The following is a 115,343-nucleotide window of genomic DNA, read 5'->3' as shown; positions in this document are numbered from 1 at the left end:
CGCTGGTCTCGGAGGGGCGCGACTCCCTGCGGGTCGCCTGGTGGCTGACCACCTTCCCCGGCCTCGCCGTCGCCGCGACCGTGGTGGCGTCCAACCGGGTGGCGCGCGCCCTCGACAACGACCCGAGGGCGGCCCGATGAGCTCCGCGACCGTCCCCGGACCCGAGGCGACGCTCCCCGGCCCCGGCTTCGGCTCCGGCCCCGGCTCCGGCTCCGGCTCCGCGACCGCACCGCTGCTCGACGTCCGCGAACTCGCCGTGCGCTACCGGCTGCGCCGCGGCGTCGTCGACGCCGTACGGTCCGTCAGCTTCGCCGTCGCCCCCGGCGAGACCGTCGCCGTCGTCGGTGAGTCCGGCTCCGGCAAGTCCACGACCGCGCACGCCGTCCTCGGCCTCCTGCCGCCCTCCGCCGAACTGGCCGGAGGCAGCATCGACTTCGCCGGCCAGGACCTGACCCGGCTCGGCGAACGACGCCTGCGGAGCCTGCGCGGCCGGGGGATCGCTCTGATCCCCCAGGACCCCGGCACCGCTCTCAACCCCGTCCACCGCATCGGCCGGCAGGTCGCCGAGACGCTGATCACCCACGGCATCACCGACCGGCGCGGAGCGCCCGCCGCCGTGCTCGACCTGCTCGCCGACGCGGGGGTGCCCGACCCGCGGTGGCGGGCCGGACAGTTCCCGCACGAGCTGTCCGGCGGGCTGCGCCAGCGCGTGCTCATCGCCATCGCCGTCGCCGCACAGCCGCGCCTGATCGTCGCCGACGAACCGACCAGCGCGCTCGACGTCATCGTCCAACGGCAGATCCTCGACCACATCCAGTCACTGACCCGTGCGGCGGGCACCAGCGTCCTGCTCATCACGCACGACCTCGGCGTCGCCGCCGAACGCAGCGACCGCGTCCTGGTGATGGCCCGGGGCGAGATCGTCGAGGACGGCCCGCCGGAGCGCGTCGTGACCGCCCCGGCGCACCCCTACACCCGGGCGCTCGTGGCGGCCGCACCCGGCCACGGCCCCCGCCGCCCGCCCTCCGGCGTGAGCGTCCGGGAGCGGGACGCGGCGCCGAAGCCCGCCGCCGGGACGGCCGCGCCCGCGGGCCCGGTGGAGATCAGCGCCGAGCACCTGGCGAAGGAGTACCGGCTGCCGCGCGCCGCCGGCCACCACGCGGTCCTGCGCGCCGTCGACGACGTCAGCCTGACCGTCCCGCGCGGCGAGACGTTCGCGCTGGTAGGGGAGTCGGGATCGGGCAAGTCGACCGTGGCGCGCCTGCTGCTGCGGCTCACCCAGCCGACCTCGGGACGGGTGTACGTCGACGGCGCGGACGTCACCGCCCACCGCGGGCGGGACCTGCGCGCGCTGCGCCGCCGGATGCAGATCGTGCACCAGAACCCGTACGCGGCCCTCAACCCCCGGATGACGATCGGCCGGATCATCACCGACCCCCTGACGGCGTACGGTCTGGGGACACGCCGCCGGCGCCGGGAGCGGGCCGCCGAGCTGGTCGACCTCGTCGCCCTGCCCGGCACGGTGCTGGAGCGCCGGCCCTCGGAGCTCTCGGGCGGCCAGCGCCAGCGCGTGGCGATCGCCCGGGCCCTCGCACTCGACCCGGGCCTGGTGGTCTGCGACGAGCCGGTGTCCGCACTGGACGTCTCGGTCCAGGCCCAGATCCTCGACCTGCTCGCCGAGCTCCAGGCCCGGCTCGGACTCAGCTGTCTGTTCATCTCGCACGACCTGGCCGTGGTGCGGCAGATCGCCCACCGGGTCGGCGTCATGCGCGCGGGACGCCTCGTCGAGGAAGGGCCCACCGAGCAGATCTTCGCCCGTCCCGCCCACCCGTACACCGAAGCCCTGCTGGCGGCCATCCCCGGCCGTGAGCAGCTCGGGCAGGCCGGACCACCGTCCGCGGCCCGCCCCTGAACACCGGGCGGCCGCCCGCGGCCCGCCCCCGAACACCCCATGACCGTCCGCCCCACGCCACGGACGCCGGACGACCCGTCCGCGTACGCCGTCGAGCGCGGGAACACCGGTCACCTCCCGGACCGCTCCCCACGCCGGTCTTCCCGCCGCGCGACCACAGAACCACCCCTCGCACCGTTCGAGCATCAGAGCATCACAAGGAGACGACCCCGTCATGCAACCCCGAGCACGCAGACTCCGCTCCGCGCTGGTCCTGGTGACCAGCCTCACCGTCCTCCTCACCGCCTGCGGAGGCTCGGACGACTCGTCGGGCGACGCCGCGAACAGCACCCCCAAGAAGGGCGGCACCCTCACCCTCGCCCTCCAGCAGTCCCCGCAGAGCGCCAACCCCCGCGCGTTCACCGACACGGGCGCCGTCTACGTCAACCGGCAGCTCTTCGACTCGCTGGTGAGCCAGGACCCCGAGACCGGCAAGATCGTGCCGTGGCTCGCCAAGTCCTGGGACATCAGCGAGGACGCCACCGAGTTCACCTTCCACCTCCGCGACGGCGTCACCTTCTCCGACGGCACCCCGCTGACCGCCGAGGTCGTCAAGGCCAACTTCGACGACCTGGTCGCGAACAAGGCGAAGGTGAACCCGTCGATCGCCCCCGTCGCCGGCGCGGTCGCCTCCGCCGAGGTCGTCGACCCGGCGTCCGTGAAGATCACCTTCAGCAAGCCCAACGCCCCCTTCCTCGTCGCCGCCTCCCAGACCGGGCTCTCCATCGTCGCCCCCGCCACGCTCGAACTCCCCTGGGACAAGCGCGTCGACAAGGTGATCGGCTCCGGCCCCTTCGTCCTGGACACCTTCGCCTCCGGCAAGGTCACCCTCTCCAAGCGCAAGGGGTACGACTGGTCGCCCGGCAGCATCCGTCACAGCGGGGACGCCTACCTCGACAAGGTGGTCTTCACGGTGGTGCCGGAGGCGAGCGTGCGCACCGGCAGCCTCCAGTCGGGACAGATCCAGGCCGTCAGCGACGTACCCCCGGGCGACATCACGTCCGTACGCGACAGCGGGCTGAAGCTCGTCACCCGCCCCAACCCCGGGCTGGTCTGGGGCCTGGTGCCCATCTCGGCCCGCAAGCCGCTCGACGACGTACGCGTCCGCCAGGCCATCGCCCTGTCGGTCGACCGGACCGAGGTGCGCGACGCCGTGCTGAGCCCGGAGTTCAAGCCCGCGACCAGCGTGCTCGCCTCCACCACCCCGGGATACACGGACCTCGCCTCCGTGGTGAAGCACGACCCCGCCGAGGCGGGCGCCCTGCTGGACGCCGCCGGCTGGACCCGCAGCGGTGACGGGGTACGGGCCAAGGACGGCAAGGAGCTCTCCCTCGTCGTCGGCTGGTTCCCCGGCTACACCGCCAGCCAGAAGACCCTGGAACTGATCAAGGCCCAGCTCGCGAAGAACGGCATCGAGCTGAAGCTGCTCCAGCAGACCGGCCTCCAGATCCTCGAGGGCCTCAAGAAGGAGAAGTACGACTTCTTCTGGACCAACGGCACCCAGGCGGACGGCGACGTGCTGCGCACCTCCTTCTCCGGAGCGCCGCCGAACTACTACCGGATCAACGACACGACGCTGGAGCCGCTCCTCCAGGAGCAGGTCGCCACCGGCGACCCCGCGGCCCGGAACAAGATCCTCGCCCAGGCCCAGCGGCGCATCGTCGAAGAGGTCGTCTACCTCCCGGTGTTCGAGCAGACGACCATCGTCGCCACCGGCAAGGAGGTGCACGGACTCACGCTGGGCGCGGGCGCCGGCCTGAACCCGCTGACGCCCGTCTGGCTCTCCTGACGGCCGCCGTCCCGCTCCCGCCCGTACCGGACGACCGATGAGGTACGACCGATGAAACGACCGACGACGTACGACCGATGAAGGAGGCGATCATCGCCATGCCGGTGACGCTCGACGAACGAACCCGTGCGCTCTTCGACGGCCGGAACTTCCCGGTCGTGTCCACGGTGAACCCCGACGGAAGCCCCCAGTCCTCGGTGGTGTGGGCGAAGCGGGACGGTGACGCCCTGCTCTTCGTGACCCCTCTGGAGCGCGGCAAGGCCCGGAACCTGGCGCGCGACCCGAGGATCAGCGTCTCGGTGTTCGACGCGGCGAACCCGTACAGCTCGGTGGAGGTGCGCGGGACCGCGCACCTCTCCGAGGACGGCGCACAGGCGCTGTCCGACGAACTGGCCCTGAAATACCTGGGCGAGACCCACGCCCCGCCGGACGCGCTGGTGCGGGTCGTCGTGCGGGTCGTGCCCGAGAAGGTCATCGCTTTCCCCCGGTCCTGACGCCGGTCCTGACGCTGTTCCTGACGCCAAGGAGGACACCATGTCCCTACGAGTACTGATCATCGACATCCCGTCCAACGGACACCTCTTCCCCAAGCTGGCCCTGGTCTCCGAACTCGTCGGCCGCGGCCACCACGTCACCTACGTGACGATCGAGGAGTTCGCCGAGAAGGTGCGCGGAGCCGGCGCCGAGGTGCTCGCGTACACCTCGGTGAAGCCGCTGGAGAGCCTGGCCAACGACAGCTCCATCACCCCGACCGAGGCGTTCTTCCGCGAGAACGTCGCCATCCTGCGGGCCGTCGAGGCGCACTACGGCGACGACCGCCCGGACCTCGTGGCCTTCGACGAGGCCGCCTTCCAGGCCGGCCGCGTCCTGCGCCACGTCTGGGGGCTCCCCGCCGTGCACCTCGCACCGAGTGTGGTGTCCAACGCGCACTACTCGTACTTCGAGCGGATCTTCGCGCTCGCCCCGGAGTTCGCCCTCACCGACCCCGTCGACGAGATCACCGCGTTCCTCGACAGCTACGGGATCGCCGACCGGGTCCAGGAGTTCCTGTGGACCGAGCGCGTACCCGACGAACTCACCGTCGTCTTCGTGCCCCGGCACTTCCAGCCCGCGTACGAGACCTTCGACGAACGCTTCGTGTTCATCGGGCCGAGCCTGGGGGACCGGGGCTTCCTCGACGACTGGGAGCCGCCCGCGGACGGCCTGCCGACCGTGCTCGTCTCGCTCGGCACCGTCAACAACCAGCACCTCGGCTTCTTCCGCACCGCCGTCGACGCCTTCCGCGACCAGCCCCTGCACGCCGTGATCTCGGTGGGCAACGGCCTGGACCCGGCCGAGCTGGAACCGCTGCCGCCCAACGTCGAGGTCCACCGCTGGATACGCCATGTGAAGGTCCTGGAACACGCCGCCGCGTTCGTCACGCACGGCGGCACCGGCAGCCTCTCCGAGGCGCTCCACACCGGGACGCCCGTCGTCGTCGTGCCGCAGGGCGTCGACGTCCTGCCCTACGCGGAGCGCGTCACCGACCTGGGCATCGGCGCCGTCGTCCGGCCCGAGAACCTTCAGGCAGAGGCGCTGCGCGAGGCCGTGCTCACGGTGGCGGGCGACGAGGAGGTCGCCCGGCGGGTGCAGGAGCTCCAGGAACACACCAACGCGTCGGGCGGGCCCGCGCTCGCGGCCGACGAGATCGAGAACTACCTCAAGCGGGAACAGCGATGAAATTTCTTCTCCTCCCTCATCTGCCACGCCAGGACAAGCCGGACGAGCTCCAGCTCAGGGAACTCGTCGACTACGCGGTACTCGCCGAGGAGCTGGGCTTCGACGCCTACGGGATCGGGGAGCGCCACGACCGCCCCGCCGTGTCGTCGTCCCCGCCGGTCCTCCTCAGCAACATCGCCGCGCGGACCTCGAAGATCCGGCTGTTCACCGCGGTGACGACGCTCGGCATGCTCGACCCGCTGAGGGCCTTCGAGGACTACTCCACGCTCGACAACCTCTCCGGCGGCCGGCTCGACCTCATCGTCGCCAAGGGCGCCTACCCCCGCTCCAGCAAGCTCTTCGGGGTCACCCCGGAGAACCAGTGGGACCTGCTCCAGGAGAACTACGCGCTGTTCCGCCGGCTGTGGGCCGAGGACGACGTCACCTGGGAGGGCCGCCTCGGCCGCTCCCTGGAGAACGCCGAACCGCTGCCGCGGCCCTACCAGAAGAACATCCGCATCTGGCACGGCAGCGGCAGCAGCACCGGCTCCGCCGACTTCGCCGCCCAGCACGGCGACCCGCTCTTCTCCTCCAACGGCAGCGGTCCCATCGACCGCTACGCCAAGCTGATCCACCACTACCGCGAGCGCTACGCCGCCCACGGGCACGACCCCCGCGGGGCCCTCGTGGGCGCGGGCACCGCCGGCTACTTCGGAGCACGCACCTCCCAGGAGGCCGTCGCCGCCTACCGCCCGGTGTTCGAGGCGAGACTCGCCGTCAACCGCACCTTCGACGGCGGCTCGATCAGATACGACACCGTCGAGGACTGGATCGAGCACAGCTCGGTCCTGGTCGGCAGCCCGCAGCAGATCATCGAGAAGGTCATCGGCCAGCACCAGCAGTTCGGCCACGAACTGCTCCATGTGCACGTCGACGGCGAAGTCCTCAGCCGTGCCCAGTACGACGCCACGCTGGAGCTCTTCTTCGACGAGATCGCCCCGGTGCTCCGTCGCGAGCTCCCGAGCAGGCCGCTGGACGGGAGCAGCTGAACCGATGGCGCGCTATCTGCTGTCACGGGCCGGCCAGGCCGTCTTCGTGATCTGGGCGGCCTTCACGATCTCCTTCGTGGTGCTGTTCGCCCTGCCCAGCGACCCGGTCGCGGTGATGGCCGGACCCAACTCCAGTCTGACCCCCGCCGAACTCGACGCGATGCGCGCCGACCTCGGTCTCGACCGGCCGGTGACCGAGCAGTACGTCAGCCGGCTCGGCGCCCTCCTTCAAGGCGATCTCGGCCGGTCGATCCAGAGCCGCGAGGAGGTCTCCCACCTCATGGGCGAGGCCCTGCCCCAGACCGCGCAGATCACCGGCGCGGGCCTGGGGCTCGGCCTCCTGCTCGGCACGGCACTCGCCGTGGGCGCCTCCCTGGTGCGGTGGCGCTGGCTCCAGCAGATGCTGATGAGCCTGCCGCCGCTCGGTGTGTCGCTGCCCTCGTACTGGGTGGGTCTGCTGCTCCTTCAGCAGTTCTCCTTCCGGTGGCACGTCTTCCCGGCGATCGGCAACGAGGGGATCGAGAGCATGGTCCTGCCCGCACTCACCCTGGCGCTGCCGGCCGGGGCCCTCATCGCCCAGCTCCTCAGCAAGAGCCTGCAGTCGGAGCTGCTGGAGGGGTACGTGGAGACGGCGCGGGCGAAGGGCGTGCGGCGGCCCGTCGTCCATGTGCGGCACGCGCTGCGCAACGCCGTCCTGCCCGCGCTGACGATGGTCGGGCTGCTGGTGGGCGGGATGCTGTCCGGGTCCGTGGTCGTGGAGACGGTGTTCTCGCGCGACGGCCTCGGCCGGCTCACCACGCAGGCGGTCAGCGGACAGGACCTGCCGCTGGTGCAGGGCCTGGTCCTGCTCGGCGCCACCGTGTTCGCCGTGGTCAACCTGCTGGTGGACCTCCTCTATCCGGTCATCGACCCGCGGATCGCCCGTGAGGGACGACGCCCGCGTCCCACGGCCCCCGCCGCGGTCGGCGCCACCGTGTAGGCCGGACAGCCGCCGCTTCCCGGGCGGCGGCAGCACACGCGGGCCCCTGTCCGGTCACCGGACAGGGGCCCGCGTGCCGCGCGCGGTCATGGCGCCGGCCGTTTCCTCAGCGGCTCCCACCAGGCACGGTTGTCCCGGAACCAGGCGACCGTCTCGGCCAGCGCGGCGTCGAAACCGTGGCGGGGCTCGTACCCCAGCTCCTCGCGGATCAGGGTGCAGTCCACCGAGTACCGCCGGTCGTGGCCCTTGCGGTCCTCGACGTGCTCGACGCGGTCCCAGCCGGCCCCGCAGGCCGCCAGCAGCCGTCCGGTGAGGTCCTTGTTGGTGAGCTCCGTGCCGCCGCCGATGTTGTAGACGGCACCGGGACGCCCCTGGGTGCGGACCAGCTCGATGCCCTGTACGTGGTCGTCGACGTGCAGCCAGTCCCTGATGTGGAGGCCGTCCCCGTACAGCGGCACCGGCAGGCCCTCCAGGAGGTTGGTGACGAAGAGCGGGATGATCTTCTCGGGGTGGTGGAACGGGCCGAAGTTGTTGGAGCAGCGCGTCACCCGCACATCCAGACCGTGCGTACGGTGGCAGGCGAGGGCGAGCATCTCGGCGGCCGCCTTGGACGCCGCGTAGGGCGAGTTGGGCCGCAGCGGATCGGTCTCGGGCCAGGAGCCCTCCGTGGCCGAGCCGTACACCTCGTCGGTGGAGATGTGGACGAACCTGTCCAGCCCGCCGCGCAGGGCGGCGTCCAGGAGCGTCTGGGTCCCCAGCACGTTCGTGGAGACGAATTCGGCCGCGCTGTCGATGGAGCGGTCGACGTGGGACTCGGCGGCGAAGTGCACCACCTGGTCGTGCTCCGCGACCAGCCGGTCCACGAGCGCCCCGTCGCGGATGTCGCCGTGGACGAAGCGGAAGCCGGGATGGTCCCGGACCGCGTCCAGATTGGCGGTGTTGCCCGCGTAGGTGAGGGCGTCGAGCACGGTGACCGCGAGCCCGCCCGGCCCTTCGGGACCCAGGAGGGTGCGTACATGGTGGGAGCCGATGAATCCGGCGCCGCCCGTCACCAGGACCTTGGTCGTCATGAGGAGATCTGCACCTTGCTGTAGTCGCCGAGCACCAGCCGGTGGGCGGCGCGGATCCGGGGAGCCGGGGTGACCTCGACCGAACGGCCGACGAGGGACGCCTCCACGCGGTGGACGCCCCTGATCGAGGAGTCGGCCAGGATGATCGAGTACTCGATCTCGCTGTCCTCGATGCGGCAGTTGTCGGAGATCGAGGTGAACGGGCCCAGGTAGGAGTCGACGATCACCGTCCCCGTGCCCACCACGGCCGGACCGACGATCCGGGACCCGCGGACCACCGCGCCGGCCTCGATCCGCACCCGGCCGATGATCTGGGTCGCCTCGTCGATCTCGCCCTCGACGCCGGGGACCAGGTTCTCCAGGACGCTGCGGTTCGCCTCCAGCATGTCCTCGACGTTCCCGGTGTCCTTCCAGTAGCCCGTGATCGTCGTCGACCGCACCCGCAGCCGTTCGTCGATGAGCCACTGGATGGCGTCGGTGATCTCCAGCTCACCGCGCCAGGACGCCTTGATCGCCCGTACCGCCCGATGGACCGCCGGGGTGAACAGATAGACGCCGACGAGCGCCAGGTCGCTCTTGGGCCGCCGCGGCTTCTCCTCCAGCTTCAGCACCTGCCCGGCGGCGTCCAGCTCCGCCACGCCGAACCGGGAGGGGTCGGGGACCTGGGTGAGCAGCACCTGCGCGTCGGGCCGGTCCCTGCGGAACTCGTCGACGACGTCGGCTATCCCGCCGACGATGAAGTTGTCACCCAGATACATGAGGAAATCGTCGTCGCCCAGGAAATCGCGGGCGATGAGAACAGCGTGGGCGAGCCCCAACGGGGACTCCTGCCGGATGTACGTGACCTCGACGCCGAATTGCGAACCGTCGCCGACCGCTTTCTCGATCTCGTCCGCCGTGTCGCCCACGACGATTCCCACCTCGGTGATGCCGGTGGCCGCGATGGCTTCGAGCCCGTAGAAGAGAACGGGTTTGTTGCCCACCGGAACCAGCTGTTTCGCCGAGGTGTGGGTGATCGGACGCAGACGGGTGCCGGAACCACCGGCGAGGACCAATGATTTCATGCTTCCCATGGTTCACGGCAATAGCGCCGGTGCGTCCCCTGAGCGTGCTTCGGAAACCCCTACGGCCGAGCGTGCTTCGAATCCCCGGTGGTCGGGCGTGCTCCCGAGACCCCTGCGGCCGAGCGCGCCCTGAACCCTTTCCCCCGCCGGGCACGACGCGAAGTCCCCTCCCGCGCCGGGCGCGGGAGGGGACGACGGTGCTGAGGCGGTGCGGCGTGTGCCGGAGTGTCAGCCGCGGAGCGTCTTCAGCGCGCCGGCCCACTTCTCCAGCTGGTCCAGCACCCGGCCCAGCTCCTCCTCACGGGTCTCGGACGGGGCGAAGGCGGGGTAGTTCGGGAAGTCGACCGAGACGGGCAGCGGAAGCTGCGCCTGCACGGTCGCGAGCTGGAGCTCGGCGGCGATCTGCCGAAGGTGCTCCACCGCGCGCACGCCGCCCGCGCCACCGATGCTGACGAAGCCCGCGGCCTTGTTGTTCCACTCGCCGTAGATGTAGTCGAGCGCGTTCTTGAGCGCCGCGGGGGCGCTGTGGTTGTACTCCGGCGTGACGAAGACGAAGCCGTCGAACTCGGCGATCTTCGCCGCCCAGCGCTTGGTGTGCGCCTGCTCGTACTGCCCGTACTGCGGCGGCAGCGCTTCGTCGTAGGCCGGCAGCTCGAAGTCCGCGAGGTCGACCAGCTCGTAGTCGGCCTCCGGACGCTTGGACGCGACCGTGTGCACCCACTCGGCCACCTCCCGGGTGACCCGGCCCGGGCGGACGCTTCCGACGATCACGGCAAGTTTGGGCATGACTGCTCCCCATCCCTATGGGTTGATGTATCAACTCAAGAGTGTGGGAACCGAGGTGATGCGTCAACTGCCTTCGGGATCTGTTCATGGGACTGAAGTGATCGCACCCGTCCGGGACTTGGCCGAACGGTGCTCCCCGGGCCCCTTCACCACCCGCCGGGGGAGTCGGGGACCAGCAGCGGGCGGAGCCGGTGTGCGCTGTCCTGGACCTGCCGGGCCAGGGACCTCGTCCGGGCGGCGGCGGCCCGGCTCCACGTCGTGCCCACGCCGAGAGCGAGATAGCTTCCGCCGTCCTGGCCGAGGATCGGCACCGCGACGGTCAACTGCATCGGGTACAGCTCCCTGTTGGAGACGGCGTAGCCGCGCTCCCGGGAGGCCGCCAGCTCCTCGCGCAGCCGCTGAGGCGAGGTGATCGTGCGCTCCGTGAACCGTTCGAGCGGGGCGAGCGAGTCCAGCTCGGCGTCCGCCGTGCCCGGCCACGCCAGGAGGGCCTTGCCGAACGCCGACGCGTGCAGCGGCACCGAGTTGGCGACCCGGGTGGACCAGTCGTCGGGCGCCTCGGCGACGGGGAGGTCGCTGACCACCAGCACCTCGTCGCGGTCGCGCAGGGCGAGGACGGCGGAGCCGGACGTCTCCCGGGCCAGCCGCCGCAGTTCCGGCCGCGCCAGATCGAAGCGGCGCTGGTGGTGCAGTACGCGGTTGAGTCCCGCGATCGCGCTGCCCAGCCGGTAACGCCGGGTCGCCGGATCCTGTTCGAGGAACCCGGCCTTCTCCAGCGCCCTGGCCATCCGGTAGACGCTGCTGACGTTCAGGTCGAGGCTCCGGGCGATGTCGGACACGCCCACGGGGCCCGGTGCGGTCCTGAGGCATTGGAGGACCTCGAAGGCCCGCTCCACCGTCTGTGCGCCGGGCGCCCGGCCGGGTGCGGGGTCCGGGGCGTCCTGTCGTGCCATGCGGGAAGTCCTGTCCTTCAGCCGTCCGCGTGGACCGGACGGGAGTGGGGGTGCTGCCGTCGTCGGCCCATCATGCCAAAGGTTGCCGCTATATGAAATGTGCCTTCACTATTTGACAAGCTCCTCGCGGCTGGTCGAGCCTGACGGCATGACGCACACCGAGGCCGCGGCAGTGCCCCCCAGGGGCGCCCGCCATGCCTGACGCCCCACCCCCGTACGACTTCCTGGTCGTGGGCGCGGGGGTCGCCGGCTCGATCGTCGCCGCCCGGCTCTCCGAACTCCCCGACACCACCGTGCTGTTGCTCGAAGCCGGCAGGGAACTCCCCGACTCCCCGCAGACCCGCGACCCGTTACGCGGCGGTGAGCTGCTGGGCTCGGACGCGGACTGGTCCGACGACACCGTTCCCCAGCACGCACTCGGCCGACGCACCGTCCACTGGCCCGCCGGCCGCGCGCTCGGCGGTTCGTCCGCCCTCAACGCCGCACTGTGGGTCCCCGGCCACCCCGCCGACTACGACGCCTGGAGCGACTACGGCGAGGACTGGACCTGGGAGAGCGCCCGGGCCTCCTTCGACCGGCTGGAGGACGGTGACCGGGGAGCCGGCGGGGGCGGCCCGCTGCCGGTCCGCACCGCGGGCGAACACCCCCTGAACGACGCGCTGTCCGCCGCCGCCCACACACTCGGCCCGTCCCGCGCGGCAGTCGGCGGGGCCCGCCCCCAACGCGTCGAGCCCCTGCGCCGCACGGTGCGGGACGGGCGTCGCGTCACCTTCGCGGACGCGTTCCTCGGCCCCGCGCGGACCCGGGACAACCTGCGGATCGTCACCGGGGCGCATGTCACCCGGATCGTCGTCGAGGACGGCCGGGCCACCGGAGTCGTCTACCGCCAGGACGGCGGCCCGCCCGTCACCGCGACCGCCCGCCGCGAGGTGCTCCTCGCCGCCGGAGCCGTACGCTCCCCGCAGCTCCTGCTGCTCTCGGGCATCGGCCCCGCACCGGACCTGGAGCGGCTCGGGATCACCGTCGTCGCCGAACTGCCGGGCGTGGGACGCGATCTGCACGACCACATCTGCGTCGGCGGCGCGGTGCACGCCCCGCCGCCCGCCGACGCCGGGCCGGCGCGGCGGACCGAACCCCCGGCGGACACCGCCGGTGTGGTGGTGTTCGCCCGGAGCCGCCCCGGTGCGGGGGCGCCGGACGTCGAGATCGTGTTCGCGCCCGGCCGGGGCGCGTCGCCGGGCGAGGCGTCCGGGATCACGTACGGCGTGGTCGCGCTCCAGCCGCGCAGCAGGGGGACCGTACGCCTCGCCAGCACCGACCCGCTCGCGCCGCCACTCATCGACCCCGGCTATCTGAGCGACCCCGGGGGCGAGGACCTCGCCGTCCTCCGCGCCGGCGTGCGGCTCGCCCGCCGCCTTCTGACCGCACCGTCCCTGGCCCCCTACGCGGGCGGACCCGCCGGGCCCGGTCCAGCCGACACCGCCGCCGACGAGGAACTGGACGCCCACATCCGGCGTACGGCAGGAGGCATGTTCCACCCGGCCGGAACCGCCCGCTTCGGACCCGACCACGACCCGCACGCCGTGCTCGACGCCGAGCTGCGCGTCCGCGGCGTCACCGGGCTGCGCGTGGTCGACGCCTCGGCGATCCCCGTACTCAACCGCGGTCACACCATGGCCCCCACGGCCTACGTCGCCGAGCGCGCGGCGGCACTCGTACGCCGCTCATGGCCCGACCGGAACAGCGGCGCCCCGCGCACCGGGACCGGACGTGCGGAGAGCGCCGAGCACACCGCGCACACCACACGCACCTCGCACGCCGCGCACACCCAGCAACCCACACGCACCGAGCACCCCACACGCACCGAGCACGCCACACGCACCGAGCACGCCACACGCACTGAGCACCCCCAGCAGACCACACGCACCCAGCACACCGAGCACGCGAAGGGGCAGCAGCCATGACGGTGAAGATCCTCTGGTACCTCCAGTCCGCGGACGGCCCGGTCCCGTGGGAGGAGCACGGCGTCTGGCGCAACGACCTGCCCCGGCTGCGGGCCGCCGCCGAGGTGATCGACCGGGTGGGGCTCTACGGCGCGCTCCTGCCGACCGGCCCGCACGAGCCGCTCGCCCTCGCCTCGGCCCTGACCCCGCTCACCCGGCGGATGCGCTTCCTGGTGGCCCTCTACCCGGGGCTGATCTCGCCGGCGAAGCTCGTCGACATCGCCCTGGCCATCGACAACTTCAGCGAGGGCCGGCTGCTCTTCAACGTCGTCAACGGGCATGACTCCTGGCTGCCGGAGTACGGCATGTTCCTCCCGCACGACGAGCGCTACTCCTACAGCTCCGAGTACTGGGAGGCGTTCGCCCTCCGCTGGTCCAGCACCAAGGAGGGGTACGAGGGCAAGCACATCCGGCTCGCCCCCCGCACCTTCGACATCCCGCTCACCTTCTTCCCCGAGGCCGTCCAGTCCCGCATCCCGCTGTGGGGCGCCGGAGCGTCGGAGGCGGGGGTCGAACACGCGGCGAAGACGGTGGACTTCTACCTCAGCTTCGCCGACCTGCCGGACCGGCTCGGAGCGAAGTTCCAGCAGGTCGCCTCGGTCGCCGCCAGACACGGACGCACCCTCGGATACGGCACCCGGCTCCAGGTCGTCGTCCGCGACACGGAGGAGGAGGCATGGGCCCACGCCCGGTGGCTCCTGGAGCAGACCTCCCACGCCAAGGCCGTGGAACTCGCCTCGTACAAACTGGGCCCCGGCTGGCTGGACAAGGAGGTCGAGACGGACGACCCCCGGGTGCGGCGCTGCGTCGACGCACTGCGCGCCGGCCGGCTGCCCGAGGTCGAGGACCTCGTCGTACACCCCAACGTCTGGCTCGGGCCGAGCACCTTCGGGTTCGACTTCCTCGGGCCCGGGGCCGGGACCTGGCTGGTCGGCACACCGGCCCAGGTCGCCGAGCGCATTCAGGAGTACGCCGCACACGGCGCCGAGTCCTTCATCCTCTCGGGATGGCCGCTCGCCTCCGAGGCGCTGCGCTTCGGACGGGACGTACTGCCGCTCCTCGACGTCGACCACGAGTTCGAGATCCCGCCGTTCCAGCCGGAGGGGTACGAGGAACTGCTCGGCGTCTTCCCCGAGGCCCGGGGCCCCGAGAGCCGCCCCGCCGCCGTGGCGGCCCGAGGAGCCGGCCCCCGATGACGGGCGCGCGTCCCCGGGCGGTGCCGGCCATCGACACCATCCGGCTCACCCGGTGCCCCGTCCCCACCGCGAGCGGCCTCGCCCACCGACTGGGCCTGCTCGACGCGGCGTTCGCCCCCGAGGGCATCACCGTCGCCCTCCTCCAGGACGGCGCGCCGGAACTGGCCCGGCACCACCTCGACCACGAACTGCCCGGCCTCTTCCGCGAAGGAGGCAGCATCCCGGCCCTCGCCGCCCGGGCCGCGGGCGCGCCGACCCGGCTCATCGGTCTGACCTGGATCGAGGAGCGCCAGGTGATCCTGGTGCGTCCCGGATCGGGCATCGACTCCCCAAAGGCCCTCGCGGGACGGGTGGCCGCCCTGCCCGTCCACGGCCCGGACCCGGGCGCGGGCGTCATGCGCGCCATGGCGCTCCAGGGATTCCGGGGAGCGCTGGCACTCGCCGGACTCGGGCTCGACAGCGTCGACTTCCGCGAGGTCCCCGACGCCCGGGACGCACACCCCGGCTGGACCGTCAACGGCGTCCTGCCCCACCCCTGGACCGGCATCGAAGCCCTCCGGCGCGGCGAGGTCGACGCCGTCTACGCCAAGGGAGCCGCCGCTCTCGCCCACGCCGCCCGGACCGGCGCGGTCATCGGCATCGACCTCGACGACCAGGACGACCCGGGCAGCCGGGTCAACAACGGCACGCCCCGCCCGATCACCGTCCACGAACGGACCCTCGCCGACCACCCCGGCCTCGTGGTGCGGTTCCTGGCCGAGACGCTGCGGGCCGCCGACTGGGCCGCGCACCACCAGCAGGAGCTGCTGCGGATCCTGCACGGCGAGACCGGCGGCACCCCGGAGTCGGTCGCGGCGGCCCACCGCGGCGACTTTTACCGCCGCCTCCACCCCGACCTGTCCGACGACCGGCTCACCCTGCTCGGCCAACAGAAGGAGTTCCTTGTGTCCCACTCATTCCTCGCCACCGACTTCCCACTTGATACGTGGGTGGCTCACGAGCCGCTCCGGGCCGCGCGCGCCCTGGTGGCCGCCCGATGAGCGCCGGCCTCGACGTCGACGCGTTCACGGCCACCCTGCTCGACGACGCCACCACCGCGTTCCAGGTACTCCGGGAGACCGGGACCACCACGGCCAGTGCGACGCTGAGCTTCGTGGTGCGCGCGCCGGGCGGGCAGCTGGTCGCCGCGGTGAAGCACCCGGACCCGCTGCGCCCCGGCGCCTCGCCGGAGGTGGTGCTCACCTCCATCCTCGACGGCCCGGACGCGCTGCGTCCGTGGGGCGACGGACTGCGGTACGCGGCGGTGTTCGCGGCCCACCCGTGGCTCAACGCGATCTCGCACGTCCACACCCCGTATCTCGCGGCCTGGGGCCAGACCCACCGGCCGCTGCCGATCCGCTACGTACCGGTCCAGCGCGACACCCTCGCCGACGAACTGCCGGTCTACCTCGACCGCCGCGAGGCGGAGGACGCCTTCATCGTGCGGGTGCTGGACGAGGACCCCGAGGTGCCGGGAATCCTGGAGGCCAACGGCGGGGCCACCATCTGGGGCCGCGGCGGGCTGCTGGACCTCGCCCGCACGATCCTCCTGATCGAGGAGGGCGCCCGCGCCCAGACGCTGGCCGAGGGCATCGGCGGATCGAAGAACTACGGCCCGGGCGTACTGGCCCAGCAGTGGACCGCCATGGGACGCGCCGACAGCCCCAGGGCCCAGGCGCGGATCGCCGAACTCGACGCGGCGGGGGACTGACCCGCCCGCCCCTCTGCCCCCGCCCGCCTCCTGTCCGGACGCCCGCCCTCGCCCGGACCACCGGACCAGAGGCGCGGCGGGTCGCGCGCCGGGACGCCCGCGCCCCCACCTGGGAGCGTGGGCGCCCCGGCGCGCGGGGGCGGGTCAGGCGGTGCCGGGCTCCTCCAGCGCCACGACGACCATCACCGGAAGATCGGTGTCCTGCTGGATCACCCCTGCGGTCAGGATCCGACCGTCCAGGGTCCACTTCTTCACCTCGATGAACTCGTCCTTGTCCGCCGCCGTCTGCTCGGCCTCCACCAGGTGGCCGGCGAGAGGGGATTCCTCGATCTCCGGGAGGAAGCCGGCCAGCACCCGCTGCCCCTGCTCGTAGACCGCCTCCAGGTCGTCGAAGTAGCCCGACTCGTCGACGTCGCGGATCCAGACGGCGAACGAGACGCTGACCGACTCGCTGCGGAACGTCTGGATCCAGCCCCCGACGCCGTTCTTGTCCCACGATGTCTCCACGCCGTCACGGGGTTTGCCCCCGGGCGTCCACTCCTGGGCCGAGAACCGTGCCGCCGCACCCTCGGCGGTCAGCGGGGCGAGGCCCCTGAGATCTTCCAGCATGGTGATCACCGCAGCCATGAACTCATTCCCCTCATACCGTTGCCGGGCCCTTCGAGGACTCGCCGGCTTCCACCCGACGCGGACGGGACGGGCGCACCGGCCGCGCGCCGACCCTGGACGGCCGCCCCGGTCTCCGTACCGTACGACGCGACTGCCCCCGGGCCCCGGCCGCCTCGGCCACCGCCACCCGCACCGAAAGGCCCGTCCCACGGGCGCGTTTCGGGCCACTACAGTGCACGATCATGGACGCCACCGACCTCGACCACCGCCACCGCACCTACGACGGCTGGATACCGGCCGCCGTCGCCTCGGCTCTCCACGAGCACGGTCACGACGGCCTGCTCCGCGAAGCCGCGGCCGGCGGAGACTGGTTCTGCGCCCACCGGTTGGCGCAAGCCGCTGTGGCCGGCGGAGGCTCCGGCGGGCGGGCCGAGGCCCTGGCGCTCCTGGAACCCTTCACCTCCACCGGATGGTGGCCGGCGGTGCGAGCGACCGGCCGGCTGCTCGTCGACGGGGGGCGAACCGGCGAAGCGGCCGAACTGCTGCGTCCGCACGCCGATACCGGTCACCGGGAGGCCGTGCGCGAGTTGGCGCGCGTGTGGGCCGCCCAGGGGCGCGTCGACGACCTCGTCGCGTTGCTCGGGCCGCGAACCGCCGACAGTTCCCTCGCCGAACTGCTGGTGGAGCTCACCGCGGGCCACGACCGTGACGACGAGACAGCCGCGCTGCTCCCACCCGTGGGCGTCGGCCCGACAGCCCCGTTCGCCCCTCCGGGGCAACTGGACGCCTGGGACACCGTCCCCCTGCACGCCACGCTCCTGGAGCGCCGGGGCCGGGTCGACGAGGCCGCCGCTCTGCTTGGGGAGCACGTGAGCGTCGACGGCATCGTGTTCGCCGAGCACGCCGAGCAACTCGCGGCTCTCCTCGCCCGGCACGGACGCGAGGACGAACTGCGCGCCCGTCTCGGCGAGGACGGGGCCGAGTACGCCAGGACGGCGCTCACCCGCTTCCTGGAGGAACGGGAACGGACCGAGGAAGCGGTCGCCCTGCTGACGCGGTGCGGCCGCGGGGGAGACCTGCACGTGGCATGCGAGCTCGCTGAACTGTTGACGCGTCACGGCCGTCACGACGAGGCGATCGCGGCCCTGCGCACGGCGGTCGGTACGGCCGGCGGGGACGCCGACTGGGTCGTCGATCTGCTCTGCCGCACCTTCGTCGAGGCCGGCCGAGCCGACGAAGCCCTCGTGTACCTCGACGAGTACGTCGCCCGGCACGGCGGTCACCCCGCCGACGCCGCCCGCATCCGCGCGGAGGTCCTGAAGCTGTGCGGCCGCGCCGAGGCGGCCGACGCCGGATCCCCCGCGTGGTCCGAGCGCGCCGAAGCCCTCATGCACGGGAGCGTGGACGGTGTGATCGCGGCGGCGGTACGCCTGGTGCGCGGGGGAGAGCCGGAGGAGGCGGTCACCCTCCTGCGGGACCGTCTGGACGAGACGAGGCGACTGGGGAGCGAGCACCTGCCCAGCCGCTGAACCGGCAGACCGGACGGAGGCCCGCAGCCCCGGAGCCCCCATGCCCTCCAGACGTCAGCCCCGGCGCAGCACCGTGGCCTCCGTGCCCCAGCCGAGGGCGATCGTCCGCTCGACGTCCCAGCCCGACCGCCGCGCGAGGGCGGCGATGGCGGCGGAGTCGCGCAGCGGGCCGCCGGTCGCGGCGTACGCGTGCAGGGCCGCCTCCGCCGCGTGCGGGCTCAGGCCGTCGGGGCGGGAGGACTCGACGAGGATCGCCGTCCGGGTCCAGTCCGCGAGCCGGGTCAGGAGCAGCGCGGCCTCCTGGTCGGTGCGGTACGCGAGGGCCTTCGCGGCGACGGCGACATCGGCGGGGCCCGCCGTCCAGTCGACGCGTTCCGGCGTCGGCACGTGTCCGCGCAGGACCGTGGCCGGTGTGGCGTCCTCCGCGACCCGCAGTCGCGGCAGCCGTCCCGCGTCGTCGAGGGCCGCGACCACCGAGGCGCTGCCCGGCCCGGTCAGCAGGCAGGTCCCGACGTCCTCCCAGAGGGGGTCGGCCGTCAGACCGTTCAGCAGGAAGACCAACTGCTCGCACTCCTCGACCAGTTCGCCATAGCGTCCCGCGTCGCCGGTCACCGCGTCGAGCAGCGTGGCGCCCGAGGCGAGCCGCCAGGGGGACGTACCGCCCTGGAGCGCGGGAGCGAGGTGGGTGAGGGCGAGCAGCAGCTCGGCCTCATGGCCGGTGTACTCCTCGCGCTCGTGGTCGTCGAGGAGCTCCTCGCCCGCCGGACCGAGGCGCAGCCCGCTCCCGGCCTCGCCGTCGACGACCACGCCGTACGCGCGGAGCAGCGGAAGCAGGACGTCGATCCCCGGCCCGGGCACGCCCAGGCGGGTCGCCAGCGCACCGGCGGAGAGCCCCGGTGCGTCGGCCACCGCGTCGACGACGCCGAGTAGCAGCGCGGCCCGCGCGACCAGCCACGGCAGCGGCGACGGGATCGGACCGGCGGCAGGGCCCTGCGGGGCGCCGCCCGCGTCGGCCGTGCCCTTCGCCTCCGGTGCCGCGACCTCCTCGCGGTGCCAGTAACCCGTGATGTTCAAGCGGTCCTTGGGGAGCTTCCGTTCGCGCTGGAGATACCGGCGTACCGGAAGCAGCGCCCGGCTCTCCGCCGCCGCCCAGGCGAATCCCCGACCCGCCGGCGCCGGCAGCGCGCGGACGGCGGCGTCCAGTGCCGCCGCGTCGCCCGGCTCCGCGACCGCCCAGGTGATCGTGTCGCCCTCGCGCAGGGCCAGTTCCTGGCGCGCCGAGTCGTCCGAGACGGTCACCAGGACATGGGCGGGGGCGTCGAGCGGACGTTCGTCGAGGAAGCGGCCGATCGCGGGCAGGGCCGTCTCATCCCCGATGAGGAGGATCCAGTCCAGCTCTTTGGGCAGCCGGAGCGACGACTTGGGCCCGACGAACCACAGCTCGTCGCCCTCCCGCGCCGAGGTCGCCCAGGCTTCCGCCGGCCCTTCGCCGTGCACCACGAAGTCGAGGTGGAGCTCTCCCTCCTGGAGGTTCACCCGCCGGGGCGTGTAGTCGCGGGTCAGCCGGTGTTCGGCCGGTGTCCACTCGATGCCGTGCGGCAACTGCGCCGGGAGCGCCGCGTGGACGTCCCCGTCAGCGGCCAGGATCACCTTGACGTGGTCGTCGAACCCGGGCGCGGCGAAGGCGGGATGAAGAGTTCCGTCGCGGGTGAACGCGGCCAGTTCCTCGCCGCCGAGGACGACGCGCCGCATCCTGGGCGTCACTTCGTGGACGCGGCGCACGGTGACCCGGCGCAGCACGAGGGGGTGCGTCGTGTACGCGCGCTGGGCTGCCATCAGGAGAACTTCTTCTCGATGACGTCGAGCAGCGCCATCGACTCGTCGTAGTCGCCGCGCAGCACCCAGTACGGCAGGTCATGGGCGTGGTTCTTCCTGAAGGCGGGCAGCGCGCCGTAGACGGGGTTCTTCTTCAGGGTGGCGACGTCGGTCGTGTCGGCGTTGAAACCCATGACGAAGACGGACGGCTGGGTGATCGTCTGGCCCACCTTCTCGGTCGACAGCTCGAACATGTCGCCGCCCTGCCCGTACACCTTGAAGCCGCCATCGGAGAAGACCGGCGCGGGCTCGATGCCGACCTTCTTCAGCTCGGTGGGCAGGCCCACGCTGTCGACCAGGCCGTACGCGGTGCCATCGGCGGTCAGGGCGAGGTAGGACACGGGCCCGGGCGGCGGTGTGATCGCGTCCTTCACCTCGGTGATCCGCTTGTCGTACGCGGCCAGGTGCCGGTCGTAGACGTCGGGCTTGTCGAACACGTCGTCGGCGAGGAAGGAGAACTGGCTCCGCCAGTCACCGAGTTCCTTGCCCACGAGCACGGTCGGGGCGATGCCGGAGAGCTTGTCGTACACCTTCTCCGCCTGGAACAGCGGGAAGCCGATGCCGCCGCCGACGATGAGGTCGGGCTTGAGGGCGAGGATCGCCTCCAGGTCGAAGCCGTCGACACTCCACGGCAGGAACGTCGTGCCGTCCTCCTCGGCCTCCTTCTCCCAGTACGGGGAGAACTCGCCCTTGCCGTCCGCGTCCTCGGGGATCGTGGCGCGCACCGGTACGTCGAGGTCGTAGAGGTACCCGGCGAGGGCGTGGTTCAGCACGACCACCCGCTTGGGCTCGGCCGGCACCTTCACCTTGCCGTAGTCGGTCGTGACCGTACGGGTCTTCGCGGGGGACGCCTTGCCCCCGTCATCGGACGAGTCGGCGGCCGAGCAGCCGGTGAGGGCCAGCGCGGCGACGAGCGCGCAGGCGAGAAGGCGGGCGGGAGCAGACATGGGACCTCATGTGACTGGGCAGAATCGAACGTTCGGGCTGTTGGTAAGGTGAGGCTAACCTCGCTGGTTCCGCTGCGTCGATCCGAGTGCGACATCGCCGGTGACGGACACGACGCATCGCATACGACAGGAGGCAGGCGTGCCGGTGACATCCCTCGGCACCGTGGTCGCCGAGAACGCCATCCGGTTTCTCGGCCACGACACGCACGAGCACGACGAACCGCACCTCGTCTACGTGGTGACCGGCAACGCCCGCCTGTCCGCGGACGGCGAGGAGTGGCGGCTCGGGCGGCACGAGGCGCTCTGGCTCGCTCCCCGGGTGCCGCACGCGCTGCGGATCGAGCCGGGCGGCATGGCGCTCGGCCCCTTCCTCAACCCCTCTGACCAGCCACGATGCCGCGTCCAGCCGCTCGGAGTCGTACCCGCGATCGTCGAGGTCATGACCACCACACTCGGGGCGGCGCCGACCACGTCGGAGCAGGTGGAGCCGTTCCGGCAGGCGCTGGGACGCGTACTGAGAGGCATCTCCCGGCAGTACTTCCCGGTCGTGCTGCCCGCCCATCCGGCGGTGCGCGCTCTCGCCCGCGAGGCCCTGCGCACCCCCTCCGTCACGCTGGAGCAGCTCGCCGCACAGCACCGGATGAGCGCCCGCCAGGTGCAGCGCGTCTTCCTCGAAGAGACCGGACTGCCCTTCACACGGTGGCGCAACCGGGCCAGGATGAACGCCGCCGTCGAACACCTCCGCGGCGGGGGTGAGCTGACGGCGGCCGCCAGGGCGGCCGGGTACGCCACCCGGGCCGGACTGCTGCGCGCGCTGAGCCGCGAGTCGGGGGTGCCCGTGAGCGCGCTCACGACGGACGCGGCGGAAGCGCTCGGCGGCCCCTGAACCGGGAGTCGAAGGCTCCAAGGGGTTCACGGGGTTCAGACAGTTCCAGCAGTTCACGTACGTCGATCACGCCACGGCACTCCGGGTTGTCCGCGTGGCGGGTCGCTCAGGGAGATTCGATGGCACAGGCGCTCGCGACGACGACCGAGCCACCACCGACCGCGTCCCCGAGGTCCCCGCGTCGCAGGACGCGCCGGCTCCTCGGCCTGGGCGTCGCGGTCGGCGTCCTCCTCGTCGCGGTGCTGCTCAGTGTCGCGATCGGATCGGCGATGCTCCCCCTCGACATCGTATGGCAGGCGCTGACCGCCCCTGACGGCTCCGCCTCGCACGCCACGATCAGCGACGCCCGCGTGGACCGTACGCTGCTCGGCATCGTCGTCGGCCTGTCCCTGGGCGTGGCGGGAGCGCTGATGCAGGCGCTCACCCGCAATCCGCTGGCCGACCCGGGCGTCCTCGGCGTCAACGCCGGCGCGGGTTTCGCCGTCACGCTCGGCGTCGCCCTCTTCGGCGTCACGCGCATCGAGCAGTACCTCCCCTTCGCCTTCGTCGGCGCGATCGCCGGTTCGGCGCTGGTCTACCTCGCCGCGAGCGGCGGCCGGGCCGGGCCCTCGCCGCTGCGGCTCACCCTCGTCGGGGTCGCCTTCACGGCGGTACTGTCCGGCGTCTCGCAGACCCTCGCCCTGATCGACACGGAGACCTTCGACCGGATGAGGTTCTGGGGAGCGGGCACCATCACCGACCGTCCGACCGGCACCGCCGGCGACATCCTGCCCTTCGTCCTGGCCGGCCTGCTGGCCGCCGCCTGCTGTGCCCGCCCGCTCAACGCGATGGCCCTCGGCGACGACGCGGGACGGGCCCTGGGGCTGCGGGTCGGCGCGACCCGGTGCGGTGTGGTGATCGCGGTGACCCTGCTGTGCGGTACAGCGACGGCCGCCGCGGGCCCGCTGATGTTCGTCGGCCTCATGGCGCCGCACGCCGTGCGCCGGCTCACCGGGCCCGACTGGCGCTGGATCCTCGCCTACTCCGCCGTGCTCGCCCCGGCGATCGTGCTGCTCGCCGACGTCCTGGGCCGGCTGATCGTGATCCCCGCCGAGCTGCCGGTCGGCGTGATGATGCCGCTCATCGGCGCGCCCGTGCTGATCCTGCTGGTGCGCGGAAGCCGAGTGAGGGAACTGTGAACGGGGCAATCGTCCTCAGGGCGGGGACCCTGAGCCTGCGAGCGACGCGTCGCTCGCTCCTCGTCTGCGGGCTGCTGGGCGTCACGCTGGTCGCGCTGGCCCTGTGGGCGTTCACCCTCGGCAGCTTCCCGCTGAGCCTCGGCGACCTGGCCTCGGTCCTGACCGGCGCCGCCGAGGACAGCGTCCGCACCGTCGTCCTGGAGTGGCGGGCGCCGCGCATCGTCGCCGCCGTGCTGTTCGGGGCGGCCCTCGCCGTGGGCGGCGCGATCTTCCAGTCCCTGACCCGCAACCCGCTGGGCAGCCCCGACGTCATCGGCTTCACCACCGGTTCCTACACCGGCGTCGTCCTCACGCTGCTCGCGGGCGCGAGCAGTTACGCGGCGCTCGCGGCGGGGGCGCTCGCCGGCGGGCTCATCACCGCCCTCGCCGTGTATCTGCTGGCGTTCCGCCGTGGTGTGCGCGGCTTCCGGCTCATCATCGTGGGCATCGCGGTCGGCGCGCTGCTGTCCTCGGTCAACACGTGGTTCTCGGTGAAGGCCGACGTGGACACCGCGCTGCGGGCCGCGGTGTGGGGGGCCGGCTCCCTGAGCGCCATCGGCTGGCCCGCCGTCCTGATGGCCTCCGCCCTGACGGCGGCGGTCGCCCTGGCGGCCCCGGTGGCGCAACGCCGGATGCGGTGGCTCGAACTGGGCGACGACACGGCGGCGATGCTGGGAGTGCCCGTCGAGCGCACGAAGCTGCTGCTGGTCGTCCTCGGCGTGGCCGCGACAGCCGCGGTGACCGCCGCGGCGGGTCCCATCGTGTTCGTCGCCCTGGCGGCTCCGCAGATCTCCCGCCGCCTCACCGGGCGCGGAACCGTCGACCTCGCCGGCGCGGCGCTCGTCGGCGCGCTCCTGCTCCTCGGGGCCGACATCGCCGCCCAGCACGCGATCCCGGGCGTGGTGCTGCCGACCGGCGCGGTCACCGTGTGCGTCGGCGGGGCGTATCTGCTGGTCCTGCTGGTACGGGAGGCCCGGCGGGGACTCTAGGCTCTGCCGGGAGGGGGCGGGGGAACGTCCCCGCTCCCACGACGGGGCGGGACTCACCGGAAGGCGCGCGCACATGACCGGAAAGCGGGACCGCTGGGCGGAACTCACCGGCGGACAGGCCGGGGAACAGTACGCCCGGCGCTTCGCGCGGCTCGCCGCGTCAGGGCACGACATCCACGGCGAGGCGGCCTTCTGCGACGCCTTGGCGGGGCCCGCAGCCCGGGTGCTCGACGCCGGCTGCGGCACCGGACGGATCGCGATCCGGCTCGCCGAACTGGGCCACCACTGCACCGGCGTCGACATCGACGCCTCGATGCTCGCCGTCGCCCGCCGCGAGGCCCCCGCCGAGGAGTGGCTCCTCGGGGATCTGGCCCGGATGGACGACCTCGGCCTGGAACCGGTCTTCGACCTGGCACTCGCCGCCGGAAACGTCATTCCCCTCCTGGCCCCCGGCACCGAGGCAGCCGTCATCGGGCGGCTGGCCGCCGTACTGCGCCCCGGCGGTCTGTTCGTCACGGGCATGGGGCTGGACGCCGCGCACCTGCCGCTGCCCCGAGCACCCTTCGGCCTCGCGGACTTCGACCGGTGGTGCGCCGACGCCGGACTGACCCTGCGGCAGCGCCACGCCACCTGGAGCGGCGATCCGTACGTCGAGGGCTGCGGCTACGCCGTGAGCGTGCACGCCCGCCCTGCCGCTGGGAGCTGACCACGGGCCGGCCGGGCGCACCGGGCCGACTGGGCGCACGGGGCCGACCGGGCGCACGGGGCCGGCCGGGCAGACCGTGTGCGCCGGGCGGGCCGGGTCCACCGGGGCCGACCGGGCCGACCCAGCGCACCGGGCCGACCAAGCGCACCGGGCCGACCGGGCACACCACGGCCGGCCGCCGCACCTGGCGTGGGGAACGTACCCTCATCCGGCGCGGATCGACGTCACCTCATAGACGACGGCGGAACTCCCCGCCGGTCCGCGGCAGGTCAGCCGGTGCGCCGGTGTGCGCCGCGCCAGCACCTCGACGTCGAGCACGCTCGTACGGGGGGGAGTGCCGCTGACCCGGATGCGCCAGCCGTCCCCGTCGCGGGCCGTTCCGACGACCGCGTAGTCGTGTCTGCCCGCCGGGCCGAAGCGCCCGAGCACCGCGGCCACCGCCGCCTGCTGCGGCGGGTAAAGGGTGGTGTAGCCCCGCAGGTGATCGGCACGGATGCGGCCCGCCAGGTGCTCCTCCACCACGGCGACCGACGACCGGGCGTCGAGATTGCCGTAGTAGACGCCATCGGGCACGACGACGACATTGGCGGCGAACCGGTCGCCCCCCACATGCGTGCACTCCCACACCAGGTCGGGCCAGCGCGCACTGAGGACCCCGCCCACGGGCCGCCCGCGCACGGCACAGCAGGCGTCGTGCAGGCCATGGGCGCAGACGAGGACGACAGGCGGCCGGCCCGGTTCCCCCGGGGAGTCCAGGGCCGTCACGATCTCCGCCAGGTCCTGGTCGCGCCGCCAGTCGCCCCACTGCTGGCGCAGGGCGCCGGAACCGTCGTGGCGCAGCACCGCCCAGCGCCCGCTCCCCGCGGCCCGGCGGCGTCCGTGCCGCCTGATCAGCAGCACCCGGGCGCGGTGCGCCCGGGCGGCGGAGAAGACGAGCGCCTTGGTCCGCGGATCGAGGTCGAGGCCGTCGAAACCGTTGGCGGGCCAACTGCGCCGGTACTCGATGAGGACCCAGACGAAGCCGTAGGGAGCTGTCCCCACGAAGGCGTCGTTGCGTGCCCGAGCGGCGTCGGCGCAGAAGAAGCGTTCCGGCGGGGTCACCGGTCCGCGGGCACCAGCACGCCCGCCCGCAGCAGCCGCCCGGCGAGCGCGAGACCGAGGTCGCCGGCCGTCCGGACCCCGCCCTCCAGCAGCCGGGTCACGGGTACGAGATCGGCCGCCGGGAAGTCGAGGTGGCCCACCCGGGTGAACAACCGGGCCCCCTCCAGCCGGGGTTCCAGCGCCCTGCGCAGCCGTACGGGCGACGTCGGGCCCAGGTCGTGCAACGCGGTGAGCTGGGCCAGCGGCCCCAGTGGCGCCGGGCGTCCCTGGCCCCGGCGGGCGCGATGGAACAGCGGAGCGGGATCGGCCTCGGCGACGGCGGCCAGCAGGCGTTCACGTACCCGGTCCAGCTCGCCGTCCCAGCCGTTCGGGCCGTCCGTCCCGAGGGGCAGAGTGCGGCGCATCGCGGGTTCGTCGCCCAGCGCCGCGAGGGCGGCCCGGGTCAGCTGCTCGGCCAGCGCGTAGCGGGTCCAGACATGGACCCCGAGGGTCAGATGAACCGACACCTGCCCCTGCGCCTCGGCCGAGTGCAGCCACCCGCGCGGCAGGTACAGCACATCGCCGGGACGGAGCACCGTGTCCAGGTGGGGCGTGTCGTGCGCGGCCCTCTCCGCGACGGCCGGCCGGTGGTCGGTCCACGGCTGATCGCGCGACGGGTCGGGGAGCACGGGCTCGTGGACGACCCACCGCTTCGTCCCCTCGATCTGGAGGACGAAGACATCGTGCACGTCGTAGTGCGCGTCGAACCCGCGGTTCTGCGGCGGGGTCACATAGGCGTTCGCCTGCACCGGGTGCCCCAGCTCACCGCTGAGTGCGCGGACGAGGTCCGCGACCGGCTCCCAGGTGCGGTGAAGTGCCTGAAGCACGAGCGTGGCCCCGTCCGCGAACGCGCGCCACAGGGCGGTGTCGTCGAGCTGGTCGGCCACGGTGGCTCCGACGCCCGCCGGTGCGGTGAACGACGAGGCGGGGAGCGTGGAGCCGTCCTTGGCGACGCGCAGGAAGGGCGTACGCAGTCCGCGGCGCGAGATCAGCTCATCCACGGCGGACGTGGAGAACAGATCGGAGAAATCGCTCGCGCCCCGGGTCAGCGCCGCTGTCCGCGCCCAGACGTCACGGGCGAATTCCTCTCGGCTCAGCCCGGTCAGGCGAGATTCCAGGACCCCGACGCCTCGACGGACGCCGGAGTCCTGGAGTTCGGTCCGGGACACGCTCAAGAGCGGCTGCCGGCCTCGTCGGCCCCGCCGTCTGCGCCGCCGTCTGCGCCGCCGTCGTGTACGCCGGGGGTGCCTGCCGCTCCGCCGTCCGCGGGTCCTTCGGCTCCGCTGTCGGCTCCGCCGTCTGCGCCGCCGTCGTGTACGCCGGGGGTGCCTGCCGCTCCGCCGTCCGCGGGTCCTTCGGCTCCGCTGTCGGCTCCGCCGTCTGCGCCGCCGTCGTGGACGCCGGGGGTGCCTGCCGCTCCGCCGTCCGCAGGCCCTTCGGCTCCGCCGTCTGCGCCGCCGTCGTGTACGCCGGGAGTGCCCGCCGCTCCGCCGTCCGCGGGTCCCTCGTTGCCGTTCGCGTCATCCTCGGGGTGGGTCATCGTTCCTCCTGGGGGTCGCGCCATGGGGACGATGGATTTCCGCTGTCCGGAAACCCGGTCGCCGGGGAAGGTTGATCTGCACCGAAAAGGCCCTTATGTACCGTATCTCCGTGGCCGGAAAACAACGATTCGGGCGACGGGAAGTCCTCCGAATGCCGGAACGGCCGATGCGGCGGCCGCCCCGGTTCACGGTGAGCGGCCCCGGCGGGGGCGCGACGGTGAGACGGTGGGAGGTCCGGGCGTCCGCGCCTTTCGGTGCTATTCCCGCGTCGTCGCCGTCGCCGCCAGCACCAAGTCCACGCAGTGCGCCTCCAGCCGCTCGCGCGGCACGTCGAGCGTGCCGTGCAGCCACCCAGCGAAGAGGTTCGCCAGGCCGCCGACCAGGGCGTGCGCGGCCATGCGGCGGTCGATGTCGTCCCCCGCCCGGGAGAGCTGGCCGCCGACGAGGTCCGTGAACACCGGCATGAGCCGATGGCTGTGGGCCCCGAGAACCGGGTCCGCGAAGGGCTCCAGGAGCAGGAGCCGGCCCTTGTGCGGCGCGTCCAGGACGAGGGCGACGAAGGCGGAGACGGCGGCCCGGGCCCTGACTTCTTCCCGCTGCGGGTCGCTGAGCGCCACGGCCTCCTCCAGGGCCCTTCTCGCCTCGTCGGCCACCCGCTCGAAGGCGGCGAGGAGCAGGTCGTCGCGCCCGGTGAAGCTCTCGTAGAAGTAGCGGTCGGTCAGGCGCGCTTCTCTGCAGACCGATCGGACCGTGACGGCCGCGCATCCCTCTTCGCCGGCCAGGCGCTCGGCGGTGTCCAGCAGGGTCTGCCGGCGGGCCGCGCGACGCTCGGCGAGCTTGGTCCCGCCCCAGCTCCGCTCCGTCAACTCCGGCCCTCCCGTTTTCTGTTGACCCAATTGACGACAGCCGTCCGCACATTCTAACCTGAGGACAGATGTCCTCAGATTGCTCTCTGCGCAACTGCCAGGACGATCCGCCACGGCACGGTCGCGAACAGAGCCACGGAACAGAGCCGCCCCGGAACGGAATCCCCCAGCGGAGGCACACGTGACAGCGTCAGCTCACGGACCGAACCCCCCGACCGACCCGAGAACCGTCGAACCCCTCGGCCCCGACTCCCTCACCTGGCGCTGGTTCGGCGACTGGAGGGGCCTCCTCCTCGCCCCCTGGGCCGGGTCGATGCAGAACATGCACCCCGAGCTGGGCGCGGGCGTCGCCGAGCACTCCCGCTTCTTCGAGGAGCGCTGGGAGCGCCTCTTCCGCTCGCTGTATCCGATCGGCGGAGTGGTCTACGACGGCCCGCTCGCCGCCCGTACGGCCCGCGAAGTGCGCGGCTACCACGCCTCGATCAGCGGGATCGACGAGCGCGGCCGCCCGTACCACGCGCTCAACCCGGACACGTTCTACTGGGCGCACGCCACGTTCTTCATGCTCACCGTGCGGGTGGCCGAGCGTTTCGGCGGCGGGCTCACCGAAGCGCAGCGGCGCACGCTCTTCGACGAGCACGTCCGCTGGTACGCGCTGTACGGCCTGTCGATGAAGCCCGTTCCCGGCAGCTGGGAGGAGTTCCAGAGGTACTGGGACCACATGTGCGCCGACGTCCTGGAGGACAACCGCCCGACCCGGGACGTCCTGAACATGCGGCGCGTCGCCAAACCGCCTCTTCTGCGCCTGCTGCCCTCGCCGCTGTGGGCCCTCGCCCGCGTCCCGATGGTCCGGCTGACGCTGTGGATCACGGTGGGCGTGTACCCGCCCGCCGTACGCGAACGCCTCGGCCTGCGCTGGACGCCCCACGACGAACGGCTGCTGCGCGTCCTGGGCCGACTGGTGCACCACGTCTGGCGATACGTCCCCGAGCGGCACCGCTTCCATCCGCGCGCCCGCGCGGGCTGGGACCGCGAGCGGGGCCGGCCGGCGGCGGGCCCGGTGGAGACACCGGCCCGGAACCTGCCCCCACAGGAGCGGCGCGGGCTTCCGCAGCACTACATACCGAAGCGTTGACGGGGCGTCACCGGAACCGCTGACCGCTCGTGGTGATCTCGGGGCCTCGGCCCTCCCCGTCCGCCCCTTCTACCCTTGACGCATGAACGTGTTCAAGGGCGCTGACGGCCGGTACCTGGAGATGACCAACGGCGGCACGGCGGTGTTCGTGGACGTGCTGATGCTCTCCGTGTCCACGCTGGCCCGCGAGCCGTGGGACTTCCGCTTCGCCGCCCTGCTGACGCTTCAGGACCAGAGTGTGATGGGGCGCGGGGTGGTCGGCTTCGGCCTCGCGGATCTCGACTGGGGGGACACGCCGCAGGAGCGCGCCGCGGCCAAGGACTTCCTGCTGCGCGTCCTCGATCTGGCGCTGTCCCGTCACCGGTGGGAGGAACTGACCTACGATCCGCCCCGGGCGGAGGGGTACCTGCGCGCGTACCGGGCGATGGTGGAAGCGTTCGACCCGGCGACCGCGAGGGGCGGCGCGGACGTCCTGCCCGGTCCGCAGGAGGCCGCGACGGCCTCGTGCGTACGTCACCGGGTGCTGGACGCGCTGCCGTTCTGGGAGGCGTGCGTGTTCTGCACGGCCGAGCCCCGCTCGCACCACCCGATGCGCGACGGCGCGGCTTCGCCTTCGGCTGCTGTTCCGACCGCGGGCGAGGGCGCGGGCGATGAGAGGCTGAACGTTCCTCCTGGCGCCTGCTAGTCGGCGGGGGTGCCCCAGTAGTGGGGAGAGGACCGTTTCTGCGGCCTGTTCGGAGGTTCGGCAGGCGATTCGCGGGCTGTGGTCCAGATGGCCTCGATCCCCAGGGGGTGGTAGCCGTCTTCCTGCGTCCACGCCGACGCGTCGGCGTGTTCCGGTGCGGGGGCGTGCGGCGAGGGCGTCGGCGGCGCCTTGCGCTCGATGCTTCCGAGGCGTCGCTCGAAGTCGGCCTGGAGCCGGTTCATGGTGTCGAGGAAGTCCTCGAGCGGAATGCTTCCTTCGTGCATCTGCTCCTCTTTCCTGCGTCGTTCACCTCGCCGTACGCCGGAGTCGGGGGTGGCGACGAGGGGATGGAGGGGGCGGACGGACCGTGGGCGGAGGCGTGACTGCCGCGCAGGCACGGCCTCGGGATTCGTCCCATGCGAAACGGAGAACGCTTCGCGGTGGTGCACTCCGCACAACGATCACTTCCGCCGGGGGGAATGCCGCATTCGGGTGACCCGTCGAGAACTCCGTCCTCGCGATCGGCAGGCCGGCCGGATCGGCTCATGCCGCGGCGTGATCGCAACCGTCCCTCCGCGGGCTTCACATGAGTCATGCATACTGTCGGCGCCGCGCGGGAGCCGGTGAAGCAGTCCGCGCGCCGTCTTCGGACGCGCGCCGCATGACGGGGGAGTTCGATGACCGAGCTGTGTGGTGTCCTGACGTGTCCTGGCGTCGGGCCGGTGAGGGGCCCAGGGGCGGCCCGGTGACCGTGGGGATCATGCCCGGGGCTCAGTTGGCCCAAGGCCGCTTCGTGGTACAGGAGTTGATCGGTCAAGGCGGGATGGCGGCCGTCCATCGCGCGCACGACACCGCCCTCGGCCGGACCGTGGCGATCAAGGCGATGAACCCGGCGCTGGCCGCCGACCCGACCGGCCGGGAGCGCTTCCGGCGCGAGGCGCGTGCGGCCGCCGCTCTCAGCCACGCCCATGTGGTGGCCGTGCACGACGTGTTCGAGGAAGAACTCGCCGGAGTGCGGGTGCCGTACCTGGTGATGGAGTACGTCCAGGGGCGGACGCTCAGTCACTCGGTGCCCTCCCGCCCCGGCGGGTTGCCGCTGGACGAGGCCCTGCGACTGGTCGCCGAGATCCTCGACGCCCTCGCCGCCAGCCACGCCGGTGGGCTCGTCCACCGGGACGTGAAGCCCGCCAACGTGATGGTCACCCCGGGCGGCTCGGTGAAGGTCATGGACTTCGGCATCGCCCGCGCCCTGGACGCGCAGGCCACCGCGCTGACCGGGACCGGCTACACCGTGGGGACACCGCACTACATGTCCCCGGAGCAGTTCGAATCCGGCCGGAGCATCGATGCCCGGTCCGATCTGTACGCCGTCGGCGTCGTCCTCTTCCAGCTCCTGACCGGGACCGTGCCCTTCGACGCCGACTCGGGCTTCCGGATCGGCTACCTCCACGTCACCGCCGAGCCCCCGGCGCTCGCCGCCCTCGGCGCGCAGGCGCCCGCCGAAGTGCAGGCACTGCTGACCCGGGCGCTGGCGAAGGACCCGGCCGACCGCTTCCCCGACGCGCGGACGATGCGCGCCGAGGTGCTGCGTATCCGAGGGAGCCTGTCCGGCCCCGCCGCCGGGGGCCCCGGCGGCGGCTACGTACCCACGGTGGCGGTACCCCGGCCCGGGCCGCCGCCCCCGCAGACCGCAGCGCCCCTCGGCCCGCCCCCGACGCCACGGGCCGTACAGCAGGCGGCCACGGCCTCGCTGGCCCTCGGAGCGCTCGCCGGATGCGGAGTGCTCGTACCGGTCGGGCTGGCGCTGACCGGGTCCGGCGGGTGGCTGACCGCCGCGATCGCCGCCGTGGCCGGAGGACTGCTCACGGCCGCCCTGGTCGTCGGTGGACTGCGGCTGTTCCGTGCCCAGCGGCGAGGGGCCGCGCTCGCCGTCCGCGCCCTGTCCGTCCTGGCCACGGTGGGCGCCTTCTCCCTCGTGAACAACTTCAAGGGCGGTCTCCTGGCGGAGCGTTGGCCGTTCATGGCGGGGGCGCTGGCGGCTACCGCGGCCGTGGTCGGCGCGCTCGTCCTGCAACAGCGGGCCCTGCGCGCGCTCCCCGGGGAGGACGTCCGCCAGGGGCCGCCGCCTCCGCTGCGCGGCTCCGTCCCCGGCTGGGCGGTGGCGTCCGTCGCGATGACGCTCGTCGTCGGCGCCGCCGCCGGGGGTGCGGCTGTCCACACGATGTCCGGCCCCGTCACCGCAGAGGCCGGTGACGGGGCGAAGGGTGGCGGGAAGGGGGAGAAGAGTGCCGGGAAGGTGGACGCGAAGACGTTCGACCCCTGCGAGATCCCGGAAGCGGCGATCCGCGCGGCCGGCCTCAACCCCGGCAGCCGAAAGCCGTACGCGACGAGCGACACGAACTCCGGCTGCCAGTGGGGAGCGAGCGGCGACACGCAGAGCCTGTACGTCATGCGCGACCCCGCAGGGTACGGGAAGCACCCGGCGGACTACCGCCCGGTCAGCATCTCCCACCCCACGCTCCCGGCCCTGAACGGCTGGCAGGTCTGCCCCGACACCGGCCCGGACATGGGCGGCCCCTGCATGTTCCTCTACAACGTCCTCGGCGGTGGCGGGGTCGAGGTGCAGACCTGGAGTCCGGCCGGCAGGAGCGACCGCGAAGCGCGTCTCCGGGACTTCGTCGTCGAGCTCCGCCCGCACCTGCCCGCCCCGGACGGCCCCTGAGGCCGGCGGCCGAACGGCATTCCGCGATCCGCCCGGGGCGTTCGAAGAGCCGTGGGCGTACGAAGAAACCCTGGGGCGTGCGAAGAAGCCCCGGGGCCCGCGAAGAACCCGGAAGAACAGAGTCGAGGAGATACGTGATGCTGCGAACGGGCCTCATATGCCTGGCCGTTGTGGCGGGAGCCGCACTGCTGACCGGGTGCGGGGAGGAGCCGCCGACCCCTGTCACGTACGGGGCGGCCGAGCCCGCGGGAGACACGCTCGGGCTGCGGCCGCCCGAGGGCTCGGCGATCGCCCTGTCGCAATGGCCCGACGCGTGCAAGCTGGTGACGGAGGCGGAGCTCCAGGCCGTCCTGCCGCAGGCGAAGGCGATCAAGCACGAGCCGGTGAAACTCACGATCACGAACTTCAACCCGCTGACCCAGGCCCCGCCCGGCACCACCGGCGACGTTCCCCGAGGCGGCTGCAAGTACGACTTCCACCTCCCCGACCACGGCGACGACGAGTTCGGCAACAGCCACTTCACCGTGGTCGTGACGTCGGTCGCGGACGCCGGCCTCGTAAAGGAGCGGTATCGCGAGGACAAGGACCGGGACGAAAAGGAGAAGGGCTTCGTCGACCTGGCCGATTCCTGGGGGGCTCAGGACTGCTACAACGTCGAGGCGTCGTTCCAGGGCAAGGTGACGTGCCTTCAGGGGACGTACCTCTTCGAGGTGGACGGTGACACCTCCGCCGCGGGTGTGCTGGAGATGCCGCCCACAGACGCGACAGCCGCCGAGAACCGCGCCGCCGTGGAGAAGCGCAGGAAGCTGTGGACGGAGAAGGTCCTGTCCGAGATCACCCGGACCATCGCCGCCCGTCTGTCCTGACGGGTGTCCTGACAGATGTCATGACGGATGTCCTGAGGGATGTCCTGACGGGTGTCCTGGCGCAGGCGGGCGCTCAGCGGGCGGGCGGCACGCGGCCGAGGGCGAACCGGGGGGCGCCCGGCCGCCCCTCGACCAGGTCGGCGGCCAGGTCACCGATGGCAGGGCCGAACTTGAAGCCGTGCCCCGAGCAGCCCGCCAGCACGGTGACCGGGCCCTGCCGGTCGATGACGAAGTCCCCGTCCGGCGTGGTGGTGTAGAGGCAGGTGAGAGGGACCGGTTCGACGCCGGCCACGCCCGGCAGCCACTCCTGCGCGTAGGCGCGGAGACGGTCGACGGCCGCCGGGTCCGGCGTACGATCGCGGCGGTCGGGGTCCACGACGGGCCCGACGCCGTGCAGACCGATCTTCACGCCGTCCACGCTGCCCAGCCCGTACAGACCGCCCGGCACATCCCAGCCGGCCCCCGGGTGGTGGACGAACGACGGCCAGTCCAGCGCGTCCGGCACCGGGAAGTGCACCGGCTGCTCCTGGGTGACGCGCATCGGCGGCAAGCCGGTCACCACGGCCGGCAGGAGACCGGGCGCCCAGCCGCCCACGGCGACCACGACCGCGTCCGCCGACAGTGCCTCGTCGGCGTCCGTCACCACGGTGACCTGGCCCTCGGTGTGCCCAGCGCGCCCGATACGCCCGGTAGCGCCGGTGTGCCGAATGCCCGTCACGCGTACCCCGTGCCGCACCTCCGCGCCCCGCCGCCCGGCGGCCTTCAGCAGGGCGGAGACGGCGTCGTCGGCGTGCACCCGGCCGGCGTCGGGATGGTACAGCGCGGCCGTGTCGGCGCGGAGCCCCGGCCACCGGTCGGCCACTTCCCCGGGCGACAGCCGCCGCGCGGACCGGCCCGCTTTGGCCAGCACGTCGGCCAGCCGGTCCACCGCCCGGGGCAGGCCGTGGTCGACCGCGCCGGTGAGCGTCAGGACCGACTGCCCGCTCTCCTCCTCCAGCCTCCGCCACAGGGGCAGCGCCCGGAGCGCCAGTTCGGTGTACGAGGGCTCCGCGTACGCCAGCCGGAAGATCCGCGAGGTGCCGTGCGAGCTGCCGCGGTCGTGGCCGGGGCCGAAACGCTCCAGCACGGTGACGTGGTGGCCGCGCACCGAGAGCCGCCAGGCGGCGGCGGCTCCCATCAGCCCGCCGCCGATGACGAGAACGCGAAGAGCCATGAGCTGGTGTTCCTTTCCTGTGGCCGCGCGTGGGTGTGTCCTGTGATCCCCGCGCGGGCGTGGATCACGGTTCGCCCATGAAGAAGCCGGCACCGGCGACTGCGAGCGGCAGGTGGCCGCCCGGGAAGGCGACGCTGTGGAGGACACGTGCGCGGACGTGAACCAGGATCGCGCCGACGAAGAAGGCGATCAAGCCGATACCCGCCGCCGGGCCCAGCCGGTGGACGCCGGGCAGCCCGATGGAGAGATCCGCGGCGCCCGCGAGTTCGGGGGTTGCCGGGTACGGCAGGGCGGCGATCCCTCCGCGCCCGAGGCCGGCCCGTCTCCCCTCGGCGCATCCGCCGCCAGGGGGCGTTGTCAGTGCCTCTCCCTAGAGTGGAGTCATCACCTGGGGGAGCCACCGGGGGAGCCTTGGAAAGGGAGTGGAAGCGTGTCCGCCAACAGGATTCAGCACAAGGTGAATCATGTCGCGCTGGTCGTGGACTGTTCGGGTTCCATGCGTCAGCACGAGAACCAGCTCATCCGTGTCGTGGACGAGTTCGTGGCGGGCCTGAAGGCCGAGTCGGACAGCCTCGGCCATGAGACCCGGATCAGTCTCTACTCCTTCGACCACAGGGTGGAGAACCTGGTCTGGGACATGGACGTGAAGCATCTGCCGTCCATGCGGGGGCTGTACAGGGTGAACAACGGAGCCACGGCCCTCATCGAGGCGTCACTGAAGTCCCTGGACGACCTGGGGCACATCTGGGAGGAGTACGGCGAGCACAGCTTCCTCCAGATCGTGGTGACGGACGGCGAGGAGAACGCCTCCGGCGGCGACAGGAGGCACGACGGGGACATGGCGATCCTCGGTCCGTGGCTCGACAGGATCGCGGCGAAGATGGGCGGCCTGCCGGGGCACTGGACCTCGGCGATCCTCGTCCCGAACTCCCTGGCCAAGCGAACCGCCCAGAACTACGGCTTCCCGGCCGGGAACATCGCCATCTGGGACGCGGACTCCAAGGAAGGCGTCGAGGAGGCGATCGGCACCGTGCGCGCCGCCGCCACCAGCTTCCTCCGGGGCCGTGAGAAGGGCGTGCGCGGCACGAAGAATCTGTTCGCGGTCGGCCAGGACATATCGGTGGACGAGGTGCGGGCGAACCTCGAACCGATCCCGGCCGGCAAGTACCGGCTCCTGAAGGTCGACACGGAGACCGAGATCCGGTCCTTCGTCGACGCGCATCCCGGTGTGACGTACGAACGCGGTTCCTGCTACTACCAGTTGGGCGCCCGCGCTCAGGTTCAGCCGGACAAGGAAGTCATCGTGGTCGAGAAGGACACCGACCGCGCCTACACGGGCGAGGCGGCGCGCAGCCTCCTGTTCGGTACGGGCATCAAGGGAACCGTCTCCGTCAAGGCGGGCAACAACCCCGAGCTGGAGGTGTACGTACAGAGCCGTTCGGTGAACCGCAAGCTCAAGCCGAAGACGCGGCTGCTCGTCATGGTCTGAGACTAGGGGAGGGCCGAAGCGCGAGCGGCGGCCGGGGACGCCGGGTGCCCGGCCTGCGCCACGTGGGCGGCGGCCTGCGCGTCACCGATGCCTCAGGGGCGTTTGTTGAGTTTCCTGGCATCGCTGAGGATGCGGCCGCGATCCATGAACCCGATGCCTCGGTCTCTGAGGTCCTTGTCGATGTGGTGCTGCTTGCTGCCGGTACGGAGCAGGCGCGCCGCCTCGGCCACCAGGTCGTCCTGCCGGGCGCCGGAAGCCGCCGCGCGTGGGCCGGGCCGGGCGCGCGTGGGGCGCGGCACACGCACCGTGTTCGCCGCTGTGGTGGGGCCTGCTCCCGACCGGGGAACGAGGGCCACCCGGAGAGGCCGGATCCGGAGAGAGACACGGAAGCCGAACCGTGCGGCTATCAGGAACGTGCCGATCGCCCAGCAGGCCAGGAGGATGCCGACGAACTTCAGGATGTCCAGGATGAGCGGGCCGGTGTAGGTCTTCTCGTCGCCGATCGAGCCCAGCGGCGCCATGAGGAGCAGAACGCCCACGACGACACGCCAGTTCCGCTGCCAGAACGTCTGCCCTCCGGCCGTGCCGGGGTCGCGAACCGCCATGGACGCGGTGGACGCCACGGGCGCGGTGGACGCGGCAGACGCGGATGCGGCGGTCGATGCGGAGGCGGCGGCGGAGCGGTGAATGCGGCGTGCCGTGTCGTTGACCGGCGTCATCGTGCCGTCCAGACGGTAGGTGAAGAGCGCGATGGTCCGCTCCTCGGCGTAGACCACGGCGGTGGCCGTGTAACCGCTGCCGGTGAAGAAGATCAGCTGTGCGGTCGATCCATGGGGGCGTGCTCCCACGAAACGTTGCAGGTCCGGGCGTCCGACCTGGGCGGCCTGGTACTTGACCTGCCCCAGGGCCCCGGCCGCGTGGACGTCGATGCCGGAGTCGGGCCCTCCGGGGCGGGCGGTGGCGCCGGCGTAGCCCCAGTGGTTCATCCAGCGGGCGGCGTTGTGCTCGGCCTGCTGCCACGAAGAAATCCGCGTCGGTCGCGGCGGCACAGTCCTGTGCGGCGTCTCGGCCACGTTCCCCCCTCAGGTACTCCTTCACACGGCTCGGCGGGCCGCTGCGCGAGGCGGAGTGGAACAGGCGTGCCCGGCAGTGACATGGCCGGCCACAGCCGGCTGGGAACCGGTGCGCGCCCAGCGGGTGTTCGACCCCGGTCGCCGACTCGGGAAGGTCTCGCGGACCAGTAGGTTACAGCCGCGCCGCGCTGGGCGTCCGGCGATGTCGACGGTAGGGGCTCGGCGGTCCGGGGCTTGGGCCGCTAGGGCGTGTCCGGCGGATCAGAGCCGGGTCCGCGACGCCCGGCACTTCCCCAAGCTCTCGGCTTCGCTCGAGCAGGGGAGACCCCATCCCTCGCGGCGTTGCCGAAACGCCCGAATCGCTCCGCGATGAGGACGTTCCAGCGCCTTGCGACGCACCGCACCGGACGCCGCGGCCTATCCGGTCCTGATCCGTCGGCCACACCCTAGGGCCCCTCGATGTCGTCCGCGAATGGGGCGCACACCCGGCGCATGGAAGCTCACCGCGCTTTCTGCGTGCATACGCGGGGGTTCGCGGGCGTCGCGCGAGAAAGTATCCGGAATGGCGTGGTCAATAATTGGACATACCCCCGCAATGGGTGCATCGAGTGGCTCGATATTCGCCTAGAGATTCAATTGGCATATGCCTCGGGTGAGGTTGGCGTCTTTCGTTCGAATTAATACTCGTAGGTAGTGGGGTAAGTCTGCGCCCTGACTGCCACCGGCCCTCTAATGTGATTGGCATGGAAGGGTGGAGCTGGGGTAGTCGTGGCTCCGCCGCAGGTTTGCCGCTGGTATCCGGCGGTGTAGCGTGTCGCCGCTCCGGCGGTCGGCACCGTGCCGCCGTGACCCGGTTCGGTGGTGCGACTGCGAAAAACGCTGAACCAGCATGTCCGGAAACGGTCGATGAGTATGCTGTGGAAATAGTGAGAACACGTGGGGGAGTCATGGCTAATCCTTTCGACGACGAGTCGGAGCGGTTCGTGGCGCTGGTGAATGACGAGGGGCAGTACTCGCTGTGGCCCGCGCGTCTCGACATCCCGGGCGGCTGGCGCGCGGACGGCCCGGAAGGGTCGCGTCAGGAGTGTCTGGACGTGATCGAGGCGGCTTGGAACGACATGCGTCCCGCCAGTCTGGTGCGGGCCATGGAAGCTGACGCCGGATAGGCCGGCTTCTGACCGTCAGGGCTCCCACCGGGCCGTACGGTCTTCCGGTGCGGCACTCGAACCTCATCGGATCTGTTCTCTTCTGATCAGAATCGATCAGGTGTGATCAGTGATCGGTTGGATTTCGATCGCAAGTGTTCGCGCCTCCTTCATACACCCTTCATAAACCATTGGTGGCCCGCCGTGCGTTCCGTTCCGCGGGCGCGAAGGCGGAATAGTCTCGTGCCGGGCTCGCCGCGTCCGGCGCGAGGCTCCCGCCATCCCTGACACCACGGGCGCAGTGGTGCTCCTGTCTGCTTTCACCGTCCCGTCTCCCGTGGTCGGCGGTGCAATCGCGTGACCGGTTCCGTGCGTCTTCTCCGCCGTCCCCGAAAACTCTCCCCAAAGGTGTCGACCGGCATGCGCGAAAACCGCTCCCTCCCGTCAGAAGTGACCACCGAAGAGTTCTTCGAACTGACCGCCGCCCAGCAAGGTGTCTGGTATGGGCAACTCGTCGATCGGCACAGCCCGAAATACAACATCGGAGAAGTCTTCGAGATCGACGGCGAGCTCGACGAGGAGCTGTTCGCCGCCGCGCTCGGCCGGGCGGCCGCCCTGTGCGACAGCCTCAACGTCGAGTTCGTCACCGAGGGCGAAACGATCCGTCAGCGTGTCGTCCGCCGCTCCCCGGACGCCCCCGACCGGCTCCGCGTGGTCGACCTCTCCGGCTCCGCCGATCCCGCCGCCGCGGCCGAGCGCTACATGGCCGACGACATGGCCGCCGTCGACCGGCTCGACGCCCCGCACCACCACTTCGCGCTGCTGCGCCTGGGCCCCCGACTGCACCACTGGTACATCCGCTACCACCACATAGCCGTCGACGGCCTCGGCGGCGCGGTCTTCGCCCGCACCGTCGCCGACCTCTACACGCGCGCGGCGCGCGGCGAGGACCTCGCCTCGATCGAGCCGCCCGCCGCCCCCCTGCGCGACCTGCTGGCCGACGAGGCGGACTACCTCGGCTCGGACCGCTACCGGGCCGACCGCGCCTACTGGACCGGTAAGTTCGCCGACCTGGCCGCCGACCGCGCGGCCGACGCGGCCAGGGGCCACGCCGATGCCATCGCCGCTGAGACCGCTGCCGCCGGGGCCGACGCGCCCGGCCCCGAGGCGGAGACGCGTGGCGGTACGCCGCTCATCCGCAGGCGCACCGACGCCCCGACACAGGCCACCCCGTCGTCCTCCGCTTCCTCCTCCGCCCCCGCCTCCCCGGCCGACGTATCGCTGCACACCGGCGAAACCCTGCCCGTCACCGTCCTCGACGACCTGCGCCGCCTCGCCGCCGGCAACCGCACCACCTGGAGCGCCGTTCTGGTCAGCGCGGTCGCCGCCTACGTCGGCCGGGTCACCGGAACCCCGGACGTCACCGTGGGACTCGCCTCCAACGGCCGCCACGGCGGACTGCGGCACATCGTCGGCATGACCTCCAACATCCTGCCGCTCCGCCTGACCGTCACCCCCGACATGACGGTCGGCTCCCTCGTACGCGCGGTCGCCGCCGAGATGCGCGGAGCCCTGCGGCACCGCCGCTTCTCCCGGGAGCAGCTCGCCCGTGAGCTGAACATGGCGGACGGCGCGGCGCGCCTGACCGGCGTCGTCGTCAACGTCATGGGCTACGACTACGACCTGGACTTCGCCGGCAGCCCCGCCGCCTCCCGTCTGCTGTCCATCGGACCGGTCGACGACGTGTCCTTCTTCATCTCCGAACGGTCCGAGGGCAAAGGGCCGTTGATCGGCTTCGACACCAACCCGGAGCTGTACGACCCCGAGGACGTGCGGCTGCACCAGCAGGCCGTCGTCTCCTATCTGTCGGCCCTGGCCGGCGCGGACGCCGACACCCCCCTCGGCGACCTGCCGCTCCTCGACGCGTCCTCGGCCGAGGCGTTACTCGCCCAAGGACGCGGCACCGCTCTGCCGGCCGAGGCCCTGGCCACGAGCCTGCCGGAGGCGTTCGCCGCACAGGCCCGCCGTACCCCGGACGCCCCGGCGGTGGTGGACGGAGCCCTCACCCTCTCGTACCGCGAACTGGAACACACGGCGCACGAACTGGCCGGGGCGCTCACCGGCTGGGGCGTCGGCCCGGAGGACGGCGTCGGCGTCCTGCTCGGACGCTCGGCGGCCGTCGTGTCCGCCACGCTCGGGGTGGCCGTCGCGGGCGCGGCGTACATACCGATGGACGCGGCCTGGCCCGCCGAGCGGCTCCAGCGGGTCGCGGAAGTCGCCGGCGTACGCGCTCTGGTGGTCGACGGGGCCACCGCGGCCGAGCCCTGGGTGAAGGAGGCGGCCGCCGGACTGCCGCTGATCGTCGTGGCCGACGCGGGCGGCATCCTGCGCGGCGCACCGCCCAGGCCGGGGCCGCCGCCGAGAGCGATCCGCAGCGACCGGCTGGCCTACGTGATGTTCACCTCCGGTTCCACCGGACTGCCCAAGGGCGTGGGCGTCACCCACGCCGACGTCCTCGCGCTGGCCGCCGACTCCGCCTGGACGGGTGGCGCGTCGGACGCTGTGCTGATGCACTCGGCGTACGTGTTCGACGCCTCCACCTTCGAGATCTGGGCCCCGCTCCTCAACGGCGGCCGGGTGGTCGTCGCTCCCGGCGGCGTCCTGGAGGCGCGGGTCCTCGCGGACCTGGTGGACCGCTACGGGGTGACCTCGCTGTTCGTGACGACGGCCCTGTTCAACGTGGTGGCCGAGGCCGACCCGGCGGCCTTCGCCGGACTGCGCCTGGTCGCGTCGGGCGGCGAGGCCGCGGCCCCGGGCGCCCTGCAACGGGTGGCCGCCGCCGCGCCCACCACCCGCGTACTGCACGTGTACGGCCCCACGGAGACCACGACCTTCGCCACCCGCCACCCCGTAGCCGCCGGTGCGGCGGGCGTACCGCCCATCGGCCGGGCCCTCGACGGGATGCGCCTGTACGTGCTCGACGACGCCCTCGGGCTCGTGCCGCCCGGCGTGGTGGGCGAGCTGTACGTGAGCGGGCACGGCGTCGCCCGCGGCTATCTGGGCCGCGCCGCGCTGACCGCGACCCGGTTCGTCGCCGACCCGTACGAGGGGGGCGGCGCACGCATGTACCGCACCGGCGACCTCGTACGCTGGACCGCGCGCGGCGACGTCGAGTACGTCGGCCGGGCGGACGGGCAGGTCAAGCTCCGCGGCTTCCGCATCGAACCCGCCGAGATCGAGAACACCCTCCTCACCGACCCGGAGGTGCGCGCCGCCCGCGTCCTGGTCCGTGAGGACGCCCCCGGCGACCGGCGTCTCGTCGCCTACGTCGTGCCGGCCCCGGACGCCCGGCCGGACGACGCCGCCCTGGCCCGCCGGCTGGGGCGCGCCCTGCCCGCCTACATGGTGCCCTCCGCGTTCGTCCACCTCGACGAACTCCCGCTCAACGCCAACGGCAAGGTCGACCACCGCGCCCTGCCCGCGCCGCGTGCCGCCACCACGGACCGCGCCCCGCGCACCGCCTACGAAGAGGTCCTGGCGGGCCTGTTCGCCGACGTCCTGGGCCTGACCACGGTCGGCGTGGACGACGACTTCTTCGCCCTGGGCGGCCATTCGCTCCTGGCCACCCGCATCATCGGCCGGGCGCGGGCCGCCCTCGGCGCGGAACTGGACCTGCGTACCCTCTTCGACCACCCCACGGTCGCCTCCCTCGCCGCCGCCCTGGACGCCTCCGGCGCGGCCCGCCCCGCCCTCACCCCCCAGCCGCGGCCCGAAGCGGTGCCGCTGTCCTTCGCGCAGCAGCGCCTGTGGTTCCTCGGCCGGTTGGAGGTCCCCAGCTCCACCTACAACATCCCGTACGTCCTCGAACTCGACGGCCCCCTGGACCCGGACGCCCTGCGCGCCGCCCTGGCCGACGTGGTCGCCCGGCACGAGAGCCTGCGCACCGTCTTCGCCGAACACGACGGCGTGGCACGCCAGATCGTCCTGGACGCGGACGACGCCGCGTCGCTCGTCCCCCTCGCCGTGGAACCGCCCCCGGAGGACGTGGACCCCGACGCCTGGGCCGAGGAGAGGGTGCGCGGCCTGGCCGCCGTGCCCTTCGACCTCGACGGCGACGTCGGCGTACGCGCCCACCTGCTCCGCCTCGGCCCGGCCCGCCACGTGCTGGCCCTCGTCCTCCACCACGTCGTCGCCGACGGCTGGTCCCTGGCTCCCCTCAGCCGGGACCTGGGCGCGGCCTACCGCGCCAGGACCTCCAGGACCGAGGGCGCGGGCGCCCCCGACTGGCCCGCCCTGCGCGTCCAGTACGCCGACTACGCCCTCTGGCAGCGCCGGCTCCTCGGAGACGACGGCGACCCGGACAGCCTGGCCGCCCGCCAGCTCGCCTTCTGGCGGGAAGCGCTGCACGGGGCCCCCGACCTGCTCGACCTGCCCCTGGACCGGCCCCGGCCCGCCCTGCCCAGCCACCGGGGCGACACCGTCCCCTTCGAGCTGCCCGCCCCCGCGCACGCCGCGCTCACCCGGCTCGCCCGCGCCGCCGGCTGCACCCCGTTCATGGTGCTCCAGGCGGCCCTCGCCGTGACGCTGCACGCCCACGGCGCGGGCAGCGACATCCCGCTGGGCACGGCGGTGGCCGGGCGCACCGACGAGGCCCTCGACGATCTGGTCGGGTTCTTCGTCAACACCGTCGTCCTGCGCACGGACCTCTCCGGCGACCCGACCTTCCGCGAACTCCTGGACCGGATCAAGGAGTTCGACATCGCCGCGCTCAGCCACGGCGACGTACCCTTCGAACGGCTCGTGGAGGCGCTCAACCCCGAGCGGTCCGGGGACCACCACCCGCTGTTCCAGACCATGCTGGTCCTCCAGAACCAGGAGCGGGCGGCCCTGGACCTGCCCGGGGTCACCGTCCACGACCGGTCGCGGCACACCGCGATCAGCAAGTTCGACCTGACGTTCTCGCTCACCGAGCGGACCGAGGCCACCGAGCGCACCGAAGCAGCCACGCGGGACGAACGCGCGGCCGACGACGCCCCCGCCGGCATCGGCGGCTATCTGGAGTACGCCACCGACCTCTTCGACGCCGCCACCGCCCGCGCCCTCAGCACCCGCTTCGCCCACGTCCTCACCCAGGCCGTGACCGACCCCGACCGGAACGTCGGGGACCTCGACCCCCTCGCGCCGGGCGAACGCGACCGCCTCCTTCACCAGGGACGCGGCGACGAACGGCGGACGGCCCTTCGCACCGCCCCCGAAGTGGTCCGGGAGTGGGCCGAACGCACCCCGCACGCGGTCGCCGTGCGCGACGCGGACACGAGCCTCACCTACGCCGAACTCGACGCCCGCGCCGACGACCTCGCCCACCTCCTGCGCGAGCGGGGCGCGGGGCGCGGGGACCGGGTGGCGCTCGCCGCACCCCCGTCCGTGGACACCGCCGTCGCCATGCTGGCCGTGCTGCGGACCGGCGCCGCCTACCTGCCCGTCGACCCGGAGTACCCGGCGGCCCGCATCCGGCACATGCTTCAGGACGCCCGGCCCGCCCTGCTGCTCACCACCGCCGACGTGCACGCCGGACTGCCCGACTGCGACGTGCCGTGGCTCGCCCTCGACGACCCGGCCGCCCGTCCCACGACCCCCGGCGCACCCGCCCCGGCCGCACCGCACCCGGCGGACCCGGCGTACGTCATCTACACCTCCGGCTCCACCGGCCGCCCCAAGGGCGTGGTCGTGCCGCACGCCGCCCTGGCCAACCACATGGCCTGGATGGCCCGGCACCTGGCCCTCACCCCGGACGACCGGATCCTGGCCCGCACCTCCACCAGCTTCGACGCCTCCGTGTGGGAGCTGTGGCTCCCGCTCATGAACGGGGCCGAAGCCTGTGTGCTGCCGCACGGCGTCAACCGCGAACCGCGCGCCCTCGTCTCCTGGATGAGCCGATTCGGCGTCACCGTGGCCCAGTTCGTGCCCTCGCACCTGGCTCTCGTCCTCACCGAGGCGGCGCACGCCGCACCGCTGCCCGCCCTGCGCGCCGTCCTGTGCGGCGGCGAACCGCTGCCCCGCGCCCTCGCGGACGACATCGCCGGTCTGTGGCGGGCCGAGGCGCACAACCTGTACGGGCCCACCGAGGCGACCGTCGACGCGACCGCCCACCGGATCGCCGCCCCCACGGCAGGGGAACGCGCCGACGCGGGCCCACCGGCCGAGACCGTGCCGATCGGCCGCCCCGTCGACACCATGCGCGCCTATGTCCTGGACGGCCGGCTGCGGCCCGTACCGCCCGGCGTCACCGGGGAGTTGTACCTCTCGGGTCCCAACCTCGCCCACGGCTACCTGGAGCGCCGGGGTCTGACCGCCGCCCGGTTCGTCGCCGACCCGTTCGACGCCGCCGGTGCGCGGATGTACCGGACGGGCGACCTCGTACGGTGGAACGCGCACGGTCTCCTCGACTACGTGGCCCGCGCCGACGACCAGGTCAAACTGCGCGGATTCCGCATCGAGTTGGGCGAGGTCGAGGCCGCGCTCCTGGCGCGCCCCGGTGTCACGGCCGCCTGCGCGCTGATCCGGGAGGACCTGCCGGGCCGGCCCCGCCTCGTCGCCTACGCCGTCACCGGGGACGCGGCCGACCGCCCCACCGCCCTGCGCGACGCGCTGGCCGAGACCCTGCCGCACTACATGGTGCCCGCCGCCGTCGTCGTCCTGGACGGCCTCCCGCTCCTGCCCAACGGCAAGGTGGACCGCAGGGCCCTGCCCGCGCCCGAGCCGGGGGCCGACAGCGACGCCTCCGCCGGGCCGGGGCGGCGCACCCTCCAGGAGGACCTGCTCGCCGGGATCTTCGCCGATGTCCTGCACCGCCCCCAAGTGGGTCTGCACGAGAGCTTCTTCGACCTGGGCGGGCACTCGCTCCTCGCGATGCGCGTCGTCAGCCGCGTCCGCACCGTGCTGGGCGCCGAGATCGCCGTACGCACCCTCTTCGAGCACCCGACCGTCGCGGGCCTGGCCCGTGTCCTCGACACACCGGGCCGGGGCCGACCCCCGGTGGCGCTCGCGGACCGGCGGCCCGATCCGCTGCCGCTGTCCTTCGCGCAGCAGCGCCTGTGGTTCCTGGGCCGGTTGGAGGGCCCCAGCTCCACCTACAACATCCCGCTCGTCCTCGAACTCCACGGCCCCCTGGACCCGGACGCCCTGCGCGCCGCCCTGGCCGACGTCGTGGGACGGCACGAGTCACTGCGCACGCTGTTCCCCGAACGGGACGGCTCACCGCAGCAGTTGATCCTCCCCGCCGACACCGCCACGCCCGCCCTGCCGGTCCTGAGCACGCCCCCCGGCGAGCTGGAGGCGGCCGTCCTGGCCGCCGTGCGCGAGCCCTTCGACGTCACCGCGGACCTGCCGCTGCGCGCCCTGCTCCTGCGGTCCGCCCCCGACCGCCACGTCCTGGTGCTCGTCCTGCACCACATCGCGGGCGACGGCTGGTCCCTCGCCCCGCTCGCCCGCCATCTGGGCGACGCCTACCGGTCCCGTCTGGAGGGACAGCAGCCCGAACCGGCCTCCGGCACCCCGCTCCAGTACGCCGATTACACCCTCTGGCAGCACGCCGCCCTGGGCGACGGCACTGAACCCGAAGGCGTCCTGCGGCGGCAACTCGACCACTGGCACACCGCCTTGACGGGGCTGCCCGGACTGATCGATCTGCCGCTGGACCGGCCGCGACCGGTCACCACCGACCCCAGGGGAGGCGTCCACACCTTCGAGCTGCCCTCATCCCTGCATGCCCAACTTCTGCGCCTGGCACGTGAGTCGGGCAGCAGCCTGTTCATGGTGCTCCAGGCGTCGGTGGCCGCCCTGCTGCACCGGCACGGCGCGGGCGACGACATCCCGCTCGGTTCGCCGGTCGCCGGCCGCACGGACGAGGCGCTGGAGGACCTGGTCGGGTTCTTCGTCAACACCCTCGTGCTGCGCACCGATCTGTCCGGCAACCCGACCTTCCGCGAAGTGCTGGACCGGGTGAGGGAGTTCGACCTTTCCGCCTACGCCCACCAGGACGTGCCCTTCGAGCGCCTGGTGGAAAGCCTCAACCCCGTCCGGGCGCGCAACCACCACCCGCTGTTCCAGACCATGCTGGTTCTGCAGAACCAGGAGACCGCCCGCCCCGACCTGCCGGGGCTCACCGTCGAGAGCCGGCTCGTCCACAACGGGCTGAGCAAGTTCGACCTCACCTTCGCCTTCACCGAGGAGGACGGCGAGGGCCCTCTCGCCGCCGGGATCGAATACGCCACCGCCCTCTTCGACCGGACCACCGTCGAAGCCCTCGCCGCCCGGCTGGTCCGCCTCCTGGAGCAGGTGGCCGCCGACCCCGGCCTGCCGCTGGCGGGCTACGACCTGATGACGCCGGACGAACACGCCCGGGTCACCCGCTGGGGCACCGGCCGCCCGCTGCCCGAGAACCACGCGGAGGCCGACCTGTCCCAGGGCCGCGCGGAGGCCGCACGGCTTGAGGCGTCCGTAGCGGCCGCCCCGTCCGAGGGCCGCGCGGAAGCCGAGCTGCCCGGACAACCCGCCGCGGCCACCCTCCCCGCGCTCTTCGCGGCCCGGGCGCGCCGCACCCCGGACGCCGTGGCCGTCACCGCCGACGACGCCACCCTGACGTACGCCGGACTCGACCGGATCTCCGACGATCTCGCCCGCGCCCTGGCGGGTCTCGGCGTCGGCCCCGAGTCCGGGGTCGGCGTGCTGCTGGCCCGGTCGCCCGCCGTGGTGTCGGTCTCGCTCGGCGTCGTCCGCGCGGCCGGGGCGTACGTCCCGCTGGACGCGCGCTGGCCCGAGGACCGGCTCGACAAGGTCGCCTCGGTGGCCGCCGTGCGGGTCCTCGTCGTGGACGAGGAGGCCGCCGCCTCCCCCTGGGTGGGCGCGGCGGCCGGGCGGACACCGGTCGTCGTCGTGGACCGGCTCGGCCGGGTCCTGCGGGGCGCGCCCGGGCGGCCCGGCCACCCGGCGGCCGTGCCGGACCCCGGAAGCCTCGCCTACGTCATGTTCACCTCCGGCTCGACCGGCCTGCCCAAGGGCGTCGGCGTCACCCACGCCGACGTGGTCGCGCTCACCGCCGACTCCGCCTGGCAGGACGGGGCCGCCGACGCGGTGCTGATGCACTCGGCGTACGTGTTCGACGCCTCCACGTTCGAGATCTGGGCCCCGCTCCTGAACGGCGGCCGGATCGTCGTCGCACCGGACGGCGTCCTGGAGGCCCGCACCCTCGGGGACGCCGTCCACGAGCACGGGGTGAGCGCCGTGTTCATGACGACCGCCCTGTTCAACGTCATCGCCGAGACCGACCCCGGCGCCTTCACCGGTCTGCGACTCGTGTGCGCCGGGGGCGAGTTGGCCTCGCCGGACGCGATGCAGCGGGTCGCCCACACCGCACCCGGCACGCGCGTCCTGCATGTGTACGGGCCCACCGAGACCACCACCTTCGCCACCCGTCACGACGTGCGCGCCGACCTGCCGACCGGCCCACCGCCCATCGGCCGCCCCCTGGACGGCATGCGCGCCCACGTCCTGGACGGCTCCCTGGTCCCGGTCCCGCCGGGCGTCGTGGGCGAGCTGTACCTCGCCGGGCGCGGCGTGGCACGCGGGTACACCGGGCTCCCGGGGCTGACCGCCACCCGCTTCGTGGCCGACCCCTTCGACCCGGCGGGCGGGCGCATGTACCGCACCGGCGACCTCGTCCGGTGGACCCGGGACGGACGGATCGCCTACGTCACCCGGGCGGACGGCCAGGTGAAACTGCGCGGCTACCGCATCGAACTCGGCGAGATCGAAGGCGTACTGGCCGTCTGCGAGGGCGTCGCCGACACCTTCGCCGTCGTACGGGAGGACGTCCCCGGTGACCGGCGGCTCGTCGCGTACGTGGTCCCGGCCACGGGCGCCCGCCCCGACCCCGGCGACCTCGCCCGGGCCGTCGGCCGGTCCCTGCCCGGCTACATGGTGCCCTCGGCGTTCGTCCTGCTCGACGCGCTGCCGCTGACCCTCAACGGCAAGGTGGACCACCGCGCCCTGCCGGAGCCCGGCCACCACACCCCGGCCGGCGGCGGCCGCACCGCCCGCACCGCGCGCGAGGAGATCATCTGCGGGCTCTACGCCGACGTGCTCGGCCTCGACGGGGCCGGCGTGGACGACGACTTCTTCGCCCTGGGCGGCCACTCCTTGCTCGCCACCCGCCTCGCCGCCCGCATCCGCACGACGCTCGGCGTGGAGATCCAGGTCAAGGCCCTCTTCGAGCACCCCACCCCGGCCGCGCTCGCCGCCGTACTGGACGGCGCGGCGGAGGCCAGGACCCCGCTGGAGCGCGCCGGGAGCCGTCCCGACCCGCTGCCGCTGTCCTTCGCCCAGCAACGGCTCTGGTTCCTCAACCGGTTCGAGGGGCCCAGCGCCACCTACAACGTGCCCCTGGTGCTCCGGCTGGACGGACCGCTCGACGCGGACGCCCTGGAGAGCGCCCTCGCGGACGTGGTGGAGCGCCACGAGAGCCTGCGGACCGTCTTCCCCGACATCGACGGGGTGGCCCGTCAGCTCGTCCTGGACGCCCATGGCGCGGACCTCGACCTGACCCCCCGGGACACCGAGCCCGCCCACTTGGACGAGCTCCTGGCCGCCGAGGTGGCGCACCCCTTCGACGTGGGCGCGGACATCCCCGTCCGGGCGCGGCTCCTGCGGCTCGGCTCCGAGGCCCACGTCCTCGTCCTGGTCGTCCACCACATCGCGGGCGACGGCTGGTCCCTCGCGCCGCTCGCCCGCGACCTGGGCGAGGCGTACCGCGCCCGCACCGAGGGCGAGGAGCCCTCCTGGACCGAACTCGCCGTCCAGTACGCCGACTACACCCTGTGGCAGCGGGCCCTGCTCGGCGACCAGGACGACCCCTCCAGCCAGGCCGCCCGTCAGCTGGACTTCTGGCGCACCGCACTCGCCGGAGCGCCGGAACTGCTCGACCTGCCCCTCGACCGCCCGCGCCCCGCCGTCCCCGCCCACCGGGGCGACGCGTTCGGCTTCCCCGTCGACGCGGAGACCCACCGGGCCCTGGCCGCCCTCGCCCGGGCCCGTGGGTGCAGCCTGTTCATGGTGCTCCAGGCGGCCCTGTCGGTGCTCCTGTCCCGGCACGGCGCGGGCGAGGACATCCCGCTGGGCACGGCGGTGGCCGGACGCACGGACGAGGCCCTGGACGACCTGGTGGGCTTCTTCGTCAACACGCTCGTCCTGCGCACCGACCTGAGCGGAGACCCCACCTTCGGCGAAGTCCTCGACCGGGTGCGGGAGTTCGACCTCGCCGCCTACGCCCACCAGGACGTGCCCTTCGAGCGGCTGGTGGATCTGCTCGACCCGACCCGGGCGCAGAACCACCACCCGCTGTTCCAGACGATGCTGGTCCTCCAGAACCAGGCGGACGCCACCGTCGACCTGCCCGGCCTCACGGTGACGGGACAGCCCGTGCACACCGGCATCAGCAAGTTCGACCTGACCTTCACCTTCAACGAGACCCACGACGAGGCGGGCCGCCCGGCCGGACTCGACGGCAACCTGGAGTTCTCCACCGAACTCTTCACCCCCGCCACCGCGCACACCCTGGCCGCCCGGCTGACCCGGCTGCTCGCCGCCCTGGCCGCCGACCCCGACCGGCGCGTCCACACCGTCGACGTCCTCGACCCCGCCGAGCGGCAGGACCTGGAGCGCGCCGCACTCGGCCCCGTACGGCCGGTGGCGGCCCGCACCGCGCCCGAGGCGTTCCGCGCGCAGTGCGCCCGCACGCCTGCGGCCATCGCCGTACGGGAGGGGGCGCACCGCCTCACCTTCAGCGAACTCGACGCGCTCTCCGACGACTTGGCGCACCATCTGCACGGCCGGGACATCGGCCGGGGCGACCTCGTGGCCCTCGCCCTGGAGGGAACCGCCGACCAGGTCGTCGCGATGCTCGCGGTGGCCAAGGCCGGGGCCGCGTATCTGCCCGTCGACCTGGAGTACCCCGAGGCGCGCGTCGCCCACATGCTGGAAGACGCCCGCCCGGCGCTGCTCCTGACCCACGGCGCCGCCCGCACCGCGCGGTACGCCTCCTCCGTGCCCTGCCTCGCGCTCGACGACCGGGCCTCCTGGTCCACCGGGCACGCCCCGCCGCCCGGGGCCGGACCGGACCCGCGCGACACGGCGTACGTCATCTACACCTCGGGCTCCACCGGCCGCCCCAAGGGCGTCCTGGTGACCCACGCCGCCCTGACCAACCACATGGCCTGGATGGCGGACCACCTCGGCCTGAGCGGCGAGGACCGGATCCTCGCCCGCACCTCGCCGAGCTTCGACGCCTCGGTGTGGGAGACCTGGCTGCCGCTCCTGCACGGCGGCTCCACCTGCCCGGTGCCGCCGGCCGTCAACCACGACCCGGCCGGGCTGCTGGCCCGGATGCGCGAATCGGGCGTGACCGTCGCCCAGTTCGTGCCCTCCCACCTCGCGGTCGTCCTCACCGAGACCGCCCCCGGCGACGCGCCCGCCACCCTGCGGGCCGTCCTGTGCGGCGGCGAACCCCTGACCCGGACCCTGGCGGAGCGCGTCGGCCAGGCATGGCGGGCCGAGGTGCACAACCTGTACGGCCCCACCGAGACGACCATCGACGCAGTCGCCCACCGCCACCGGCGCGGCGGGCCCGACACACCGGCGGGGGAGGGGAGCGTCCCGCTCGGTCATCCCGTCGACAACACCCGCGCCTACGTCCTGGACGCCGGTCTCCAGCCGGTGCCGCCCGGCGTCACCGGCGAGCTGTACCTCGCGGGCGACGGCCTCGCGCGCGGCTACCTGGGACGCCCCGGCCTGACCGCCGCACGGTTCGTCGCCGACCCGTACGGTCCCGCCGGCAGCCGCATGTATCGCACGGGTGACCTCGTGCGACGGGACGCGGAGGGGCTGCTCGGCTATGTCTCCCGCGCCGACGACCAGGTCAAGCTGCACGGCTTCCGCATCGAGCTCGGCGAGATCGAGGCGGCCCTCACCGCGCTCGACGGCGTCACCGCCGCCTGCGTCCTGGTCCGCGAGGACCGGCCGGGCGAACGCCGCCTGGTGGCCTACACCGTCCCCGGCGCGGGCGAGCCCCTCACGGACGGCGAGCTGCGCACCCGGCTGGCCTTCGCCCTGCCGCCGTACATGACGCCCGCCGTCTTCGTCACCCTCGACGCGCTGCCGCTGCTGCCCAACGGCAAGACCGACCGGCGGGCCCTGCCCGCCCCGGCGCGACCGGCGGCCACCCGGCCGGGCGGGCAGCCGCGCACCGCGCGGGAACGCGTCCTGTGCGAGGTGTTCGCCTCCGTGCTGGCCGTCCCCGCCGTCCGCACCGACGACGACTTCTTCGCGCTCGGCGGCGACTCCATCCTCTCCATCCAGCTCGTCAGCCGCGTCCGTGCGGCCGGCCTCGGCGTCACCCCGCGCGACGTCTTCGTCCACCGCACGCCCGAGGCGATCGCGGCCGTCGCCACCGCCCTCGACCAGGAGACCGCGCTGCCGGTCGAACAGGGGGCCGGCGAGATGCCGCCGACGCCCATCGTCGCCTGGCTGCTTCAGCGGCCCGGCGCGACCGGCGGATACAACCAGTCCGGGGTGCTGCGCACCCCTGCGGGAGCCGACGAGGAGTCTCTCGTCGCCACCCTCCAACTCCTCATCGACCACCACGACATGCTCCGCCTGAAGGTCACGCGGGCGGCCGAGGGCGAGACCCTGGATGCCGCGGGCGAGCCTGTACTCGAAGCCCTGCCGCCCGGAGCGGTGCCCGCCCGCCACCGCTTCACCCGGGTCGATGTCGCGGGTCTCGACGCCGACGCCGTCCGCGCCGCTCTCGCCGAGGCGGGCGAACAGGCCCGCAGGCGGCTGCGGCCCGAACACGGGGAGGTCGTCGAGGCCGTCTGGTGCGACGCCGGACCGCACACGCGCGGACGACTGCTGATCGTCGTGCACCACCTGGCGGTCGACGCGGTCTCCTGGCGCATCCTCGCCGCCGACCTCGCCACCGCGTGGCAGGCCGTCACCGAAGGCACGGCGGCGGCGCTCCCCGCCGTCGCCACGCCCTACCGGCGCTGGGCGCAGCTCCTCGCGGCCCAGGCGCGCGGCACCGCCCGCGAGGCCGAACTCCCGCTCTGGGAAACGGCGCTGAGCACCCCCGACCCCCAGCTGGGCTACCGGCCGCTCGACCCCCACCGGGACACCGCCGACCGCACCCGCACCCTGACCGCCCGCCTCCCCGCCACCTGGACGAGGCCCCTCCTCACCACCGTCCCCGCCGCCTTCCACGCCGGGGTGGACGACGTCCTGCTCACCGGCCTCGCCCTCGCCGTCCGCTCCTGGCGGGCGGAACGGGCCGCCACCCTCGGCGGGGGCCGTCCGGGGGACACCGGCGTCCTCCTCGATCTGGAGGGCCACGGCCGCGAGCAGATCGCCGACCACATCGACCTGTCCCGTACGGTCGGCTGGTTCACCAGCCTCTACCCGGTCCGGCTCGACCCCGGACCCGTCGACGCCCACCGCCCGGGGCACTTCGACCCCGCGCTCGTCGAACGCGCCCTCAAACGCGTCAAGGAGCAACTGCGGGCCGTCCCCGACCACGGCGTCGGCTACGGCATGCTGCGCCACCTCAACCCGGCCACCCGCGCCCGCCTGGCCGCCGCACCCGAACCCCAGATCGGCTTCAACTACCTGGGCAGGTACGCCGCTTCACCGGAACAGGGCAGCGGGGGCCCCGGCGCCGACTGGGAGGTCCTGCTCGACGGCGGCGGACCGCGCAGCCAGGACCCGGACATGCCCGTCCACCACGTCCTCGACATCAACGCGCACACCGAGGACCTGCCGGACGGCCCGCGTCTGGTGATCCGCTGGACCTGGCCGGGCGACCTCCTCAAGGAGGACGACGTGGAGGCCCTGTCCGACGCCTTCACCCGCGCGCTGCGCGCCGTCGCCGAACACGCCGAACGACCCGACGCGGGCGGCTACACGCCGTCCGACCTTCCCCTGGTCTCGCTCAACCAGGCCCAGATCGACCGACTGCAGAACAAGTGGGGTGGACGCAAGTGACCGGGTTCCAGCTGGAGGACGTACTACCGCTGACGCCGTTGCAGGCAGGCATGCTCTTCCACGCGCTGTACGACTCCGACGCCGTGGACGTCTACACCGCACAGTTCGTCTTCGACCTCGAAGGCCCCGTCAGCGTGCCCGCGCTGCACGCCGCGGTCGGCGGCCTGCTGCGCCGCCACCCCAACCTGCGGGTCGGCTTCCTCCACGAAGACCTGGACGAGCCCGTGCAGGCCGTCGCCGCCGAGGTGCCGACGCCGCTGGAGGAGCTCGACCTCACCGTGGCGGACGGCACGGGCACGGCTCAGGAGCGGCTCACCGCGTTCCTGGCCGCCGACCGCACCCGCCGCTTCGACCTCACCACCCCGCCGCTGATGCGGTTCACGCTGGTGCACACCGGGCCGCAGCAGCACCGGCTGGTCATGACGAGCCATCACATCCTGCTGGACGGCTGGTCGATGCCCCTGCTCGTACGGGAACTCTTCGAGCTGTACGCGCGCGGCGGCGACGACAGCGCCCTGCCGCGCGTCGCCCCGTACCGCACCTACCTCGCCTGGCTGGCCCAGCAGGATCGCTCCGCCGCCCTGGACGCCTGGCGCACCGCCCTGGACGGGGTCGAAGCGCCCACCCTCATCGCGGGGCGCGGCGCAACGGACGTGCCGGCCTCCGGCGAACTGCCCGAGACCCTGGTCCTGGACCTGGACGCGGCCACCACGCACCGGCTCCGCGAGACGGCCCGTGCCCACCGGCTCACCCTCAACACCCTGGTCCAGGGGGCCTGGGGCCTGCTGCTCGGCCGGCTCACCGGCCGCCCCGACGTGGTGTTCGGCACCACCGTCTCCGGCCGCCCGCCGGAGGTCCCCGGCATCGAGACGATGGTCGGCCTGTTCATCAACACCGTGCCGGTACGGCTCCGCCCGGAACCGGGCGAGAGCCTGGCCGCGCTCCTGACCCGGCTCCAGGAGGAGCAGGGCCGCCTCCTCGGCAGCCAGCACGTGGGCCTCACCGAGATACGCGGCGTCACCGGGCTGGACGAACTCTTCGACACCCTCGCCGTGTTCGAGAACTACCCGATGGACGCCGAGGCGCTGCGCACCGCGCAACAGCAACTGCCCGGCCTCGCCGTCACCGGGTTCAGCGGCACGGACGCGGCCCACTACCCCCTCACCCTCACCATCGCCCCGGGCGACACCCTGAAGATCACCTTCGGCTACCGGGCCGCCGTCCTCGACCGGGACGACGTGGCCCGCACGGTCGCCCGCCTGCGGCGTCTGCTGACGACGATGGCGCAGGGCCTCGGCCACCGCGCCGACACCGTCCCCGTGCTCCTGGACGGCGAGCGGGAGACGCTGCTCGCCCTGGGACGCGGGGCCGAACTCCCGGACGGCTCAACGGAGCTGAGCATCCCGGACGCCCTCGCCCGGCGCACCGCCCGCCACCCGGACGCGGTGGCCGTGTCCGGTGCGGGGGAGCCACTGACGTATCAGCAACTGCACGAATGCTCAGGAGAGTTGGCGGGCGCGCTGACCGGTCACGGGATCGGCGCTGAGGACGGTGTGGGGATTCTTCTGGGCCGTTCCACCGCGCTCGTCACCGCCTCCCTGGCGGCTCTGCGCGCCGGGGCCGCCTATGTGCCCCTCGACCCGCGCTGGCCCGTCGAACGCCTCGGCCGCGTCGCCGAGGTGGCCGGCCTGCGCGCCGTGGTCGTCGACGAGACCACCCGTACGCATCCGTGGCTGCGGCAACTCGGGCCCGAGACAGCCGTGTTGACCGTCGACGCCGCCGGCCGGGCACGGCAGGGAGGGCCCGCCGCTCCCGGTCCGCTCCCCGATGTCACGGGCGGCGGCCGGCTCGCGTACGTGATGTTCACCTCCGGCTCCACCGGCCTGCCCAAGGGCGTCGGCGTCACCCACGCCGACATCGCCGCCCTCGCCGCCGACCGGACCTGGGACGACGGGGTGGCGGAGGCCGTCCTGCTGCACTCGGCGTACGTCTTCGACGCCTCCACCTTCGAGATCTGGGCCCCCCTCCTGAACGGCGGCCGGGTCGTCGTGGCCCCCGAGGGGACCCTCCAGCCCGCCGTGCTCCGGGACCTCGTCGCCCTGCACGGTGTGACGGCGGCGTTCCTGACGACCGCCCTGTTCAACGTCATCGCCGAGACCGACCCCGGGGCCCTCGGCCTGCTGCGCCTGGCCGCCGCCGGGGGAGAGGCCGCAGCGCCCGGCGTCCTCCAGCGGCTGGCCGCGGCTCACCCCGCCACCGTCGTCGTCAACGCCTACGGGCCCACCGAGACCACCACCTTCGCCACCCTCCACCGCGTCCGCCCCGAGGACGCTTCCGGCGGCGTGCCCCCCATCGGCCGCCCGCTCGACGGCCTGCGCACCTATGTGCTGGACGCGGCGATGCGGCTCGTACCGCCGGGCGCGGAGGGCGAGTTGTACGTCGCCGGGCCCGGGGTCGCACGCGGCTACCTGGGACGCCCCGGCCTCACCGCCACCCGCTTCGTGGCCGACCCGTTCGCCAGCGGCGGGGCCCGCATGTACCGCACCGGCGACCTCGTGCGCCGGGGCCACGACGGCGTCCTGCACTACGTGGCCCGGGCCGACCAGCAGATCAAGCTGCGCGGCCACCGCATCGAGCCCGCGGAGATCGAGGCGGCCCTCCTCACCGACCCGTCCGTGCGCGCCGCCTGCGTCCTGGTCCGCGAGGACCTGCCCGGCGACCGCACCCTCACCGCGTACGTGGTCCCCGCGCCCGGGCACACCGTGACCCCGGACCTGCTGACCGCGCACCTCGGCCGCCGCCTGCCCGCCTACCTGGTGCCGAGCGCCTTCCAGACGCTCGACGCGCTGCCGCTGACCGCCAACGGCAAGCTCGACCGGGCGGCCCTGCCCGCACCCGCCACCGCGCACGGCACGGCGGGCCGGCTCCCGCGCGACGCCCGCGAGGAGATCCTCGCCGGGCTCTTCGCGGACGTCCTCGGCGTGGCCCGCGTCGGCATCGACGACGACTTCTTCGCCCTCGGCGGCCATTCACTGCTCGCCACCCGTCTCGTGGGCCGCGTCCGCAGTGCCCTGGGCGTCGAGGCCGAGATCCGCGCCCTGTTCGAGAACCCCACCGTCGCCGCCCTCGCCTCGGCCCTGGAGGACGCGGACCGCCCCGCCCGCCCCGCCCTCGTCCCGCAGGAGCGGCCCCCCGCGCTCCCGCTCTCGTACGCGCAGCAGCGGCTGTGGTTCCTGCACCGGCTCGAAGGCCCCTCCGCCACGTACAACATCCCCTTCGCCGTGCGCATCGAGGGGCCGCTCGACACCCAGGCCCTGCACCAGGCGCTCGGCGACGTCGTCGCCCGGCACGCCGCCCTGCGCACCGTCTTCCCCGAGCACGACCTCGGACCGCGCCAGCACATCACCGCCCCGGACGACATCGCCCTCCCACTCGCCCGCGAAACCGTCCGGGAGGACGAACTCACCGACCGGATCAGGGCCGCCGCGACCCAGCCGATCGACATCGAGCGCCATCTCCCGATCCGGGCGACCCTGCTGCGCCTGAGCAGCACAGCCCACGTCCTGGTCCTGGTCATCCACCACATCGCCGCGGACGGGTCTTCGCTGGGGCCCCTCGCCCACGACCTCGGCGTCGCCTACCGGGCCCGCACCCGCGCCGAGTCGCCCGCCTGGGCCGAACTCCCCGTCGACTACGCCGACCACACCCTCTGGCAGCGCCGCCTGCTCGGCGACGAGCACGACCCCGACAGCCTGGGGTCACGCCAACTGGCCCACTGGAAAGAGGCGTTGGACGGGCTCCCGGAGATGGTCGACCTGCCGTGGGACCGGCCGCGCCCCGCCGTGCCCCGGCACACCGGCGCCACCCACGACTTCGCCCTCGACCCCGCCACCGCCCGCCAGGTCGCCGACCTCGCCCGCTCCGGCGGCTACAGCGTCTTCATGGTGCTCCAGGCCGCCCTGTCGCTCACGCTCTCCCGGCACGGCGCAGGCGACGACATCCCCCTCGGCACGGCCGTCGCCGGACGCACCGACGAAGCCGCGTCCGACCTCGTCGGCTTCTTCGTCAACACCCTGGTCGTGCGCACCGACCTGACGGGCGACCCGACGTTCCTCGAACTCCTCGACCGGGTCAAGGAGTTCGACCTCTCGGCGTACGCACACCAGGACGTGCCCTTCGAGCGCCTGGTGGAACAGCTCAACCCCGCGCGCTCGCAGAACCACCACCCTCTCTTCCAGACCATGCTCATCCTCCAGAACCACACCCCCGCCGCCCCCCTCGACCTGCCCGGCCTCACCGTGGGCGGCGTGCCGGTCGACCCGGGGGTCAGCAAGTTCGACCTGTCGTTCACCTTCACCGAGACGTACGACGACAGCGGCGCGCCCAGCGGCATGCGGGCCGCCGTCGACTACGCGACCGAACTCTTCGACGCGGCCACCGTCCGCGACCTCGCCGACCGGCTCGTCCTGCTGCTCTCCGCCGTCACCGCCGACCCCGAACGCCCGCTGCGCGCCTACGACGTGCTCACCGCCGCCGAACGCGCCCGCCTCACCGCCTGGGGCACCGGGCCCGACCAGGACCTGCCCGGCTCGACGGTCCCCGCGCTCTTCGCACAGCGGGCCCGCCGCACCCCGGACGCCCCGGCGGTCCGCGACGCGGACACCACCCTCACCTACGGCGAACTCGACGCCCGCGCCGACGCCCTCGCCCACCACCTCACCGCACGCGGCATCGGCCCCGAGGACCTGGTGGCCCTCGCCCTGCCCCGCACCTGCGAACTCGTCGTGGCCCTCCTCGGCATCCTCAGGAGCGGGGCGGCCTACGTGCCGCTCGACCCCGACTACCCGGCCCAGCGCCTGTCCTACATGCTGGAGGACGCCCGGCCGAGCCTGCTCCTGACCACCCCCGGCATCCAGCCACGGCTCCCCGCGTCCCCGGTGCCGTACCTGCACATCGGAGACCTCGGAGAGAGCCCCGCCCCGACCGGCCCCGCCCGGCCGCCGCGCCCGGAGCACCCGGCGTACGTCATCTACACCTCCGGCTCCACCGGCCGCCCCAAGGGCGTCGTCGTCACCCACCGGGGCGCGGGCGCCATGGCCAGGGCCCAGAGCGAGCGGCTGCGCGTCGGCCCGGGCAGCCGGGTGCTGCACATGGCGTCCGTCAGCTTCGACGCCGCGTTCTGGGAGCTGTGCATGGGGCTGCTCTCCGGGGCCTGCCTGGAGATCGACGAACGCGAGGCGCTGCTCCCGGGACCGACGCTCGCCGCCCTGGTCCGCGAGCGGGGAATCACCCACCTCACCCTGCCGCCCGCCGCCCTCGCGGTGATGCCGCCCGGCTCGCTGCCCCCGGGGACCACGATGGTCCTCGCCGGCGAGGCGTGCACACCGGCCCTGGTGCGCTCCTGGGCACGGGAGAGGTTCCTCGTGAACGCCTACGGCCCCACGGAGACCACCGTCTGCGCCACCATGAGCGCCTTCCAGTACGCGGACGGGCCGCTCGCCCCCGACCGCACCGTGTCCATCGGCGTCCCCGTCGACGGCACCCGGGTGCACGTCCTGGACGACCGGCTGGCGCCCGTACCGCCCGGCGTCGTCGGCGAGCTGTACGTCTCCGGTCACGGCGTGGCCCGCGGCTATCACGGCCGGGCCGGCCTGACCGCGTCCCGGTTCGTCGCCGACCCGTTCGACCGCCGGGGCGGCCGCATGTACCGCACCGGCGACCTGGTGCGCTGGACGGCGGACGGGGAGCTCGTCTACGTCTCCCGCGTCGACGACCAGGTCAAGCTGCGCGGCTTCCGCATCGAGCTCGGTGAGATCGAGGCCGCCCTCACCGGCCTGCCCGGGGTGGCGTCGGCCTGCGCCGTCGTCCGCGAGGACCGGCCCGGCGACCGACGCCTGGTCGCGTACACCGTGCCGGCGGAGGGCACGGCGGGCCCGGACGAGTCCGAGGTGCGCGCGCACCTCACCGCCACCCTGCCCGGCCATATGATCCCCGCCGCCTTCGTACGCCTCGACGCGCTGCCCGTCACCCCCAACGGCAAGACCGACCGGCGCGCCCTGCCCGCACCCGGAGCGACCGCGCCGGCCGGGGGCCGCGCGCCCCGCACCGACCGCGAACGCGCCCTGTGCGAGGTGTTCGCGCAGACGCTGGGCGTGCCCGAAGTCGGCCCCGCCGACGACTTCTTCACACTCGGCGGGCACTCGCTGCTCGCCGTGACCCTGGCCCAGCGGATCGGGGAACGCTTCGGCCGACGCCCCTCCCTGCGGGACCTGTTCGCCGCGCCCACCGTCGAGGGCGTCGACCGCATCCTCGGGCGTACGGCGGGGGAGGGGAGCGGGACGGAGACCGCCGCGCTCGACCTCGCATCGGATGTCCGCCTCGCCGACGACATCACCGGCGCGGGCCGGGCCCCGGCGGCCGCGGGCCCTCCCGCTGCGGGCGCGGCCCCGGTGCCCGCCCCGGCCCGGAGCAGGCCCACCCTCCGCCCCCTGCTCACCGGCGCTTCCGGCTTCCTCGGCGCGTTCCTCCTGCGCGACCTCATCGAGACCACCGGCGGCCCCGTCGACTGCCTCGTACGGGCCGAGGACGAGCGCCGCGCCGCGCACCGGCTGCGGGCCAACCTGGAGACGTACGGCCTGTGGCGACCCCGGTACGCGGAGCTGATCCGCCCCGTGCGCGGCGACCTCGCCGCCCCCGGCCTCGGCCTGTCGCCCGACGACCGGGCCGCCCTGGTCCGCCGTCTGGGCCCCGTCCTGCACAACGGCGCGCGCGTCAACTTCGCCGCCGGATACGGGGATCTGCGCGCCCCCAACGTGGCGGGCACGGAGGAACTGCTGCGCCTCCTCGCCGACTCCGCCTCACCCGGGATGCACTACGTGTCGACCACGAGCGTCTACGCCCCGGCGCGCGGCCCCGTCACCATCACCGAGTCCACCCCGACCGGCCCGGCCCACGAACTGCCGGACGGGTACGCGCGGAGCAAGTGGGTCGCGGAGCAGCTCGTCGGCCTGGCCCGTGAGCGCGGTCTGCCGGTGACCGTCCACCGGCCCGGCCGCATCAGCGGCGACACCGCCACCGGGGCCTGCCAGGACCGTGACCTGCTGTGGCAGCTCATCAAGGGCTGCCTCCAGGCGGAAGCGGTACCGGACCTGCCGCACGGGTCGACGGACTGGGTGCCCGTGGACTACGTCAGCGCGGCGGTCGTGGCGCTGTCCCTGTCCGGCCGCCCGGGCGTGGAGACGTACCACCTCACCAACCCGGACGCCCCGGGCCTGGACCGGGTCTTCGAGGCCGCCGCCCGCCTCGGGCACGCGCTGCGGACCGTCGACGCCTCACGCTGGCACGCCCGGGTCGCGGCCCAGCACGACAACGCGGCGCAGCTGTTCCTCGGCGGGGAGGACGCGACCCCGCAGGAGACGAGGGACCACCGGAGCTTCGACTCCGGCCGTACGGCCAAGGCGGCGGCGGCCCTGGGCGTCCACCTGCCGCACCTGACCGACGAGGTCCTGACCCGCTATCTGAGCTACTTCCACGGGACGGGGTTCCTGCCGCGCCCCTCGGCGGTCGCTTCTTGATCCGCGGTCGTACGCGACGCCCCCACGGCGTCGCGTACGACCGCGGCGCCCCGCCCGGAAAAAGGATTCGGCCGGTTGCTGTGCCCCACCGCACTGGTGGGGCACAGCAACCGGCCGATGTGGCGCCGGGGCGCGTTCAGCTCATCAGGCGAGCAGGGCGCCGAGGACGAACCCGGCGATCATGCCCACCGCGGCCACCACGATGGCGGGCACGGCCAGCCGCTCGTGCCTGACGGTCTTGGCGATGATGCCCAGCACCAGGCCGATCGGACCGAGGACGATCGGCAGGATGAGGATCGCCAGCGCACCCAGCACCATCGCGATGATGCTCAGTACATTGCCGGCCGGCGCGCTGTGCGGTGCGCCGTGAGACTGCTGTCCGGTCGGTTGGTTGTCGTACTGCGCCGTCATCGGTCACTCCTTCGGGAGAGTCGTCCTGGCCCCGGTCCCCGGATGGACCGACCCAACCCCCGCGTACCCGGAAGTCCCTTGACAACACCTTTACTTCACGGCCGTGCGGTGAAAGGTGCGTGCTGCTCGGAGCGGCGTTTCGCGGAAGGCGGCGGTCCGGATCCCGGCGCTCGCGCACCCCCGGGGCGGCCGCATCGCCGCTCGGCGCAATGGCCTACGCCGGCATGCGCCGAATGGCGCGGGTCCCACGGGGCACCCGATGATCCCAGGAGACACCCGCATCCTTGTCCGCCGTCGTCATCGCCGTTGTGTCCGCCCTTGTATTCGCCTTGGAGGCACTGTCATGAGTCTTCTCCGCATCGCCGGCCGCCCTTTGCTCGCCTCGATGTTCGTCGTCGGCGGCGTGAGCTCCCTGCGCAGCCCCCAGGACGTCGCCCCGGTGGCCGAATCCGTCGCCCGTGCGGTGACCGATCGCGTCGCCGTGCTGCCGGACAGCACCGAGCAGCTCGTCCGGCTCAACGGGGCGGTGCAGGTGGTGGGCGGCATCGCTCTCGGGCTCGGCCGCTTCCCGCGACTGTCCGCACTGGCCCTCGCCGCGACCCTGGTGCCCACCACGCTGGCGGCGCACCGCTTCTGGGAGGCGGAGGACCCCTCCGAGCGCGCCCAGCAGCGCGTCCACTTCTTCAAGAACCTGTCGATGCTGGGCGGCCTGCTGATCGCGACCGACGACACCGGCAGCCGCCCCTCCCTGCTGTGGCGCGGCCGCCACGCCGCCCACGACGTCCGGCACGACGCCCACCTGGTACGCCGCACGATCCGGGCCACGGCGGGCCCCGCCGCGAGGGCCGGCGGCATCCGGGCCAAGCTGGGCGGCTGAGCGGGGGACACGGACGGGGCGGGGCAGGGGCGGGCCGGCGAGGCCGAGACGGTTCTCCGGCGTTTCGCCGCGGCCGACGAGTGGGGCCGCTTCCGGCCGGCCCTTGATCGAACTGCTGGGGCCAGGACCGGATCGAGGAGGCCGTGGAGGCGGGACGACCTGCCCTCGACCACCACGATGCCCGCCTGCTCGAAGGCGTCATCCGCCTTCTCGCCGAGGCCGGGCGTTCTTCGGACGGCCGCCGTCGACGTATCGAGAGACGCCCGGCGGGCGGCGCCGGCCGGCGCATGGCAGGGCCGGCCGGCGCCGCGGCGGGTCAGCCCGGCCAGGTGCCCGTCACACTGCGCGTGGCCTGGGCGCCCGAGCGCTCGACCGCGGCCTTGACCACGGCGAATATCGCGCCCTGGATGGCGGCGGCGAGGAGGATCTGCCGCCACGGACGGTCCTCGTCCAGGGCGTCGGGGGCGTCGCCCTCACCCTCGATGACCTTCCACACCTGCTTGAACGCGGCGCCCGCGAGCATGCCGCTCACCGCGCCCAGCGCCAGTCCGACCGGCCTGTAGGCGATCTTCGACGCCCTCATCGGTTACGTCCACGGCCGCGGCGCACCAGCAGGAAGACCAGGAACAGCGCACCGCCCGCCAGGAGCGGGGTGCGGTTGGCGCGTGCGACCGTCGCGGCCCGGTCCGCCTTCTCCAGCAGCGGGTCGGGCGTCCTGGCCGCCGCGTACTGCCCGGCCCGGACGGCGCTCTCGCGCACCTGCGCCGTCGCCCGCGCGGTCTTCTCCAGGACGGGGTCGGGCGTCTTCTCCTTCACCAACTGCGCCGCCTGCTCCGCCTTCTCGCGGATCTGGCCGGAAGCCAGCGCGGCCTTCTCGGACACCTGTTCCTTCACTGCGGCGGTCCTCTCCTTCGCCTGCGCCTTGACGTCGGCCTTGGCCGCCAGCGCCTCGACGGTCTGCCCGAGTTCGTCGCGCGTGCGCTCGACCTGCTCGCGCAGCTCCTCGGGGGTCGGGGTTCCGATCTCGGTCCGTGATTCGTCGTTCATCGGTGAGCCTTTTCCTTTACCTCGGCCAGATCGGCCTTGACGCTGTCGATGGTCTGCCCGGGGGCGGGTCCGCCGGCCCGGGCGATCTGCTTCTTCCCGGAGAGGGCGGCCACCGCGGCCACCGCCGCCAGCACCGCCGTCACGATGAGCGCCGCCGCCCACAGGGGCAGTGCCAGCGCGAGGGCGGCGATGCAGGTCGCCACCAGCGCCTGGGCCGCCAGAATGCCGATGAGGCCCGCGGCGCCGAAGAGGCCGCCGCCCTTCCCGTACCGCTTGCCCTTCTGGGTCATCTCGACCCGGGCCAGCTGCATCTCCTCGCGGACCAGCTCCGAGATCTGCTCCGATGCACGCGAAACGAGCGCGCCCACCGGTTCGTCGGCGGCGTGGGCCTGCCGCTCTGCTGTGCTCATCGTGAGGTCACCTTGCCTTCCTCGATCTGTCGGAAAAGTCGGTTGCGCCGAGGCGTCCGATGTGGTGGTCAGCGGCTCCGCACGGTGCGCGTACCCCGCAACCGCCCCGACACCCTCCCGGCGGGAAAGAGCCGCCGGGATTCTCCCGCCGTGCCCACGGCCCGGGCCGGCCACCGTCCGCGCGCTCACCGCTCCATGCGGCGGCGGTCCCCGTCGCTCCACGCCCGGGTGTCGCGGGGCCTGACGTACGGCTCCTCGTCCTTGGGGTGCCCGCCCGCGATCGCGCGCTGGCGGACCATCTCCGCGTCGAACTCCAGCCCCAGGAGGATGGCCAGATTGGTGATCCACAGCCAGACCAGGAAGACGACCACACCCGCGAGAGCGCCGTACGTCTTGTTGTACGAGGCGAAGTTGGCGACGTAGAACGCGAAGCCGGCCGACGCGGCCATCCAGATCACCAGGGCCAGGAAACTGCCCGGGGTCACCCACCTGAAGCCGCGTCCCTTGGCGTTCGGAGCCGCCCAGTAGAGCACCGCGATCATGATCGTGACGAGGAGGACCAGAACCGGCCACTTCGCGATCGACCAGACGGTCAGCGGCGTGTCGCCGATCCCCAGCGCCGCGCCGGCCTGCCGGGCCAGACCGCCGGAGAAGACCACGATGAGCGCACTGGCGCAGGCCAGGACCATCAGCGTCACGGTCAGGGCCAGGCGCAGCGGCAGGACCTTCCACACCGGGCGGCCCTCCGGCATGTCGTAGACGGCGTTCGAGGTGCGGATGAACCCGGCGACGTAACCGGAGGCCGACCACACCGCGACGGCCAGACCCACGATCGCCATGAACGACCCGACGCCGGAGTTGCCCTGGAGCTGCTCCACCGCGTCACTGACCACGTCCCGGGCGGAGCCGGGCGTCAGTTTCCGCAGATTGTCCAGGACCTGCTTCGTCGCCGACTCGCCCGCGATGCCCAGCAGGGACACCAGCACCAGGAGGGCGGGGAACAGCGCCAGCACACCGTAGTAGGTCAGCGCCGCGGCCCGGTCGGCGAGTTCGTCGTCCTTGAACTCCCTCAGGGTGCCGCGCAGCACCGCCGTCCACGACCGCCGGGGCAGCTCGGTCGGCAGATCCGGCGCCCGCTCCTCCACCTGATCATCGGGTCCCGCTCCGCTCCCGCGGTCGACGTCCCCGCGCGCGTGTCCGCCGTCAGGGTCAGGCTTCGGTGTGCTTGTCATACCCTGCGGGTTTCCAGCCCAGCGGCACTCATGTCCGCTTCGGTGGCACTCGTGTCCCCTTCAGTGGCGCTCAGGTCCGTCTCAGGGGCACTCGTGTCCGTGAGGCACGTGGCTCCGGGGGCGGGCGGAACCCCTGCCGAGTGTTTACGCCAGGAGGGAGCGGGTCCCGATGCTCAGGGCGAGGAGCGTTCCGGCCCGGTGAGCCGTTCGGGGCGGATGTCGGTCAGGACGTCCGAGTACTCCAGCCGAAGGGCCAGCGCCCGGAGCCGGTCGTACTGGTCCTGGCTCAGTGTCAGCCCGGACGAGTTCACGGCGTGGACCAGGTAGTCGAGGGCGATCTCCGCCTCGTCGTTCGCCGCCAGCTCGCGCACCGACTGAAGGACGTCCACCCGAAGCCCCCGGGCGGCGGCCTGCCGTTCGAGCGCGCCGACCACCATCGCGATGACGGCATCCGCGTAATGGTCCATGACGTGGCTCGTTTCCCATGGGGTGCGAAATCCGTCGTGAGCCCGCGGTGGCGCGGAGCCCGGCCCATACCGTAGCGGGCCCGCGCCGCCGAGGGGCGGCGGGGGACCGGCAGGCCGGGTCCCGGTGCCCAACGGGCCCCCGGGGGAGGGTCGAACGGCCCTCCCCGGGGGCGGGCCCGTTCGCGATGATGGGCCCAGCGGCCGGTCGAAGGGCCGGTTCCCACGCAGACGTATGGAGGCAGAGCGATGACGAAGGCCGTAGCCGTAGGGGTGGACGGTTCGCCGGAGAGTCTGGCCGCGGCCGACTGGGCGGCCCGCGAAGCCACTTTGCGCGGGCTGCCGTTGCGCATCGTGCACGCCTGGCTCTGGCAGCCGCTGGACATCCCGCTCGTCCAGAACCGGGACACGGAGGCCCAGGCCGCCCGTGCCGTGCTGCGGGAGGCCGAGGAGCAGGTGACCGCCAGGTTCCCCGAGCTCTCCGTCTCCACCAAGGTGCTGCCCGAGACGGCGGTCGTGGCGCTGCTGGCCGAGGCCGAGCGGTCCGCCCTCCTGTGCCTGGGCTCCCGGGGGCACGGCGCGCTGCTGGGCTTCCTCCTCGGCTCCTACGGGCAGCAGGTGATCGCCGGAGCGAACGGCCCCGTCGTCTCCGTGCGCGCCTACGACGGCGAGTACCCGGTCCGGGAGAGCGGCGAGGTCATCGTCGGCCAGCAGGGGACGCCGGAGGAGAGCGCGGAGGTGCTCGGCTTCGCCTTCGAGGCCGCCTCCGTACGCGGAGTCCCGTTGCGCGCGGTACGGGCCTGGAGCCTGCCGCCCGCCTACACGTGGAGCGCCTCGCTCGCCCTCGCCGACGCGGCGGGAGGGCTGGAACCCTTCGAGCGCAAGGCGCTCCAGGAGGCCCTGGCTCCCTGGCGCGACCGGTTCCCCGACGTGCGGGTCACCGAGCACGTCGAGATGGGCAGCGCCGGACAGGTCCTGGTGGAGGAGTCCACGGAGGGCCAGTTGATGGTGGTCGGACGGCGCGCCCGCCGGGCCTCGATCGGCGCCCGGATCGGTTCGGCCGCCCACGCGGTCCTGCACCACGCCCGCTGCCCCGTCGCCGTCGTACCGCACGCCTGACCCGTCCCGCCGCCGAAGCCCGCCCCGCGCCTGCCGCAGGGCGGGCTTCGGCGCGCGACGGGACGGGCCGGGCAGCGGACGTACCGCGTGACGCACGTACCGCGCGACGGGACGTACCGCGCGCCGACCGGACGACGCCGACCGGACCCGCGCCGCTGCCCAGATGTCAGATGTCAGATGTCAGATGTCAGATGTCAGATGTACGACGTCGACCGGACGTACGACGCCGGACAGACCCGCGACGCCGGACGGACCCGCGACGCCGGACGGACCCGCGACGCCGGACGGACCCGCGACGCCGAACACCCCTCCCCACGCCGAACACCCCCCACGCCAACCAGTCCCCGTTCAGGACTGCTCCTCCGGGGAGTCCAGCGAGCTCAGCACCCCCGTGACCCCGTCAATGCGCCAGAGGGCCGCGACGAGGCGGGGCAGCCCGTCCGGAGGCGCGGACCCGGTGAGGGTGACCAGGCCCTCGCGCACCGAGACCCGCACGTCGTCGGGGCCGAGCGGCCCGGCCGGTGCGCGCCGCAGCTCCCCGTACACGTCGGCCCGTATCTCCTCGTCCGTACGGAGGAAGGCGCGGAGCAGGTCGCGGCGGGTGACGATGCCGATCAGCCGGTCCTCGGGGTCCACCACGGGGAGCCGGTCCACGCGCCGCCGCTCCATGACCCGGGCCGCGTCCCTCACCCGCTGTTCCGGGTGGATCGTGACGGCGGGGGCCGTCATCAGGTCACGGGCCGCGATCCCGGCCGCGTGCACGGGGTCGACGCGTCCGGGACGGGGGCCGCCGGCCACATCCGTACGGGAGACCACGCCGACGACCCGGTCCTCGGCGTCCAGGACGGGTGCCCCGCCGATCCGGTGGAGGGCGAACAGCTTGGCCACCTGCCGGGCCGGCGCCCCCGGCGCGGCGGTGACGACCTCGCGGGTCATCACCTCGCCCACTGTGTGCTCACGCATGTCCTGTCCCGGGATTCCGTGCTGATGGGGGGACGCCGTACGGTGCCGATCCGGCCGGGACCGTACCGGCGTCCGGCCGGGCCCCGACGGGCCCGTACCCGAGGATCCCGCGCGGCGCTCCCGTGGCGGGAGGCCCGGTCGGGTCCGGTGCCGGGCCCGAACGTCCCTGGCTGTCGGAGGCGGGGCCTACAGTGGCGCGCAAGGGTGTCGGACGGAGGGGAAGAGGACGCTGTGGGCGTTGAGCAGCCGTTGTCGCGGATGCCTCAGATGCGGCTGGACGAGCTGCTGGAGGAGTTGCAGGCGAGGATCAACGCGGCCAGGGGGACCCGGGACCGGGTGCACAGCCTGCTGGAGGCCGTCGTCTCGGTCGGCCGTGAGCTGGACCTGTCCCAGGTGCTGCGGCGCATCGTCGAGGCCGCGGCGCAACTGGTGGACGCGCGGTACGGCGCGCTGGGAGTGATCGGCCCGGACGGACGGACCCTGTCGCAGTTCCTCACCTCGGGCATGACGCCGGAGCAGCGGGAGAAGATCGGCCCGCTGCCCGCCGGACACGGGCTGCTGGGAGAGCTGATCCGGCACCCGGAACCCCTGCGCCTGAGCGAACTGGGCGCGCATCAGGCGTCGTTCGGGTTTCCCGCCCACCATCCGCCGATGCTGACCTTCCTCGGGGTGCCGATCCGGGTGCGGGACGAGGTGTTCGGGAACCTCTACCTCACCGACAAGCGGGGCGGTCTGGACTTCGACGCGGAGGACGAGTCCGTGATCACCACCCTGGCGGTCGCGGCCGGCGTGGCGATCGACAACGCGCGCCTGTACGAGAGCTCCCAGCGCCGGCACCGCTGGCTCAGGGCGGGGGCCGAGGTCACCAACCGCCTCCTGTCGGGCGAGAGCCGGCAGGACGTGCTGGAACTGATCGCGCGGCGGGCCGGGGAGATCACCGGCGCCCGCCTGGCGGAGGTGGCCGTGCCCGTTGCCGGCACGGTCGGCCTGGTCGTGGAGCTGTCGGTGGGCGACGACGGTCTCCAGGGGCTGGTCGTCCCGGTCGACGGCACCCTGTCGGGCGCGGCATCGGCGGCCCGGACGCCCGTGGTCTCCGCCTGTCTGGGCAAGGACTCCCGCTTCCCCGCCGACCCCCACCCGGCCGACGAGGTGGGCCCCGCGGTCGCCGTGCCGCTGGGGGCGGCCGGAGCCGGGGTCCTGCTGCTGGCGCGCGCGGTCGGGGAGCCCGTGTTCACGGAGGCGGAGCTGGAGCCTCTGCTCGCCTTCGCGGGGCAGGCGGCGCTGGCCATGGAGCTGGCGGAACGGCGGCGGGACGCCGAGCACGTCGCGCTCCTCGAGGACCGCGACCGGATCGCCCGCGACCTCCACGACCTGGCGATCCAGCGCCTCTTCGCGACCGGCATGACGCTCCAGAGCGCCGCCCGGCTGATCGAGCACGCGGGGGCGGCCGAGCGGGTGAGCCGGGCCGTCGACGACCTGGACGAGACCATCAAGATCATCAGGTCCACGATCTTCGGCCTCCGGAGCCGGGAGGAGGGGGCCGGTGCGACTCTGCGCGCCCGGACGTCCCGCGCGGTGGGGGACTCCGTGACCTCCCTGGGGTTCCCGCCCCGGCTGAGCATGGAGGGCCTGCTCGACACCGACGTACCGCCCGAGGTGGCGGACCACGTGGTGGCGGCGGTCGGGGAGCTCCTCAGCAACGCGGCCCGGCACGCGCACGCCACCCGGGTCGAGGTGAACCTCAAGGCCACCGGGGACGAAGTGCGCCTGACGGTCACGGACAACGGCCGCGGCATACCGGAGCGGGGCCGGCGCAGCGGGCTGGGCAACCTCGCCGAGCGCGCCCGCCAGGTCGGCGGGGCCCTGGAGACGTCGACGCCCGAGGGCGGCGGCAGCCGGCTGGTCTGGCGCGCCCCGCTGCGCTGAGCCGCACGCACCCGCGCCGATGAGGGCCGACCGGCCCTGTTCCCGGGTGCGGCGGTACGGCACCATCGGGGGAGCCCGGGCGGGCACGGACGACGGATGACGGAGCATGAGATGACGGACAACGACCCCGGCGGCACCGGGAAGGCGCCGGTGACGGTCTTCCTCCTCGACGACCACGAGGTGGTGCGCCGCGGCGTGCACGACCTGCTGGACGCCGAGCCCGACATGACCGTCGTGGGGGAGGCGGGCACCGTGGAGCAGGCGCTCGCCCGCGTCCCGGCGCTGCGCCCCCAGGTCGCCGTCCTGGACGTGCGCCTGCCGGACGGGGACGGAGTGAGCGTCTGCCGCGAACTGCGCTCCCGACTGCCCGACCTGGCCTGCCTGATGCTGACGTCCTTCGACGACGAGGAGGCGCTGCTCGACGCGATCGTGGCGGGCGCCTCCGGCTACGTACTGAAGCAGATCACCGGCACGGACCTGGTCCAGGCCGTGCGCACGGTCGCCTCCGGCCGGTCGATGCTCGACCCGGGAGCCACCGCGCGCGTGATGGCCCGGCTGCGGAACAGCGCGGCCCAGGACGACCGGCCCTCGGGGTTCGCCGCGCTGACCGCCCGGGAGCAGGAGATCCTGGCGCTCATCGGCGAGGGGCTCACCAACCGCGAGATCGGTCTCCGGCTCTATCTCGCGGAGAAGACCGTCAAGAACAACATCTCCCGCATCCTGGCGAAGCTCGGAGTCGAACGCCGCGTCCAGGCCGCCGTCATCGCCACGCAGGCCCGCCGCCCCGCATAGCGCCGCGCCCCGCCCCGACGCCGGGGAAACCGTTGGGGGTGTCAGGCTCCGTGGGCGACGGTGCCGTACGCGACGAAGGCGACGGCCACCGCGGCCAGGGAGGCCAGACGGACACCGGCCGCCACCAGGCCCGCGCGGCGTCGGCGCTGTGACCCGCCCCGGATCAGCAGCGTCGTGGTGATCAGCGAGACGACGAGGAGGAGCGAGCCTCCGAAGAGGTACGCCGCCTCGGCCAGCTGCCGGCCCACGGGCATGTCGTAGTCGTCGACGAACGCGGGTACCAGCGCGCCGATCCCGGCCAGGGCCACAGCGGCCACGAGCGTGAACACCGCGTCGGTCGCCAAAGTCACGGCCCACCGGCTGCCGAGCGCCGGCGCGGGAGAAGACGTCGAACGCACGGTTGCCTCTTCCAGTCGGTGCGCAGGATGCTACCCGAGCGGCCCCGAGCTCTCACCGCCCCGGCCGCGACGGGCCATCAGCCGCTGTGCCGCGGTCAGCACAGTGGCGCTCGCGCGAGTCGAACGGAGCGCGGCCCGGGCCGCGTTGGCGCCGGGGGCGCCGTGCACCCCGCCGCCCGGATGCGCGGAGGCGGAGGCCAGATACAGCCCCTTGACCGCTGTCTCCGGGCGCCCCGTGCCCGGAACCGGCCGGAACACCAGCTGCTGGTGCAGCGAGGCCGTGCCCCCGTTGACCGCGCCGTCGCGCAGGTTGGCGTCCGCCGCCTGGAGCGTGGGCGGGGCCAGGATCCGCCGGGCGCGGACGCGGCTGCGGAAACCGGGGGCGTAACGCTCCACCTGCTCCTCCACCCGGTCGGCCATCCGCTCCCGCTCCCCGGCGTCCCACCCACCGGTCAGGCCGTCCGCCCCGGCGTCCGCCTTCACGGTGCGGGGCACATGGGTGTAGGCCCACGCCGATTCGGTGCCCCGCGGCGAACGGGTCGCGTCCGCCGTGGTCATCTGCCCGAAGAGCAGGAAGGGGCGGTCCGGCACCAGGCTCCGGGCGATCTGGGAGGCCCACCGGGTGAGTTCGTCGACGCCCTCCGCCAGGTGCACGGTGCCGGCCGACGCGACCGCCGGGCTGGTCCACGGGACGGGTCCGTTCAGCGCCCAGTCCACCTTGAACGTGGCGAAGTCCCACTGGAACCTCCGCATGTCCTCCAGGAGCCGGGACGGCAGATGCTCCGGGGCGACCAGCGACCCGTACAGGCTCGGCGCGGACACATCGGCGAGCACCGCCCGGCGGGCGGGGACCGCCTCCCCGTGCGCGGTACGGACGCCCACGGCACGGCCCTGCCGCACGACGACCTCGGTCACCCGGTGTCCGCACCGCACACTGCCGCCGCGTGCCCGCAGCCGTCGCACCAGGGCGGAAGTGAGGGCGCCGGCGCCCCCGACCGGTACGGGAAAGCCGTGGGACTGGCCCAGCATCGACATCAGCCAGCCGAAGCCGCCGCTGCCCGCGGCCTCGGGGGCCAGGTCCGCGTGCAGGGCGTTGCCGGCCAGCAGCAGCCGGCCGCCCTCGCCGCTGAACTCCTCCTCGCCGAACCTGCGTACGGGCAGCAGAAGGCTGCGCGCCAGCCTCAGCCCGCCCGCAGCCCGGAGCCGAGCGGCCAGGACGCCGCCGGAGAGGACGGGCGGGAACGGCGAGAACAGGGCCTTGACGATGTCGTCGCCCAGCCGGTCCCAGATGCCGCACAGCTCCAGCCAGCTCTGTCCGTCGCCGGGCGCGGCATCGTCGAGGCCGGCGGCGGTGACCGTCCGGTCCCGGTCCAGCACGGCGCAACTGCCGTCGAGCAACGGGTGGGCGAGCACCCGGGGGGCATGGCTCCAGCGGAGCCCCTCCCGTTCCAGCCCCAGCTTCGCCAGCACCGGAGACACCGCCGCCAGGGGGTAGAACGAGCTGAACAGGTCGTTGACGAACGCGGGGTCGACCCCCCGGTCGCTGCGGACCGCGCCGCCCGGTTCGTCCTGCTCCTCCAGCACCTCCACGGTCCAGCCGGCGTCAGCGAGCACATTGGCCGCCACCAAGCCGTTGGGGCCGCTTCCGATGACTACCGCGTCGACCATGGCACCGTCCTTCTCCCGAGAGTCCGTGCGCCGTACGCGGCCGTCGTGTCCGGCCGCCGTATCCGTCCGAGGGGCCCCGGGCTCAGTCGGCCGGTGCGGCGGCGCTGCGCCGGCCGCCGCGCGGCTCCGCGGCCGTCACGCGTTCGACCAGCCGGGTGAGGCGCGCCAGCATGGTGCGGTGGCGGAGCTGGAACAGGGTGTCCAGCAGCGGATTGTGGAGCGTGCCGCCCAGGCCGCGCAGCGGGTGCTCGTCGACGATCACGAGCGTGCGATCGCCCCAGGGGCGGATGTCGAAGGCGACGCGGGCCGTGCCCCAGGGGCCGCCCTCGGCCTCCAGCTCCAGCGTCCGCGGCCTGTCGATGTGCCGGACGACCGTGCGCCCGGTGAACCGCTTGGGCCCCACATGCACGTGGTACGTGATCGACGAGCCGGTCTCGGGCCAGAGCCCTTCCTCGGGGCGGGAGTCGGAGGTGCCGACCACCCACTCCCCGTACAGGGTCGCGTCCTCCAGCACGGACCACACCGCTGCCGGCGGCCGGTCGATGAGGTGATGCCGTACGGCCATGATGCTCCTCGGTCCGATCCGTTCCCGTGGGCGATTCTGCCGTTCGGCGACCGGTTCCGCCGTTCGGCGCGGGCACCGCCCCCGCCGCTCGAAGCGCGCATCCGGTCCCTGGGACGGGCCCGCCCGACATCCGCCGTACGCCGTGGGGTGAGGTGAACCGGGCCGACGCGTACGGCGGGAACGTCACCCCCTCGTGCCGGCCCTCGCAGGGGTGCGCGGAAGGCGATCGCACCTCACCGGCGACCGGTCGGGTGAATGCGGCCCCCCTCGGTTTTGGCGGTCGCCCGCAGGTGGCAAGGCCACGAGGTGCTTCGGAGCCGAGGCACGCCCCGGCGACGGATGCCGCGTGGGTCGTGCCCGCTGACGTTCGGCACACTCCGGCGCACCGTCCTCACGGCGACAGCGATCCCGTACGGCGAGGAGTTGAGCCGCACCCATGGCCGAGGAACGCCGGTACGCCGACGACCCCGACACGGCAGCGGACTTCCGCCGTCTCGCGGAGCTGCCCGGCGGGCCCGCCCGGGAACGGCTGGGCGGGGAGATCATCTGCGCCTGGCTGCCCATGTCCCACCGGCTGGCCGCCCGCTACCGCAACCGCGGCGAGACGCTGGAGGACCTGCGGCAGGTCGCGGCGATCGGCCTCGTCAACGCCGTGGACCGCTACGACCCCGCGATCGGCCGGGCCTTCGCGCCCTTCGCCGTCCCCACGATCACGGGGGAGATCAAGCGGCACTTCCGGGACCGCATGTGGTCGGTCCACGTCCCCCGCCGGATCCAGAACCTCCGCAACGTCGTCCGCCGCGCCCGCGCCGAACTGGCCGCCTCGGGCACCCCGCCCTCCCTCGCCCGGATCGCCGAGCACACCGGGCTGACCGAGGAGGAGGTACGGCACGGGAGTGAGGCGCTGCACGGCTTCAGCGCCCTCTCCATCGATGCCGAGGCCGCGGCGGACGGCGGCGAGTTACACCTCGGCGCCCGCCTGGGGGCCGTGGACGAGGCGTACGACCTGGTGCTCGACCGCGAGGCGGCGAAACCCGGCATCCGCCGACTGGCCGAGCGCGAGCGACGGGTGCTCTACCTGCGGTTCTTCGCCGGGATGACCCAGAGTGCCATCGCCACCGAGCTGGGCCTCTCACAAATGCACGTCTCGCGGCTGATCGCCGAGTCCTGCCGCCGGATCCGGGAGAGCGCCACGCGCGAACCCCCTACGGAGAACGCCCTCCAGCCCGCGCAGCGATGGTGACGGGCGGCGGGTGTCGCCCGCACGGTGGCCCGCCGCGCGGACGCATGAACCCGCCGTAGGCATGAACCCGCCGTGCGCAGTTCGCGGGGGGCGTTCGCTGTCGTGACCCGGGTGCGCAGCCGCTTCCAGTGGGCAGGCCGGAACTGCCGGGCCCGGGGAGCCAGCACCAAGTCGAGCGGCTGCTCGTCCGGCAGACCGATGCCCGGGACGCCGGGATTCGACCGCAGCGGCAGGTACACCAGCGAACGGGGCGAACGGGCCGCGAGCATGAGCAGCGTGCCCAACTGCCGGCCGTCCGTCCGGTCCACGTACAACCCGTAGTCGTTGCCCCGGTCGGCGTACAGGGCGACGTTCCTCGCACGCGCGGGGCGAATCACCCGGTACTCGTCGCTCCCCAACCGCACCCGCTGGACCACCACCTTCGCCCGGAGCCCGTCCGGGCCCAAAGCCGCTCGCGACGCCGCCATGCCTTCCCCCCCGTCCGCGTCCCCTGCCTGTCCCGACCATTGTCCCCGCGCAAACGGCGTGCGTACGAACGCGTTTCGGTCGGCGGAGCGCCGCGCAGCGCACTGTGCGGATGGCCCCGAAGGCACCAGCAAGGTCGTCCTCCGGGTTGCGCCACCGCAGCGCGCCCTCGATGGACCCGCCGCCCAACATCGCCACCGCCCTCCGGGCGGACCGTGCCGGCGGGCCGAGCGGCTCAGAGGTGACCGACCGCCGACCCCCTCTCATCGGGCGCGAGATCGTCCAGGAGTGCCTGGCAACCGGCCACCAGACTCCCGAGCGAGGCCCCCGTGCCGGGGCCCGGTCCTTCCAGGAGCTTCTTCAGACCCGCGAGGGCCCGGTGGGCTTCGGCCAGATGGGCGCTGCGCCGGCCGCGCCGCTCCTCGTCCGGTCCGTGCTCCATGATCGCCTGATCGATCGCGCAGGCCCCTGCCGCGGCGGTCAGCAGCACGCCGAGTCCGTCCAGGGCCCGGCGCGGCGGCCGGGGCAGCCCCCGGTGCTCGGAAGCGGTCTCCCACAGTGTCAGCGTCAGGGTGAGAAGGCGGTCGCCCACCCGGGCCCAGAGGACGTCCCACGCGTCGGACGGAGCGGGAGCGCCTCGGCGGAGCCGGCGGCCGGGGTTGAACCGGAAGCTCTCGGACGCCCACCCCCGCGCGATCCGCAGCTCCGACAGGGCCCCCAGCATTTCCGCGGCGGTCCGGTACCACTGTTCCGCCCGCTCCTCGTCGTAGTCCTCGCGGATGCCGTCGCCGAGGTCCCGCAGAAGCCGGGCGCAGTCGCGCGGCAGCGCACACGCCAGCCTGTTCACGTGCAGGGAGTGCACCGGAGGCAGCACGAGGGCGTTCACCGCGATGCCCACGGCCGCCCCCACGGCGGTCTCCAGCAGCCGGTGCCCGACCGCCGGGAGCGAGTACGAGCCGTAGGCCAGGACGAACAGCGCGGTGGTGGGCGCGTACAGCCCCTGCCCGCCGACCGGCGCCCAGTTGCCGAGCAGCACCGCCGGCGGGAGGGCGATGAGCAGGGCGGTCATCGTGTCGTCCGTGAGGAGGGCCGCACCGGCGGCGAGCAGGGTTCCGGCCGTGATCATCAAGAACAGCTGGGCCGCCGTGCGCATCGACCGGTAGACCGTTCCCTGGACCAGTGCCACGGCCGCCCAGGGGGCCATCAGCGCCATCGGAGCCGCCAGCCACCATCCCGTCACCGCCCAGGCGATGGAGGCCGCGGCGGCCGCCTTGAGGGACTGCACCACCTGATAGCGGTCGGGCCGCCGCACGCGCGGGGCCAAGCGGGCGAACCGGTGCTTCACAGGGCTCCCCGGCAGGCTCCGGCGCGCACGCGCGCCCTGGACCGGCCGATCGGACGCGGGACGTGCGCCCGGGATATCCCGAGGAGTTCCGCGACGCCGGCCGGGGGCATGGCGCGGAAGCGGGAAGCCGGCCGGTACGTCCGCCGGACACGTCGGGGCGACCGGGCGCTGATCAGAGCGACCCGGGCCCGAAGGGGCTGTCGTCGAGGTGCGCGAGCAGTTCGGCGACATCGCGGAAGACCGCGTCCGCCCCCGCCCGCTCCAGGTCGGCGCGCGGAATGCCGCCCGACAGCACCGCCACCGCGCGCACCCCGGCGCGGGACGCCGCCTCCATGTCCCACACCGTGTCACCGACGAACACCGCGTCCCCGGCAGGGACACCGGCCAGTTCCAGGGCCAGCCGCACGGGTTCCGGGGAGGGCTTGCCCTCGTCGACGTCGTCCGAGCTCGCCGTGGACCGGATGGCCTCGTCCGCGTCCACCGCCCGCCGCAGGGCCGTCAGCTCCGCCCCGCTCGCCGAGGTGGCGAGGACGACCCGCCAGTCGCGCCCGGCGAGGGTGCGCAGCAGATCGCCCGCGCCCTCGAAGGCGGGGAGGCGGTCGAAGTACGTCCCGTAGAGCACCTTGTGCGCCGAGCCGATGGCGGAATCCCCGTCACGGTCCCGGTCGGCCCCGAGCAGCCGCTCGATCAGGTCGCCGGAGCCGAGGCCGACCGCCCGGTGGATGTCCGGCATCGGCACGGTGTGCCCCGCCTGCCGGAACGCCTCCCACCACGCCACCACGTGCAGGTGGTTGGTGTCGGTGAGCGTGCCGTCCACGTCGAAGATCGCCGCGCCTGCCATGTGCACCCGTTCCTTCGTCGACCTCCCCGGCCCTGCCGGGATTCGTCCGGTTCTCAGGCTCCCCGGCCTCCGCCGTCAGCCTCGTCGGTGACGTGCACGGCCGCCTCCTCGGCCGACGCGGCCCCGCCGTCGATGCCGACGTCCTCGGCGAGCACATCGGTGTGCCGGCCGGTCGCGTCGTCCACCGCCGCGAGCCGGCCCGCCCGGGTGTCGCCGTCGATCCGCTCCTGGGGCTCGCCCTCGCCGTCCGCGACATCCCCGATGCCGTCGCCGTCCGGCGGTTCGACGTCCGCCACCTCCTGGGCGAGCCGCTGGTCGAGCGATTCGCCCTCGCGCTCCTCCGCGCCCGTGGTGCCGAACTTGTTCACACCCAAAGGACGTTCGGGAGGGGAGTAGCCCTCTTCCATCTGGTCGTCCAGGTCCCGTTCGCCGAGCGCGTTCTCCATGTCGAGCTCATCGTTCGGCGGGTTCTGGCCGTCGTCGTCCTGCGGCTGGTACACATCGTCGCCGCGTGCTTGATCGCTCATGACGTCCTCGTCCTCCTCAGTGCGTGGGGCTCCTTCGCGGGCGGGATCAGCGTCCGAGGGCCTTGCGCAGCTCGTCCTTGTTCATGGAGGAGCGCCCGTCGATGTTCTTCTTCCTCGCCTCCGCGTAGAGCTGGTCCCTGGTCGGCCCCTGCGCGCCCCGGTGGGAGCGTTCCCCACCGCGCTCGTAGGCGGACTTCTTGTCCTGCGTCGACGTCCTGCTCGCCGTCCTGGACTCGCCGGACCGGGCCCGCTCCTTGTTCACCGTCCGTGCGGCGATCTCCTCGGCGCGCCCTTCGGAGGCCCCGCGCTCCTTCTGGCTCTCCTTGATGTGCTCGTACTGACGTTCACGCTTCGCATTGGATCCAGCAGGCATGACGTACTCCTTCTCCGTTTCGCCGCCCGGGGGCCGCGAGCCGTCCATCGGCACGGTCGAGGCGATATCCCGAGGGACGCCCACCCGCGTTTCCCGTACGAGCCCCAATAAACAACGCCGGACGGAACGCGGCACGTCCGTCCGGCTGCTCCGCGCACCTGGCGGCGCGGCTCATGCCAATGGCGTACCGCGATGTCGAGATGGGCGGCCCGCATCACCGTGGGCCGTCCGCGCTTTCGCCCTTGCGCCGCCTGCCGTTTCACCCCTCGCGCCGCCCGGCGGGTGCGAAAGCCGCTGATTCTTCGCCCCCGCACGGCCACTGGAGTGACGCACCGCCGCAGGCGCCGGGGAACCCGCCCGCAGCCCGTGCGGCGTGGGCGGACCACCCTCGCGCCGCTTGCGCCGACCGGGCGGGGCCGTGTTCTGAGCGGCGCCGAGGGCTGCTTTCCCAACCCGTCGGCACCTGAGTTCCGCGTACGCCGGATACCTGTCAGAAGAAGTACCCATGACGCGGATGCTAAACATGCCGTACGCGCCGGACGGGAGAGATCCCTTTCGGGACGGAACGGGATCATGGAGTGTGGCGAACGGGCTTCGTCCGGCCCGTGATGCGCCCGACATGGCTCCCACGCTTGCATGAACGGCACTCCGCTGGGCACAGTTATAGGGCAGAGGTCAGGAAGCGGCCGACTCGAATCCGTCCGTGTTCCTCAAGGTTTCTCACGGTGAACCACGACGGCGCCGAGTCACCTCCTGCCTCTCCTTTCTGTATTCGGCTTTCCCCGGGCATGCGAAACGCGCTGCTGATGGCGTGTCGTCGCGTGTCCGCTGTTCGTCCGGCCCCGTCCCGCCCCTCTCGCGGCGAGCACGCCGTGAGGGCGGCGGAACGAATTCCGAGAGCGTTGACCGCGCCCGTCTGTCCGCGGGCGCCCTTGGTTGGTGAGAGAAAGGCTGAGCGCGATGCTGATGGCACACCCCGCGGTTCTCGAGGAACTTCTGCGCCGCTACGAAGAACTCCTCGCACAGCACGGCGAAGGTCATGAGGGCGCGTCCCGTCGTCTGGAGGACGTGAGTTACACCCTGTGCGTCTCCACCGGCACCCGTGACGTCGCCGCGGCGCTCGTCGCGGCCCGCGCGCAGCTGCAACGCACGGCCGTGAGAAGAGAACCCCCGGTCACCGCCTCGGTGCCCGCCTGAGGCAGAGGAAGGCCCGGGGCCCGCGCCCCGGGCCTTCCTCTGCCTCAGGCGGGTCACGCAAGCTGTACGAGACGGTCACACGGGCCATATGAGATGGTCACGCGGGCCGCACGAGACGGTCACGTGGGCCGCACGAGATGGGTCAGGGCGCACGAGGGGTTACGCGCGGGGGCGGAGCCGGGCGCTGCCCGGCGGCGGGTTGCCGGAGACGCCGCCGACGAGCTGCGCGCACAGGGCACGGAGTTTCACGTTGCGGTGCTGCGAGGTGGTGCGCAGCATCCTCAGAGCCTCTTCGGCGGAGCAGCGGCGCCGGCTCATGATGATGCCGATCGCCTGGTCGATCACCGTGCGCGACTGGAGAGCCGCTTCCAGGTCGGAGGTGAACGTCCGGGCGTCGGAGAGCCGCTGAGCCAGGGCGATGGCGCCCGTCGCCTGGGCGGCGAGCACCCGCAGACCGCCGAGATCGGCTTCGGCGAAGCCGTCCTCCTTGGGGGAGTACAGATTCAGCGCGCCCGCCGTGTGGGAGTGGGCGGCGATCGGCAGCGAGAGCGACGACCTGGTCCCGTGGTCGACGGCGAACGCCGGATAGCCGTTCCAGCGGTCCTCGACCCGCATGTCGCCCACGCTGACCTCGTGGCCCTCGCGCAGGGCCTCCAGGCACGGGCCGTCGTCCTGCGCGTACTGCGCCTCGTCCAGCGGCGGCGCGCTGCCGCCCGAGCTGACCACGGTCAGCGGGCGGCCCTCGCGTTCCAGCGTGATGCCGCAGCCATCGGCGGTGGGGGCCTGGGCCAGGGCGCTCTCGGCCACCGCCTGGAGGAAGTCGTCCAGGGTGTCGGTGTCCAGAAGAAGAGAGACGAGGTCGGGCGGCCCGGGCGTGAGGGCGTCGGTCATGGGCACTCCCTTCCGGGCCGGAGCCCTTCCAGCCAGCATGGCACGACGGCGGAGGCGACGTCATCGCCCCACGGACACGCGCCCGGGGGGAGCGGCACCGCCACGGACGCGCCCCCAGGGGAGCGGCACCGCCGTGCGCCGGCCGGAGGAGCCGCGAGAAAGGAACCGCGAGAAACCGGCTGAAGGAGCCGCGAGAAAGGAGCCGCGAGGAAGGTGGTGTCGAACGCGGAAACGGGGGCAGGCGCAGCGCAGAGGTCAGGAAGCGGCCGCGTCATACAGCCCTGCTTCCACGGAGTACGCGATGCCCTTGCCGAACTACCGCCTCGACGAGTCCCACGTGGTCGTGGAGATCGAGGAAGTCGTCGACCTCGACAACGAGTCGGTGATCGAGCAGGAGCTCACCCGGCTGCTGCCGTGCTGCGGCCCGAGCACGCTCATCGTGGACCTCCGCACCCCGTTGCTCACCCCGCGGGCCCTGGGCGTCCTGCTGCGCGTCCGCGGACTGGCCCAGGAGCGCGGCGTGTCCGTCGCGGTGGTCGCGGGACACGAGAGGGCACGTGAGGTGCTGAGCGCCGCGGGCCTCAACCGGGTCCTGCGCGTCTCGCTCACCCTTCAGGGCGCCGAGTCCCGCGGCCGGGGGTGCCGGTCGGCCCCCGGGGCGACCCCGAGGGAGCGGCAGCTGATCCGGCGGAGCGTCCCATCGGAGGTCGTACGGTCTCCGGGCAGGGCGGTCGGACCGTACGCCGACACGTCCCTGCCCCGCATTCCGAAGGGATGACCGGGGCGCGGGACTTCGGGGCGCGGATGTTCCGGGGGTGCTTCGGGGCCGCGTCGGGCCGGCTCCGCGACGCAGGGGTGACCGTGTCGGCCGAGGGGGCATAATGAAGCGCTGGAGGTCAGGAAGCGGCCCTTGAGATTTCTTCCTGCCTCCTTGGAGTTCCCGTGAACCGCTGTCCGTCCCGCCGCGCCGTCGTGGCCCCGGCCCCCGGAACCGCCCGCACCGCGTGCGTCCGCGCTCCGGCCGCCCGCAGCCGCCCGCCCGCGACCCGATTGCGTACCGCCCGCGGGAAGCAACCGGCGACGGACCCCCGGATGACGAGCCCACCCGTCGAAGCGTCGTGCCCCCGTCACTCCAGGTCGACCCGTCCCTCCCCATGGGGACGCCTCAGCAGTCCTGCGCCGACGGCCGGTGGCGTGCCCGTTCCCGCGCGGCCCTCGCTCGTCAACGCCTGAATCCCCGCTGCACGCCCGGAGCCTGTCCCCAGGCCCCCGGTGCGCCAGTGGGGCTTGCCCTGTCCCAGCGGCCCGGACCGCGCCGCGCCAGCTCTGCCCCGCCCTCTCGGGAGGCGGGTCACCGCCCAGAACGAGATGATCATGACTGACAGGCCCGTGGCCGAGGCGCCGGACACGACCGCGCTGCTCCTGGAGACGACATCGCTGGACGACTTCCTCCAGGCTCTCGCCCGCAACGCCCTGGCCCTGGTGGAAGCGGCCGACGGGTGCGGCATCACGCTGGAGAGACAGGGGCGCCCCGTCACCGTGTCCAGCGCGGGAGCCAGCGCCACGAAGCTGGACGAGGCCCAGTACGGGCAGGACGACGGCCCGTGCCTCCAGGCGATGCGCACCGGCCTGGAGGTCAGCGTGCCGGACACCCTGCGGGAGAGCCGCTGGGCCGACTACCCCGCCTACGCCGCCGTCTGCGGCGCCCGGTCCTCGCTGTCGCTGCCCATCGCCCCGCACAGCCACACCGCCGGGGCCCTCAATCTGTACGCGCCGCTCCCGAACGCCTTCGACGACGCCGACCTGACGGCGCTCAGGCTGCTCACCGCTCAGGCCACCGGGGCCATCGCGCTGGCCCAACGCATCGCGGACACCGAGGAGTTCGCCGCCGATCTGGAGGCCGCCCTCCAGTCCCGTACGGTCATCGACCAGGCGATCGGCGTGGTCGTCGGCCAGCAGCGCTGCACCCCGGAGAGGGCCTTCGAGGTCCTGCGCACGGCATCCCAGCACCGCAACGTCAAACTCCGGGTGCTCTGCGCCGAGCTGATCGCCAGTATCACGGGCGAGACTCCCCCCGAGGCGCGGATCCAGCCCCGGGGGTGACTCAGCCGCGGCAGAAGGGACTTCTGTGATTCCCGCCGCCGGCCGGCCTCCGTTTGAACACTCGCACCGGGGTAGACGGCGCAGGACCCTGCTGCCCGACGCGAGAGGAATTCCAGTGTCCCGAGACCAGCGCAAGAACATCTTCATCATCGGAATGGACGAGGCCAACCTGCGCACCCTGGAGGCCGTTCCGGACGCCGAGGACCATCGCCTCCACCCGCTTCTCGACATCAAGGAGTTGCAGGAGGACGCCACCACCGTCGACGAACTCCTGACCCGTGCCCGCGCCGTGCTCGACGCGCACGAGGGCAGTATCGACGCCATCGTCGGCTACTGGGACTTCCCGGTGAGCACCCTGGTCCCGCTGCTGAGCCAGGAGTACGGGACGACCAGCACCAGTCTGGAATCCGTCGTCAAGTGCGAGCACAAGTACTGGTGTCGGCTGGAGCAGCAGAAGGTCATCGACGAATATCCCCGCTTCGGCATGGTGGACCTCCAGAGCGATGATCCGCAGCCTCCGGAGGGCATGAGCTTCCCCATGTGGGTGAAGCCCGCCCTGGCCTACTCGTCCGAGCTGGCATTCGGCGTGTCCGACATGGCGGAATTCCGGGCGGCGGTCGCGGAGATACGCGACGGCATAGCCCGGGTGGGAAAGCCTTTCGAGGCCATCCTCGACCGTTTGGAACTCCCGCCGGAGATGGCCGGCGTCGGCGGCCAGGTCTGTCTGGCCGAGGAGGCCATGACGGGTATCCAGGTGGCCGTCGAGGGATATGTGCACAAGGGCGAGGTCACCGTCTACGGCGTGCTCGACTCGATCAATTATCCCGATTCCTCGTCCTTCCTGCGCCACCAGTATCCGAGCACGCTCCCCGCCCCGGTGATCCAGCGGCTGCACGAGGTCAGCGAACGCACCATGCGGCAGATCGGCATGGAGTCGTGCACGTTCAGCATCGAGTTCTTCTACGACCCGAAGACCGCCGACGTCAGCCTGCTGGAGATCAATCCCCGGCATTCCCAGTCGCACGCGGAGATGTTCGCCTTCGTCGACGGCGTGCCCAACCACCACCGCATGTTCCAGCTGGCCCTGGGCGGCGACCCCGCCGTGCGGCCGGGCGGCGGCCCCTACCGCGTGGCCGCCAAGTGGTACTACCGCTGGTTCGGCGAGGGCCGCGTCCACCAGGTGCCGACCGCCGAGGACATCGCCGCCATCGAGCGGGACATCCCGGGCGTCCACATCGACATGGTCCCCTCCGAGGGCCAGCGGCTCTCCTCGGTCAGGGCCCAGGACAGCTACAGCTACGAAGTCGCCCACATCTTCACCGGCGGCGACGACGAGGCCGACCTCCGCCGCAAGTTCGACCAGTGCGTCGCCGCCCTCGGTCTGAGCTTCGACGAGACGGAGCCGGGCGGCCGCGGACTGAATTCCGCGTGAGATCCCGGGTATCCGACGACACCGGACCAGACGTCAGGAAGGAACCCGCCATCGGTATGCGATTCGTCGAACAGTTGCCGCACGAGACCCAGGAAGAGAACCACGTCACCATCACCATGCCGGACGGGGTGCGTCTGTCCGCCAAGATCTGGCGGCCGGTCACGTCCGACGAGGAACCCGTCCCCGCGGTCGTGGAGTACATCCCGTACCGCAAGAACGACCTCACCTCGACCCGGGACGCCATCCACCACCCGTACATCGCGGGCCACGGCTACGCGTGCGTCCGCGTGGACCTGCGGGGGACCGGGGAGTCGGAGGGCGTCCTGCTGGACGAGTACCTGGAGCAGGAGCAGCGCGACGCCGAAGCGGTGCTGGACTGGGTCGCCGCCCAGCCCTGGTGCGACGGGAACACCGGCATGATGGGCATCTCCTGGGGCGCCTTCGCCGCGCTCCAGACCGCCGCGCGCAGGCCCGAGAGCCTGAAGGCCATCGTCATCGCCTCGTTCACCGACAACCGGTACGCGGACGACATGCACTACCTCGGCGGCGCGATGCTCTCCGACAACCTCGCCGAGGCCGGCACGATGTTCGCGTACGCCACCTGCCCGCCCGACCCCGAAGTCGTCGGGGACGCGTGGCGCGCCATGTGGCAGGAGCGGCTGGACTCCGCCCGCCCCTGGGTCCTCGAATGGCTCCGCCACCCGCACCGCGACGCCTACTGGCGGCACGCCTCGCTCAGCGAGGACTACGCACAACTGCAATGCCCCGTCCTCGCCTCCAGCGGCTGGGCCGACGGCTACTCCAACGCCGTCACCCGGCTCCTGGCAGGCGTCGACGTCCCCCGCAAGGGGCTGATCGGCCCCTGGTCCCACAAGCTGCCGCACCTGGGGGAGCCCGGCCCGGCCATCGGCTACCTCCAGGAGGTCGTCAAGTGGTGGGACCACTGGCTCAAGGGCGTCGACAACGGGGTCATGGACGGCCCGATGCTCCGGACCTGGATGCAGGAGAGCGTCCCGCCCTCCACGTCGTACGAGGAGCGCCCCGGCCGCTGGGTCGCCGAACCCTCCTGGCCCTCGCCGCACATCAAGGAGGTGGTGCACCCGCTGCGGGGCTCCGCCATCGTGACGGCGGACGACGGGGAGGACCTGCCGCGCGGCCGTACGCGTACGGTCCAGTCGCCGCTGTCGGTCGGCCAGTTCGCGGGCAAGTGGGCCTCCTACAACGCCCCGCCCGACCTGCCCTACGACCAGCGCGAGGAGGACGGCGGCTCCCTGGTCTTCGAGACGGAACCGCTGCCCGAGCGGGTGGAGATCCTCGGCTCCCCGGCCGTCGACCTGGAGGTGTCGGCCTCCGCTCCCGTCGCCCAGGTCACGGTCAGGCTCTCCGACGTCGCGCCGGACGGCCGCGCCACCCGGGTGACGTACGGCGTGCTGAACCTGACCCACCGCGACAGCGAGGAGCACCCGCAACCGCTGGAGCCGGGCACCCGTTGCCACGCCCGGATTCCGCTGAACGGCGTCGCGCAGGCGTTCCCGCCCGGGCACCGCATCCGGATCTCCCTCTCCACGTCGTACTGGCCGCTGGTGTGGCCGGCCCCGGAACCGGCCCTGCTGACCGTCCACGAGGACGGCGCGGCGCTGACCCTGCCGGTACGCCCCGTCGAGGAGCCGGACGGCATGCCCCAGGCGGCCTTCGGCGAACCGGAGGGGTGCAGGCCGCCCCCGGTCACCCGGCTGACCGAGCCCGAGCAGGCGTGGACCGTCTCCAGGAGCCTGGTGGACTACCAGTCCGCCCTGGACATCGTGAAGGACCGGGGGCTGCAGCGGTACGAGGAGAACGGCATCGAGGTGGGGCTCCGGGCCTGCGAGCGGTACACCTCCGTGGCCGACGACTTCTCGTCCCTGAGCGGCCGTTCGTCGTGGACGATGCGCTTCTCCCGGCCCGGCTGGGACGTGCGGGTCGAGACGAGCACCGTCCTGACGTCGAACGCCGAGGAGTTCACCGTCGACGCGACCCTGGACGGTTACGAAGGCGGCCGCCGGGTCTTCTCCCGCACCTGGAACGAGACCGTCCCCCGGCACCTGGCCTGACTCGCCCGACCCCGGGACTCCCACCGCAACGACCGCTCGGCCCTCCCCGCACATCGCCCGGGGAGGGCCGAGCGGCGTGCGGGCCCCGCGCACGCCGGTGGCGTCACCTGGCGGCGGCCCAGTGCTCCGGCCTCCGCAGACCGGCCGGGAGCCCGGTCGCCGCGTCGCCCCGGGCCGCGTTGAGCTGCGGCTGCGTGAGGAAGAGGGCGCCGGTGAGGTCGGCTCCGCACAGGTTCGCGTCGCGCATGTCCGCGCCGATCAGGTCGGCGTCGCGCAGATCGGCGCGGGAGAGGTCGGCGGCGATCAGGCAGGCCCCGCGCAGGGTGGCCCCGCGCAGCTTCGCGCCGCGCAGCCGCGCGCCCAGGAGGTCCGCGCCCCGATGGTTCTTCCTCCTGCCCGGCACGGCGGCGCGGGCGAGCTCGCTGGCGCGGAGGAGGTGGGCGTTCACCTCTGCGCGGAGGGCCGGTACGTCGACGGCGAGCAGGGTTTCGGCGGTGTCCCGGGTCAGCGCGTCGAGCCTGTCGTAGGCCCGGCGCAGGTCGCGGTGGACGGGCTTCGCCGCCGGGAGGTCCAGGGCCTCCGCCGCGTACCGCAGCAGCTCGTGCAGCTGCCGCACCACCGGGAAGACCTCGTACATCGTGCGGGCCGACTCCGGCTCCTCGCGCCAGCTGCGGCCCCCGAAGGTGACCTGGGAGACCTTCTGGCCCGCCCCGAAGCAGTCGAACACCGTGCAGCCCGAGTAGCCCCGCTCGCGCAGCCGCTCGTGGATCCCGCAGCCGAAGTCCTCCTGGAGGTTGCCGCACGGGGCCCCCGCCGCCTTGTCCGCGGCGAAGTCCGACGAGCGGGCGAAGGGCAGAGCCACACAGCACAGGCCGAAGCAGTTCCCGCAGTCGGCCCGCAGGTCGGGGTGGTCGGTGAGCGGAAGCTGCTGGGACAAGGCGGTGGCTCTTCCCGGAGTGGGTCGGCGGGCGGACGTGGGCCGTGCGGCGGCCTCCATTGTCCCCGGGGCCGGGAGAGGCTGACCGCCGGGGATGCCGCAGGGCCCGGGTGAGCCGTGTCTCACCCGGCCTCCGCGACTTGTCTATGCAACGAGTTGCATAGAAGGATCGCCGTATGGCGCTCGAACACGCGATTCTCGTCTCCCTGCTGGAGAAACCCGGCTCCGGCTATGAGCTGGCCCGGCGGTTCGAGCGGTCCATCGGCTACTTCTGGACCGCCAGCCACCAGCAGATCTACCGCGTCCTGGCGCGCATGGAGGCGGACGGCGGACTCGTCGTCCGCGCGGTCGAGCAGCAGGGGCGGCCGGACAAGAAGGAGTACTCCGTCGCCGGCCCCGGCCGCACCGCCCTCGCCGCGTGGCTGCACAAGCCGATCGAACCCGAGAGCCTGAGGCACGACCTCGCCGTCAAGATCCGGGGCGCGGCCTTCGACGACCCGGCCGCCCTGATCCGCGAGGTCGAGCGCCACCGCCAGGCCCACCGGGACCGCCTGACCCACTACCTCGCCGGCGAGGTCCGCGACTTCACCGGGCCGGACGCGCCCACGCCGCCGGACGCGGGCCAGGAGCTCCAGCACGTCGTGCTGCGCGGCGGCATCGCGTACGAGCGCATGACCATCGCCTGGCTCGACGACGTACTCGACACCCTCCACCGGCTCGGAGCGCCGGGCCAGGACGCCTGAACGGCGTCCGGAGCCACCTCCGCACCACCGAAAAAACCTCACCCTCACCCTCACCCTCACCGGAAGGCGATCTCCATGGCTGAGTCCGCGTCCCCGCTCTTCAACCCGCGCACCTACGACCCCCAGCACTTCGACCCGGAGACCCGCAGGCTGCTGCGCGCCACCGTCGACTGGTTCGAGGCGCGGGGCAAGCGCCGGCTGATCGAGGACTACCGCACCCGCGCCTGGCTGGGCGACTTCCTCGCCTTCTCCGCGAAGGAGGGCCTGTTCGCCGCCTTCCTCACCCCGGCCGCCGAGGCCGGGAACGAGCACCAGCGCTGGGACACCGCCCGGATCGCCGCCCTCAACGAGATCTTCGGCTTCTACGGTCTCGACTACTGGTACGCCTGGCAGGTGACGATCCTCGGCCTCGGGCCGGTCTGGCAGAGCGACAACGCCGAGGCGCGCGCCCGGGCGGCCGAACTCCTCTCCCAGGGCGAGGTGTTCGCATTCGGCCTCTCCGAGAAGACCCACGGCGCGGACATCTACTCCACCGACATGCTGCTGGAGCCGGACAGCGACGTCGCGGGCGGTTTCCGGGCCTCCGGTTCCAAGTACTACATCGGCAACGGCAACGCCGCCGGTCTCGTCTCCGTCTTCGGCCGCCGCACCGACGTCGAGGGCCCGGACGGTTACGTCTTCTTCGCGGCCGACAGCCGCCACGAGGCGTACCACCTGGTCAAGAACGTCGTCGACTCCTCCAAGTACGTCAGCGAGTTCCGCCTCGCCGACTACCCGGTGAAGCCCGCCGACATCCTGCACACGGGCCGCGCCGCCTTCGACGCCGCGCTCAACACCGTCAACGTCGGCAAGTTCAACCTCTGCACCGCCTCCATCGGCATCTGCGAGCACGCGATGTACGAGGCCGTCACCCACGCGAGCAACCGCATCCTCTACGGCCGCCCCGTCACCGCCTTCCCGCACGTGCGCCGCGAGCTGACCGACGCGTACGTCCGGCTCGTCGGGATGAAGCTCTTCAGCGACCGCGCCGTCGACTACTTCCGCTCCGCCGGGCCCGACGACCGCCGCTACCTCCTCTTCAACCCGATGACGAAGATGAAGGTGACCACGGAGGGCGAGAAGGTCATCGACCTGATGTGGGACGTCATCGCCGCCAAGGGCTTCGAGAAGGACACCTACTTCGCCCAGGCCGCCGTCGAGATCCGCAGCCTCCCCAAGCTGGAGGGCACGGTCCACGTCAACCTCGCGCTGATCCTCAAGTTCATGCGCAACCACCTGCTGAACCCCGTCGACCACGCGCCCGTCCCCTCCCGCCTCGACGCGGCCGACGACGACTTCCTGTTCCGGCAGGGACCGGCCCGGGGGCTGGGAGCCGTACGGTTCCACGACTGGCGGCCCGCGTTCGACGCGTACGCCGATGCGCCGAACGTCGCCCGCTTCCGGGAGCAGGCCGACGCCCTGTGCACGTTCGTCGAGACGGCGGCCCCCGATGAGGAGCAGAGCCGTGACCTGGACCTTCTCCTCGCGGTCGGCCAGCTGTTCGCCCTCGTCGTGCACGCTCAGCTGATCCTGGAGCAGGCCCGGCGCTCCGGCCTGGACCAGGACCTGCTGGACGAGCTGTTCGCCGTGCTCGTACGCGACTTCTCCGCGCACGCCGTCGAGCTGCACGGCAAGGACTCCGCCACCGAGGAGCAGCAGGCGTGGGCGCTGGGCGCGGTACGCCGTCCCGTCGTCGACGCGGCGCGTTCGGCGCGGATCTGGGAGCGCGTGGAGGCGCTGTCGGGGGCGTACGAAATGGCCCAGTAGCGCCCCGGCCGTCACTCCGGGATCGTGAGCCGGCGGGTGACCCGCAGGGCCGCCGACAGCAGCTCGGCCCGCACCTCGCTGGTCCGGTACATCCGGTCCGACCGGAAGGAGATGCCGAGCGAACCGACCTGGTCGCCGTTGTACACGGGCACGGCGATGCAGGTCGTGCCGCGCGCGTACTCCTCCCGGTCCATGGAGAGCGGGGCGGTGGGCGACGCGTCGAGCTCCTGGAACAGCTCCTCCCGGCGCGTGATGGTGTGGGACGTGAGGTCGGTCAGGGGGTGCCGGGCGAGATAGCCCGCGCGGTCTCGCTCGTCCAGCGCGCCGAGCACGCTCTTGCCCAGCGCGGTGGCGTGCCCGGCGTCCTCGAAGCCCACCCAGATGTCGACCCGGGGGGCCCGCGGGCTGTCGACGATCTGGAGGACCCGGATCTCCCCCTCCTCGTACAGCGTCAGGTAGGAGGCGGCGGAGAGGCTGTCGCGCAGCGCGGTCAACAGGGGGCGGATGCGCTGGGTCCCCGTCTTGTCGTCGAATCCCGCGCCCGGCGACGGGCCCCGGTCGGCGAGGGCGAACGCTCCGTCGTCCAGCTCCTTGAGATAGCCCTCATCGGCGAGCGTACGGAGGTAGCGCAGGGCCACGGCCTCCGGCAGCTCGGTCTCCCGGGCGAGCCGCGGCGCGGGGGCGCCCTCCGGGTGCGCCCCCGCGGCCTCCAGCAACCGGAGGTCCTGCTGGACGGACACGGCGAACTCGGGACCGGCCTGGTCACCCATGGCACCAGCATGGACCCGGCGCCGGGGCGCGGCATCTCGTGTACGGAAACCCGTGGTGGGGGCGGGGCCCCGCGATCGGGCCCCCGCCCCCGCCACCTCACCCGGTCACGTCAGGTCACGCGGAACGCCGGGGACGCCCCCGTGAACGGCGTGATCCTCCCCAGCAGGTTCTTCGCGTCCCCGTGGTGCACGATCCGGTACGTGCCCGGGGCGGTGTCCGCCCCGACGTCCCAGGTGATCGTGGCCTTCGACGTACCGGTCAGACCGTTGGTCCGGGTCCACCGGTACGTGGTGTCCCAGTCGCCGTCGTCCAGCACCCGCACCCACTTCCCGTTCTCCAGCCGCTGGACCTCCAGGAAGGTCGAGCCCCGGCGCACGTTGTTCTTCGGGTGCCCGGTGGCGAACTCGACGGTGGCCGTGGCGCCGCGCGCGTAGGAGGCGGCCGGGGCGGTCAGGATGGAGCCGAACGACTTGCCGAGCGGCGGGTTGTCGTACACGACGCCCGTCTGGAACGTGAACTGCCGGGCCGACTCGTCCGGCGGCGCGGCGCCCCGCTCCAGCGCGGTGCCCTGGCGGAGGGAGGCCGCGACCCGGGCGTACTCCTGCTGGTAGGCGGGCAGGGTGTGGCGGCCGTAGAGCGTGGAGCCGCCCTCGTAGTTCTGGGTGTCGTACTCCTCCGGCGTCGTCACGTACTGGCTGTAGGCGTTGGCGTACCCCTGGAGCAGCACGCGCTCCAGCGGGACCCCCAGCTCCTGGGCCACGGTCCGGCGGACCCGGAGCCCGGCCGTGATCGTGAACTCGCCCGGGCCCGCCACCAGGTACAGCTCCCCGATCCTCATGATCTGGAGCGGCAGGATCTTCGGGGTCACCGGGTGGACGTTGCTCAGCAGGCCCGTGGGGATCAGGCTCGCCTTCGGGTACTGGCAGGTCGCGAGCCAGGACGGGGTGTCGATGCGCAGCGCGTCGATGATGCCCGCGACCGGGGTGCGCGTGCCCTCCTCGAAGCCGGGGATCGCGGGGCCGTCCTCCACACTGCCCGCGAGCGTGGACGCGCCCACGACGGCGGGACAGGTGCGCTGCTCCTTGCCGTCGCTCGTGTACTGGCCGCTTACGGTGACGTTCTCCATGTCCACGTACACGAGGCGGGAGTCGACGCCGCCGGCCACCGGCTTCGCGTCCCGGTAGACCTCGCGGGCCTTGTCGAGCTGGCGCTCGCCGATGACGCGGGCGTTCTCGAACTCGTCCTCGGTGGGCCCCGATCCGGGCTTCAGATTGAGGTTGGGGGACATGTCCCCGGCGTTGGTGTTGGGGAACGCGGCGACGAATCCAGGGGTGTTGTCGAGATAGCGCACGCCCTCGTGGTCGTGCTCCCAGGCGTAGGCGGCATAGCCCTTGTTGTCGGGGCTGATGAGCGTGTTCTTGTTGGTGATCGAGGTGTTGTGGGTGGCGAACCAGCTGATCGCGCCCGCGTCCTTCCCGCCCTGCCGGAACCGCAGCACGGTCATCGCCGGGTCGATCCCGCCGGGGAAGGCCGCCCGGTCGGCCGCCGGGTTGCGGTCGAACGCCTCGCGGGAGCGGTTGACGCTGGCGTTGGTGAGGGTGCCGGTCCCCAGGCTGATGTCGCCGGGCTTCAGGTCGTCGTGCGCCTTGGCGACGGACTCGGCGATGCCGTCGACGATGGCCCGGTAGGTGCCGTTCTGGAAGCCGAGCACGGAGAGGTTGTACGCGACGTGGTGGGAGTAGCCGCCGGGGCCCGAGTGGGTGTGGGTGGCGGAGAGCAGTACGTTCTCCTCGCCGTACAGGCCGCCGTAGCGCTCCTTGAGGCGTGCGAGGACGCCCTGCCGCACGGACTGGAAGATCATCGCGAGGTCGGCGTTGACGTAGACCACGCGCTTGCCGGTCGCCCGGTCGACGACGACGTAAGCCCGTGATCTCTGGCGCTGGTGGATGCCGGACGTCTTCTGGTCGAAGCTGGAGTAGCCCATCATCCCGGTCTCGGCGGCCTCCCCGGTGACGTCGGCGATGCCGAGCCCGACGAGATGGTCCCCGGCGTCGGCGGCGGTCTGCGAGGCCGCCGCGGGGGAGGGGGAGCCGAGGGAGAGGGCCCCCAGCGTCGCGGCGAGCGCGAGGGCGGGGAGCTTTCGGCGCGGGCGGCGGGGGCGGCGCGGGGCGGGGGGTGGTGGCATCGGACCTCCTGGGGCGGGAGACGTGCGGGATCCCGGGGCCCGGTCGGCGGCTCACCGACATCGGCGGGACCCGGAGCGCTGCCCCGACCGTAGAGGTGGGCGACCCGCGCCGTACAGATCTCTACCGGCCAGTAAATGAGCAACCCTCAGGAATGGCGGAGGACCGGGCCCGTTCAGGCCGCCGGAACGATGGTCACCTTGACGTGCTTCATGATCGGCTGGTCGCTCTGGGTGCTGTAGTCGCCGAGCGCGCACAGCACGTTCATCTCCGGCATGTACCCGGCCGCGCAGCCGCGGGGGATGTCGTACGGAATGGCCGTGTAGCCGTTGAGACGCCGCCGGCTGCCGTCCTTCGCCGTGCTCGTGATGTCGACCGGGCCCAGGTCGCTGATGCCGCGTTCGCGCATGTCGGCCCGGTTCATGAAGACCAGCGTGCGCAGGTTCTCGACGCCCCGGTAGCGGTCGTCGTCCGAGTAAATGGTGGTGTTCCACTGGTCGTGGGACCGCATGGTGCCCAGCGCCAGCGTGCCGGGTGCGGGCACGACGTCGGGCAGGGCGGCGGCGGAGAACTCGGCGCGCCCGGACGGGGTGAGGAAGACCAGCTCCCGGGCGGGCTGCCGCAGGCGGAAGCCGAGCGGCAGGCGCACCCGCCGGTTGAAGTCCTCGAAGCCGTCCAGGGCCTTGGCCATGGTGTCGCGGATACGGTCGTAGTCCTCGATGTACCAGTGCCAGGGCGTCGCGCTGTCGGGCAGGGCGGCCCGGGCCATCCCGGCGACGATGGCCGGTTCGGAGAGCAGATGCGGGGAGGCGGGGCGCTTCATGCCGACCGACAGGTGGACCATGCTCATCGAGTCCTCCACGGAGGTGGACTGGACGCCCGTGCGCTGACGGTCCTTCTCGGTCCGGCCGAGACACGGCAGGATCAGGGCCCGGCGGCCGTGGACGAGGTGGCTCCGGTTCAGCTTGGTGCTCACCTGGACGGTCAGGCCGCAGGAGCGCAGCGCCGCGAAGGTGGCCGGGGTGTCGGGCGCGGCCCTGGCGAAGTTCCCGCCCATCGCGACGAACACCTCGATCTCGCCGCGCCGCATCGCCTCGATCGTCCCGACCGTGTCGAGCCCGTGCTCCCGGGGCGGTGTGATCCCGCAGGCTTCCGCCAGGCGGTCCAGGAACGCGTCGGCGGGGCGGTGGTCGATCCCGCAGGTCCGGTTGCCCTGGACGTTGCTGTGCCCGCGTACGGGGGAGGGGCCCGCGCCCTCCCGCCCGAGGTTGCCGCGGAGCAGCAGCAGGTTGACGATCTCCCGGACGGTGTCGACGCCGTGCTCGTGCTGGGTGAGGCCCAGGCACCAGCTCACGATGGAGCGGTCGGCCTCGCCGTACACCCGTGCCGCCTTCAGGACGTCGGCGCGGCTCAGCCCCGACTGCCTCTCGATCTCCTCCCACGGCGTCGCCTCGCACAGCGCCCGGTACTCCGCGAAGCCGGTGGTGTACCGGTCGATGAACTCCTGGTCCAGGGCCCGGGGATCGGACGCCGACCGCTCCAGGACCGCCTTCGCCATGCCCCGCAGCAGCGCCATGTCCCCGCCGATGCGCGGCTGGAGGTTCAGCGTGCTGGTCGGCGTCGACTTGAAGAGCGCCATGTCCACGAAGTCGTGGGGGACGATGGTGCGGGTGGCCGCCGCCTCCACGAGCGGGTTGACGTGCACGATCCGCGCGCCCCGCCGGTGGGCCTCGGCGAGGGCGGTGAGCATCCGGGGGGCGTTGGACGCGGCGTTGACCCCCAGGATGAACAGCGCGTCGGCGCTCTCCCAGTCCCGGAGGTCGACGGTCCCCTTTCCCGTGCCCAGAGACGCCGTGAGGGCGCGCCCGCTGGCCTCGTGGCACATGTTGGAGCAGTCCGGGAGGTTGTTCGTGCCCAGTTCACGGGCCATCAGCTGGTAGAGGAACGTGGCCTCGTTGCCGAGCCGGCCCGAGGTGTAGAACGCCGCCCGGTTCGGGTCGTCCAGACCGCGCAGCGCCGCCCCGACGACCTCGAACGCGTCCTTCCAGCTGATCGGCACGTAGTGGTCCGACTCGGGGTCGTACGCCATCGGCCCGGTCAGCCGCCCCTGGTTCTCCAGCTCGTAGTCGCTCCACCCGGACAGCTCGGTCACCGAATGGGCGGCGAAGAACTCCCGCCCGACCCGCTTGCGGGTCATCTCCCAGGTGACGTGCTTGATCCCGTTCTCGCAGATGTCCAGGTGCAGGCCCTTGAGGTCGTCCGGCCACGCGCACCCGGGACAGTCGAACCCGCCGTCCTCGTGGTTCATCCTCATGATCGCGCGGGGGCCGTCCACCGGGGACCGTTCGCGCGCCAGGAAGCGGGTCACGCTCTCCGCCGCGCCCCAGCCCGCCGCCGGGTGGCGGTAGGGCCGGAACCGGGGCTCGCCCTCGGGGGCCGGGCCGACAGCGGGCTCCGGCGGGTCCTGCTCGTCGCGGTGGGTGCTCAAGGCTCTCGACCCTTCGACCATGCGGGCACGGGGGGCAAAACGGACTCCCGGGCAGGCTATGCAGGGGTGCTCCCCTACGCCACTCGGCCTGCGGCGGGGTGCGGAGCACGGCCCGGTGCAGTGGGATGGCGGTCGTGCGGAAGGCAGCCGTACGAGGAGTCGATCCGCCGAATCCGCCGAATCCGCCGAGCCGCCGAGGAGGCCACGTGTGAGGCCCCTGCCCCGCCGCCCGGTGCTCCCCGCCGTCCCCCGGCTCATGGTCTCGGCGGCCCTCGGGGCGGTCGTCGGCGCGGCCACCGCCGCGCTGACCAACACCCCGCTGGGGATCCTCGCCGGCATCGCCGCCGCCGAGACCATCTTCGTCGTCGCGGGATGGACCGCGCTCTGGCCCATGGACGCGGCCACCACCCACCACAACGTCGGCCGTGAGGAGTTCCGGCCCGCCTTCGAGGAACTGGTCGTCGTCGCGGCCGCCCTGTGCGGACTCGTCGGCATCGTGGTGCTGCTCCTGATCGGGAAGTCCGACCTGAGCCACGCCGCCGCGGCCACCGCGCTGTGCGGTGTCTTCACCGCCTGGGCGTCGCTCCACCTGATGTACGCCACCCGGTACGCGTACCTCTACTACCTGCCCGTCGAGGGCGGGATCGACTTCAACTCCCCGGACCCGCCGAAGTACGTCGACTTCCTCTACTTCAGCTACAACCTCGGCATGACCTACCAGGTCTCCGACACCGACGTCTCCAGCTCCACGATCCGCGCGGTCGCCCTGCGGCACTGCCTCCTGTCGTACGTCTTCGGCGCGAGCATCCTGGCCACCACCATCAACCTCGTCACCGGAATCGTCACGGGCTGACGCGTGCGGGGTCGAAAGGGGCGATCCGCTCCGGTCCGGCCCGGTCGTGGGCCGCCCAGAGCGCCGCGTACTCGCCCCCGGCGGCCAGCAGTTCGTCGTGCGTGCCCTGTTCGGCGACCTCGCCGCCCCGCAGGACCAGGATCCGGTCCGCCCGGCGCGCCTGCTCCAGCCGGTGGGCGACGACCACGGCGGTGCGGCCCTCGGTCACCCGGGCCAGCGCCCCCTGGAGGAGGGCGCGGGTCCCCGGGCCCGACTCGGCGGTGGCCTCGTCCAGGACGACGACGGGCGGGTCGGCCAGCAGGACCCGGGCCAGCGCCAGGTGCTGGACGGCCCCGTCGTCGAGCGGGGAGCCGGCCGGGCCGAGGACGGCGTCGAGCCCGGCGTCCGGGTCCAGGTCAAGGGCCCAGCCGGCCCCGGCCTCGCGCAGGGCGTGGCGGAGCTGGTCGTCGGTGGCGTCGGGCCGGGCCAGCCTCAGGTTCTCGGCCAGGGTGCCGCCGAACAGGTGGACCTCCTGGGTGACCAGGTAGCGCGAGGCCGGGACGCCGGAGGTCCCGGCCTCGCCGCCCACGGTGATGCGGCCCCGGTCCGGAGCGCCGATCCCCGCGACGAGCCGGGCCAGGGTGCTCTTGCCCGAGCCGCTCGCGCCGACCAGGGCGAGGCTGGTGCCGGCGGGCACGTGGAGCGAGACCTCGCGCAGGGCGGGGCGCGTGCCGTCGTACGCGTACGAGACCTCCTCGACGTCGATGTCCGGGCGCCGCCCGGCCCCCCGCGCCGCCTCCTCCCCGGGGCGGACGTGGTGGCGGCCCAGGTCCGTGACCCCGACCAGGCGCGACAGCCCCACGGTGGCCCGCTGGACGTCGTCCAGGCTGCCCAGGAGCGCCCCGACCGGGCCGAACAGGCGGTGGAAGTAGAGGGCGGCGGCGGTGGCCGCGCCGAGGGTGATCGCCCCCGAGCCGAAGAGCGCGAAACCCGTCACCAGGACGGCGGCGAGACCGAGGAACTCCGCCGCGTTCAGCAGCCCGGTGAACCGGTTGCGCAGCTTCACCCCGTCCCGCTGCCGCTCGACGGCCCGGACGCTGCGGCCGGCCAGGGCGTCGAGGTGGTGGCCCTGGGTGCGGTACGCACGGATGGACTCGGCCCCGCGCACCGCCTCGACGACGGACTGCCCGCGCGCCGACTCCAGCCTGCGGATGTCCCCGTACACGCGGTGCGAGCGGCTGAGGAACCGCCGGGTGGCGTAGACGTGGACGGGCAGGCAGACGAGCCCGGCCAGCGCGAGGCGGAGGTCGAGGACGGCGAGGCCCACCAGGCTCAGACCGATGGTGAAGCTCGCGTTCGTCACATCGGGAAGGACGTCCAGGGCCGCCTCCGAGACCGCCTCGACATCGCGGGTGACCCGGGAGACGACATCGGAACTGCCGCTGCTCTCCAGGGTGTTGACGGGCAGATGGACCGCGGTCTCGAAGACGTCCTCGCGGAGCTCCGCCAGCACCTCCTGGACGAGCGCCACCAGCATCCGGCCGCCCGCGTAGGCGAGGGCGGCCCCGGCCGCGGTGGCGGCCACCAGGGCGATCCCGAGGACCGTCACCCTGCCCCGCCCGGCGTTGTCCGCGACGGCGTCCACGATGCCCCCGAGGACCGGGGGAGTGGCGAGCGTGGCCGCCGTGCCGCCGAGCAGGGTGAGCAGCGCCGCGACGAGCCGGCCGCGGTGTGCGCGGAGGCGGCGGAGGATCTCCTCGCGGGTCCGGCGCGCGCCGGCGACGGGGAGGGCGGCGGCGGGCGCGTCCGCCGGCTCGGGGGTCGGGGTCACCGGGGGAGTCCGTTCGGGTCGTGGCGGTCATCGCCCTGGTGGCCGGGGTGGCCGAGCTCGACCACCCGGTCGCAGGCGGAGAGGAGGATCGGGCCGGCGGTGATCAGGAGGATGGTGGACGGCAGACCGCGCAGCCCCTCGGCGATGCGCTGTTCGGTCACCGGGTCGACGGCGGTGGCCGGTTCGTCGAGGACGACGAGATCGGCTTGGCTGTGCAACGCGCGGGCCAGCAGCAGCCGTTGGCGCTGACCGCCGGAGAGCCGGCGGCCGTGCTCCCCGACCTCGGCCAGGTCGCCCCCGATCTGTTCGCGTACGTCGTCGAGCATGGCCGCCCCGGTGACCGCCGGGTCCACCGTGCCGCCCCGGGGGACCAGGTTGGCGTGCAGGGTGCCCGAGAACACCGCGCCGTGGTGGGGCGGGGCGACGACCCGGGCGCGTACCCGGTCGGGGCCCAGGTCGACCGCGTCGACCCCGCCGATCAGGAGCTCGCCGCGGGGCAGGGGGACCCGGTAGCCGAGCCGGTCGCTGAGCTCCCGGGCGTGGGCGGGATGGCGGGGGACGACGCCCACGAGCTCGCCGGGGCGCAGGTCGAGCGGCTCGCCGTGGCCGGGCGGGTGCCAGCGGAGCAGGGACGGGCCGCGGCCGGGGGCGGTGTCGGTCGGCGGTTCGGTCGAGCCGGGTTCTGCGGGGTCGGTCGGCGGCGGGGCCGAGCCGGGGCCGGTTCCGGTCGGCAGCGGCTCTATCAGGGGCGGTGCGTCGATCAGTTCGCCGAGGCGGCGCGCGGAGGCCCGCTTGTGGATCCAGTTCGAGGCGAAGGCGCCGACATGGGCGAGCGCGCCCTGGAGGAACTGCGCGAGTCCCAGCACCGTCACCAACTGGCCGATGGTGATGTGTCCGTCCAGCGCGAGATGCCCGGACGCCGTCGCGAGCACCGCGAGGAACACCCCCGACAGCAGCAGACTGAGACCGCCGTACGCCAGCACGGACCGCGAGGCGGCGACCGCACCGCGCCGTGAGGCGTCGCTCGCGGTGCGGTAGCGACGGGCGGCCTCCGCCCGGGCGTTCATCCCGGCGACCACCCGTATCCCGGTGATCAGGTCGGTGGCCACCTCGCTGGCCCGCGCCGCCGACCCCTGCTCGGCAAGCCCCCGGGCCTCCAGCGGCATCGAGACGCGCCGCATGACGACCAGCATCAGGACGGTCCCGGCGATGACGCCCACGCCCAGCGGTACGGAGATGACCAGCAGCGCGACCGAAGCGGTGAGGATCGCGGTGATCGTGGACGCCTGCTGGACGACGCTCCACGAGACCCCGGCCACCCGGTACGTGTCGGACGAGACCAGCGAGAGCGCCTCGCCGGAGCCGGGGCGGCGGCGCAGCGACAGCGGGTCCAGCAGCCGGGTCATCGCGCGCTGCCGCAGCTCGTGCTCCCCGTAGCCGTACACCGTGACCATCGACGACGACGCGCGCTGGTACGACAGCGACAACACGACGAAGACCCCGCCGAGCGCGAGCAGCCACCGGAACAGGGCGGTGCGGTCCGCCGGGGCCATCGCCCGGTCGATGACGACGCCGATGAGGATCGGCACCAGCGCCTCGCACAGCTGGTGGACCATGAACGCGACGGTGGTGAGCCCGATCCGCAGACCGCGCCCGTCGCGCAGCAGGGCCACCCGGAAGAGCGCCCGGACGGACCCGGTGCTCCCGGTTTCGGGGGAACTCATCGGCGGCCGCCCTTGTACTGGCGCGCGAGCAGCCAGGCCAGATAGGCCCCGCCGACGCACACGGTGACGACGCCCACGGGCAGGTCCACCCGCTGGGCGATGAAATCGGCCGCGACCAGGACCGCCGCGCCGGTGAGCGCCGCCGGGGCGATCCGCAGCGTGGTGGAGCTCCGGGTCAGCCGCTGGGCGATCTGCGGTGCGGCGAGGGCGATGAACGCGATCGGCCCGACCGCCGCCGTCACCAGCGCGGTGAGCGCGACCCCGGCGACGGTGGCGGTGAGCCGGGCGCGCTGGGCGTTCACCCCGAGCGCCAGGGCGGTGTCGTCGCCCATCTCCAGGTGGACCAGGGGCCGCACCACGCCGGCCGAGCAGATCAGCAGGGCGGCGAACACGAGTGCCGTCAGCCGCAGTTGCTCGAAGCCGAGCCCGCTGAGGGAGCCCGCGCCCCAGGTGGCCACCAGCATCGCCTTCTGCGGGCTGACGGCGAGGAGCAGCATCGAGCTGATCGAGCTGAGGAACGCGCCGACCGCGATGCCGACGATGATGAGCCGGAAGGGGCGTACGCCGCCCCGGTAGGCGAGCACGTACACCAGGAGCGCGGTAGCGGCCCCGCCGATCAGCGAACCCGTGGCGACGGCCAGGTAGTCGGCGGTCCCGAGCACGAGCATGACCACGCTGGCCCCCGCGTACGAACCGGACGCGAAGCCGATCACGTCGGGGGAGCCCAGCGGGTTCTTCGTGAGCGACTGGAAGAGCGCCCCGCTCACCGCGAGCGCCGCCCCGCAGACCACCGCGAACAGCAGCTTCGGCAGCCGCCAGGTGACGACGACCAGCCGTGTACGGGGCTCGGCGTCCGGGTCGAACAGCGCGGAGAGCACCTGGGCGGGGGTGAGCTGGATGGAGCCGGTGGCGAGCGTGAGGACGCCGAGGGCGGCCACCACCAGGACCAGCGCGCCGCAGACCAGGACGGAGCGCCGCTCGACGCGCAGCGAGGCTCCGCCCCGGCGCAGCGCCCAGGCGGGCCGCCCGAAGTCGGCCCGTTCGGCGAGGGGTTGGGCGGTCACAGGGAGCTCACCTTCCGGCGTCGGACCAGTGCGACGAGGACGGGCGCGCCGACGAGCGCGGTGACGAGGCCGACCCGCAGCTCCCCGGAGGGCAGCACGACGCGGCCGACGATGTCGGCGGCGAGCAGGAAGGCGGGGGCGGCGACGACCGTGACGGGCAGGATCCAGCGCTGGTCGGGCCCCACGAACCAGCGCACGATGTGCGGCGCCATCAGCCCCACGAACGAGATCGGACCGGCGACGGCGACGGAGGTCCCGGCCAGCAGGGTGACGGCGAGGATCAGGACCACCCGGGTGAGCGCGAGGCGCGTGCCCAGGGACTGGGCGAGGTCGTCACCGAGGGCCAGGGCGTTGAGGGAGCCCGCGCTGAGCAGCCCCAGCACGAGGCCCGCGCCGATGAGCGGCAGCGCGATCGGGAGGATGTCCAGGGACCGGCCGCCGATGGAGCCGACGCCCCAGAACCGCATCACGTCGAAGGTGGCGGTGGACTTGAGCACCATGGCGGAGGTGAAGCCGCCGCACACGGCGGTGAACGCGACGCCGGCCAGGGTGAGTTTCACCGGGGCGCCCCGGTCCGCGCCGATCGAGCCGAGGGTGTAGACGAGCACGGTGAGGCCGAAAGCGCCCGCCAGCGCGAACCAGATGAACTGGCTCGCGGCGGTGAACCCCAGCACGGCGACCGCGAACGTCACCGCGAGGCTCGCGCCCGCGTTGACGCCGAGGATGCCGGGATCGGCCAGGGGGTTGCGGGTGAACGCCTGGATCAGCGCCCCGCTCAGGCCCAGCGCCATGCCGGTGACGAGCCCGATCACGGTGCGCGGCACCCGCAGTTCACGGACCATCACCTGCTCGTCGGAATCGTCGAAGTGCAGCAGCGCGTCCCAGACGGTCCCCGGCGCGATGGGCCGCGCGCCGACCATCACGCTGAGGACGGCCGTGACGAGCAGCAGCGCGAGCGCCGCCAGCAGGATCAGCGTGCGGTGCCGGTGGCGCCGGCGGACCGGACCCGCGGTGTCGCGCGGGTCCGGCACGGCCTGCCCCGTGGTGGGGGGTGATGCGGTGGTGGTCATCGTCGTCCTCGGCAGGCTCGGGGGTCAGGAGCCCGCGCCGGTGCTGCCCCTGCCCGCGACGGCGTCGGCGAGCATCGGCACATAGCGCTGGAGACCCCACGGGATGGAGAGCACGGTCGGTCCGCTCGTCGCCATGGCCAGCTGCGGGTCCTGCACGAAGGCGTAGTGCTTGCCGGTGATCGGCTTCCAGCGGGAGAAGAGCGGGTCCTTGAGGGAGTACGTGACCTCGGCCGGCGCGTTCGCCCAGGCCACGACCACGTCGGCCTCGATGCTGTCGAGCTTCTCCAGGCTGACGCCGCCGTACCAGTCGGTGCCCTTCGCCGCGGCGGCGATCCTGCTCATCGACGGGGTGTTCTTGAAGCCGATCTCGGTCAGCAGCCGGACCCGGGCGTCGTAGTCGAGGTAGAGGCCGACCTCCGTCGACCCGGGGGTGAGGGCGACCGCGTAGGTGAAGGTTCTGCCCTTGAACTCCGGGTGGTCCACGGCGACCGCCGCCAACTGCCCGCCGACGTCCTTCACCAGGCTCTCGGCCTTCTTCTCCTCGCCCATCGCCTTGCCGATGGTGCGGGTCATCTCCTGCCAGGTCCCGCCGTCCCAGGGCTTCTTGAGGTAGGGGAGGGTGGGGGCGATCTCGGAGAGCCGCTTGTAGTCGACGTCCGTGATGCCGGAGTACAGGCCGACGATGAGGTCCGGTTCGAGGGAGAGGATCTGCTCGAAGTCGATCTCGCCCGCGTCCCCGTACTTCAGCGTCTCGGGAAGGGGCCCGCCGAGCTTCTCGACCTGGGTGCGGAACCACGGGGTGTACCCGTCCTCGTCACCGCCCCACTGCTCGTCCACGCCGACCGGCACGGTGCCGAGCGCGGCGACGACGTCCAGCGACATCCAGCTGAGCGTGACGATGCGCCGGGGCTTCTGCTTGATCGTCGTGGTGCCGTGGGCGTGCTTGACGTCCACGGGGAAGCTCTTCGCGGAGCTGCCCGCCTTCGCCTCCCCGGCGCTCGTGCCGGACCCGCCGCTGCCGCAGCCTCCCAGGACGAGTACGGCGCCGACGACGAGCGCCAGGACGCGGGCCAGGGGCCCCCTTCGGGGTCCGGCCGGAATGGATGGGGACACGGTTCTCCTCGGATTCTGGGGCGTCGCGGGGCGGGGTCAGGTCACCCTTGCCTCGCTGAACGCTAGAAGGCCCGGGAGCCGAGGAGGGTCGCGAACGGGCCAGGATGCGTCGCGAATCGGCCACGCGCGAGGTGCGTGGCGGCATCAGTGGCCGGCGGGTGTGAGCACCGTCTGTTCGCGCAGATACGCGGTCGGGCTCGTCCCGGTCACGCGGCGGAACGCCGCGGAGAACGCGCTCGTCGTGGAGTAGCCGCAGCGGTGCGCGACCAGGTTGACCGGGCGGCCCTGGGCGAGCAGGGTCGTGGCCGCGGACATCCGCACCAGGGAGCGCCACCGGGTGAACGACATGCCGACGTCCCGGCCGAACGCCCGCGTGATGGTCCGCACGCTCAGCGCGTGCCGTGCCGCCCACTCCTCCAGCGACAGGTCGCTCTCCGGGTCGCGCATGATGTCCTCGGCCATGGCGCGGATCCGCGAGTCCTCGGGGACGGGGACCTCCATCGCCGCGTGCGGGTCCTCCTCCAGCATCTCGATGATGAGCCGCTGGGCCCGCAGCCGCCGGTCGTCGGGCATCGCGTTGGCGTCGAGGTGCAGCAGCATCTCCTGGAGCGCGCGCCCCACCCGCAGGGAGCGCGGGGCGTTCCAGTGCGGCGGGATCGCCGCCCGGGTCACATAGGTGTAGCAGCTCACGCTCCCCGGGTCGGGCCGGGAAGCGTGGGGGGTGCCGGGCGGCATCCACACGCCCTGGCCCGGCACGAGACGCCGCACCGTGTTCCGGGTGTGCAGCGTCGTCGAGCCGGCGTGCGGCCAGACCAGGAGCGCGTCGTCGTGGGTGTGCACCCCGCTCGCCGACGACCCGGCGGGCACGGGGCTGTCGAGGACCGCCGTGGTGAGCAGATAGGGCGACTCCACCACGGGCCCGCCGATCACCGGCTCGGCCCAGCGGAGCGGGGTCGTCGAGAGCGTCTCTCCGCGCCCACGACCAGGGGTGACAACGAGAACCGACATGGAGGTTAGGCTAACCTAACCTCCCTGGTCGCCCTCTCGGCAGGTCGCCCCGGGCCGGATCCGCTTCAGGCCCACCAGATAGCCGTCGACCTTCGCGGTGACACAGGCGTCGCCGCGCCCGTACGCGGTGTGGCCCAGCCCCTCGTACGTCAGCAGCATCCCGCCCGGGAACTGCTCCGCGAGGCTCACCGCCTCCGCGTACGGCGGGGTCTCCACGTCGATACGGGCCCATGTCAGCAGCCGGCAGAGGCTGTCGGCCGCCCGGGCCGCATGGGTGATCACATGGCCGCGCGTCCACGGCGGGATGAGGGTCGGGCCGCCCGCTTCGGTCTGAGTGAGCGCCTCGACGGTGCGGAGGAAGCGGTCCGTCGAGGCGTTGATCGGATCCAGTGCGCCGGTGTGCCGTAGGGCGGCCCGTACTCCTGTGGTTCTGTGAATCATCCGTCATGCGGAATGTGTTACCCGCATGGCGGTATCCGGTCAGCGGCGGGCCAGGACCCGTACCCCATCGGCCGGCGGCTGGTACGGCAGGCCGAAGTGGGCGAAGAGCGCCGGCTCGTCCTCGGCGGGCAGGACGTCGTCCGTCCCCAGCGAGGGCCCGTCCTTCACCAGCGCCTTGGGGTGGGCGACCTTCACGTAGTCCGGCCCCACGACGGCCGACGCCAGCGGTACGAACACCAGCCGGTGGCGGGTCGGCAGGCCCACCAGCACGGTGACGAAGGCCGGTTCGTCGGTGGCGGTGTCGACGTAGACGGACTCCAGGGACCCGATCCTGCGCCCCTCGGCGTCGACGACGTCACGCGTACGCCACTCCCGGATGTCTGCGCTCTCGATCACGGCGGATCTCCTCGGGGTCGGCCACGTCGTACGTCGTACGCGGCGGTCTCGGCGGGTTCATCGCGGGTGGCCGCCCCCGTCCGGTGGCGGCCACCCCGCTGTCCCCTCCCACCTGCCCGTCAGCGCGGGCCGCACCCCTGGATTCCGTCAGGCCGCCGTCGTGCCCGGCGTCCGCCCCTCGGGGAGGAACAGCACCGAGTTGATGTACCGGGCACGGTGCGGCACGAAGGCCCTGCGCAGCAGCGGCTGATGGACCAGGTGTTCCGTCCTCGCCTGGTGGCCCACCAGGTCGAAGCCGGTCAGCGGGACCCAGCGCCGCGCCGCCAGCACCCACCCCGCGTACCCCTGGCCGGTGAGCAGGGCGATCGCCGGGTCGATCGGGCCGAGCCGGCTCTCCAGCTCCACGAGCAGCGCCGGACGGTCCCGCTCCAGCAGCTCCGCCGCACCCCGCAGCGCGGCGACCTCCGCGCCGTCCACGTCCATCTTCACGAAGCCGACCCCGCGCAGGTCCAGGCTGTCGAGGGTGATGGAGGGCACGTCGACGCTGTGCGCGTGGATCTCGCGGCGCTCCAGTGAGGACACCCCCCGGTCGCCCTGGTCGCCCTCCGGGAACCAGAGCCGGGCCGTGCCGCCGGGACGGTCGGTCGCCGCCCCCTGCACCACCCGGACGTTGGACGGCAGCGTACGGCGCAGATGCTCGACCAGATGCGGTACGGGCTCGACGGTGACGACCTGGGCACAGCGCCGGGCGAGCCGGCGCGACCAGGGCCCGTACCAGCCGCCGACGTCGACGGCGTTGGCGCCGGGCGGGCAGAAGTCGGCGAGCCGGCCCAGCTCGGGTTCGAAGCGCGGGTAGAGGGCGACGGCGGCGGAGCCGACGAGGCGGGTGGGCAGCCGGGATGCCACCGCCGCGGCGAAGGTGGTCATGCGGCCGACGCTTTCAGGTGCGTGAGGTATCTGTCGTGGGCCTCGGCGTCGGCCTTGCGGCCCGAGGAGGGCAGGAGCTGCGGTATGCCGTCCACGATGGGGTAACTCAGGCGCAGCCGGGGGTTGTAGAGCGCCTGTCCCCCCTCATCGGGCAGCAGCGACAGCGGGCCCTTGTCGAGCGGGCAGGCCAGGATGGCGAGCAGCGGATCGTCGGGGTTCATGAGACTCCCTCGGTTGCGGAGGTGGGATGGATGACGCGGTTCGGTGGTTCGAGTGTGGTCAGGACGGGGCCGTCGCCGCGGGCGCGTCGTGGCGGGGCATGGCCAGCAGGACGGTGAGGGCCAGCGCCGTGCCGGCCACCCGCAGGGCCAGCAGCAGCGGATCGTCCGGGAGCGACTCGCCGAACGCGAGCGTCCCGAGGACGGCGGTGAACAGACAGGTCACCGTGGTGCACACGGGCACGATGAGGGAGGCCCGGCAGCGTTGCAGCGCCGTCTGGGACATGACCAGACCGGCCACCGCGGTGAAGAGCAGCAGATACGGGTAGGGCGAGCCGAACAGCGAACGGGCCGCGTCCCCGATGTCGGTGGTGGTCAGCCGGCTGGAGGTGCCCTTGACGGCCAGCGAGCTGACGCCGTACAGCAGCCCGACCGCGACCCCGTAACCGATCCCGCTCGTCGGCACCCGGTGGCGTTTGTTCGCCCGCCTCTCCACGCTCACGTAGAGCCAGACGCCCGCCGCCAGCGCCGGGACGCAGACCAGGAGCACCAGCATCCAGGGGGCTCCCGCCCCCACCGAGTCCTCGCCCTCGCGGACCGAGGCGACGACCATCAGCAGCGCCACCAGGACCCCGCCCAGCGCATAGCGTTCGCGCCCGGTCGACTCCTCGCCGAGGACGGCCGAGGACAGCAGGAGGAGCAGCACCAGACCGGAGACGAAGATGCCCTGCGCCGCCGCGATCGGCAGCGCCCGGTAGACGACCAGCTGGGCCGCGAAACCGGCCGCCAGCGCCAGCGCGCCCACGATCCACAGCGGGCTGGTGAGCAGGACGAGGATGACGCGCAGCGGCCGGCCGGCGGAGAGCGCGGGCAGGTTGCCCAGGGCCCGCTTCTCCACCACGAAGCCCACGCTGTACAGCACGTTGGCCACCAGCGCGGCCCCCACACCCCACCACATCGCGCTATCGCCGCCGAGCGTGGGCCAGCAGGATGGACGCCGCACCGGGCACCGCGCACGCGGCCCGGTCCAGCAGCCGCAGCGGGCGCGGCACCCCGTGGAAGGGCGCGCCCGTGATCGTCACGTCGTCGAAACCGGACGCCGTCAGGAAGGAGCGCAGCGCCCGCGCGGTGTACAGCCGCAGATGGCCCACCACCTCGGAGCCGGGGCGGCCGTGGATCCCGCGCAGGCTGACCTCCGAGAACACCGGCTGCACCCCGGCCAGCAGCAGCGCCCGGTTGTACCAGGCGGCCAGGTTCGGGGTGGACAGCATCAGATGGCCGCCCGGCTTCAGGACCCGCCGCAGCTCGTCCAGCGCCTGGTCCGGGTCGACGAGGTGCTCCAGGATCTCGCTGAACAGCACCGCGTCCGCGCACCCGTCCGCGAGCGGCAGCCCGCCGTGCTCCAGCTCGCCCCGGACCACCGAACCCATCCGGGGGCGGGCCCGGCGCAGCGCGTCCTGCGACCAGTCGACGCCGATCAGCCGGTGCCCGGTGAGGATCGGCGCGGCGGTGGCGGCGGCCGTTCCGTCGCCGCATCCGACGTCCACGATGACCTGGCCCGGCGCTTCCAGGGCGTCGGCCAGCAGCCGCGCCTGGCGTCGGCTGCGCCCGTCGCCGGACGCCACGGGCACGGCCGGGTTCTCGTAGAAGTCCCGGAGGCCGGCCGCGGGCGCGGGGGGAGCGGAGGGAGAGGACGGGGAAGCGGATGACGGGGGAGCGGTGTCGGTCATGGGGCCTCCTCCGAGGACGTCGCGGCCAGATGGCGGGTGAAGAGGCCGAGCAGCGCCGCGCCGTCCTCGTCGCCCAGCAGGGCGCGCGACCAGCGCAGCGCCAGGTGCAGCCGGCCGGCCGTGGACGCCGTGGTGAACGTCAGCCCCCTCGGCGTCCGGGCGGGCGCGGAGAACCACAGGGCGGTGGGCCGTCCCGCGTCGCCGAAGTCCATCGGATACGGGATGCGGCCGATGTTGCTGAGCAGCGTCGTCGAGGTCCACGGACCCGCCAGCACCCGCAGCCCCCGGGTGAACGACGCCCGCGCCGCGACCGGTACCAGCGGGGTCGTCAACAGCGAGGCCGCGCGGCCCAGTTGCGGCCGGGGCTGCGCCTTCAGCGCCCGGGTGCGCTCGGCGGTCAGCCGCAGCAGGGCGGCGACGTCCCGGCCGGCCGCCACCTCCGCCGCGTCGAAGCCGACCTCGACCAGCCGGGTGCCGTTGCCGATCGGCATTTCGGGCCCCCGGGGGCGGTCGTCCACCGGCATGGTGATCCGCAGCGGCCGTTCGGCCGTGCCCCGGGAGCGGTTCCAGTCGGCCACCGTCAGAGCGGTGGCCACCATCAGCTGGTCGTTCACCGTGTACGGGGCCCCCGACTCCCGCCGGGGCACCGGCAGTTCGGCCACCAGCATCGCGTTGCCCGACGCCCCTCGCGGCGTGCCCGCCGCCACCCGGGCCGGTCTGGCCAGGGCCGACGGACCGGAGCGCCGGGGCGGCGGGACGGACGCCGGGCGGGCCGGAGCGGGCGGCGGGGGAGCGGCCCGCCCGCTGTAGATCTCGGCGGCGCTCGCCGCCAGCCGCAGACACGCGGGCCCGTCGAGGGCCGTGTGGTTCACGGTGAACAGCAGCACACAGCCCTCCCGGCCCGGCTCCCGCACCACCTCGACCCGCAGCGGCGGCGAGGCGGTCAGCGACGGGGCGACGGCCAGCGCCGCGTCCCGCGCCCGGTCGAGCGCCCCGGGCGCGGCCGGCGGGAAGGAGACCGGGTCCCGGTCCGGGCCGTCCGTGAGCTCCCACTCGTACCGCCGGGCGAAGGGCCCGCGCGGGCGCTCCCGCATCAGCGCCCGTGGATAGCGCGCCAGCGACTGCGCGAACGCGGACCGGAACCGGTCCTCCTCGACCCGGCCGGGCAGATGCACCTCGATGTGCACGGTGGTCGGCTCGGCGTCCTGCTCGCAGTGCCGTTCCACCTCGTCCACGACGGGGAACGGCACCCGGGGCAGCCGCCCGGCCGCGTGCGGCCGGGCGGGCTGGAGGGCGGTCATCAGGCGTCTCCTCCGGCACGGGGGTCCGGCCGGCCGGCGGGCGGCGCGGTCGGGCCGCCCGGACCGCGCGCGGGCGGATCGGTGTGCGGCCTCTTCGCGTCGGCGGAGAGCGTCCGGCCGGACGCCGGGCCCGGCTGCGCCGGAACCGTACCGCCGGTGCCACCCGCCGCCGAAGGCTCCGCGCCCGGGTCGGCGGGATACGGTCCCGCCGCCACGGAAGGCTCCGCACCCGGTCCCGCCGCCCGCCGCCGGCCCCGGCCCGGGGTGGCCCCGACCGTGACCAGTGCGGCGAACAGGGCGATCAGCGCGAGGAGTTGAGCGGTCGCCCCGAAGGCCCCCTTGTCCGTCGCCGTGGCGTCCCCGGTGCCCACGGCCGCGACCACACCGGCCCCCGCCATCGCCGCGAAGGCGACCGGCGCCAGCAACGACGGGCGGAAGTGGGCGAGTACGGCGAGCACGGGCACCACCAGGGCCACCGGCCCGGCGATCACGATGCCCACCAGGGTCAGCACCACCGTGCCCAGGATCAGGCCCGGCCCCGGCGGTACGGGCTGCTCCTCAGCCCCGTACGCCCCCTCGTACGGACCGGAGCCCCGACGCCGTACGAACGCGAGCCCCACCAGGACCAGGAACAGCACCCCGGCCCCGATCAGACCGGCCTGGTAGATCCGCGCCGGCTCGTACTCCAGGGTGACCGTGCCGCCCTCGCCCTCCGGGACCAGCCACGCCTGCTGCCAGCCGTCGATCCGCAGCGGCGTCAGCTCCTTGCCGTCCAGCGTCGCCTTCCAGCCCGCGTTGTGGTTCTCGTGGATCTGGAGGTACGAAGCCTCGCCGGCCCCGACGCTCAGCGTGCGCCGGTCGCCATCGGCCTTCTTCACGTCGACCGTGCGGGCGGTGGCCTCCGGGGCCTTCGCCTCTCCGGTACTCAGCGTGACGTCGGTGACGGCGAGCGGACCCGCGTCCCCCGCCTCCACGGTGTGGGTCGACGCGCCCAGCTCCACCTTGCTCTGCTCGGTGCAGAGCGAGACGGCGATGGGCCGACGCTGCGTGAGGTCGCTGACGCGGCCCTCGGCGCGGGTCTCCATGAACGTGCCGCCGATGGAGAGGACCGGCCCCTTGCCGCAGGGCAGGCTGAACGTCTTCTCCGGGTTGGGCTGCGGCGAGCGGAACTCCTTCAGCGCGGGGATGTAGACCTCGCTCAGACCCACCGGCAGCTGCAACTGGCTGTCGGCGACCGGGTTGTGCAGGGTGAGCGGGGCCGCCCGCGAGATGGTGATGTCCATCCGGTCGGTGGTGATGGGCGAGAAGCGGGCCATGCCGTTCTCGTCCACCGACGCCACCGCCGTCCCGTCCGGCGAGCTGATCTGCACCTGCTCGGGCCGGGTGGACAGACCGCCGGCCGCGGCGAACACGATCTCCCCGATCTCGGTCTTCTCCGGCCAGGACAGATGCAGTACGGGACGGTCGCCCGCGACCCACGCCGTGGTGAGGTCCCCGTCCGTCAGGTTGCGGGCGCTCAGGTTGGTGCCGATGCGGGCCGTGGAATCGGCGCTCACCCGGATCTTGTCCTGCTCGCCCGTCAGGTCGAACAGCAGCTTGTCGAGCTCGTCGCCCGGGACGGGCAGCGCGCTCGCGCCGACCGTGTACTCTCCGGCCGTCGCCGCCGTGAACTGCCGGTGCAGCCCGGTCTCGGCGGCCACGGCGGAGAGCCCGCCGGGGTCGCTGCCCCGCCGCAGCGAGTAGACCGCCGAGTCGGCGCCCTCGCGCGGTGCGTCGGACGGCAGCTCCAGCATCCGGGTGACCTGCACCCCGGGGATGGCGATGTCGGTGAACCCGGCACCGGTGAGCCCGGGACGCCCCTGCTGGGACTTGAGGATCGTCACCTTCAGCCAGGCGGCGGCCCCGGCGGGCGCGGCCACCTCCTGCGGGGAACCGTCAGGACGCAGCGGGCTGTCCTCGACGCCCTGGTCCGTCTCGACCCGCACTTCGGTCGGGGCCGCCCGGAGGTTGCCGCTGGCCAGCGGGGTGAGCCGCAACGAGGCCGGGATCTCGGTCGGGCCGGAGAAGTCGATCCGCACCCATTCCCCCTTCGGGGAGGTGTGGGACCCCTCCGCCCAGGCGGTGTCCGGATTGCCGTCGAAGGCGTTGACCGGGTCGTACTGCGGCAGATGGAACAGCCAGTTGCCGATGGACGAGGCGCTGACCGCCTTCGCGCCCCGCAGCACCGCCGTGGTCTGGTGCTCCTTCCCGGAGGTCGGCAGGATCTGGCGCGGTGACGCCCCCGGGTCCTGCACCGAGTTCGGGGCGTTGCGCTCGTCGGCCGTATAGGTGTGCGACGTATTGGAGTTGACCAGGCCGAACCGGGTGTCGGCCCGGCGCAGCCCGTCGCCCGCCGCGTAGAGCGAGGGCCTGCCGACGCCCGGGTGGGCGTCACCGGCCAGGACGGTGGGCCGCCCCTCCAGGACGCCGCTCGCGGTGAGCGGCAGCAGGGACTCCGGCCCGCCGCTGACGACGGCGGTCGAGGAGACCGGAGCGGTGCTCGCCCGGCCGGGACGCTCGGTGCCGGCGGGCGGCTCGTAGACCTCCACCGCGCTCTGGCGCGGGAACAGGCCCTCGATCTGCACAGGGGTGTCGTTGGCTATGCGTCCTCCGGTCATCACCGGTCCGAAGCCGGTGACCCGCCGGTAGCCGGACGCCTCCAGGGACCGCTTGACCGTGGTGGTGGGGACGTACCCCAGCTGGTCCGGGTCCAGGTCGTTGCGGACCACGACGTAGTGCAGCCCCGCCCGGTTCAGGTACTCGCTGAGCCCGGGCACCTGCGCCCCGGACGTCAGCGCCTGCTCCACGGCGTCCATGGCCCGCCGGTTGCCCGGCGTCCCGAAGGGCACGTAGTCGCGCTGCGCGTACGGCGTGTCGGCCAGCACGTCCAACGGCTGGTCGATGGGGGAGCCCCAGGTGTAGAGGCCGTGCGCGGTGGCGGGGACCACGAGGGCCCGGTCGTCCGGCGAGTTCTCCTTCAGCCACCCGGCGGCCTTCTCCCAGTGGTCCGGGACCTTCTCGAACGAACCGGGCTGAAGGATCGACCCGTTCACGTACGGCCAGGCCAGGCCCGGCAGGACGATCACGGCGGCGATCACCGGAGCCAGCCGGCGCGCCCGCACCGGCACCCGCTCGTCGCGCTCCGCCCGCAGCGAGGCCACGGCGGTGATGTGCGCCAGGCCGAGCGCCAGGGCGAGGGCCAGACCGGTCTGGAACTTGTAGATGTTCCGGAACGGCACCAGCCAGCCGTCCAGCCACGCCTGCACGGTCCCGTGGAAGAGACCGCCCAGCGCACCGCCGTAACCGGCGAGCGTGACGAGCACGACGGACAGCACGGTCAGCACCAGCCAGCGGCGCTCGGGCAGATCGCGCCGGGCCAGACCGGCCAGCCCCAGCGCGGCGGCGAGCGCCGAGCCCAGGATGGTGACGGTCGCGGTGGCGACGGTCCACCCGGCGGGCAGCCAGGGCTCACCGAAGTTCAGATAGCCGACCCAGTTGCCCGCACCGCGCAGCACCTCGGTCGCGGACATGGTCGTCGTGGTGGTGTACGAGGTCTCCACGTACGGCATGAAGTTCTCGCCGAACGCGCCGAGCAGCAGCAGCGGCACGATCCACCAGGCGGTCGCGAGGATCACGCCCGGGATCCACCAGGCCAGCAGCGCCCGCTTGCGCGGACCGCCCGGCCGGGACAGCAGATAGAGCCCGACCGGCAGCAGCGAGGCCAGCGTGGACGCCGCGTTCACCCCGCCCATCAGCGGGATCAGCAGCGCGGACCGGGCCGCGGCGATACGCGGCGCGAGACGCGGGTCCGTCAGCGGCAGCAGCACCCACGGCAGCATCGCGCCGGGCAGGGCCGCGGCGGAGGTGGAGCCGACGACGATGGTGTACGTCGGCCACAGCGCGTACACCAGGGCGCCCAGCAGCCGGGTGGCCGGGGAGCCGACGCTCAGGCGCTCCGCCAGCCGCAGCGCACCCCAGAACGCCGTCGTGATGATCAGCGACAGCCACAGCCGCTCGGCGAGCCAGACGGGCACCTGCAGCAGGTCGGCGGCGCCGTAGTACGGCAGCATCGGGACGAGGTAGCCGATGTACTGGTCCGTGAGACCGCCGAACCCGCCCCGGCTGTGCCACAGCTCGCCCAGTTCGGCGAAGAACCGCCCGGGGTCCACGACGACGCCGAGCTTGGTGTCGAACGTCATGCGTCCCGGCGACACCGCCAGGAACGCCACGAACACGAGGGCCCAGAACCCCAGCAGCCAGCGCCGGGAACGGGGAGCCGCCGGGGCGTCGGCCGGTCTGGCGGGCGGTGGGTCGCCGCCGTCCGGGGCCTGGCTCGGTGGGAGGTGGACTGCGCTGGTCATGAACACCGCCGGAGAATGAGGAGGAGGTTCCAGGTGGCGAATTCCCGCAGTCCGGGCACCCGGGTGATGAGTTCGGGCAGGACCGGCCAGTACCGCGACCGCGCGGACACCACGTCCACGTCGGTGCGGCCCCGGACATGGCGCAACGTCGGGCCGACGCCGATCCTGAAGAGGTTCTCGCCGAGCCGGTGCTTGGCCGGGGAACCCGTGCGCCGCTCGTAGCGGGCCCGGGCGCGTTCGGCGCCGGCGTAGTGCCAGGGGGCCCACTCGTGGCCGCCCCAGGGCGAGAGCCAGTTGGTGAACGAGACGTAGATCAGCCCGCCGGGGCGGGTGACGCGCGCCATCTCGCTGAGAAAGGTGTGCGGGTCGGCGACGTGCTCCAGCACATTGGAGGAGAAGGTGACATCGGCGACCCCGTCCGCCAGCGGCAGCAGATAGCCGTCCGCGACGATCGTGTCCCGGGCCCGCTGCACCTGCTGCCCCTCGCCCAGTTCCTTCGCGTCCGGCTCGAAGAGATAGCCGAGCGCGCCGCGCCGCCGGAACTCCCGGGTGAAGTGGCCGTTGCCGCCGCCCACGTCCACGACGATCTTGCCCTTCAGCGGTACGTACCGCTCGACCTGGTCGGCCGCGTCACGGGCCAGCAGGGTGTACGCGGCGGCGGGGTCCTCCTGCTCGCGCGTGAAGGCGCGGAACAGGGCGAGGGAGCGGCGGAAGGACGGGTCTCTCACGAGCCGGCACCCGCCGACCAGGACCGCGTGCCGCTGATCGCCTCGGCGGCCACGGCCTCGAACTGGCTCACACTGCTGGTCCACCGGTAGGCGGCCGCGCGCTCGCGTGCCGCCTTGCCCATCGTCTCCCGGCGCTCCTCGTCGAGCGCCAGCGCGCACCAGGCGGCGGCGAACGACGACTCGCCCCGGGCGAGGACGCCCGTGACGCCGTCCTCGACGGAGTCGCGCAGCCCGGGGACGTCGAAGCCGAGGGTCGGCGTCGACCGGGTGCCGGCCTCCGTGACGACCAGCCCCCATCCCTCGACGGCCGCCGGGTGCAGCAGCATCCAGGAGGCGCACAGCAGCCGGTGCTTCTCCGCCTCGGACACATGCCCGGCGAACTCGACGCCGGGACCGGCGAGCCGCTCCAGCTTGTCCCGCTCGGGACCGTCGCCGACGATCACGAGCCGGCCGCCGGTGACCGGCCGTACCCGCTCCCAGAGCTGGAGCAGCAGGTCGATGCGCTTGTAGTCGACCAGCCGGCCGAGCGCCAGGAACAGCGGGGTCGCGGACCGTTCGCCCTGCGGGCTCGGCTCCTGGACGCCGTTGTTCACCAGCCGTATGCGCCCGTCCGGGACGCCGAGGTCCCGCAGGGCGCCCGCCGTGGACGGCGAGACGGCGATCATCAGATGGTCCCGGTAGGCCCGGGACAGCGCCCAGTGTTCGAGCTGCCGCCCGGCGCGGGCCACCGGCGCCGGGAAACGCATCTCCCACAGATCGGTGTGCACATGGTTGACCAGGCACACGGTCGGACCCCGGTGCCACAGGGGCGCCAGGTAGGGCATGCCGTTGCAGACCTCCACCAGCAGGTCGCAGCTGCCCACCTGCCGGGCGAACGCGGAGCGCGCGCCGACGTAGTGGCCCAGCGTGCTGCCGGCGGAGACGACCCGGTAGGGCCGGCGTGCGGCCTGCCCGCCGCACAGAAGGGTGACGTCATGGCCTCGTTCGGTGAGGCCGAGGGCGAGCTGGTCGACGAGCAGCTCGGAGCCGCCGGCGGCCGGATTGTCCAGGTCGCGGTGGGCGAGGAAGACGATCCGTCTGGGGGTGGCGGGAACCCTCGGAGCGACGGGGCCCTGATCCTGCGGCGCTGCGTCGAGCAGCGGGGGAGGTACGTGCTGGGGCATGGGTGCTCCAACTCGGCTCGGGGAGCGGGGGACTCGGGGCGGGGCTGAATGGACGCGGAGAGGGGACGAGAAGGGACGAGAGGGAAAAAGCTGGAGAAGGGTGGAGAAGAGGGAGGGGCCGTGGGGCTTGCGGGAGCGGGGTCGTGAACGGAGTGCGGGTTCGGGGTGGGGTTCGAGTGATGGGGCGGGAGAACGCGGCTGTGACGTGCGAGAACAAGGGAAACGAAGACCGGGGGCCGTGCTGTGGTGGGGATAGACAGTTTTCGCCACAGGTACGCACCCGGCTACTCACCGGTGCGACAACTTCGCCAGTACTCAGGTGGGCGACTTCGTCATCATGTGAGTATTCGGGGCCTCCGGCTCCGCTCTGCGCCCCCGGATGACGAGCACGATGCCCACCACGGCGAGTACGAGGCCCGCTCCGGCCGCTCCGACCGGCGCGGTCGTGGAGAGCAGCGCCAGCCGGTCGCTGTCCGCCGAGGCCAGCTCGACCTGCTTGAGCTGGGTC

General features: G+C 73.2%; 88 protein-coding genes (2 of these 88 only partly in view). 37 read left to right on the top strand and 51 right to left on the bottom strand.

Going from position 1 to position 115,343, the window contains the following annotated elements; translation table 11 throughout:
• The 7 genes from ACLJPL_RS20375 to ACLJPL_RS20345 all read left to right on the top strand — a co-directional run.
• Positions 1-140: the 3' end of an ABC transporter permease gene (locus tag ACLJPL_RS20375; protein ID WP_411082288.1), read on the top strand. It extends 829 nt beyond the left edge of the window; 140 of the gene's 969 nt are visible here — the last part of the coding sequence; its start codon lies beyond the left edge, outside the window; its stop codon occupies positions 138-140.
• Positions 137-1,912, top strand: a complete 1,776-nt coding sequence (locus ACLJPL_RS20370) for a dipeptide ABC transporter ATP-binding protein (protein ID WP_411082287.1) — start codon at positions 137-139, stop codon at positions 1,910-1,912. The genes ACLJPL_RS20375 and ACLJPL_RS20370 overlap by 4 nt, the downstream gene beginning before the upstream one ends.
• A gap of 214 nt (positions 1,913-2,126) precedes the next feature.
• Positions 2,127-3,740, top strand: coding sequence for an ABC transporter substrate-binding protein (locus ACLJPL_RS20365; RefSeq protein ID WP_411082286.1), 1,614 nt, complete (start codon positions 2,127-2,129; stop codon positions 3,738-3,740).
• A gap of 77 nt (positions 3,741-3,817) precedes the next feature.
• Positions 3,818-4,234 carry a PPOX class F420-dependent oxidoreductase gene (locus tag ACLJPL_RS20360; protein ID WP_411082285.1) on the top strand — a complete coding sequence of 139 codons (417 nt, stop codon included), beginning with the start codon at positions 3,818-3,820 and terminating at the stop codon, positions 4,232-4,234.
• 40 nt (positions 4,235-4,274) lie between these two features.
• The gene (locus tag ACLJPL_RS20355) at positions 4,275-5,459 is read left to right on the top strand and encodes a macrolide family glycosyltransferase (RefSeq protein WP_411082284.1); all 1,185 of its coding nucleotides are present in this window, start codon (positions 4,275-4,277) and stop codon (positions 5,457-5,459) included.
• Positions 5,456-6,487 (top strand): LLM class flavin-dependent oxidoreductase, encoded by a 1,032-nt coding sequence (locus ACLJPL_RS20350; RefSeq protein WP_411082283.1) that lies wholly within the window; start codon positions 5,456-5,458, stop codon positions 6,485-6,487. The genes ACLJPL_RS20355 and ACLJPL_RS20350 overlap by 4 nt, the downstream gene beginning before the upstream one ends.
• Before the next feature lie 4 nt (positions 6,488-6,491).
• Positions 6,492-7,466: an ABC transporter permease gene (locus ACLJPL_RS20345; RefSeq protein ID WP_411082282.1), complete on the top strand. Its 975-nt coding sequence runs from the start codon at positions 6,492-6,494 to the stop codon at positions 7,464-7,466.
• Between the two features lie 86 nt (positions 7,467-7,552).
• Here ACLJPL_RS20345 and rfbB read toward each other — a convergent pair whose 3' ends face one another.
• From rfbB to ACLJPL_RS20325, 4 genes are all read right to left on the bottom strand, one after another.
• Positions 7,553-8,536 carry a dTDP-glucose 4,6-dehydratase gene (gene rfbB / locus ACLJPL_RS20340; RefSeq protein ID WP_411082281.1) on the bottom strand — a complete coding sequence of 328 codons (984 nt, stop codon included), beginning with the start codon at positions 8,534-8,536 and terminating at the stop codon, positions 7,553-7,555.
• Positions 8,533-9,600, bottom strand: coding sequence for a glucose-1-phosphate thymidylyltransferase (locus ACLJPL_RS20335; protein WP_411082280.1), 1,068 nt, complete (start codon positions 9,598-9,600; stop codon positions 8,533-8,535). The genes rfbB and ACLJPL_RS20335 overlap by 4 nt, the downstream gene beginning before the upstream one ends.
• Before the next feature lie 228 nt (positions 9,601-9,828).
• Positions 9,829-10,386 carry an NADPH-dependent FMN reductase gene (locus tag ACLJPL_RS20330; RefSeq protein WP_411082279.1) on the bottom strand — a complete coding sequence of 186 codons (558 nt, stop codon included), beginning with the start codon at positions 10,384-10,386 and terminating at the stop codon, positions 9,829-9,831.
• Positions 10,387-10,532: 146 nt separating this feature from the next.
• On the bottom strand, positions 10,533-11,339 hold the full coding sequence (locus ACLJPL_RS20325; RefSeq protein ID WP_411082278.1) for an IclR family transcriptional regulator: 807 nt from the start codon (positions 11,337-11,339) through the stop codon (positions 10,533-10,535).
• A 194-nt stretch (positions 11,340-11,533) separates the two neighbouring features.
• Between ACLJPL_RS20325 and ACLJPL_RS20320 the strand changes: the two genes are divergently transcribed.
• From ACLJPL_RS20320 to ACLJPL_RS20305, 4 genes are read left to right on the top strand one after another with little or no spacing between them, the layout of a single operon-like run.
• Positions 11,534-13,303 carry a GMC family oxidoreductase gene (locus tag ACLJPL_RS20320; protein ID WP_411082277.1) on the top strand — a complete coding sequence of 590 codons (1,770 nt, stop codon included), beginning with the start codon at positions 11,534-11,536 and terminating at the stop codon, positions 13,301-13,303.
• The gene (locus ACLJPL_RS20315; RefSeq protein ID WP_411082276.1) at positions 13,300-14,538 is read left to right on the top strand and encodes an LLM class flavin-dependent oxidoreductase; all 1,239 of its coding nucleotides are present in this window, start codon (positions 13,300-13,302) and stop codon (positions 14,536-14,538) included. Before ACLJPL_RS20320 ends, ACLJPL_RS20315 begins: the two co-directional genes overlap by 4 nt.
• Positions 14,535-15,578: an ABC transporter substrate-binding protein gene (locus tag ACLJPL_RS20310; RefSeq protein WP_411082275.1), complete on the top strand. Its 1,044-nt coding sequence runs from the start codon at positions 14,535-14,537 to the stop codon at positions 15,576-15,578. Before ACLJPL_RS20315 ends, ACLJPL_RS20310 begins: the two co-directional genes overlap by 4 nt.
• Positions 15,575-16,288, top strand: a complete 714-nt coding sequence (locus tag ACLJPL_RS20305) for a class II aldolase/adducin family protein (protein WP_411082274.1) — start codon at positions 15,575-15,577, stop codon at positions 16,286-16,288. Before ACLJPL_RS20310 ends, ACLJPL_RS20305 begins: the two co-directional genes overlap by 4 nt.
• 144 nt (positions 16,289-16,432) lie before the next feature.
• Here the strand turns inward: ACLJPL_RS20305 and ACLJPL_RS20300 are convergent, their stop codons facing one another.
• Positions 16,433-16,915: a hypothetical protein gene (locus tag ACLJPL_RS20300; RefSeq protein WP_411082273.1), complete on the bottom strand. Its 483-nt coding sequence runs from the start codon at positions 16,913-16,915 to the stop codon at positions 16,433-16,435.
• A 224-nt stretch (positions 16,916-17,139) separates the two neighbouring features.
• On the opposite strand from ACLJPL_RS20300, the gene ACLJPL_RS20295 reads away from it, so the two are divergent.
• The gene (locus tag ACLJPL_RS20295; RefSeq protein WP_411082272.1) at positions 17,140-18,426 is read left to right on the top strand and encodes a tetratricopeptide repeat protein; all 1,287 of its coding nucleotides are present in this window, start codon (positions 17,140-17,142) and stop codon (positions 18,424-18,426) included.
• 54 nt (positions 18,427-18,480) lie between these two features.
• Here ACLJPL_RS20295 and ACLJPL_RS20290 read toward each other — a convergent pair whose 3' ends face one another.
• Positions 18,481-20,262: a siderophore-interacting protein gene (locus tag ACLJPL_RS20290; protein WP_411082271.1), complete on the bottom strand. Its 1,782-nt coding sequence runs from the start codon at positions 20,260-20,262 to the stop codon at positions 18,481-18,483.
• On the bottom strand, positions 20,262-21,248 hold the full coding sequence (locus ACLJPL_RS20285) for an ABC transporter substrate-binding protein (RefSeq protein ID WP_411082270.1): 987 nt from the start codon (positions 21,246-21,248) through the stop codon (positions 20,262-20,264). Before ACLJPL_RS20285 ends, ACLJPL_RS20290 begins: the two co-directional genes overlap by 1 nt.
• Before the next feature lie 139 nt (positions 21,249-21,387).
• On the opposite strand from ACLJPL_RS20285, the gene ACLJPL_RS20280 reads away from it, so the two are divergent.
• The 4 genes from ACLJPL_RS20280 to ACLJPL_RS20265 all read left to right on the top strand — a co-directional run bounded on the left by ACLJPL_RS20280 (position 21,388) and on the right by ACLJPL_RS20265 (position 25,046).
• Complete coding sequence (locus ACLJPL_RS20280) at positions 21,388-22,134, top strand: helix-turn-helix domain-containing protein (protein WP_411082269.1); 747 nt, start codon at positions 21,388-21,390, stop codon at positions 22,132-22,134.
• Between the two features lie 119 nt (positions 22,135-22,253).
• Complete coding sequence (locus tag ACLJPL_RS20275) at positions 22,254-23,312, top strand: FecCD family ABC transporter permease (RefSeq protein WP_411082268.1); 1,059 nt, start codon at positions 22,254-22,256, stop codon at positions 23,310-23,312.
• The gene (locus ACLJPL_RS20270; protein ID WP_411082267.1) at positions 23,309-24,340 is read left to right on the top strand and encodes a FecCD family ABC transporter permease; all 1,032 of its coding nucleotides are present in this window, start codon (positions 23,309-23,311) and stop codon (positions 24,338-24,340) included. Before ACLJPL_RS20275 ends, ACLJPL_RS20270 begins: the two co-directional genes overlap by 4 nt.
• Before the next feature lie 73 nt (positions 24,341-24,413).
• Positions 24,414-25,046, top strand: coding sequence for a class I SAM-dependent methyltransferase (locus ACLJPL_RS20265; protein ID WP_411082266.1), 633 nt, complete (start codon positions 24,414-24,416; stop codon positions 25,044-25,046).
• Between the two features lie 204 nt (positions 25,047-25,250).
• Here the strand turns inward: ACLJPL_RS20265 and ACLJPL_RS20260 are convergent, their stop codons facing one another.
• From ACLJPL_RS20260 to ACLJPL_RS20245, 4 genes are all read right to left on the bottom strand, one after another.
• On the bottom strand, positions 25,251-26,147 hold the full coding sequence (locus tag ACLJPL_RS20260; protein ID WP_411082265.1) for a sucrase ferredoxin: 897 nt from the start codon (positions 26,145-26,147) through the stop codon (positions 25,251-25,253).
• Positions 26,144-27,361: a cupin domain-containing protein gene (locus tag ACLJPL_RS20255; RefSeq protein ID WP_411082264.1), complete on the bottom strand. Its 1,218-nt coding sequence runs from the start codon at positions 27,359-27,361 to the stop codon at positions 26,144-26,146. The genes ACLJPL_RS20260 and ACLJPL_RS20255 overlap by 4 nt, the downstream gene beginning before the upstream one ends.
• Positions 27,358-27,726 carry a BatC protein gene (locus ACLJPL_RS20250; RefSeq protein ID WP_411082263.1) on the bottom strand — a complete coding sequence of 123 codons (369 nt, stop codon included), beginning with the start codon at positions 27,724-27,726 and terminating at the stop codon, positions 27,358-27,360. Before ACLJPL_RS20250 ends, ACLJPL_RS20255 begins: the two co-directional genes overlap by 4 nt.
• 258 nt (positions 27,727-27,984) lie before the next feature.
• Positions 27,985-28,593 carry a TetR/AcrR family transcriptional regulator gene (locus tag ACLJPL_RS20245; RefSeq protein WP_411082262.1) on the bottom strand — a complete coding sequence of 203 codons (609 nt, stop codon included), beginning with the start codon at positions 28,591-28,593 and terminating at the stop codon, positions 27,985-27,987.
• A 181-nt stretch (positions 28,594-28,774) separates the two neighbouring features.
• On the opposite strand from ACLJPL_RS20245, the gene ACLJPL_RS20240 reads away from it, so the two are divergent.
• A complete protein-coding gene (locus ACLJPL_RS20240) occupies positions 28,775-29,728 on the top strand; it encodes an oxygenase MpaB family protein (RefSeq protein WP_411082261.1) in 954 nt (317 codons plus the stop codon).
• A gap of 82 nt (positions 29,729-29,810) precedes the next feature.
• Positions 29,811-30,413, top strand: a complete 603-nt coding sequence (locus ACLJPL_RS20235; protein WP_411082260.1) for a hypothetical protein — start codon at positions 29,811-29,813, stop codon at positions 30,411-30,413.
• On the opposite strand, the gene ACLJPL_RS20230 is transcribed toward ACLJPL_RS20235, so the two are convergent.
• Positions 30,410-30,697 (bottom strand): hypothetical protein, encoded by a 288-nt coding sequence (locus ACLJPL_RS20230; protein ID WP_411082259.1) that lies wholly within the window; start codon positions 30,695-30,697, stop codon positions 30,410-30,412. The two genes, ACLJPL_RS20235 and ACLJPL_RS20230, sit on opposite strands and share 4 nt — an antisense overlap.
• A 539-nt stretch (positions 30,698-31,236) precedes the next feature.
• On the opposite strand from ACLJPL_RS20230, the gene ACLJPL_RS20225 reads away from it, so the two are divergent.
• Positions 31,237-33,135 (top strand): serine/threonine-protein kinase, encoded by a 1,899-nt coding sequence (locus ACLJPL_RS20225; RefSeq protein WP_411082258.1) that lies wholly within the window; start codon positions 31,237-31,239, stop codon positions 33,133-33,135.
• Positions 33,136-33,272: 137 nt separating this feature from the next.
• Entirely contained in the window at positions 33,273-34,001 is a 729-nt protein-coding gene (locus ACLJPL_RS20220; RefSeq protein WP_411082257.1) for a hypothetical protein, read from the top strand.
• A gap of 73 nt (positions 34,002-34,074) precedes the next feature.
• Here the strand turns inward: ACLJPL_RS20220 and ACLJPL_RS20215 are convergent, their stop codons facing one another.
• Both ACLJPL_RS20215 and ACLJPL_RS20210 read right to left on the bottom strand, forming a co-directional pair.
• The gene (locus ACLJPL_RS20215) at positions 34,075-35,214 is read right to left on the bottom strand and encodes an FAD-dependent oxidoreductase (protein ID WP_411082256.1); all 1,140 of its coding nucleotides are present in this window, start codon (positions 35,212-35,214) and stop codon (positions 34,075-34,077) included.
• Positions 35,215-35,278: 64 nt separating this feature from the next.
• Complete coding sequence (locus tag ACLJPL_RS20210) at positions 35,279-35,503, bottom strand: DoxX family protein (RefSeq protein WP_411082473.1); 225 nt, start codon at positions 35,501-35,503, stop codon at positions 35,279-35,281.
• A 141-nt stretch (positions 35,504-35,644) separates the two neighbouring features.
• Here ACLJPL_RS20210 and ACLJPL_RS20205 point away from each other — a divergent pair, with 141 nt between their 5' ends.
• A complete protein-coding gene (locus tag ACLJPL_RS20205) occupies positions 35,645-36,703 on the top strand; it encodes a VWA domain-containing protein (RefSeq protein ID WP_411082255.1) in 1,059 nt (352 codons plus the stop codon).
• Between the two features lie 92 nt (positions 36,704-36,795).
• On the opposite strand, the gene ACLJPL_RS20200 is transcribed toward ACLJPL_RS20205, so the two are convergent.
• Positions 36,796-37,776 carry a restriction endonuclease gene (locus ACLJPL_RS20200; protein ID WP_411082254.1) on the bottom strand — a complete coding sequence of 327 codons (981 nt, stop codon included), beginning with the start codon at positions 37,774-37,776 and terminating at the stop codon, positions 36,796-36,798.
• A 947-nt stretch (positions 37,777-38,723) separates the two neighbouring features.
• Here ACLJPL_RS20200 and ACLJPL_RS20195 point away from each other — a divergent pair.
• The 3 genes from ACLJPL_RS20195 (at position 38,724) to ACLJPL_RS20185 (ending at position 61,582) form a co-directional block, all read left to right on the top strand.
• The gene (locus ACLJPL_RS20195; RefSeq protein ID WP_411082253.1) at positions 38,724-38,942 is read left to right on the top strand and encodes an MbtH family protein; all 219 of its coding nucleotides are present in this window, start codon (positions 38,724-38,726) and stop codon (positions 38,940-38,942) included.
• 399 nt (positions 38,943-39,341) lie between these two features.
• Positions 39,342-54,008 (top strand): amino acid adenylation domain-containing protein, encoded by a 14,667-nt coding sequence (locus tag ACLJPL_RS20190; RefSeq protein WP_411082252.1) that lies wholly within the window; start codon positions 39,342-39,344, stop codon positions 54,006-54,008.
• Entirely contained in the window at positions 54,005-61,582 is a 7,578-nt protein-coding gene (locus ACLJPL_RS20185; RefSeq protein WP_411082251.1) for an amino acid adenylation domain-containing protein, read from the top strand. The genes ACLJPL_RS20190 and ACLJPL_RS20185 overlap by 4 nt, the downstream gene beginning before the upstream one ends.
• Before the next feature lie 144 nt (positions 61,583-61,726).
• On the opposite strand, the gene ACLJPL_RS20180 is transcribed toward ACLJPL_RS20185, so the two are convergent.
• On the bottom strand, positions 61,727-61,993 hold the full coding sequence (locus ACLJPL_RS20180) for a hypothetical protein (protein ID WP_411082250.1): 267 nt from the start codon (positions 61,991-61,993) through the stop codon (positions 61,727-61,729).
• A 343-nt stretch (positions 61,994-62,336) separates the two neighbouring features.
• Here ACLJPL_RS20180 and ACLJPL_RS20175 point away from each other — a divergent pair, with 343 nt between their 5' ends.
• Complete coding sequence (locus ACLJPL_RS20175; protein ID WP_411082249.1) at positions 62,337-62,870, top strand: DoxX family protein; 534 nt, start codon at positions 62,337-62,339, stop codon at positions 62,868-62,870.
• A 316-nt stretch (positions 62,871-63,186) separates the two neighbouring features.
• Here the strand turns inward: ACLJPL_RS20175 and ACLJPL_RS20170 are convergent, their stop codons facing one another.
• The 5 genes from ACLJPL_RS20170 to ACLJPL_RS20150 all read right to left on the bottom strand — a co-directional run bounded on the left by ACLJPL_RS20170 (position 63,187) and on the right by ACLJPL_RS20150 (position 66,026).
• The gene (locus ACLJPL_RS20170; RefSeq protein WP_411082248.1) at positions 63,187-63,453 is read right to left on the bottom strand and encodes a DUF4235 domain-containing protein; all 267 of its coding nucleotides are present in this window, start codon (positions 63,451-63,453) and stop codon (positions 63,187-63,189) included.
• A complete protein-coding gene (locus ACLJPL_RS20165; RefSeq protein ID WP_411082247.1) occupies positions 63,450-63,917 on the bottom strand; it encodes a DUF3618 domain-containing protein in 468 nt (155 codons plus the stop codon). Before ACLJPL_RS20165 ends, ACLJPL_RS20170 begins: the two co-directional genes overlap by 4 nt.
• Positions 63,914-64,327 (bottom strand): phage holin family protein, encoded by a 414-nt coding sequence (locus tag ACLJPL_RS20160; protein WP_411082246.1) that lies wholly within the window; start codon positions 64,325-64,327, stop codon positions 63,914-63,916. Before ACLJPL_RS20160 ends, ACLJPL_RS20165 begins: the two co-directional genes overlap by 4 nt.
• A 185-nt stretch (positions 64,328-64,512) precedes the next feature.
• Entirely contained in the window at positions 64,513-65,559 is a 1,047-nt protein-coding gene (locus tag ACLJPL_RS20155) for a YihY/virulence factor BrkB family protein (protein WP_411082245.1), read from the bottom strand.
• Positions 65,560-65,732: 173 nt separating this feature from the next.
• The gene (locus ACLJPL_RS20150) at positions 65,733-66,026 is read right to left on the bottom strand and encodes a hypothetical protein (protein WP_411082244.1); all 294 of its coding nucleotides are present in this window, start codon (positions 66,024-66,026) and stop codon (positions 65,733-65,735) included.
• Positions 66,027-66,272: 246 nt separating this feature from the next.
• On the opposite strand from ACLJPL_RS20150, the gene ACLJPL_RS20145 reads away from it, so the two are divergent.
• Positions 66,273-67,142 (top strand): universal stress protein, encoded by an 870-nt coding sequence (locus ACLJPL_RS20145; RefSeq protein ID WP_411082243.1) that lies wholly within the window; start codon positions 66,273-66,275, stop codon positions 67,140-67,142.
• 348 nt (positions 67,143-67,490) lie between these two features.
• Here the strand turns inward: ACLJPL_RS20145 and ACLJPL_RS20140 are convergent, their stop codons facing one another.
• Positions 67,491-68,105 carry a CBS domain-containing protein gene (locus tag ACLJPL_RS20140; RefSeq protein WP_411082242.1) on the bottom strand — a complete coding sequence of 205 codons (615 nt, stop codon included), beginning with the start codon at positions 68,103-68,105 and terminating at the stop codon, positions 67,491-67,493.
• 258 nt (positions 68,106-68,363) lie between these two features.
• On the opposite strand from ACLJPL_RS20140, the gene ACLJPL_RS20135 reads away from it, so the two are divergent.
• Complete coding sequence (locus tag ACLJPL_RS20135) at positions 68,364-70,031, top strand: GAF domain-containing protein (RefSeq protein WP_411082241.1); 1,668 nt, start codon at positions 68,364-68,366, stop codon at positions 70,029-70,031.
• A 111-nt stretch (positions 70,032-70,142) separates the two neighbouring features.
• The gene (locus ACLJPL_RS20130) at positions 70,143-70,823 is read left to right on the top strand and encodes a response regulator (RefSeq protein WP_411082240.1); all 681 of its coding nucleotides are present in this window, start codon (positions 70,143-70,145) and stop codon (positions 70,821-70,823) included.
• Positions 70,824-70,864: 41 nt separating this feature from the next.
• Here the strand turns inward: ACLJPL_RS20130 and ACLJPL_RS20125 are convergent, their stop codons facing one another.
• The 3 genes from ACLJPL_RS20125 to ACLJPL_RS20115 all read right to left on the bottom strand — a co-directional run bounded on the left by ACLJPL_RS20125 (position 70,865) and on the right by ACLJPL_RS20115 (position 73,454).
• Positions 70,865-71,173 (bottom strand): hypothetical protein, encoded by a 309-nt coding sequence (locus tag ACLJPL_RS20125; RefSeq protein ID WP_411082239.1) that lies wholly within the window; start codon positions 71,171-71,173, stop codon positions 70,865-70,867.
• Positions 71,174-71,251: 78 nt separating this feature from the next.
• The gene (locus ACLJPL_RS20120) at positions 71,252-72,889 is read right to left on the bottom strand and encodes a phytoene desaturase family protein (protein ID WP_411082238.1); all 1,638 of its coding nucleotides are present in this window, start codon (positions 72,887-72,889) and stop codon (positions 71,252-71,254) included.
• 82 nt (positions 72,890-72,971) lie between these two features.
• Positions 72,972-73,454: an SRPBCC family protein gene (locus ACLJPL_RS20115; protein WP_411082237.1), complete on the bottom strand. Its 483-nt coding sequence runs from the start codon at positions 73,452-73,454 to the stop codon at positions 72,972-72,974.
• 436 nt (positions 73,455-73,890) lie between these two features.
• Between ACLJPL_RS20115 and ACLJPL_RS20110 the strand changes: the two genes are divergently transcribed.
• On the top strand, positions 73,891-74,697 hold the full coding sequence (locus tag ACLJPL_RS20110; RefSeq protein ID WP_411082236.1) for a SigB/SigF/SigG family RNA polymerase sigma factor: 807 nt from the start codon (positions 73,891-73,893) through the stop codon (positions 74,695-74,697).
• 700 nt (positions 74,698-75,397) lie between these two features.
• Here the strand turns inward: ACLJPL_RS20110 and ACLJPL_RS20105 are convergent.
• The 4 genes from ACLJPL_RS20105 to ACLJPL_RS20090 all read right to left on the bottom strand — a co-directional run bounded on the left by ACLJPL_RS20105 (position 75,398) and on the right by ACLJPL_RS20090 (position 78,248).
• On the bottom strand, positions 75,398-76,507 hold the full coding sequence (locus ACLJPL_RS20105; RefSeq protein WP_411082235.1) for an FUSC family protein: 1,110 nt from the start codon (positions 76,505-76,507) through the stop codon (positions 75,398-75,400).
• Positions 76,508-76,679: 172 nt separating this feature from the next.
• Positions 76,680-77,348, bottom strand: a complete 669-nt coding sequence (locus ACLJPL_RS20100; protein ID WP_411082234.1) for an HAD family hydrolase — start codon at positions 77,346-77,348, stop codon at positions 76,680-76,682.
• 53 nt (positions 77,349-77,401) lie between these two features.
• Positions 77,402-77,875 carry a DUF5709 domain-containing protein gene (locus tag ACLJPL_RS20095; protein ID WP_411082233.1) on the bottom strand — a complete coding sequence of 158 codons (474 nt, stop codon included), beginning with the start codon at positions 77,873-77,875 and terminating at the stop codon, positions 77,402-77,404.
• A 46-nt stretch (positions 77,876-77,921) separates the two neighbouring features.
• A complete protein-coding gene (locus ACLJPL_RS20090; RefSeq protein WP_411082232.1) occupies positions 77,922-78,248 on the bottom strand; it encodes a plasmid stabilization protein in 327 nt (108 codons plus the stop codon).
• A gap of 960 nt (positions 78,249-79,208) precedes the next feature.
• On the opposite strand from ACLJPL_RS20090, the gene ACLJPL_RS20085 reads away from it, so the two are divergent.
• The gene (locus tag ACLJPL_RS20085) at positions 79,209-79,445 is read left to right on the top strand and encodes a DUF5133 domain-containing protein (RefSeq protein WP_411082231.1); all 237 of its coding nucleotides are present in this window, start codon (positions 79,209-79,211) and stop codon (positions 79,443-79,445) included.
• A 159-nt stretch (positions 79,446-79,604) separates the two neighbouring features.
• Here ACLJPL_RS20085 and ACLJPL_RS20080 read toward each other — a convergent pair whose 3' ends face one another.
• On the bottom strand, positions 79,605-80,336 hold the full coding sequence (locus ACLJPL_RS20080) for a GAF and ANTAR domain-containing protein (protein WP_411082230.1): 732 nt from the start codon (positions 80,334-80,336) through the stop codon (positions 79,605-79,607).
• A 301-nt stretch (positions 80,337-80,637) separates the two neighbouring features.
• On the opposite strand from ACLJPL_RS20080, the gene ACLJPL_RS20075 reads away from it, so the two are divergent.
• The 4 genes from ACLJPL_RS20075 to ACLJPL_RS20060 all read left to right on the top strand — a co-directional run bounded on the left by ACLJPL_RS20075 (position 80,638) and on the right by ACLJPL_RS20060 (position 85,961).
• A complete protein-coding gene (locus ACLJPL_RS20075; protein WP_411082229.1) occupies positions 80,638-81,114 on the top strand; it encodes an STAS domain-containing protein in 477 nt (158 codons plus the stop codon).
• Between the two features lie 596 nt (positions 81,115-81,710).
• Positions 81,711-82,439, top strand: a complete 729-nt coding sequence (locus ACLJPL_RS20070; protein WP_411082228.1) for a GAF and ANTAR domain-containing protein — start codon at positions 81,711-81,713, stop codon at positions 82,437-82,439.
• A 115-nt stretch (positions 82,440-82,554) separates the two neighbouring features.
• Positions 82,555-83,871, top strand: coding sequence for an acetyl-CoA carboxylase biotin carboxylase subunit family protein (locus ACLJPL_RS20065; protein ID WP_411082227.1), 1,317 nt, complete (start codon positions 82,555-82,557; stop codon positions 83,869-83,871).
• A gap of 56 nt (positions 83,872-83,927) precedes the next feature.
• A complete protein-coding gene (locus ACLJPL_RS20060; RefSeq protein WP_411082226.1) occupies positions 83,928-85,961 on the top strand; it encodes a CocE/NonD family hydrolase in 2,034 nt (677 codons plus the stop codon).
• A 103-nt stretch (positions 85,962-86,064) separates the two neighbouring features.
• Here the strand turns inward: ACLJPL_RS20060 and ACLJPL_RS20055 are convergent, their stop codons facing one another.
• On the bottom strand, positions 86,065-86,958 hold the full coding sequence (locus ACLJPL_RS20055; RefSeq protein WP_411082225.1) for a pentapeptide repeat-containing protein: 894 nt from the start codon (positions 86,956-86,958) through the stop codon (positions 86,065-86,067).
• Positions 86,959-87,074: 116 nt separating this feature from the next.
• On the opposite strand from ACLJPL_RS20055, the gene ACLJPL_RS20050 reads away from it, so the two are divergent.
• A complete protein-coding gene (locus tag ACLJPL_RS20050; RefSeq protein ID WP_411082224.1) occupies positions 87,075-87,641 on the top strand; it encodes a PadR family transcriptional regulator in 567 nt (188 codons plus the stop codon).
• A gap of 75 nt (positions 87,642-87,716) precedes the next feature.
• Positions 87,717-89,447, top strand: coding sequence for an acyl-CoA dehydrogenase family protein (locus ACLJPL_RS20045; protein WP_411082223.1), 1,731 nt, complete (start codon positions 87,717-87,719; stop codon positions 89,445-89,447).
• An 11-nt stretch (positions 89,448-89,458) separates the two neighbouring features.
• On the opposite strand, the gene ACLJPL_RS20040 is transcribed toward ACLJPL_RS20045, so the two are convergent.
• The 3 genes from ACLJPL_RS20040 to ACLJPL_RS20030 all read right to left on the bottom strand — a co-directional run bounded on the left by ACLJPL_RS20040 (position 89,459) and on the right by ACLJPL_RS20030 (position 94,910).
• Complete coding sequence (locus ACLJPL_RS20040; RefSeq protein ID WP_411082222.1) at positions 89,459-90,217, bottom strand: IclR family transcriptional regulator; 759 nt, start codon at positions 90,215-90,217, stop codon at positions 89,459-89,461.
• A 110-nt stretch (positions 90,218-90,327) separates the two neighbouring features.
• Positions 90,328-92,403, bottom strand: coding sequence for a neutral/alkaline ceramidase (locus ACLJPL_RS20035; RefSeq protein WP_411082221.1), 2,076 nt, complete (start codon positions 92,401-92,403; stop codon positions 90,328-90,330).
• A gap of 173 nt (positions 92,404-92,576) precedes the next feature.
• On the bottom strand, positions 92,577-94,910 hold the full coding sequence (locus ACLJPL_RS20030; protein ID WP_411082220.1) for an FdhF/YdeP family oxidoreductase: 2,334 nt from the start codon (positions 94,908-94,910) through the stop codon (positions 92,577-92,579).
• A 235-nt stretch (positions 94,911-95,145) separates the two neighbouring features.
• On the opposite strand from ACLJPL_RS20030, the gene ACLJPL_RS20025 reads away from it, so the two are divergent.
• Entirely contained in the window at positions 95,146-95,742 is a 597-nt protein-coding gene (locus ACLJPL_RS20025; protein ID WP_411082472.1) for a DUF1345 domain-containing protein, read from the top strand.
• On the opposite strand, the gene ACLJPL_RS20020 is transcribed toward ACLJPL_RS20025, so the two are convergent.
• The 17 genes from ACLJPL_RS20020 to ACLJPL_RS19940 all read right to left on the bottom strand — a co-directional run.
• Entirely contained in the window at positions 95,732-97,552 is a 1,821-nt protein-coding gene (locus ACLJPL_RS20020) for an ABC transporter ATP-binding protein (RefSeq protein ID WP_411082219.1), read from the bottom strand. The genes ACLJPL_RS20025 and ACLJPL_RS20020 overlap by 11 nt on opposite strands.
• On the bottom strand, positions 97,549-99,276 hold the full coding sequence (locus tag ACLJPL_RS20015; RefSeq protein ID WP_411082218.1) for an ABC transporter transmembrane domain-containing protein: 1,728 nt from the start codon (positions 99,274-99,276) through the stop codon (positions 97,549-97,551). The genes ACLJPL_RS20020 and ACLJPL_RS20015 overlap by 4 nt, the downstream gene beginning before the upstream one ends.
• Complete coding sequence (locus ACLJPL_RS20010) at positions 99,273-100,340, bottom strand: FecCD family ABC transporter permease (RefSeq protein ID WP_411082217.1); 1,068 nt, start codon at positions 100,338-100,340, stop codon at positions 99,273-99,275. Before ACLJPL_RS20010 ends, ACLJPL_RS20015 begins: the two co-directional genes overlap by 4 nt.
• Positions 100,337-101,410 (bottom strand): FecCD family ABC transporter permease, encoded by a 1,074-nt coding sequence (locus ACLJPL_RS20005; RefSeq protein WP_411082216.1) that lies wholly within the window; start codon positions 101,408-101,410, stop codon positions 100,337-100,339. The genes ACLJPL_RS20010 and ACLJPL_RS20005 overlap by 4 nt, the downstream gene beginning before the upstream one ends.
• Before the next feature lie 24 nt (positions 101,411-101,434).
• Complete coding sequence (locus tag ACLJPL_RS20000; RefSeq protein WP_411082215.1) at positions 101,435-102,523, bottom strand: iron-siderophore ABC transporter substrate-binding protein; 1,089 nt, start codon at positions 102,521-102,523, stop codon at positions 101,435-101,437.
• A 144-nt stretch (positions 102,524-102,667) separates the two neighbouring features.
• Positions 102,668-103,531, bottom strand: a complete 864-nt coding sequence (locus ACLJPL_RS19995) for a helix-turn-helix domain-containing protein (RefSeq protein ID WP_411082214.1) — start codon at positions 103,529-103,531, stop codon at positions 102,668-102,670.
• A 15-nt stretch (positions 103,532-103,546) separates the two neighbouring features.
• Positions 103,547-103,972: an alpha/beta hydrolase gene (locus ACLJPL_RS19990; RefSeq protein WP_411082213.1), complete on the bottom strand. Its 426-nt coding sequence runs from the start codon at positions 103,970-103,972 to the stop codon at positions 103,547-103,549.
• Between the two features lie 39 nt (positions 103,973-104,011).
• Positions 104,012-104,368: a PRC-barrel domain-containing protein gene (locus tag ACLJPL_RS19985; RefSeq protein WP_411082212.1), complete on the bottom strand. Its 357-nt coding sequence runs from the start codon at positions 104,366-104,368 to the stop codon at positions 104,012-104,014.
• A gap of 147 nt (positions 104,369-104,515) precedes the next feature.
• Positions 104,516-105,295, bottom strand: a complete 780-nt coding sequence (locus ACLJPL_RS19980) for an FkbM family methyltransferase (protein ID WP_411082211.1) — start codon at positions 105,293-105,295, stop codon at positions 104,516-104,518.
• Complete coding sequence (locus tag ACLJPL_RS19975; protein ID WP_411082210.1) at positions 105,292-105,516, bottom strand: Trm112 family protein; 225 nt, start codon at positions 105,514-105,516, stop codon at positions 105,292-105,294. The genes ACLJPL_RS19980 and ACLJPL_RS19975 overlap by 4 nt, the downstream gene beginning before the upstream one ends.
• Positions 105,517-105,574: 58 nt before the next feature.
• Positions 105,575-106,471 carry a hypothetical protein gene (locus tag ACLJPL_RS19970; RefSeq protein ID WP_411082209.1) on the bottom strand — a complete coding sequence of 299 codons (897 nt, stop codon included), beginning with the start codon at positions 106,469-106,471 and terminating at the stop codon, positions 105,575-105,577.
• A 4-nt stretch (positions 106,472-106,475) separates the two neighbouring features.
• Positions 106,476-107,243, bottom strand: a complete 768-nt coding sequence (locus ACLJPL_RS19965; protein ID WP_411082208.1) for a class I SAM-dependent methyltransferase — start codon at positions 107,241-107,243, stop codon at positions 106,476-106,478.
• Positions 107,240-108,544 carry a condensation protein gene (locus tag ACLJPL_RS19960; RefSeq protein WP_411082207.1) on the bottom strand — a complete coding sequence of 435 codons (1,305 nt, stop codon included), beginning with the start codon at positions 108,542-108,544 and terminating at the stop codon, positions 107,240-107,242. Before ACLJPL_RS19960 ends, ACLJPL_RS19965 begins: the two co-directional genes overlap by 4 nt.
• Complete coding sequence (locus ACLJPL_RS19955) at positions 108,544-112,944, bottom strand: alpha-(1->3)-arabinofuranosyltransferase family protein (protein ID WP_411082206.1); 4,401 nt, start codon at positions 112,942-112,944, stop codon at positions 108,544-108,546. The genes ACLJPL_RS19960 and ACLJPL_RS19955 overlap by 1 nt, the downstream gene beginning before the upstream one ends.
• Positions 112,941-113,672 (bottom strand): class I SAM-dependent methyltransferase, encoded by a 732-nt coding sequence (locus tag ACLJPL_RS19950; RefSeq protein ID WP_411082205.1) that lies wholly within the window; start codon positions 113,670-113,672, stop codon positions 112,941-112,943. The genes ACLJPL_RS19955 and ACLJPL_RS19950 overlap by 4 nt, the downstream gene beginning before the upstream one ends.
• Complete coding sequence (locus ACLJPL_RS19945; protein ID WP_411082204.1) at positions 113,669-114,835, bottom strand: glycosyltransferase family 4 protein; 1,167 nt, start codon at positions 114,833-114,835, stop codon at positions 113,669-113,671. The genes ACLJPL_RS19950 and ACLJPL_RS19945 overlap by 4 nt, the downstream gene beginning before the upstream one ends.
• A gap of 315 nt (positions 114,836-115,150) precedes the next feature.
• Positions 115,151-115,343, bottom strand: partial view of a DUF3068 domain-containing protein gene (locus ACLJPL_RS19940; protein ID WP_411082203.1) — the final stretch only. The gene runs 791 nt beyond the window's last position; the window shows 193 of its 984 coding nt (coding positions 792-984); its start codon lies beyond the right edge, outside the window — the gene reads right to left on this strand; its stop codon occupies positions 115,151-115,153.

Source organism: Streptomyces sp. cmx-18-6, from assembly GCF_046548915.1.
Taxonomy (GTDB): domain Bacteria; phylum Actinomycetota; class Actinomycetes; order Streptomycetales; family Streptomycetaceae; genus Streptomyces.
This window is presented reverse-complemented; position numbering and strand designations above follow the sequence as displayed.

What these genes read in the sequence shown, in the direction of transcription:
- ACLJPL_RS20225 (WP_411082258.1), top strand. Translation starts at nt 31,237, where the DNA reads ATGGCGGCCGTCCATCGCGCGCACGACACCGCCCTCGGCCGGACCGTG.
- ACLJPL_RS20235 (WP_411082260.1), top strand. Translation starts at nt 29,811, where the DNA reads ATGAACGTGTTCAAGGGCGCTGACGGCCGGTACCTGGAGATGACCAAC.
- ACLJPL_RS20155 (WP_411082245.1), bottom strand. Translation starts at nt 65,559, where the DNA reads ATGACAAGCACACCGAAGCCTGACCCTGACGGCGGACACGCGCGCGGG.
- ACLJPL_RS20285 (WP_411082270.1), bottom strand. Translation starts at nt 21,248, where the DNA reads ATGTCTGCTCCCGCCCGCCTTCTCGCCTGCGCGCTCGTCGCCGCGCTG.
- ACLJPL_RS19960 (WP_411082207.1), bottom strand. Translation starts at nt 108,544, where the DNA reads ATGACCGCCCTCCAGCCCGCCCGGCCGCACGCGGCCGGGCGGCTGCCC.
- ACLJPL_RS20115 (WP_411082237.1), bottom strand. Translation starts at nt 73,454, where the DNA reads ATGGCCGTACGGCATCACCTCATCGACCGGCCGCCGGCAGCGGTGTGG.
- ACLJPL_RS20230 (WP_411082259.1), bottom strand. Translation starts at nt 30,697, where the DNA reads ATGCACGAAGGAAGCATTCCGCTCGAGGACTTCCTCGACACCATGAAC.
- ACLJPL_RS20145 (WP_411082243.1), top strand. Translation starts at nt 66,273, where the DNA reads ATGACGAAGGCCGTAGCCGTAGGGGTGGACGGTTCGCCGGAGAGTCTG.
- ACLJPL_RS20275 (WP_411082268.1), top strand. Translation starts at nt 22,254, where the DNA reads ATGGCACAGGCGCTCGCGACGACGACCGAGCCACCACCGACCGCGTCC.
- ACLJPL_RS20160 (WP_411082246.1), bottom strand. Translation starts at nt 64,327, where the DNA reads ATGAGCACAGCAGAGCGGCAGGCCCACGCCGCCGACGAACCGGTGGGC.
- ACLJPL_RS20370 (WP_411082287.1), top strand. Translation starts at nt 137, where the DNA reads ATGAGCTCCGCGACCGTCCCCGGACCCGAGGCGACGCTCCCCGGCCCC.
- ACLJPL_RS20055 (WP_411082225.1), bottom strand. Translation starts at nt 86,958, where the DNA reads ATGGAGGCCGCCGCACGGCCCACGTCCGCCCGCCGACCCACTCCGGGA.
- ACLJPL_RS20035 (WP_411082221.1), bottom strand. Translation starts at nt 92,403, where the DNA reads ATGCCACCACCCCCCGCCCCGCGCCGCCCCCGCCGCCCGCGCCGAAAG.
- ACLJPL_RS19980 (WP_411082211.1), bottom strand. Translation starts at nt 105,295, where the DNA reads ATGACCACCTTCGCCGCGGCGGTGGCATCCCGGCTGCCCACCCGCCTC.
- ACLJPL_RS20095 (WP_411082233.1), bottom strand. Translation starts at nt 77,875, where the DNA reads ATGAGCGATCAAGCACGCGGCGACGATGTGTACCAGCCGCAGGACGAC.
- ACLJPL_RS20265 (WP_411082266.1), top strand. Translation starts at nt 24,414, where the DNA reads ATGACCGGAAAGCGGGACCGCTGGGCGGAACTCACCGGCGGACAGGCC.
- ACLJPL_RS20090 (WP_411082232.1), bottom strand. Translation starts at nt 78,248, where the DNA reads ATGCCTGCTGGATCCAATGCGAAGCGTGAACGTCAGTACGAGCACATC.
- ACLJPL_RS20040 (WP_411082222.1), bottom strand. Translation starts at nt 90,217, where the DNA reads ATGGGTGACCAGGCCGGTCCCGAGTTCGCCGTGTCCGTCCAGCAGGAC.
- ACLJPL_RS20045 (WP_411082223.1), top strand. Translation starts at nt 87,717, where the DNA reads ATGGCTGAGTCCGCGTCCCCGCTCTTCAACCCGCGCACCTACGACCCC.
- ACLJPL_RS20075 (WP_411082229.1), top strand. Translation starts at nt 80,638, where the DNA reads ATGCCCTTGCCGAACTACCGCCTCGACGAGTCCCACGTGGTCGTGGAG.
- ACLJPL_RS20345 (WP_411082282.1), top strand. Translation starts at nt 6,492, where the DNA reads ATGGCGCGCTATCTGCTGTCACGGGCCGGCCAGGCCGTCTTCGTGATC.
- ACLJPL_RS19965 (WP_411082208.1), bottom strand. Translation starts at nt 107,243, where the DNA reads ATGACCGACACCGCTCCCCCGTCATCCGCTTCCCCGTCCTCTCCCTCC.
- rfbB (WP_411082281.1), bottom strand. Translation starts at nt 8,536, where the DNA reads ATGACGACCAAGGTCCTGGTGACGGGCGGCGCCGGATTCATCGGCTCC.
- ACLJPL_RS20050 (WP_411082224.1), top strand. Translation starts at nt 87,075, where the DNA reads ATGGCGCTCGAACACGCGATTCTCGTCTCCCTGCTGGAGAAACCCGGC.
- ACLJPL_RS20360 (WP_411082285.1), top strand. Translation starts at nt 3,818, where the DNA reads ATGAAGGAGGCGATCATCGCCATGCCGGTGACGCTCGACGAACGAACC.
- ACLJPL_RS20300 (WP_411082273.1), bottom strand. Translation starts at nt 16,915, where the DNA reads ATGGCTGCGGTGATCACCATGCTGGAAGATCTCAGGGGCCTCGCCCCG.
- ACLJPL_RS20015 (WP_411082218.1), bottom strand. Translation starts at nt 99,276, where the DNA reads ATGAGTTCCCCCGAAACCGGGAGCACCGGGTCCGTCCGGGCGCTCTTC.
- ACLJPL_RS20135 (WP_411082241.1), top strand. Translation starts at nt 68,364, where the DNA reads ATGCCTCAGATGCGGCTGGACGAGCTGCTGGAGGAGTTGCAGGCGAGG.
- ACLJPL_RS19995 (WP_411082214.1), bottom strand. Translation starts at nt 103,531, where the DNA reads ATGTCGGTTCTCGTTGTCACCCCTGGTCGTGGGCGCGGAGAGACGCTC.
- ACLJPL_RS20215 (WP_411082256.1), bottom strand. Translation starts at nt 35,214, where the DNA reads ATGGCTCTTCGCGTTCTCGTCATCGGCGGCGGGCTGATGGGAGCCGCC.
- ACLJPL_RS20250 (WP_411082263.1), bottom strand. Translation starts at nt 27,726, where the DNA reads ATGACCCACCCCGAGGATGACGCGAACGGCAACGAGGGACCCGCGGAC.
- ACLJPL_RS20310 (WP_411082275.1), top strand. Translation starts at nt 14,535, where the DNA reads ATGACGGGCGCGCGTCCCCGGGCGGTGCCGGCCATCGACACCATCCGG.
- ACLJPL_RS19945 (WP_411082204.1), bottom strand. Translation starts at nt 114,835, where the DNA reads ATGCCCCAGCACGTACCTCCCCCGCTGCTCGACGCAGCGCCGCAGGAT.
- ACLJPL_RS20180 (WP_411082250.1), bottom strand. Translation starts at nt 61,993, where the DNA reads ATGACGGCGCAGTACGACAACCAACCGACCGGACAGCAGTCTCACGGC.
- ACLJPL_RS20165 (WP_411082247.1), bottom strand. Translation starts at nt 63,917, where the DNA reads ATGAACGACGAATCACGGACCGAGATCGGAACCCCGACCCCCGAGGAG.
- ACLJPL_RS20365 (WP_411082286.1), top strand. Translation starts at nt 2,127, where the DNA reads ATGCAACCCCGAGCACGCAGACTCCGCTCCGCGCTGGTCCTGGTGACC.
- ACLJPL_RS20175 (WP_411082249.1), top strand. Translation starts at nt 62,337, where the DNA reads ATGAGTCTTCTCCGCATCGCCGGCCGCCCTTTGCTCGCCTCGATGTTC.
- ACLJPL_RS20325 (WP_411082278.1), bottom strand. Translation starts at nt 11,339, where the DNA reads ATGGCACGACAGGACGCCCCGGACCCCGCACCCGGCCGGGCGCCCGGC.
- ACLJPL_RS19990 (WP_411082213.1), bottom strand. Translation starts at nt 103,972, where the DNA reads ATGATTCACAGAACCACAGGAGTACGGGCCGCCCTACGGCACACCGGC.
- ACLJPL_RS20350 (WP_411082283.1), top strand. Translation starts at nt 5,456, where the DNA reads ATGAAATTTCTTCTCCTCCCTCATCTGCCACGCCAGGACAAGCCGGAC.
- ACLJPL_RS20110 (WP_411082236.1), top strand. Translation starts at nt 73,891, where the DNA reads ATGGCCGAGGAACGCCGGTACGCCGACGACCCCGACACGGCAGCGGAC.
- ACLJPL_RS20120 (WP_411082238.1), bottom strand. Translation starts at nt 72,889, where the DNA reads ATGGTCGACGCGGTAGTCATCGGAAGCGGCCCCAACGGCTTGGTGGCG.
- ACLJPL_RS19975 (WP_411082210.1), bottom strand. Translation starts at nt 105,516, where the DNA reads ATGAACCCCGACGATCCGCTGCTCGCCATCCTGGCCTGCCCGCTCGAC.
- ACLJPL_RS20315 (WP_411082276.1), top strand. Translation starts at nt 13,300, where the DNA reads ATGACGGTGAAGATCCTCTGGTACCTCCAGTCCGCGGACGGCCCGGTC.
- ACLJPL_RS20335 (WP_411082280.1), bottom strand. Translation starts at nt 9,600, where the DNA reads ATGAAATCATTGGTCCTCGCCGGTGGTTCCGGCACCCGTCTGCGTCCG.
- ACLJPL_RS20295 (WP_411082272.1), top strand. Translation starts at nt 17,140, where the DNA reads ATGGACGCCACCGACCTCGACCACCGCCACCGCACCTACGACGGCTGG.
- ACLJPL_RS20070 (WP_411082228.1), top strand. Translation starts at nt 81,711, where the DNA reads ATGACTGACAGGCCCGTGGCCGAGGCGCCGGACACGACCGCGCTGCTC.
- ACLJPL_RS20140 (WP_411082242.1), bottom strand. Translation starts at nt 68,105, where the DNA reads ATGCGTGAGCACACAGTGGGCGAGGTGATGACCCGCGAGGTCGTCACC.
- ACLJPL_RS20195 (WP_411082253.1), top strand. Translation starts at nt 38,724, where the DNA reads ATGGCTAATCCTTTCGACGACGAGTCGGAGCGGTTCGTGGCGCTGGTG.
- ACLJPL_RS20080 (WP_411082230.1), bottom strand. Translation starts at nt 80,336, where the DNA reads ATGACCGACGCCCTCACGCCCGGGCCGCCCGACCTCGTCTCTCTTCTT.
- ACLJPL_RS20220 (WP_411082257.1), top strand. Translation starts at nt 33,273, where the DNA reads ATGCTGCGAACGGGCCTCATATGCCTGGCCGTTGTGGCGGGAGCCGCA.
- ACLJPL_RS20100 (WP_411082234.1), bottom strand. Translation starts at nt 77,348, where the DNA reads ATGGCAGGCGCGGCGATCTTCGACGTGGACGGCACGCTCACCGACACC.
- ACLJPL_RS20130 (WP_411082240.1), top strand. Translation starts at nt 70,143, where the DNA reads ATGACGGACAACGACCCCGGCGGCACCGGGAAGGCGCCGGTGACGGTC.
- ACLJPL_RS20330 (WP_411082279.1), bottom strand. Translation starts at nt 10,386, where the DNA reads ATGCCCAAACTTGCCGTGATCGTCGGAAGCGTCCGCCCGGGCCGGGTC.
- ACLJPL_RS20305 (WP_411082274.1), top strand. Translation starts at nt 15,575, where the DNA reads ATGAGCGCCGGCCTCGACGTCGACGCGTTCACGGCCACCCTGCTCGAC.
- ACLJPL_RS20170 (WP_411082248.1), bottom strand. Translation starts at nt 63,453, where the DNA reads ATGAGGGCGTCGAAGATCGCCTACAGGCCGGTCGGACTGGCGCTGGGC.
- ACLJPL_RS20320 (WP_411082277.1), top strand. Translation starts at nt 11,534, where the DNA reads ATGCCTGACGCCCCACCCCCGTACGACTTCCTGGTCGTGGGCGCGGGG.
- ACLJPL_RS20030 (WP_411082220.1), bottom strand. Translation starts at nt 94,910, where the DNA reads ATGGTCGAAGGGTCGAGAGCCTTGAGCACCCACCGCGACGAGCAGGAC.
- ACLJPL_RS20025 (WP_411082472.1), top strand. Translation starts at nt 95,146, where the DNA reads ATGGTCTCGGCGGCCCTCGGGGCGGTCGTCGGCGCGGCCACCGCCGCG.
- ACLJPL_RS20150 (WP_411082244.1), bottom strand. Translation starts at nt 66,026, where the DNA reads ATGGACCATTACGCGGATGCCGTCATCGCGATGGTGGTCGGCGCGCTC.
- ACLJPL_RS19955 (WP_411082206.1), bottom strand. Translation starts at nt 112,944, where the DNA reads ATGACCAGCGCAGTCCACCTCCCACCGAGCCAGGCCCCGGACGGCGGC.
- ACLJPL_RS19970 (WP_411082209.1), bottom strand. Translation starts at nt 106,471, where the DNA reads ATGTGGTGGGGTGTGGGGGCCGCGCTGGTGGCCAACGTGCTGTACAGC.
- ACLJPL_RS20060 (WP_411082226.1), top strand. Translation starts at nt 83,928, where the DNA reads ATGCGATTCGTCGAACAGTTGCCGCACGAGACCCAGGAAGAGAACCAC.
- ACLJPL_RS20355 (WP_411082284.1), top strand. Translation starts at nt 4,275, where the DNA reads ATGTCCCTACGAGTACTGATCATCGACATCCCGTCCAACGGACACCTC.
- ACLJPL_RS20005 (WP_411082216.1), bottom strand. Translation starts at nt 101,410, where the DNA reads ATGACCACCACCGCATCACCCCCCACCACGGGGCAGGCCGTGCCGGAC.
- ACLJPL_RS20190 (WP_411082252.1), top strand. Translation starts at nt 39,342, where the DNA reads ATGCGCGAAAACCGCTCCCTCCCGTCAGAAGTGACCACCGAAGAGTTC.
- ACLJPL_RS20290 (WP_411082271.1), bottom strand. Translation starts at nt 20,262, where the DNA reads ATGGCAGCCCAGCGCGCGTACACGACGCACCCCCTCGTGCTGCGCCGG.
- ACLJPL_RS20085 (WP_411082231.1), top strand. Translation starts at nt 79,209, where the DNA reads ATGCTGATGGCACACCCCGCGGTTCTCGAGGAACTTCTGCGCCGCTAC.